The sequence below is a fragment of the Enterobacter sp. WPR_3_1 genome (assembly GCF_003635055.1).
Lineage (GTDB): Bacteria > Pseudomonadota > Gammaproteobacteria > Enterobacterales > Enterobacteriaceae > Enterobacter > Enterobacter ludwigii.
The window spans coordinates 287509-402851 of record NZ_RBXU01000011.1 but is presented as its reverse complement, the minus strand read 5'-3'; the positions used below and the strand labels follow the sequence as shown (position 1 = coordinate 402851).

The 115343-nt window shown below is 54.1% G+C and carries 106 protein-coding genes and 12 tRNA genes (2 of these 118 only partly in view); 54 read left to right on the top strand and 64 right to left on the bottom strand.

Annotation, left to right across the window (positions count from 1 at the left end; all coding sequences use genetic code 11):
- On the bottom strand, nucleotides 1-1098 hold the 5' portion of the coding sequence (gene dcuC / locus BJ887_RS16015; RefSeq protein ID WP_020885003.1) for an anaerobic C4-dicarboxylate transporter DcuC. 270 nt of this gene lie to the left of the window's left edge; 1098 of the gene's 1368 nt are visible here — the first part of the coding sequence; its start codon is at nucleotides 1096-1098; the stop codon falls past the left edge of the window.
- Between the two features lie 495 nt (nucleotides 1099-1593).
- Here dcuC and pagP point away from each other — a divergent pair, with 495 nt between their 5' ends.
- Both pagP and cspE read left to right on the top strand, forming a co-directional pair.
- Complete coding sequence (gene pagP / locus BJ887_RS16010; protein ID WP_014169108.1) at nucleotides 1594-2211, top strand: lipid IV(A) palmitoyltransferase PagP; 618 nt, start codon at nucleotides 1594-1596, stop codon at nucleotides 2209-2211.
- Nucleotides 2212-2401: 190 nt separating this feature from the next.
- Complete coding sequence (cspE, locus tag BJ887_RS16005; RefSeq protein WP_002439184.1) at nucleotides 2402-2611, top strand: transcription antiterminator/RNA stability regulator CspE; 210 nt, start codon at nucleotides 2402-2404, stop codon at nucleotides 2609-2611.
- Between the two features lie 220 nt (nucleotides 2612-2831).
- Here the strand turns inward: cspE and crcB are convergent, their stop codons facing one another.
- Nucleotides 2832-3215, bottom strand: coding sequence for a fluoride efflux transporter CrcB (gene crcB / locus BJ887_RS16000; protein ID WP_014169110.1), 384 nt, complete (start codon nucleotides 3213-3215; stop codon nucleotides 2832-2834).
- 67 nt (nucleotides 3216-3282) lie between these two features.
- On the opposite strand from crcB, the gene BJ887_RS15995 reads away from it, so the two are divergent.
- Together BJ887_RS15995 and tatE are read left to right on the top strand one after the other, a co-directional pair.
- Complete coding sequence (locus tag BJ887_RS15995) at nucleotides 3283-4071, top strand: deaminated glutathione amidase (RefSeq protein ID WP_121340099.1); 789 nt, start codon at nucleotides 3283-3285, stop codon at nucleotides 4069-4071.
- 126 nt (nucleotides 4072-4197) lie between these two features.
- Nucleotides 4198-4401: a twin-arginine translocase subunit TatE gene (gene tatE, locus BJ887_RS15990; RefSeq protein WP_014169112.1), complete on the top strand. Its 204-nt coding sequence runs from the start codon at nucleotides 4198-4200 to the stop codon at nucleotides 4399-4401.
- Nucleotides 4402-4482: 81 nt separating this feature from the next.
- Here tatE and lipA read toward each other — a convergent pair whose 3' ends face one another.
- From lipA to leuS, 14 genes are all read right to left on the bottom strand, one after another.
- The gene (lipA, locus tag BJ887_RS15985; RefSeq protein ID WP_025204675.1) at nucleotides 4483-5448 is read right to left on the bottom strand and encodes a lipoyl synthase; all 966 of its coding nucleotides are present in this window, start codon (nucleotides 5446-5448) and stop codon (nucleotides 4483-4485) included.
- A gap of 207 nt (nucleotides 5449-5655) precedes the next feature.
- On the bottom strand, nucleotides 5656-6609 hold the full coding sequence (locus tag BJ887_RS15975) for a YbeF family transcriptional regulator (protein WP_049023520.1): 954 nt from the start codon (nucleotides 6607-6609) through the stop codon (nucleotides 5656-5658).
- Nucleotides 6610-6900: 291 nt separating this feature from the next.
- A complete protein-coding gene (gene lipB, locus BJ887_RS15970; protein ID WP_121340098.1) occupies nucleotides 6901-7542 on the bottom strand; it encodes a lipoyl(octanoyl) transferase LipB in 642 nt (213 codons plus the stop codon).
- Between the two features lie 95 nt (nucleotides 7543-7637).
- Nucleotides 7638-7901, bottom strand: coding sequence for a DUF493 family protein YbeD (gene ybeD / locus BJ887_RS15965; RefSeq protein ID WP_003858718.1), 264 nt, complete (start codon nucleotides 7899-7901; stop codon nucleotides 7638-7640).
- A 105-nt stretch (nucleotides 7902-8006) separates the two neighbouring features.
- Entirely contained in the window at nucleotides 8007-9218 is a 1212-nt protein-coding gene (dacA, locus tag BJ887_RS15960) for a D-alanyl-D-alanine carboxypeptidase DacA (RefSeq protein ID WP_014169116.1), read from the bottom strand.
- A 139-nt stretch (nucleotides 9219-9357) separates the two neighbouring features.
- Complete coding sequence (gene rlpA, locus BJ887_RS15955) at nucleotides 9358-10470, bottom strand: endolytic peptidoglycan transglycosylase RlpA (protein ID WP_121340097.1); 1113 nt, start codon at nucleotides 10468-10470, stop codon at nucleotides 9358-9360.
- A gap of 16 nt (nucleotides 10471-10486) precedes the next feature.
- A complete protein-coding gene (gene mrdB, locus BJ887_RS15950; RefSeq protein ID WP_014169118.1) occupies nucleotides 10487-11599 on the bottom strand; it encodes a peptidoglycan glycosyltransferase MrdB in 1113 nt (370 codons plus the stop codon).
- Nucleotides 11600-11601: 2 nt separating this feature from the next.
- Nucleotides 11602-13503, bottom strand: coding sequence for a peptidoglycan DD-transpeptidase MrdA (gene mrdA, locus BJ887_RS15945; RefSeq protein ID WP_014169119.1), 1902 nt, complete (start codon nucleotides 13501-13503; stop codon nucleotides 11602-11604).
- Nucleotides 13504-13531: 28 nt separating this feature from the next.
- Nucleotides 13532-13999: a 23S rRNA (pseudouridine(1915)-N(3))-methyltransferase RlmH gene (gene rlmH, locus BJ887_RS15940; RefSeq protein WP_003858701.1), complete on the bottom strand. Its 468-nt coding sequence runs from the start codon at nucleotides 13997-13999 to the stop codon at nucleotides 13532-13534.
- Nucleotides 14000-14002: 3 nt separating this feature from the next.
- Nucleotides 14003-14320 (bottom strand): ribosome silencing factor, encoded by a 318-nt coding sequence (gene rsfS, locus BJ887_RS15935; RefSeq protein ID WP_003858696.1) that lies wholly within the window; start codon nucleotides 14318-14320, stop codon nucleotides 14003-14005.
- Between the two features lie 270 nt (nucleotides 14321-14590).
- Nucleotides 14591-15256 carry a nicotinate-nucleotide adenylyltransferase gene (gene nadD / locus BJ887_RS15930; protein WP_059306341.1) on the bottom strand — a complete coding sequence of 222 codons (666 nt, stop codon included), beginning with the start codon at nucleotides 15254-15256 and terminating at the stop codon, nucleotides 14591-14593.
- Complete coding sequence (holA, locus tag BJ887_RS15925; RefSeq protein ID WP_040016926.1) at nucleotides 15249-16280, bottom strand: DNA polymerase III subunit delta; 1032 nt, start codon at nucleotides 16278-16280, stop codon at nucleotides 15249-15251. Before holA ends, nadD begins: the two co-directional genes overlap by 8 nt.
- The gene (gene lptE, locus BJ887_RS15920; RefSeq protein ID WP_121340095.1) at nucleotides 16280-16849 is read right to left on the bottom strand and encodes an LPS assembly lipoprotein LptE; all 570 of its coding nucleotides are present in this window, start codon (nucleotides 16847-16849) and stop codon (nucleotides 16280-16282) included. The genes holA and lptE overlap by 1 nt, the downstream gene beginning before the upstream one ends.
- Nucleotides 16850-16863: 14 nt before the next feature.
- Nucleotides 16864-19446, bottom strand: a complete 2583-nt coding sequence (gene leuS, locus BJ887_RS15915) for a leucine--tRNA ligase (RefSeq protein WP_020884994.1) — start codon at nucleotides 19444-19446, stop codon at nucleotides 16864-16866.
- 214 nt (nucleotides 19447-19660) lie between these two features.
- On the opposite strand from leuS, the gene BJ887_RS15910 reads away from it, so the two are divergent.
- Nucleotides 19661-20143: a zinc ribbon-containing protein gene (locus BJ887_RS15910; RefSeq protein WP_025204671.1), complete on the top strand. Its 483-nt coding sequence runs from the start codon at nucleotides 19661-19663 to the stop codon at nucleotides 20141-20143.
- 79 nt (nucleotides 20144-20222) lie between these two features.
- Here BJ887_RS15910 and rihA read toward each other — a convergent pair whose 3' ends face one another.
- The 10 genes from rihA to miaB form a co-directional block, all read right to left on the bottom strand.
- Nucleotides 20223-21167: a pyrimidine-specific ribonucleoside hydrolase RihA gene (rihA, locus tag BJ887_RS15905; protein WP_121340094.1), complete on the bottom strand. Its 945-nt coding sequence runs from the start codon at nucleotides 21165-21167 to the stop codon at nucleotides 20223-20225.
- Nucleotides 21168-21287: 120 nt separating this feature from the next.
- The gene (locus BJ887_RS15900) at nucleotides 21288-22013 is read right to left on the bottom strand and encodes an amino acid ABC transporter ATP-binding protein (protein WP_014169127.1); all 726 of its coding nucleotides are present in this window, start codon (nucleotides 22011-22013) and stop codon (nucleotides 21288-21290) included.
- A complete protein-coding gene (gltK, locus tag BJ887_RS15895; protein ID WP_014169128.1) occupies nucleotides 22013-22687 on the bottom strand; it encodes a glutamate/aspartate ABC transporter permease GltK in 675 nt (224 codons plus the stop codon). The genes BJ887_RS15900 and gltK overlap by 1 nt, the downstream gene beginning before the upstream one ends.
- The gene (locus BJ887_RS15890; protein ID WP_020884992.1) at nucleotides 22687-23427 is read right to left on the bottom strand and encodes an amino acid ABC transporter permease; all 741 of its coding nucleotides are present in this window, start codon (nucleotides 23425-23427) and stop codon (nucleotides 22687-22689) included. Before BJ887_RS15890 ends, gltK begins: the two co-directional genes overlap by 1 nt.
- Nucleotides 23428-23582: 155 nt before the next feature.
- Nucleotides 23583-24488 (bottom strand): amino acid ABC transporter substrate-binding protein, encoded by a 906-nt coding sequence (locus BJ887_RS15885; RefSeq protein ID WP_020884991.1) that lies wholly within the window; start codon nucleotides 24486-24488, stop codon nucleotides 23583-23585.
- A gap of 331 nt (nucleotides 24489-24819) precedes the next feature.
- Nucleotides 24820-26358 carry an apolipoprotein N-acyltransferase gene (gene lnt / locus BJ887_RS15880; RefSeq protein ID WP_032677686.1) on the bottom strand — a complete coding sequence of 513 codons (1539 nt, stop codon included), beginning with the start codon at nucleotides 26356-26358 and terminating at the stop codon, nucleotides 24820-24822.
- Nucleotides 26359-26363: 5 nt separating this feature from the next.
- Complete coding sequence (gene corC, locus BJ887_RS15875; RefSeq protein ID WP_014169132.1) at nucleotides 26364-27242, bottom strand: CNNM family magnesium/cobalt transport protein CorC; 879 nt, start codon at nucleotides 27240-27242, stop codon at nucleotides 26364-26366.
- 89 nt (nucleotides 27243-27331) lie between these two features.
- Complete coding sequence (ybeY, locus tag BJ887_RS15870) at nucleotides 27332-27799, bottom strand: rRNA maturation RNase YbeY (protein ID WP_040016936.1); 468 nt, start codon at nucleotides 27797-27799, stop codon at nucleotides 27332-27334.
- Nucleotides 27796-28842 (bottom strand): PhoH family protein, encoded by a 1047-nt coding sequence (locus BJ887_RS15865; protein WP_020884987.1) that lies wholly within the window; start codon nucleotides 28840-28842, stop codon nucleotides 27796-27798. The genes ybeY and BJ887_RS15865 overlap by 4 nt, the downstream gene beginning before the upstream one ends.
- Before the next feature lie 164 nt (nucleotides 28843-29006).
- Nucleotides 29007-30431 (bottom strand): tRNA (N6-isopentenyl adenosine(37)-C2)-methylthiotransferase MiaB, encoded by a 1425-nt coding sequence (miaB, locus tag BJ887_RS15860; RefSeq protein WP_020884986.1) that lies wholly within the window; start codon nucleotides 30429-30431, stop codon nucleotides 29007-29009.
- Between the two features lie 136 nt (nucleotides 30432-30567).
- On the opposite strand from miaB, the gene ubiF reads away from it, so the two are divergent.
- Complete coding sequence (ubiF, locus tag BJ887_RS15855) at nucleotides 30568-31743, top strand: 3-demethoxyubiquinol 3-hydroxylase (protein ID WP_121340093.1); 1176 nt, start codon at nucleotides 30568-30570, stop codon at nucleotides 31741-31743.
- A gap of 95 nt (nucleotides 31744-31838) precedes the next feature.
- Here the strand turns inward: ubiF and BJ887_RS15850 are convergent.
- The 12 genes from BJ887_RS15850 to nagB all read right to left on the bottom strand — a co-directional run bounded on the left by BJ887_RS15850 (nucleotide 31839) and on the right by nagB (nucleotide 38710).
- Nucleotides 31839-31913: transfer RNA gene (locus tag BJ887_RS15850), tRNA-Gln, on the bottom strand.
- A 36-nt stretch (nucleotides 31914-31949) separates the two neighbouring features.
- A tRNA-Gln gene (locus BJ887_RS15845) sits at nucleotides 31950-32024 on the bottom strand.
- A gap of 44 nt (nucleotides 32025-32068) precedes the next feature.
- Nucleotides 32069-32145 (bottom strand) — tRNA-Met (locus BJ887_RS15840).
- Nucleotides 32146-32162: 17 nt separating this feature from the next.
- Nucleotides 32163-32237: transfer RNA gene (locus BJ887_RS15835), tRNA-Gln, on the bottom strand.
- A 32-nt stretch (nucleotides 32238-32269) separates the two neighbouring features.
- Nucleotides 32270-32344 (bottom strand) — tRNA-Gln (locus tag BJ887_RS15830).
- Nucleotides 32345-32367: 23 nt separating this feature from the next.
- Nucleotides 32368-32452, bottom strand: a tRNA-Leu gene (locus tag BJ887_RS15825).
- An 8-nt stretch (nucleotides 32453-32460) separates the two neighbouring features.
- A tRNA-Met gene (locus tag BJ887_RS15820) sits at nucleotides 32461-32537 on the bottom strand.
- Nucleotides 32538-32764: 227 nt separating this feature from the next.
- On the bottom strand, nucleotides 32765-34429 hold the full coding sequence (gene asnB / locus BJ887_RS15810) for an asparagine synthase B (RefSeq protein WP_010428626.1): 1665 nt from the start codon (nucleotides 34427-34429) through the stop codon (nucleotides 32765-32767).
- A 249-nt stretch (nucleotides 34430-34678) separates the two neighbouring features.
- Nucleotides 34679-35431, bottom strand: coding sequence for a ribonucleotide monophosphatase NagD (gene nagD / locus BJ887_RS15805; protein ID WP_020884984.1), 753 nt, complete (start codon nucleotides 35429-35431; stop codon nucleotides 34679-34681).
- 45 nt (nucleotides 35432-35476) lie between these two features.
- Entirely contained in the window at nucleotides 35477-36697 is a 1221-nt protein-coding gene (locus tag BJ887_RS15800) for an N-acetylglucosamine repressor (RefSeq protein WP_014169139.1), read from the bottom strand.
- Between the two features lie 8 nt (nucleotides 36698-36705).
- Nucleotides 36706-37854, bottom strand: a complete 1149-nt coding sequence (nagA, locus tag BJ887_RS15795) for an N-acetylglucosamine-6-phosphate deacetylase (protein WP_073395755.1) — start codon at nucleotides 37852-37854, stop codon at nucleotides 36706-36708.
- Between the two features lie 55 nt (nucleotides 37855-37909).
- A complete protein-coding gene (gene nagB / locus BJ887_RS15790) occupies nucleotides 37910-38710 on the bottom strand; it encodes a glucosamine-6-phosphate deaminase (protein ID WP_008501061.1) in 801 nt (266 codons plus the stop codon).
- Nucleotides 38711-39036: 326 nt separating this feature from the next.
- On the opposite strand from nagB, the gene nagE reads away from it, so the two are divergent.
- The 4 genes from nagE (at nucleotide 39037) to chiQ (ending at nucleotide 45044) form a co-directional block, all read left to right on the top strand.
- Complete coding sequence (nagE, locus tag BJ887_RS15785; RefSeq protein WP_040016938.1) at nucleotides 39037-40986, top strand: PTS N-acetyl glucosamine transporter subunit IIABC; 1950 nt, start codon at nucleotides 39037-39039, stop codon at nucleotides 40984-40986.
- A 169-nt stretch (nucleotides 40987-41155) separates the two neighbouring features.
- Nucleotides 41156-42823 (top strand): glutamine--tRNA ligase, encoded by a 1668-nt coding sequence (gene glnS / locus BJ887_RS15780; protein WP_025204665.1) that lies wholly within the window; start codon nucleotides 41156-41158, stop codon nucleotides 42821-42823.
- 446 nt (nucleotides 42824-43269) lie between these two features.
- Complete coding sequence (chiP, locus tag BJ887_RS15775; RefSeq protein ID WP_020884980.1) at nucleotides 43270-44667, top strand: chitoporin; 1398 nt, start codon at nucleotides 43270-43272, stop codon at nucleotides 44665-44667.
- 47 nt (nucleotides 44668-44714) lie between these two features.
- Nucleotides 44715-45044: a ChiQ/YbfN family lipoprotein gene (gene chiQ, locus BJ887_RS15770; RefSeq protein ID WP_025204664.1), complete on the top strand. Its 330-nt coding sequence runs from the start codon at nucleotides 44715-44717 to the stop codon at nucleotides 45042-45044.
- Between the two features lie 108 nt (nucleotides 45045-45152).
- Here the strand turns inward: chiQ and fur are convergent, their stop codons facing one another.
- The 4 genes from fur to ybfF form a co-directional block, all read right to left on the bottom strand.
- On the bottom strand, nucleotides 45153-45599 hold the full coding sequence (gene fur / locus BJ887_RS15765; protein ID WP_014169146.1) for a ferric iron uptake transcriptional regulator: 447 nt from the start codon (nucleotides 45597-45599) through the stop codon (nucleotides 45153-45155).
- 288 nt (nucleotides 45600-45887) lie between these two features.
- Nucleotides 45888-46418, bottom strand: a complete 531-nt coding sequence (gene fldA / locus BJ887_RS15760; RefSeq protein WP_008501067.1) for a flavodoxin FldA — start codon at nucleotides 46416-46418, stop codon at nucleotides 45888-45890.
- Between the two features lie 155 nt (nucleotides 46419-46573).
- Nucleotides 46574-46861 (bottom strand): LexA regulated protein, encoded by a 288-nt coding sequence (gene ybfE / locus BJ887_RS15755; RefSeq protein ID WP_014169148.1) that lies wholly within the window; start codon nucleotides 46859-46861, stop codon nucleotides 46574-46576.
- Between the two features lie 128 nt (nucleotides 46862-46989).
- Nucleotides 46990-47763, bottom strand: a complete 774-nt coding sequence (ybfF, locus tag BJ887_RS15750) for an esterase (RefSeq protein ID WP_014169149.1) — start codon at nucleotides 47761-47763, stop codon at nucleotides 46990-46992.
- A gap of 183 nt (nucleotides 47764-47946) precedes the next feature.
- On the opposite strand from ybfF, the gene seqA reads away from it, so the two are divergent.
- Nucleotides 47947-48495 (top strand): replication initiation negative regulator SeqA, encoded by a 549-nt coding sequence (gene seqA, locus BJ887_RS15745; protein ID WP_020884977.1) that lies wholly within the window; start codon nucleotides 47947-47949, stop codon nucleotides 48493-48495.
- Between the two features lie 24 nt (nucleotides 48496-48519).
- Nucleotides 48520-50160: a phosphoglucomutase (alpha-D-glucose-1,6-bisphosphate-dependent) gene (gene pgm, locus BJ887_RS15740; RefSeq protein ID WP_020884976.1), complete on the top strand. Its 1641-nt coding sequence runs from the start codon at nucleotides 48520-48522 to the stop codon at nucleotides 50158-50160.
- Between the two features lie 70 nt (nucleotides 50161-50230).
- On the opposite strand, the gene potE is transcribed toward pgm, so the two are convergent.
- From potE to kdpF, 9 genes are all read right to left on the bottom strand, one after another.
- The gene (gene potE, locus BJ887_RS15735) at nucleotides 50231-51544 is read right to left on the bottom strand and encodes a putrescine-ornithine antiporter (RefSeq protein WP_014169152.1); all 1314 of its coding nucleotides are present in this window, start codon (nucleotides 51542-51544) and stop codon (nucleotides 50231-50233) included.
- Nucleotides 51541-53739 carry an ornithine decarboxylase SpeF gene (gene speF, locus BJ887_RS15730; RefSeq protein ID WP_044866355.1) on the bottom strand — a complete coding sequence of 733 codons (2199 nt, stop codon included), beginning with the start codon at nucleotides 53737-53739 and terminating at the stop codon, nucleotides 51541-51543. Before speF ends, potE begins: the two co-directional genes overlap by 4 nt.
- Before the next feature lie 256 nt (nucleotides 53740-53995).
- Nucleotides 53996-54100, bottom strand: coding sequence for a leader peptide SpeFL (speFL, locus tag BJ887_RS15725; RefSeq protein WP_106503839.1), 105 nt, complete (start codon nucleotides 54098-54100; stop codon nucleotides 53996-53998).
- A 278-nt stretch (nucleotides 54101-54378) separates the two neighbouring features.
- The gene (gene kdpE, locus BJ887_RS15720) at nucleotides 54379-55056 is read right to left on the bottom strand and encodes a two-component system response regulator KdpE (protein WP_014169154.1); all 678 of its coding nucleotides are present in this window, start codon (nucleotides 55054-55056) and stop codon (nucleotides 54379-54381) included.
- Nucleotides 55053-57740, bottom strand: a complete 2688-nt coding sequence (gene kdpD, locus BJ887_RS15715; RefSeq protein WP_121340092.1) for a two-component system sensor histidine kinase KdpD — start codon at nucleotides 57738-57740, stop codon at nucleotides 55053-55055. The genes kdpE and kdpD overlap by 4 nt, the downstream gene beginning before the upstream one ends.
- Nucleotides 57741-58316 (bottom strand): potassium-transporting ATPase subunit KdpC, encoded by a 576-nt coding sequence (gene kdpC / locus BJ887_RS15710; protein WP_047743909.1) that lies wholly within the window; start codon nucleotides 58314-58316, stop codon nucleotides 57741-57743.
- A gap of 12 nt (nucleotides 58317-58328) precedes the next feature.
- On the bottom strand, nucleotides 58329-60377 hold the full coding sequence (gene kdpB, locus BJ887_RS15705) for a potassium-transporting ATPase subunit KdpB (RefSeq protein ID WP_121340091.1): 2049 nt from the start codon (nucleotides 60375-60377) through the stop codon (nucleotides 58329-58331).
- A gap of 18 nt (nucleotides 60378-60395) precedes the next feature.
- Entirely contained in the window at nucleotides 60396-62075 is a 1680-nt protein-coding gene (gene kdpA / locus BJ887_RS15700; protein WP_020884973.1) for a potassium-transporting ATPase subunit KdpA, read from the bottom strand.
- Nucleotides 62075-62164, bottom strand: coding sequence for a K(+)-transporting ATPase subunit F (kdpF, locus tag BJ887_RS15695; RefSeq protein ID WP_015386886.1), 90 nt, complete (start codon nucleotides 62162-62164; stop codon nucleotides 62075-62077). The genes kdpA and kdpF overlap by 1 nt, the downstream gene beginning before the upstream one ends.
- 307 nt (nucleotides 62165-62471) lie before the next feature.
- On the opposite strand from kdpF, the gene BJ887_RS15690 reads away from it, so the two are divergent.
- The 7 genes from BJ887_RS15690 to nei all read left to right on the top strand — a co-directional run bounded on the left by BJ887_RS15690 (nucleotide 62472) and on the right by nei (nucleotide 68392).
- A complete protein-coding gene (locus BJ887_RS15690) occupies nucleotides 62472-62678 on the top strand; it encodes a YbfA family protein (RefSeq protein WP_014883027.1) in 207 nt (68 codons plus the stop codon).
- Nucleotides 62679-63091: 413 nt separating this feature from the next.
- Nucleotides 63092-64504, top strand: coding sequence for a deoxyribodipyrimidine photo-lyase (gene phrB / locus BJ887_RS15685; protein WP_121340090.1), 1413 nt, complete (start codon nucleotides 63092-63094; stop codon nucleotides 64502-64504).
- A gap of 10 nt (nucleotides 64505-64514) precedes the next feature.
- Entirely contained in the window at nucleotides 64515-65258 is a 744-nt protein-coding gene (locus BJ887_RS15680; RefSeq protein ID WP_073395765.1) for a type 2 GTP cyclohydrolase I, read from the top strand.
- Nucleotides 65259-65272: 14 nt separating this feature from the next.
- Entirely contained in the window at nucleotides 65273-65929 is a 657-nt protein-coding gene (pxpB, locus tag BJ887_RS15675; RefSeq protein WP_014169163.1) for a 5-oxoprolinase subunit PxpB, read from the top strand.
- Nucleotides 65923-66855 carry a 5-oxoprolinase subunit PxpC gene (gene pxpC / locus BJ887_RS15670; protein ID WP_032677695.1) on the top strand — a complete coding sequence of 311 codons (933 nt, stop codon included), beginning with the start codon at nucleotides 65923-65925 and terminating at the stop codon, nucleotides 66853-66855. Before pxpB ends, pxpC begins: the two co-directional genes overlap by 7 nt.
- Nucleotides 66842-67579 carry a 5-oxoprolinase subunit PxpA gene (pxpA, locus tag BJ887_RS15665; RefSeq protein ID WP_020884969.1) on the top strand — a complete coding sequence of 246 codons (738 nt, stop codon included), beginning with the start codon at nucleotides 66842-66844 and terminating at the stop codon, nucleotides 67577-67579. The genes pxpC and pxpA overlap by 14 nt, the downstream gene beginning before the upstream one ends.
- A 21-nt stretch (nucleotides 67580-67600) precedes the next feature.
- Nucleotides 67601-68392 carry an endonuclease VIII gene (nei, locus tag BJ887_RS15660; RefSeq protein ID WP_047357111.1) on the top strand — a complete coding sequence of 264 codons (792 nt, stop codon included), beginning with the start codon at nucleotides 67601-67603 and terminating at the stop codon, nucleotides 68390-68392.
- 100 nt (nucleotides 68393-68492) lie between these two features.
- On the opposite strand, the gene BJ887_RS15655 is transcribed toward nei, so the two are convergent.
- Nucleotides 68493-69776: a citrate synthase gene (locus tag BJ887_RS15655; protein WP_014169167.1), complete on the bottom strand. Its 1284-nt coding sequence runs from the start codon at nucleotides 69774-69776 to the stop codon at nucleotides 68493-68495.
- A gap of 641 nt (nucleotides 69777-70417) precedes the next feature.
- Here BJ887_RS15655 and sdhC point away from each other — a divergent pair.
- The 8 genes from sdhC (at nucleotide 70418) to sucD (ending at nucleotide 80057) form a co-directional block, all read left to right on the top strand.
- Nucleotides 70418-70822, top strand: a complete 405-nt coding sequence (gene sdhC / locus BJ887_RS15650) for a succinate dehydrogenase cytochrome b556 subunit (RefSeq protein ID WP_025204654.1) — start codon at nucleotides 70418-70420, stop codon at nucleotides 70820-70822.
- On the top strand, nucleotides 70816-71163 hold the full coding sequence (sdhD, locus tag BJ887_RS15645; protein ID WP_010428702.1) for a succinate dehydrogenase membrane anchor subunit: 348 nt from the start codon (nucleotides 70816-70818) through the stop codon (nucleotides 71161-71163). Before sdhC ends, sdhD begins: the two co-directional genes overlap by 7 nt.
- Nucleotides 71163-72929, top strand: coding sequence for a succinate dehydrogenase flavoprotein subunit (sdhA, locus tag BJ887_RS15640; protein ID WP_014883036.1), 1767 nt, complete (start codon nucleotides 71163-71165; stop codon nucleotides 72927-72929). Before sdhD ends, sdhA begins: the two co-directional genes overlap by 1 nt.
- A gap of 15 nt (nucleotides 72930-72944) precedes the next feature.
- Nucleotides 72945-73661: a succinate dehydrogenase iron-sulfur subunit SdhB gene (gene sdhB / locus BJ887_RS15635; RefSeq protein WP_014169170.1), complete on the top strand. Its 717-nt coding sequence runs from the start codon at nucleotides 72945-72947 to the stop codon at nucleotides 73659-73661.
- Between the two features lie 226 nt (nucleotides 73662-73887).
- On the top strand, nucleotides 73888-76695 hold the full coding sequence (gene sucA / locus BJ887_RS15630) for a 2-oxoglutarate dehydrogenase E1 component (protein ID WP_014169171.1): 2808 nt from the start codon (nucleotides 73888-73890) through the stop codon (nucleotides 76693-76695).
- A 14-nt stretch (nucleotides 76696-76709) separates the two neighbouring features.
- Nucleotides 76710-77936 carry a 2-oxoglutarate dehydrogenase complex dihydrolipoyllysine-residue succinyltransferase gene (odhB, locus tag BJ887_RS15625; protein WP_121340089.1) on the top strand — a complete coding sequence of 409 codons (1227 nt, stop codon included), beginning with the start codon at nucleotides 76710-76712 and terminating at the stop codon, nucleotides 77934-77936.
- Between the two features lie 85 nt (nucleotides 77937-78021).
- Nucleotides 78022-79188 carry an ADP-forming succinate--CoA ligase subunit beta gene (gene sucC / locus BJ887_RS15620; RefSeq protein ID WP_006809579.1) on the top strand — a complete coding sequence of 389 codons (1167 nt, stop codon included), beginning with the start codon at nucleotides 78022-78024 and terminating at the stop codon, nucleotides 79186-79188.
- Nucleotides 79188-80057, top strand: coding sequence for a succinate--CoA ligase subunit alpha (gene sucD, locus BJ887_RS15615; protein ID WP_014169173.1), 870 nt, complete (start codon nucleotides 79188-79190; stop codon nucleotides 80055-80057). The genes sucC and sucD overlap by 1 nt, the downstream gene beginning before the upstream one ends.
- An 83-nt stretch (nucleotides 80058-80140) precedes the next feature.
- Here sucD and BJ887_RS15610 read toward each other — a convergent pair whose 3' ends face one another.
- A complete protein-coding gene (locus BJ887_RS15610) occupies nucleotides 80141-80857 on the bottom strand; it encodes a GntR family transcriptional regulator (protein ID WP_121340088.1) in 717 nt (238 codons plus the stop codon).
- Between the two features lie 169 nt (nucleotides 80858-81026).
- On the opposite strand from BJ887_RS15610, the gene mngA reads away from it, so the two are divergent.
- The 20 genes from mngA (at nucleotide 81027) to pnuC (ending at nucleotide 97960) form a co-directional block, all read left to right on the top strand.
- Nucleotides 81027-82943 carry a PTS 2-O-a-mannosyl-D-glycerate transporter subunit IIABC gene (gene mngA / locus BJ887_RS15605; protein ID WP_121340087.1) on the top strand — a complete coding sequence of 639 codons (1917 nt, stop codon included), beginning with the start codon at nucleotides 81027-81029 and terminating at the stop codon, nucleotides 82941-82943.
- Nucleotides 82944-82964: 21 nt separating this feature from the next.
- A complete protein-coding gene (gene mngB, locus BJ887_RS15600) occupies nucleotides 82965-85601 on the top strand; it encodes a mannosylglycerate hydrolase (RefSeq protein WP_121340086.1) in 2637 nt (878 codons plus the stop codon).
- A gap of 678 nt (nucleotides 85602-86279) precedes the next feature.
- Nucleotides 86280-87848, top strand: a complete 1569-nt coding sequence (gene cydA, locus BJ887_RS15595) for a cytochrome ubiquinol oxidase subunit I (RefSeq protein WP_020884962.1) — start codon at nucleotides 86280-86282, stop codon at nucleotides 87846-87848.
- A gap of 15 nt (nucleotides 87849-87863) precedes the next feature.
- Nucleotides 87864-89003, top strand: coding sequence for a cytochrome d ubiquinol oxidase subunit II (cydB, locus tag BJ887_RS15590; RefSeq protein WP_014169180.1), 1140 nt, complete (start codon nucleotides 87864-87866; stop codon nucleotides 89001-89003).
- A gap of 14 nt (nucleotides 89004-89017) precedes the next feature.
- Nucleotides 89018-89131, top strand: coding sequence for a cytochrome bd-I oxidase subunit CydX (gene cydX, locus BJ887_RS15585; RefSeq protein WP_014169181.1), 114 nt, complete (start codon nucleotides 89018-89020; stop codon nucleotides 89129-89131).
- Nucleotides 89131-89421, top strand: a complete 291-nt coding sequence (ybgE, locus tag BJ887_RS15580; RefSeq protein WP_020884961.1) for a cyd operon protein YbgE — start codon at nucleotides 89131-89133, stop codon at nucleotides 89419-89421. Before cydX ends, ybgE begins: the two co-directional genes overlap by 1 nt.
- A 148-nt stretch (nucleotides 89422-89569) precedes the next feature.
- Nucleotides 89570-89974, top strand: coding sequence for a tol-pal system-associated acyl-CoA thioesterase (gene ybgC, locus BJ887_RS15575; RefSeq protein ID WP_014169183.1), 405 nt, complete (start codon nucleotides 89570-89572; stop codon nucleotides 89972-89974).
- Complete coding sequence (gene tolQ, locus BJ887_RS15570; protein ID WP_014169184.1) at nucleotides 89971-90663, top strand: Tol-Pal system protein TolQ; 693 nt, start codon at nucleotides 89971-89973, stop codon at nucleotides 90661-90663. The genes ybgC and tolQ overlap by 4 nt, the downstream gene beginning before the upstream one ends.
- Before the next feature lie 3 nt (nucleotides 90664-90666).
- Nucleotides 90667-91095 carry a colicin uptake protein TolR gene (tolR, locus tag BJ887_RS15565; protein ID WP_014169185.1) on the top strand — a complete coding sequence of 143 codons (429 nt, stop codon included), beginning with the start codon at nucleotides 90667-90669 and terminating at the stop codon, nucleotides 91093-91095.
- Nucleotides 91096-91123: 28 nt separating this feature from the next.
- Nucleotides 91124-92413 carry a cell envelope integrity protein TolA gene (tolA, locus tag BJ887_RS15560; protein ID WP_121340085.1) on the top strand — a complete coding sequence of 430 codons (1290 nt, stop codon included), beginning with the start codon at nucleotides 91124-91126 and terminating at the stop codon, nucleotides 92411-92413.
- A gap of 130 nt (nucleotides 92414-92543) precedes the next feature.
- Nucleotides 92544-93836, top strand: a complete 1293-nt coding sequence (gene tolB, locus BJ887_RS15555; protein WP_025204648.1) for a Tol-Pal system beta propeller repeat protein TolB — start codon at nucleotides 92544-92546, stop codon at nucleotides 93834-93836.
- Nucleotides 93837-93871: 35 nt separating this feature from the next.
- Nucleotides 93872-94393 carry a peptidoglycan-associated lipoprotein Pal gene (gene pal, locus BJ887_RS15550; RefSeq protein WP_003858578.1) on the top strand — a complete coding sequence of 174 codons (522 nt, stop codon included), beginning with the start codon at nucleotides 93872-93874 and terminating at the stop codon, nucleotides 94391-94393.
- Nucleotides 94394-94402: 9 nt separating this feature from the next.
- On the top strand, nucleotides 94403-95197 hold the full coding sequence (gene cpoB / locus BJ887_RS15545) for a cell division protein CpoB (RefSeq protein ID WP_014169189.1): 795 nt from the start codon (nucleotides 94403-94405) through the stop codon (nucleotides 95195-95197).
- 161 nt (nucleotides 95198-95358) lie between these two features.
- Nucleotides 95359-95434: transfer RNA gene (locus BJ887_RS15540), tRNA-Lys, on the top strand.
- 27 nt (nucleotides 95435-95461) lie between these two features.
- Nucleotides 95462-95537, top strand: a tRNA-Val gene (locus BJ887_RS15535).
- A gap of 4 nt (nucleotides 95538-95541) precedes the next feature.
- Nucleotides 95542-95617 (top strand) — tRNA-Lys (locus tag BJ887_RS15530).
- A gap of 139 nt (nucleotides 95618-95756) precedes the next feature.
- Nucleotides 95757-95832: transfer RNA gene (locus BJ887_RS15525), tRNA-Lys, on the top strand.
- A 31-nt stretch (nucleotides 95833-95863) separates the two neighbouring features.
- A tRNA-Lys gene (locus BJ887_RS15520) sits at nucleotides 95864-95939 on the top strand.
- A 235-nt stretch (nucleotides 95940-96174) separates the two neighbouring features.
- The gene (nadA, locus tag BJ887_RS15515; protein WP_020884958.1) at nucleotides 96175-97218 is read left to right on the top strand and encodes a quinolinate synthase NadA; all 1044 of its coding nucleotides are present in this window, start codon (nucleotides 96175-96177) and stop codon (nucleotides 97216-97218) included.
- Nucleotides 97219-97240: 22 nt separating this feature from the next.
- Entirely contained in the window at nucleotides 97241-97960 is a 720-nt protein-coding gene (pnuC, locus tag BJ887_RS15510; protein ID WP_020884957.1) for a nicotinamide riboside transporter PnuC, read from the top strand.
- Here pnuC and zitB read toward each other — a convergent pair.
- Nucleotides 97957-98895, bottom strand: coding sequence for a CDF family zinc transporter ZitB (zitB, locus tag BJ887_RS15505; RefSeq protein ID WP_020884956.1), 939 nt, complete (start codon nucleotides 98893-98895; stop codon nucleotides 97957-97959). The genes pnuC and zitB overlap by 4 nt on opposite strands.
- A 106-nt stretch (nucleotides 98896-99001) precedes the next feature.
- Complete coding sequence (locus BJ887_RS15500) at nucleotides 99002-99382, bottom strand: YbgS-like family protein (protein ID WP_121340127.1); 381 nt, start codon at nucleotides 99380-99382, stop codon at nucleotides 99002-99004.
- Between the two features lie 304 nt (nucleotides 99383-99686).
- Between BJ887_RS15500 and aroG the strand changes: the two genes are divergently transcribed.
- The gene (gene aroG / locus BJ887_RS15495; RefSeq protein WP_014169194.1) at nucleotides 99687-100739 is read left to right on the top strand and encodes a 3-deoxy-7-phosphoheptulonate synthase AroG; all 1053 of its coding nucleotides are present in this window, start codon (nucleotides 99687-99689) and stop codon (nucleotides 100737-100739) included.
- Between the two features lie 61 nt (nucleotides 100740-100800).
- Here aroG and gpmA read toward each other — a convergent pair whose 3' ends face one another.
- The 7 genes from gpmA to modE form a co-directional block, all read right to left on the bottom strand.
- A complete protein-coding gene (gene gpmA / locus BJ887_RS15490; RefSeq protein ID WP_020884954.1) occupies nucleotides 100801-101553 on the bottom strand; it encodes a 2,3-diphosphoglycerate-dependent phosphoglycerate mutase in 753 nt (250 codons plus the stop codon).
- A gap of 206 nt (nucleotides 101554-101759) precedes the next feature.
- Nucleotides 101760-102803: a galactose-1-epimerase gene (gene galM / locus BJ887_RS15480; protein ID WP_121340084.1), complete on the bottom strand. Its 1044-nt coding sequence runs from the start codon at nucleotides 102801-102803 to the stop codon at nucleotides 101760-101762.
- Nucleotides 102797-103945, bottom strand: coding sequence for a galactokinase (gene galK / locus BJ887_RS15475; RefSeq protein WP_121340083.1), 1149 nt, complete (start codon nucleotides 103943-103945; stop codon nucleotides 102797-102799). Before galK ends, galM begins: the two co-directional genes overlap by 7 nt.
- 3 nt (nucleotides 103946-103948) lie before the next feature.
- The gene (galT, locus tag BJ887_RS15470; protein ID WP_014169198.1) at nucleotides 103949-104995 is read right to left on the bottom strand and encodes a galactose-1-phosphate uridylyltransferase; all 1047 of its coding nucleotides are present in this window, start codon (nucleotides 104993-104995) and stop codon (nucleotides 103949-103951) included.
- A 9-nt stretch (nucleotides 104996-105004) separates the two neighbouring features.
- On the bottom strand, nucleotides 105005-106021 hold the full coding sequence (galE, locus tag BJ887_RS15465; protein ID WP_020884951.1) for a UDP-glucose 4-epimerase GalE: 1017 nt from the start codon (nucleotides 106019-106021) through the stop codon (nucleotides 105005-105007).
- A 201-nt stretch (nucleotides 106022-106222) separates the two neighbouring features.
- Nucleotides 106223-107695: a molybdate ABC transporter ATP-binding protein ModF gene (gene modF / locus BJ887_RS15460; RefSeq protein ID WP_032677710.1), complete on the bottom strand. Its 1473-nt coding sequence runs from the start codon at nucleotides 107693-107695 to the stop codon at nucleotides 106223-106225.
- A gap of 67 nt (nucleotides 107696-107762) precedes the next feature.
- The gene (modE, locus tag BJ887_RS15455; RefSeq protein WP_025204643.1) at nucleotides 107763-108551 is read right to left on the bottom strand and encodes a molybdenum-dependent transcriptional regulator; all 789 of its coding nucleotides are present in this window, start codon (nucleotides 108549-108551) and stop codon (nucleotides 107763-107765) included.
- Nucleotides 108552-108678: 127 nt separating this feature from the next.
- On the opposite strand from modE, the gene BJ887_RS15450 reads away from it, so the two are divergent.
- From BJ887_RS15450 to modC, 4 genes are all read left to right on the top strand, one after another.
- Nucleotides 108679-108828: an AcrZ family multidrug efflux pump-associated protein gene (locus BJ887_RS15450; RefSeq protein WP_020884948.1), complete on the top strand. Its 150-nt coding sequence runs from the start codon at nucleotides 108679-108681 to the stop codon at nucleotides 108826-108828.
- A gap of 179 nt (nucleotides 108829-109007) precedes the next feature.
- On the top strand, nucleotides 109008-109781 hold the full coding sequence (gene modA, locus BJ887_RS15445) for a molybdate ABC transporter substrate-binding protein (protein WP_047366363.1): 774 nt from the start codon (nucleotides 109008-109010) through the stop codon (nucleotides 109779-109781).
- Complete coding sequence (modB, locus tag BJ887_RS15440; protein ID WP_014169203.1) at nucleotides 109781-110470, top strand: molybdate ABC transporter permease subunit; 690 nt, start codon at nucleotides 109781-109783, stop codon at nucleotides 110468-110470. The genes modA and modB overlap by 1 nt, the downstream gene beginning before the upstream one ends.
- Nucleotides 110471-110472: 2 nt before the next feature.
- On the top strand, nucleotides 110473-111531 hold the full coding sequence (modC, locus tag BJ887_RS15435) for a molybdenum ABC transporter ATP-binding protein ModC (protein WP_020884945.1): 1059 nt from the start codon (nucleotides 110473-110475) through the stop codon (nucleotides 111529-111531).
- On the opposite strand, the gene BJ887_RS15430 is transcribed toward modC, so the two are convergent.
- Nucleotides 111532-112350, bottom strand: a complete 819-nt coding sequence (locus tag BJ887_RS15430) for a pyridoxal phosphatase (RefSeq protein WP_025204641.1) — start codon at nucleotides 112348-112350, stop codon at nucleotides 111532-111534. It abuts the gene before it with no gap.
- 140 nt (nucleotides 112351-112490) lie between these two features.
- Between BJ887_RS15430 and pgl the strand changes: the two genes are divergently transcribed.
- Nucleotides 112491-113486, top strand: coding sequence for a 6-phosphogluconolactonase (gene pgl / locus BJ887_RS15425; protein WP_032677711.1), 996 nt, complete (start codon nucleotides 112491-112493; stop codon nucleotides 113484-113486).
- Between the two features lie 91 nt (nucleotides 113487-113577).
- On the opposite strand, the gene BJ887_RS15420 is transcribed toward pgl, so the two are convergent.
- Nucleotides 113578-114861: a putative acyl-CoA thioester hydrolase gene (locus tag BJ887_RS15420; RefSeq protein WP_014169207.1), complete on the bottom strand. Its 1284-nt coding sequence runs from the start codon at nucleotides 114859-114861 to the stop codon at nucleotides 113578-113580.
- A gap of 224 nt (nucleotides 114862-115085) precedes the next feature.
- Here BJ887_RS15420 and hutI point away from each other — a divergent pair, with 224 nt between their 5' ends.
- On the top strand, nucleotides 115086-115343 hold the start of the coding sequence (gene hutI / locus BJ887_RS15415) for an imidazolonepropionase (protein WP_121340082.1). The gene runs 966 nt beyond the window's last position; the window shows 258 of its 1224 coding nt (coding positions 1-258); the start codon lies at nucleotides 115086-115088; its stop codon lies beyond the right edge, outside the window.

Genomic DNA, 115343 nt, shown 5'->3' with positions numbered 1-115343 from the left:
ACCGGTGGTCATGGCGGCCAGCATGGTCAGCACCACCAGAACCAGCATCAGGATAATACTGGCCGAGCCGAACGAGGTGGCGATGGAAATCAGGCTCTGAATAAAGCCGATGGTGCTCAGACCCTGGGCGAAGACGCCTGCTGCAACCAGCAGCATAACGACCCCTGCAAACGCATCCGCCATACCGCGATAGGCCACTTCCAGACCCGAGAAGACTTTCTGCGTGTTAAACCCACGCACAAACTCCAGCAGGGCGGCCAGCAGCATGCAGATCACCAGAATGGTGATGATGTGCAGCTGCGGGCCCCATTTACCGTCAAAAATAAGCACGCCAATAATAGGTGTGAACGGCAGAATGGCATAAAACGCCGGCGCGGTGGTGGTGATTTCACTCACGTCCAGCATCTCGTGGCTGATGTTCTCCTTCTTATCGAGATAACGCTGCCAGAAGAAGTGCGCGATGCCCATGCCGACAATGGCGACGATAGAAATGGGCAGCGTGGTTTTGAACGCAAAGTCGATAAGCGACATTTCAGCGGCTTTGGCTGCGAGCACGACATCACCGGAGGTGGGGGAAAGAATAATGGCGGCCGGCGAGGCGCAAATCGCGGCGGCCGCGCCGCGGCTGATACCGACGTTAACCATAATCGGGAACAGGGTGGCCATTAACAGTACGCCCAGACCGGTGGCGGACGACACGGCGAGGGACATCAGGCAGGCAAGGAAATAGGCCGCGACCATCAGCAGATACGGGGAGTTAATGTACTGCAGCGGTTTGGACGCCAGTTTAACCACCATATCATTCGCGCCGATATGGGTCATGTACGCCGCAAAACCGCACAGCATCATGATCATCATACCCAGGTCGCCACCGCGGCTCATGAGCAGGATTTTAATGTATTCAACAATGTCTGTGGCGGTGTAGCCCGTACTGTCTGCGCTGGCCGGTAACACCTGATGGCCCATGATGGCGCTGATAATGAGCAGGGTTAGCCCGCCGACAAATAACACCCCTGTGGCCGAGTAACCTTTAATGATGTAGCGCGCTACACCGACAATGACGACGACTCCGATAAGGAGCTCGATAAACGTAAGCATGGTTTCCCCTGTGTCCTTGCTGCCCGAGAGCACAAATAATCAATAAAAAAGAAGGATGAAATGTGCCGAATTAATGTTCTGTCCTTGCTGATTAAAATCAATAAACAGACTACTAAAGAAGATATTAACGGTATTTTTGCCATCGCCCCGGCATTTATCTCATGCGCATATTGACCGGTATAGATATCACTATATGTCAATTAAATGATAATGGGTTGTTAAATATTTTGTGGGTTTAAATTCGCCGCAGAAAGAAAAGGCAAAAACCCTTTGGGAATTGAGTTTTTAATGGCTGCCGGCAGCCCTCCGGAACGGGCCCTGGAGACCGTCATTGCTGGCGTTGGTGAGGTTGTCCAGCGTATTAAAGCCTAATAAAGGCTTACTTTTTATGTGATTATTATGGCGTGAAGGTATGTTCCTCTCAGAATATTCCCAGGAAGAAGCTGATTAATTAGGAATAACGCTGATGCTGTTAAGCTTTGATTAAACTATTTTATGGTAAACTTTGCCTCGAATACTAAGAATGGTAATTGCATTGTGATTGTACGTAATAAATTTTTCCTCATTTTGTTGTTTATTTTTGGGCAGTTAGCATTGTCGTCTGTTGCACACGCCGAGAGCAATGCAACCGATAAAGGCTGGTTCTCCACCTTCACTGATAATGTGTCGCAGACCTGGACTGCGCCAGAGCATTATGACCTGTATGTTCCGGCAATAACGTGGCATGCGCGTTTTGCCTATGACAAAGAAAAGACTGACAAATATAACGAGCGCCCGTGGGGGGCTGGTTTTGGTCAGTCGCGTTGGGACGAAAAAGGGAACTGGCATGGCATCTATCTGATGGCCTTTAAAGATTCCTTTAACAAGTGGGAACCAATCGGGGGTTATGGCTGGGAGAAAACCTGGCGTCCGTTAGCCGATGAAAACTTCCATGTGGGGCTGGGCTACACCGCCGGTGTGACCGCACGCGACAACTGGAACTACATTCCGATTCCGGTGCTGCTGCCTCTGGCCTCTATCGGCTATGGTCCGGCAACGTTCCAGATGACCTATATTCCGGGGACATACAACAACGGTAACGTTTACTTCGCCTGGATGCGTTTTCAGTTTTAACTGAAAAAACGTCACGTACTGGTGAAAAAGTGTGCAGCCGTTGATTCCGTTGAGATAAAAAACCGTCAGCAGAAATTAACGCGACTTTAGTCACTTTTTATCAAAGAACCGCTGGACAAAAGGTCCCACAATTGATGTACTGGTACCCGACACAGCATTTGTGTCGTTTTTTAATGTAAAGGTAATTTTGATGTCTAAGATTAAAGGTAACGTTAAGTGGTTTAATGAGTCCAAAGGATTCGGTTTCATTACTCCTGAAGATGGCAGCAAAGACGTGTTCGTACACTTCTCTGCAATCCAGTCTAATGGTTTCAAAACTCTGGCTGAAGGTCAGCGTGTAGAGTTCGAAATCACTAACGGTGCCAAAGGCCCTTCTGCTGCTAACGTAATCGCTCTGTAATTCAGACGCGTCAGCAAGAATTTCAAAACCCGCTCACTGAGCGGGTTTTTTTTCGCGTGGAATCAGCTAAGCAGATACATTTTGAGGAAGCTGGCAACGATCAGCACGCTCAACAACACCACACCTGCGCTCATCAGGTTCTGTTTCATTCTGTCACCCTCGTTCAGTATTGCGTTCAGAGTGACAGAGAAAAATTAAGCCAACATTAACGCAGCGTCTGTTAGTGCGTCGTGGCGGAAGAAAATAGCCAGAATGCGATCCCCGTCATCGCAAAGGAGCCGAGCATATTAATCGCAATGTTCATCAGCGCCCAGCCGACACGCCCTTCCTGAAACAGGAAAACCACTTCCGCCGAGAACGTTGAGAAGGTGGTTAAACCGCCGCAAAAGCCGGTGGTAATCAATAGCTTCCACACGGGATCGATATGCGTCATACGGTTAAACCAGGCCAGCCCCACGCCAATAATGAAAGCACCTATCAGGTTAGCCGCCAGCGTACCCATTGGAATAGCCTGATGCAGGGGATTAAAACGCATACTCAAAAACCACCGCGCAACGCTACCCGTACCCCCACCAATAAAAACGGCTAAAAGTAGTTGTAACACTGTAAATACCTGCTATTTGATGTGTAAGAGTGGCGAGTTTAACGCGGTTTTTGCTGAGGGGACAAATATGTATGTTGCGGTAGGACAGTTTGCGGTTACGCCTGACTGGCAAGAGAATGCAGATAAATGTGTCTCTCTGATGAGGCAGGCCCGCCTGAAAGAAGCTTCCTTGCTGGTGCTGCCGGAGGCGCTGCTGGCAAGAGATGACAACGACCCGGACCTGTCGGTGAAGTCTGCCCAGCCCCTGGACGGCGGATTTTTACAGCACCTGCTGGCGGTAAGTGCGGGCAATGGTTTGACCACCCTCTTTACGGTGCATGTCCCCTCGACGGCAGGACGAGCGGTAAATACGCTCGTGGCCATCCGTGACGGCGCGATCGTTGCGCGCTATGCCAAACTCCATCTTTATGATGCCTTCAGCATTCAGGAGTCACAGCGGGTGGATCCGGGAGACAGCATCCCACCGCTGCTTGATGTCGATGGCTTTAAGATTGGGTTGATGACCTGCTACGACCTGCGTTTTCCTGAGCTGGCACTTACGCTCGCGTTAAAGGGGGCTGACGTGCTGGTAGTGCCTGCCGCGTGGGTCAAGGGGCCGCTTAAAGAGCATCACTGGGCAACGCTCCTTGCAGCGCGTGCGCTGGATACAACCTGTTATGTTGTGGCCTCGGGGGAGTGCGGCAATAAGAACATTGGGCAGAGCAGGGTGGTGGATCCGCTGGGGGTTACGATAGCCGCTGCGGCGGAGGCCCCGGCTTTGCTGATGACAGAGTTACAGCGGGAGAGGATTACGCTTGCACGGCAGCAATTACCGGTTCTTCGCAACCGTCGGTTTGCGCCACCGCAATTATTGTGATGTTTTTTTCAACAATGCTTGATTCACCTTGTTACAGATTGCTATTGTGTGCACGCGTCAAATGACCGTTAATACAATCAGGTTTTTGGCGCTGAATGCAGCCTGGTTTATGTAAAGAAGGTATCTATGGGTGAGATTAGTATTACCAAACTGCTGGTGGTTGCCGCACTGGTCGTCCTGCTGTTTGGTACCAAGAAGTTACGCACGCTGGGTGGTGACCTGGGTGCCGCCATCAAAGGCTTTAAGAAAGCGATGAACGACGATGATGCGGCTGCGAAGAAAAGCGCCGAGGGTGACATCCCGGCAGAGAAGCTTTCTCACAAAGAGTAACGCCAATGCCTGAGGGCTTGCGAAAAAAAACCGGCTCAAGAGGCCGGTTTTTTTGCATTACTGTAAGTGAATATTACAGTCTTATTTCACTTCTTCGCCTTTTGCCTGCATATCGGCATGGTAAGAGGAGCGAACAAATGGGCCGCAGGCTGCGTGGGTAAAGCCCATCGCCAGCGCTTCGGCTTTCATCTCATCAAACTCATCCGGGCTCACGTAGCGCTGCACGGGCAGGTGGTGGCGGCTTGGCTGCAGATACTGTCCCAGCGTCAGCATGGTCACACCGTGGCGGCGCAGATCGCGCATCACTTCGATGATCTCAGCATTCGTTTCACCGAGACCAACCATCAGGCCTGACTTGGTGGGAATATGGGGATGCGCTTCTTTAAAACGCTCCAGCAGCTTCAGAGACCAGTTATAGTCCGCACCAGGACGTACCTGACGGTAGAGACGCGGCACGTTCTCCAGGTTGTGGTTAAACACGTCAGGTGGCGTCGCGGTCAGGATGTCCAGCGCGCGATCCATACGGCCGCGGAAGTCTGGAACCAGCGTCTCAATTTTGATGTTCGGGCTTTTCTCGCGAATAGCGGTAATGCAGTCAGCGAAGTGCTGAGCACCGCCATCACGCAGATCGTCACGGTCAACGGAGGTAATAACGACATAACGCAGCGCCATATCGGCGATGGTCTGTGCCAGTTTCTGAGGTTCGTTAGCGTCGGGCGCTACCGGGCGGCCATGAGCCACATCGCAGAACGGGCAGCGGCGGGTACAGATGGCACCCAGAATCATAAACGTCGCGGTACCGTGATTGAAACATTCAGCAAGGTTCGGGCAAGAGGCTTCTTCACAGACGGAGTGAAGGCCGTTCTTGCGCATCGCCGCTTTGATCCCCTGGATACGCGAAGAGTCAGCCGGAAGTTTGATTTTCATCCATTCCGGTTTTCTTAACAGCGCTTCGCGCTCTGTAGCCACGTTTTTAACCGGGATAAGGGCCATTTTATCGGCATCGCGGTATTTAACACCGCGTTCCATCACAATGGGTTTACTCATAGCGTGCGTGTTCCAGTTGCGAATATCGAAGGAAAGCGTTTCTATTCAAGGGAATGTTGTATTTATCAACTATTTTTGAACGAACGACAGGCAGTATATCATTGAAACGGTCGGTAAAGCAGCCTGCCAGGTCGCCAATTTGTAAAATAGTTGTTGTTTTGTGCGTTTTGCCCGGCAGGGGGCAGGGGCTTGTGCTGTATCAACCAGTCAGAAGGCCTGGCGGATGACGCGGATAACGTTTTCCAGTACCGGATCGCGCAAGCTGAGTTTGTTGTAATGCAGTGAAATCTCGATAGATTCCGCATTGAGCTGGGTGAGAGGAATGCTCTCCAGCGGCCAACATTTACGCAACAAGGTATACAGACGCGAAGGCATGATGCAGAGCATGTCGCTGCTGCCGATCAGGGAGGCAGTGGTGAACATATTGTAACTACTGAAGCTGATCTGGCGTTCCGGGAATATCTCATCGATTCGCTGACGCAGCGCATGGTTGGACTGTCCTTCGGTCATGAAAGACGAATGATCGTAGTTGCGCAGATTTTCAATGGTCAACGGCCCGCTCAGGGCGGGATGCTGCTGGCGGCACACCAGCACCAGGTTATCCGCATACAGGACATGTTGTCCGAGCGCTCGGGCGCTAAAGCTGCCGCTTTCTATAATCAGGTCGGTCTGAAACTGAGCAAGCTGAATATCAGGCTCGTTGAGCGGCACATTTCGCAGCAGGAGCTGGGGAACATGCTCTTTTATCGCCTGAAAAATAGCGGGCATCACCAGCACGCCGACAGACGGGGTGCAGCCGATAGTGATGGTTCTCTGTTTGTCATAGCTGCCGGTTAAATCCAGCGCACCCAGAATCGACTCCAGCCCCTGGCTGATGTACTCATGCAGATGGGTAGCGTAGGCCGTCGGCGTAACCCCCTGGCCCTTACGAATAAATAACGGGTCGGGAAATATAGCGCGCAGTTTTTGAATTGACTGGCTTATTGCTGAAGGCGTGAGATTAAGAATTTTCGCAGCATTAACGATACCCTTATGGACATATACTGCCTCAAAAATAGTCAACAAATTGAGATCAATATTACGTAAAGTCCGAAAAATTTGTGGCTTGTCCTCACCACCTGGGTCATTCAGTCGTTTGGCTGGTAAATTATTATACTCCACGCTTTCACTCCGTATACATTCACATTATGAATGATAGTTGAATTTATTTATTATGCTTGTAGAGATTCGTAAAGTGTTGGTTTTGTTTCACTTGTTTATCAAAAACAAACAGTTGTGTGATTATCACGCAAGTTACTTACGCCCTGTATGCAGTTCTGGTTGGAGGCTAAATAATATGTAGCGGTAATATTCGGGCGCTTCGAAAATATAGAATAAGCGGATTATTGTAAAGCGTAAAAGCGGTAAATAAACAGTGGCCCGTCAAATAATCGAGCCATGATGCATGATATATTAAGCAGTGATATATTCGTAAGATGGATTGTTAAGTAGGGCTAAAACGTTCTTCAAAAGCACGGGACGAATATTCTCTGGCGTTGCGCTTTCAACCCACTGGCGCATTTGCGTCATCTCCATTCCGGCGTAGCCGCAGGGGTTTATGCGCAGGAAGGGGGTAAGATCCATATTAATATTCAGTGCCAGCCCGTGGAAGGAGCAGCCCTTGCGGATACGCAGCCCCAGTGAGCAAATCTTACTTTCTCCTACATAGACGCCCGGCGCATCGGCACGCGGATGGGCTTCAATACCGTATTCCGCCAGCGTGTTAACCACGGTTTGTTCCAGCAGGGTAACCAGTTCGCGAACGCCGAGCTTTCTGCGCTTCAGGTTCAGCAGAACGTACATCACCTGCTGCCCGGGCCCATGGTACGTGACCTGCCCACCGCGATCGCTTTGGATTACCGGGATATCACCCGTCATCAATAAATGTTCCGCTTTTCCCGCCTGTCCCTGTGTAAATACCGGCAGGTGTTCGACCAGCCAGATCTCATCAGGGGTGGTGTCATCGCGTGAATCGGTGAAATCATGCATGGCCTGGGAGACAGGCTCGTAAGGTTGCAGCCCGAGATGACGGACAAGAATTTTATCCTGATACAAAAGGACGTCTCCGAAGACGAGGGACAAAAGGTGAGGGAGAGTATATCACAAGCGGGGAGGCGGGTTACCCGGCAAACCGGGTAACCGCAGAGGGACTACAGCACCATACGAACAATTTCGATATTGCCGAGCTCTTCGTACAGCGTCTCAACCTGCTCAATGTGGGTTGCGGTAATGGTAATGGATACCGAGTGGTAGTTGCCCTTGCTGCTTGGTTTTACTGACGGAGAGTAGTCACCCGGCGCATGGCGCTGTACCACTTCAACCACCTGATCAACCAGCTCAGGTTTCGCCAGACCCATTACTTTGTAGGTAAACGGGGTAGGGAATTCAAGCAGTTCGTTAAGTTTGGTTTTCATGTCAGCTCCGGCGTAACGTCAAAAAGAATAACTCCCACTACAGGTGGGAGTTATCAGGATATCTAGTATATGGGGATCAAAATCACACTTTCAAGTGTTCAATTTTTAGCCAAACCAGTGATGGAACATCAATTTAATGTAATCAATGATTTTGCCGAAGAAATTGCCTTCCGGGATTTCTTGCAGAACAACCAGCGGACGCTGATCGATGGTTTTACCATCCAGCTGGAAGTTGATGGTGCCCACCACCTGGTTTTTCTGCAGTGGCGCGTGCAGCTCAGTGGTATTCAGCACGTAGCTGGCTTTCAGATCTTTCATGCGACCACGAGGAATGGTCAGGTACAGATCTTTATCCACGCCAAGGGAAGCACGGTCGTTATCACCGAACCAGACTGGCTCAGAAGCAAACTCTTTACCGGCTTTCAACGGGTTCACGGTTTCGAAGAAACGGAAGCCCCAGGTCAGCAGTTTCTTGCTTTCCGTCTCACGACCTTTGAAGGTACGACCGCCCATCACGGCAGAGATCAGACGCATCTGGCCTTCGGTGGCAGAAGCAACCAGGTTGTAGCCAGCTTTATCGGTATGGCCAGTTTTGATACCGTCAACGTTCAGGCTGTTATCCCACAGCAGGCCGTTACGGTTGGTCTGACGGATACCGTTGAAGGTGAACTCTTTCTCTTTATAGATGGAGTATTCGTTCGGCACGTCACGGATCAGCGCCTGACCAATCAACGCCATATCACGTGCGGAGCTGTACTGACCATCTGCGTCCAGACCATGTACGGTCTGGAAATGGCTGTTCTTCAGACCCAGCGCGGTGACGTAGCTGTTCATCAGACCGACGAAGGCATCCTGGCTTCCCGCGGCGAAATCGGCCATTGCCACGCACGCATCGTTACCGGATTGCAGGTTAATACCACGGATCAGCTGAGAAACAGGAACCTGCATGCCCGGTTTCAGGAACATCAATGATGAACCTTTAAATACCGGGTTGCCGGTTGCCCACGCATCGTTACCGATGGTGACCAGATCCGTTTCTTTGAACTTCCCTGCTTTCATGGCCTGGCCGATAACGTAGCTGGTCATCATTTTGGTCAGGCTGGCCGGATCGCGGCGGGCGTCGGCATTCTGTTCAGCCAGCACTTTGCCAGAGTTGTAGTCGATCAGGATATACGATTCCGCGTCGATTTGCGGAACGCCAGGGATCATGGTCTTGATATTCAGGTCATCGGCGTGAGCTGCAGAGAGAGCAGTTGCGCAAAGGGCCGTGGTCAGCGCCATGCGCTGCACAAAACGAGCAGAAAAAGTGGTCTTCATGGTCAGAACAACGACATCCGTGATGGAATTAAAAAAAGTGCCTTACTATAGCAAATGCTATTCAGGCAGGCATCCGACTTTAAGCATGAGTTTGTGAATGTGTTTTACACAAATTGACACTTTGGATGCCGCCAGTTCATTATTTCGCAACAGCGATAAATGATTGTAGTTGGGCTTCATTTTGCAGGCGCTGCTGCAGAGACGCTGCCTGCGATTTGCTGGCAAACGGTCCCATCTGAATACGCCATACTGCGCCGTTTTGCGCAACGCGTCCCGGAACACCAAACTGCTGGCTCAGACGCTGTTGATACTGCTGCGCACGGGCCTGATCGCTTACCGCCCCAACCTGAACCACAAAGCCGCCACTGGCCGCCGCTGGAGCCGCAACCGGTGTGCTTTGCGCCGTCGCCGGAGCCGTTACGGGCGCAGGCTCTGTGGCAGGAGCGGCAACAGGAGCCGGTGCTGGCGTAGGTTCGCTGCCTTCCAGCACGCCGATGGCTAACGTTGTCGGCGCGCCCAGGAAGCCGCTACTCTTTACCGGCGCACCCGTCGTGTCTTCACTCTGCAGCGTATCATTGCTGATTGGGCGCACTTCTCCTGCTGGCTGAGAAGGCTCTGCCGGAGAAGAGACGCTTCCCATGCCGCCGTCCAGGTTCGGGCGGTCGGGAAGGGCATAAGTCTGTTTCGCCACCGTCGTACACGCGGTACCTGGCCCGGAGAGGGTGCCATCCTGCGCCACGATAATCGGGTCAATACGGACTTTGGTATTGTTCGAGGTGTTCAGGCGGTCTGCAGCCGCGCGTGACAGGGAGATCACCCGGTCGTTACCGTAGGGACCACGATCGTTAATGCGTACCACGATCATACGACCATTCGCCAGGTTGGTGATACGAGCGTAGCTCGGGACAGGCAGGGTCGGGTGAGCCGCCGTCAGTTGCATCGGATCGAACGCTTCGCCGGTCGCCGTCAGGTTGCTGCCTGGCTCGGCATCATAAATGGCGGCAAAGCCAGCCTGGCTAAAGCGGGAGGGATCCTGAACAATTTTGTAGCTTTTGCCATCGCGCTCGTAATCCTGATTCGCGCTGGCATTGAGCGGTTCATAAACGGGATCGGCACCGCTGATTTCAACGATCGGGCCATTACAAACCGCAGGCTGCGGCGGCGCGACGGTTGCCTGTTGCTGACCATCATCACTTGTGCAGGCCGCAAGTAAACTTGCCGCAATGCAGATCCCCAGCCACTGCTTACGCATTCCGATCCCCTTATTTTTATACGCTTTTTGACAACATTTTTCTGTGGGTATGGATCGACATCACGATACCAAACCCGGCCATCAACACGATCAGTGCCGAGCCTCCGTAGCTCACCAGCGGGAGCGGGACGCCAACAACCGGCAGAATACCACTCACCATACCAATATTTACGAAGACATAAACGAATAAAATCAGCATCAACCCGCCTGCCATCACGCGGCCAAAGGTGGTTTGCGCACGTGCGGCGATCCACAGCCCTCGCATGATCAACAGCACATACAGCGCCAGCAGAATCAGGATGCCAACCAGGCCCAGCTCTTCCGCCAGAACCGCAAAGATAAAGTCGGTGTGGCGTTCCGGTAAGAACTCCAGCTGGGACTGGGTGCCGTGCAGCCAGCCTTTACCGCGCAGGCCGCCGGAACCGATCGCAATCTTGGACTGAATAATATGATAGCCCGCACCCAGCGGATCGGTTTCCGGATCGAGCAGCATCATGACTCGTTGTCGCTGGTAATCATGCATCAGGAAGAACCAGAGAATCGGGATGAACGCTGCCACCAGCACGACTGCAATGCCAATCAGACGCCAGCTTAAACCCGACAGGAACAGGACAAACAGGCCGGAGAGGGCGATAAGAATCGAAGTGCCGAGGTCAGGCTGCGCCGCAACCAGTAGCGTCGGCAGGAAAATCAGCACCAGCGCAATGGCGGTATTTTTCAGTGAAGGCGGGCAGACGTCACGGTTAATAAAACGCGCCACCATCAAGGGAACCGCTATTTTGGCTATTTCAGAGGGCTGGAAGCGGACAACGCCCAGATCCAGCCAGCGCTGCGCGCCTTTAGAGATGGCCCCAAAGGCATCTACCGCAACCAGCAGCACAATACAGAATATGTACAGATACGGTGCCCAGCCTTCATAGACCCGCGGCGGGATCTGCGCCATGACCACCATAATGACCAGACCCATCGCGATCTGGCCGATTTTGCGCTCCATCATGCCGATGTCCTGGCCGCTGGCGCTCCAGATAACCAGGGCGCTGTAAACCAGCAGAGCCAGCAGGATCAGCAGCATGGCTGGGTCGATGTGGATTTTATCCCACAGCGATTTTTTATTTGGATTATCCGTCATGATTATTGGTCCTCCGCCGCAGCGGCGGCCGGGTTTTCAGCCGGCAGTTCGGTGTTGTTATCACCCAGCATAATGTGGTCGAGGATCTGGCGCATGATGGTCCCCACGGCCGGACCTGCGCCGCCGTTTTCCAGAATCATCGCCACCGCAACCTGCGGGTTATCATAAGGGGCAAAGGCCGTCATCAGCTTATGGTCACGCAGACGTTCAGCAATGCGGTGCGCGTTATAGGTTTCATTGGCTTTCAGACCGAAGACCTGCGCAGTACCGGATTTGGCGGCCACTTTATACGGTGTGCCGGCGAAATACTTATGTGCGGTCCCGTTCGGACGGTTCGCCACGCCGTACATACCGTCTTTGGCAATTTCCCAGTAACCGGAATGAATGTCACCCACCGGGGCTTCATGCGGCTGGATCCACGGCACTTTTTTGCCGTCTTCAACCGTACTTTGCAGCAGGTGCGGAACTTTCACTACGCCATCGTTGATGAGGATCATCATCGCTTTGTTCATCTGAATCGGGGTCGCCGTCCAGTAGCCCTGACCGATACCCACCGGAATGGTATCACCCTGATACCACGGCTTCTTAAAGCGCTTCAGCTTCCACTCACGGGTTGGCATGTTACCGGAACGTTCTTCTGAAAGGTCAACGCCGGTGTAATGTCCATAGCCGAATTTGCTCATCCACTCTGACAGGCGGTCAATGCCCATGTCATACGCAACCTGGTAGAAGAAGGTATCCGCAGACTCTTCCAGCGATTTGGTAACGTTGAGGTGACCATGGCCCCATTTTTTCCAGTCGCGATAGCGTTTTTCAGAGCCTGGTAATTGCCACCAGCCCGGGTCAAACAGACTGGTATTGCGGTTGATGACGCCCGCGCTCAGCGCAGAGACCGCTACGTACGGTTTTACCGTTGACGCTGGCGGGTAAACCCCTTGTGTGGCGCGGTTCACCAGCGGCGTATTCGGGTCATTGAGCAGACCGGAATAGTCTTTGCTGGAGATACCATCGACAAAGAGGTTCGGGTCGTAGCTTGGCATGGACACCATCGCCAGAATGCCGCCGGAACGCGGATCGGTGACGACAACGGCAGCACGGCTGCCCGCCAGTAAGGTTTCAATATACTGCTGCAGCTTGAGGTCGAGCGTCAGGTAGACGTCATGCCCCGCCTGCGGTGGCACTTCTTTGAGCTGGCGAATGACGCGGCCACGGTTGTTAACTTCAACCTCTTCATAGCCGGTCTGCCCGTGCAGGACATCTTCGTAGTAGCGTTCGATCCCCAGCTTACCGATATCGTGCGTAGCTGCGTAGTTCGCCAGTTTGCCGTCTTTATCGAGGCGTTCAACGTCTTTATCGTTGATCTTGGAAACGTAACCAATGACATGCGTCAGCGCGGAACCGTAAGGGTAGTAGCGACGCTTGTAACCTTTCACTTCCACGCCGGGAAAACGATACTGGTTCACGGCAAAGCGGGCCACCTGGACTTCCGTCAGGTTCGTTTTAACCGGGATTGAGGTGAAACGGTGGGAGCGGGCACGCTCTTTTTTGAACGCGGCGATATCATCGTCGGTCAGATCGACAACGCCTTTTAGCGCTTCAAGCGTATCCTGCACATTATCGACTTTTTCCGGCATCATTTCGATTTGATAAATGGTGCGGTTTAACGCCAGCGGAGTGCCGTTACGGTCGTAGATAATGCCGCGGCTGGGCGCGATGGGCACCAGCTTGATACGGTTTTCGTTTGAACGCGTCTGATAATCGGTAAAGCGGACAATTTGCAGATTATAGAGGTTGGCGATCAGCACGCCGGTAAGCAGCAAAATCCCCGTAAAGGCGACCAGCGCCCGGCGCACAAACAGCGCGGACTCAGCCGTATAGTCGCGAAAAGAATTCTGTAGTTTCATCCGCTGCTTAATCTACCCTGGTCAGTCACTACTCGCGGTGATATGGGTGGTTGGTAGTAATGCTCCACGCGCGATACAGGCTTTCTGCCACCAGTACCCGAACGAGCGGGTGGGGAAGCGTCAGCGCGGAGAGAGACCAACTTTGTTCTGCCGCCGCTTTGCAGGCAGGAGATAACCCTTCAGGCCCGCCAATCAACAGACTGACGTCACGACCATCCTGCTTCCAGCGCTCCAGTTCGTGCGCCAGCTGCGGCGTATCCCAGGGTTTACCTGGAATATCGAGGGTGACGATGCGGTTTTTGCCTGCGGCAGCCAGCATCAGCTCTCCCTCTTTATCGAGAATACGTTTGATATCGGCGTTCTTGCCGCGTTTCCCGGCGGGAATTTCCACCAGTTCGAACGGCATGTCTTTTGGAAAACGACGCAGATATTCAGTAAAACCGGTTTGTACCCAGTCCGGCATTTTGGTGCCGACGGCGACCAGTTGCAACTTCACGCATTAACCCCAGAGTTTTTCCAGCTCATACAGGCGACGGCTCTCTTCCTGCATGACATGGACAATCACATCGCCGAGATCGACAACCACCCAGTCAGCGGTCGCTTCACCTTCAACGCCAAGCGGTAACAGGCCTGCTGCACGCGATTCCTGAACAACGTGGTCGGCAATCGAAACAACATGACGCGTTGAAGTACCGGTGCAGATAATCATGCAGTCGGTGATGCTGGATTTACCCTTAACGTCGATAGCGATGATGTCCTGACCTTTCAGGTCATCAATTTTGTCGATAACAAAATCCTGGAGTGCTTTACCCTGCAAGTTTTCCCCCTAGGGTGAATGAGATTGTATAACTATGAATTCGTGGCCAGACAGTATACCTGAACTGACGCCAGTGTCGGGACAAATGTCTCCGGCCGGGCTTTTGAAGGCGGGTATCATCCCACCCTCCGCCTGAGATTGCATCGCCATTTTTGTAAAACAATTTCTGTAAAGCAATGATCGGCGGGAAAGTCTGGCAGCGGAGGATAACAGTATGGCTTACCCTGTCAAGGCAGGATAATCATTACGCCGCTTTTTCATGCGCCCCCGCTATGCGTCTGCGCTTTTCTGATACAACCCATGCGCGTGAATGTAGTCCAGCACAGCTGATGGCAGCAGATCGTCACAGGCTAATCCCTGCTGCAGACGCTCGCGAATGAGGGTCGCAGAAATATCGAACCACGGCGTCTCTGCCAGATAAATCTTCCCGGCAGGCTGGTTGTGCAACTCTTCAATATTGTCTGTGAGATGCGCCTCAAGCCACTGCTGATACTGTTCTTCTCGCATGGTCAGCGGATAGCCCGGACGGCGACAGACAAGCAGGTGGCTGTTTTCCAGAATCGTTTCATACTGGTGCCAGGTGGGAAAATTGAGCAGGGAGTCCTGACCAATAATAAAGGCCAGCGGCGTGTCCGGCCCTTGCTCGGCTCGCCACTCCTGCAGCGTTTGCGACGTCCAGGACGGTGTGTCGCGGCGCAGTTCTCGCTCATCAAGGCTAAAAAGCGGTTTATCCGCGATGGCCAGAGCGAGCATCTCTTTTCTCTGCTCGCTGCTCGCCTCAGGTTGCGGACGGTGTGGCGGCACATTATTGGGCATGATGATTACGCGCTGAAGGCCGATCAGATTCGCCAGAATTTCAACCGGCTTCAGATGTCCGTAATGGACCGGGTCGAAGGTGCCACCGTACAGGGCCTGTAAAGAATGCATACTATCCATCGATAAATACGTCTGCCAGCGCCTTATGGCAGAGCAGCAGAGAGAGACTTTCCAGCTCCGCCCAGACCGACTGACCATAATCTTGTTTCAACGTAAGCTCAGCGCGCATCAGAAGCTGCACGGCCTGACGCAGCTGCTCATGACTCAGGCGGTTGATGGCCTCGGTGGTCATCGCCCGACGGTTTTGCCACACCCGATGTTTATCAAACAGCGAACGTAATGGCGTATGTGCAGACTGACGCTTGAGCGTAATCAGCAGTAATAATTCACGCTGAAGAGTGCGCAGCAAAATAACCGGTTCGCTACCTTCCAGGCGCAGCTGTTGCAATATATGCAGGGCGCGTTTGCTTTTCGCTGCCAGCAGTGCATCCACCCAGTGGAAGGGCGTAAAGTGCGCGGCATCGTTAACGGCCTGTTCCACGCGTGGCAGTGTCAGCTTACCGTCTGGCCAGAGCAGGGAGAGCCTGTCCAGCGCCTGCGCCAGTGCCAGCAGGTTGCCTTCATAGCAGTAGCAGAGGAGCTGGTTTGCGGCGTCGTCCAGCTGAAGATTGTTTTGCTTCGCTCTTGTCGCGACCCATTTTGGCAGATGGGCTTGCTCAGGCGTCTGACAGGTCACCATAACCGCATTGGCCGCGAGCTGGGTAAACCAGGCCGCGTTTTCCTGCGCTTTGGTGAGCTTGTTGCCGCGCACAATAAACAGCAGATCGCTGTGCAGCAGACTGACCAGCGTTGCCAGCTGTTCATTGATGGCCGCGTTAGGGCCATTCTCCGGCAGCAGGATCTGTATGGTCTGGCGCGATGCAAAGAGGCTCATCGCCTGGCAAAGCGAGAAGAGGGCATTCCAGTCGGTGTTGTTATCCAGCTGGACGGTGTGGTGTTCATCAAAGCCCTGAGCGGCCGCCGCCTGTCGGACGGCATCCAGGCTTTCCTGAAGTAATAGCGGATCGTTTCCGAGAAGCAGATACGCCGCGCGCAGCCCTTCATTGAGCTGCGCGCGGAGTTGTTCAGGATACAGCCTGATCATCAGTTACCCATGGAGGCAGAAACAGGAGGCGTGTTGGCATCCGGTTTTTCGATGATGTCAGAACCCTGTTTCGTTGACGCGGCAACGCCCGGCAGCTTACGGATCAGCTGCTCTGCGGCCTTATCGTACATTTCGTTAATGATAATCTGCTGCTCGGCGTCTTTTGCCAGAGCCGTCTGCGGGTTATCGAAGAACGAACGGTACACTTTCGTGCTGATTGGGTAGATGTCTTTACCCGGGATCAGAACGGCGGCATTAACCGACAGGACCATCTGATACTCTGCGGTACGGCCGTCCTGGAAAATGGACGCCGTGTCTTTGGCTAAGGTTGAGCCCAGAACGCGCAGGGATGGAACATCCTGACGTAACGTCCCTTTCTCAATCAACTCAACATCGTTAAGACGCAGCTGGTTTCGAATTGCCCGGCTGAGTGGACCATTCGGATCCGATGAGTCGAAAATCATCGTTTTCATTTCAGCAGGCACTGCCGTGGTATTGCGCAGATGCCAGCCACAACCAGCGGTGACAAGCACCGCCAGAGATAAGAGTATTGTTGCCAGTTGTCGCACGTTTCCTCCCGCGCTTAGCCAACGACCAGATTCAGCAATTTACCCGGTACGTAGATCACTTTACGTACGGTAACGCCCTCAAGATATTTCGCAACCAGATGTTCCTGGCCTGCGCGTTCGCGAACCTGTTCTTCGGTAGCATCGACCGCCACGGTAATTTTACCGCGAACTTTGCCGTTAACCTGGACCACAACCAGCGTGGTGTTTTCCACCATCGCGGATTCGTCAGCCACTGGCCACGGTGCGTTGTCGATATCGCCTTCGCCTTTCAGCTCCTGCCAGAGGGTGAAGCTGACGTGCGGGGTGAACGGGTTCAACATGCGAACGACGGCCAGCAGCGCTTCACGCATTAAGGCACGATCCTGCTCGCCGTCCTGCGGGGCTTTTGCCAGCTTGTTCATCAGTTCCATAATAGCCGCAATTGCGGTATTGAAGGTCTGACGACGACCAATATCATCGGTCACTTTTGCAATCGTTTTATGAACATCACGACGCAGCGCCTGCTGATCTTCAGTCAGTGCCGCGACGTTCACTGCCGGAGCATCACCCTGAGAGGTGTGCTCGTAAACCAGTTTCCAGACACGCTTCAGGAAGCGGTTAGCCCCTTCAACGCCCGATTCCTGCCATTCCAGGGTCATGTCAGCCGGAGAGGCAAACATCATAAACAGACGCACGGTATCTGCGCCGTAACGCTCAACCATCACCTGAGGGTCGATGCCGTTGTTTTTAGACTTCGACATCTTGCTCATGCCGGTATAAACCAGTTCATGACCTTCGGCGTCTTTCGCCTTCACGATACGGCCTTTCTCGTCGCGCTCAACGATCGCGTCAACCGGAGACACCCAGTTACGCTCGCCGTTCGCCCCGACGTAGTAGAAGGCATCGGCCAGCACCATGCCCTGACACAGCAGCTGTTTTGCTGGTTCGTCAGAGTTGACCATGCCTGCGTCGCGCATCAGCTTGTGGAAGAAGCGGAAGTAGAGCAGGTGCATGATGGCGTGTTCAATACCACCGATGTAGATGTCCACAGGCAGCCAGTAGTTTGCTGCATCGGAATCCAGCATGCCTTCCTGATACTGCGGGCAGGTGTAACGCGCGTAGTACCATGACGATTCCATAAAGGTATCAAAGGTGTCAGTTTCACGCAGCGCTGGCTGGCCGTTAACGGTCGTTTTTGCCCACTCAGGATCGGCTTTGATTGGGCTGGTGATACCGTCCATGATCACATCTTCCGGCAGGATCACCGGGAGTTGATCTTCTGGCGTTGGCATCACGGTACCATCTTCCAGCGTCACCATTGGGATAGGTGCTCCCCAGTAGCGCTGGCGAGATACACCCCAGTCGCGCAGGCGGTAGTTGACTTTACGCTCACCGACGCCCAGCGACGCTAACTTGTCGGCAATCGCGTTGAAGCCATCTTCAAAGCTCAGACCGCTGAATTCACCCGAGTTGAACAGGGTGCCTTTTTCGGTCAGGGCTTGTGCAGAGAGGTCTGGCTCAGAACCGTCAGCCGCGAGGATGACAGGTTTAATGGTCAGGCCATATTTGGTGGCAAATTCGTAGTCACGCTGATCGTGGCCTGGAACGGCCATGACGGCACCCGTACCGTACTCCATCAGCACGAAGTTGGCTGCCCAGACAGGGATTGCTTCGCCCGTCAGTGGATGGATAGCCTTAAAGCCGGTATCAACGCCTTTCTTCTCCATCGTCGCCATGTCGGCTTCGGCCACTTTGGTGTTGCGGCACTCGTCGATGAAGGCCGCCAGTTCCGGGTTGTTTTCCGCGGCTTTCTGTGCCAGCGGGTGACCAGCGGCCACGGCCAGATAGGTCGCACCCATGAAGGTGTCCGGACGGGTAGTGTAGACGGTCAAGGTCCGATCGTCGTTCTCAACGTTGAAGGTGATCTCCACGCCTTCTGAACGGCCGATCCAGTTACGCTGCATAGTCTTGACGGTATCAGGCCAGTGATCCAGATTATCCAGATCGTTCAGCAGCTCGTCAGCGTAGGCGGTGATTTTGATAAACCACTGTGGGATCTCTTTACGCTCAACTTTGGTATCACAACGCCAGCAGCAGCCGTCGATAACCTGCTCGTTCGCCAGTACGGTCTGGTCGTTCGGGCACCAGTTAACGGCAGAGGTCTTCTTGTACACCAGGCCTTTTTTGTACAGCTCGGTGAAGAATTTCTGCTCCCAGCGGTAGTATTCCGGGGTGCAGGTCGCCAGCTCGCGGCTCCAGTCATAGCCAAAGCCCAGCATTTTGAGCTGGTTTTTCATGTACGCGATGTTGTCGTACGTCCACGGGGCAGGTGCCGTGTTGTTTTTGACCGCCGCGCCTTCTGCAGGCAGACCAAACGCATCCCAGCCGATTGGCTGCAGGACGTTTTTGCCGAGCATACGCTGATAGCGGGCAATCACATCACCAATGGTGTAGTTACGCACGTGGCCCATGTGTAGTCGACCAGAAGGATAGGGAAGCATCGACAGGCAGTAATACTTCTCTTTGCTCTCGTCTTCGGTTACTTCAAAGGTGCGCTTCTCGTCCCAGTGTTGCTGGACTTTTGATTCTATCTCTTCCGGGCGGTATTGCTCTTGCATGGCAGCCAGTGGTCCTGTTTTCAATACAGCTACAAATGTAGCCAATGGATGTGGTAATTCAGATCCGCATAGCATAGCCCAAACGCCCGCGCCAAAACAGCCTTTCGCACAAATGCGCGCGTGAGGAATTTGTCGGGTCTGTGGTTCACCTGGCAAAGCGGTGGCGAAATAAGGTCTATTATTAGAGTCAGTTACTTACCCGGGAGGCAAAATGATGAACAAGGTTGCTCAATTTTACCGAGAACTGGTGACAACACTGACGGAACGGCTGCGTAACGGCGAGCGTGATATCGATGCGCTGGTGGAACAGGCGCGGGCCCGCGTGACGCAAACGGGTGAGTTAACGCGAACCGAAGTGGAAGAGGTGACGCGCGCCGTACGCCGCGACCTGGAAGAGTTTGCGCGAAGCTACGAAGAGAGTCAGAACGAGGTTACCGACAGTGTCTTTATGCGGGTAATTAAAGAAAGCCTGTGGCAGGAGCTGGCGGATATCACCGATAAAACGCAGCTGGAGTGGCGTGAAGTCTTTCAGGATCTCAACCACCACGGGGTCTATCACAGCGGAGAAGTGGTCGGACTGGGGAATCTGGTGTGCGAGAAATGCCATCACCACATTGCAGTCTATACGCCGGATGTGTTGCCGCTGTGTCCAAAGTGTGGACACGATCAGTTCCAGCGTCGGCCGTTTGAGCCCTAATTAAAAGCCGCCCTCTGCCAGCAGGTCAGAGGGAGGGCATCAGGCCACAGAGCTGTCTACCATGCCCGGTGGCCATCGCTTACCGGGCCTGGCTGTAATAGTTGAGTCTTTCCGCCAGTAAATCCACGAACGCTTCCCGGTCGATATCCACCATTAGCGTGGTGTTGGGGTGATTGCCCGTCAGCGAATAGTAGTCCACCACCGTCATACCCTGAGTGTATTTCCCCTGGGTTTCCACGCCCACCCACCGTTCTACCGTGGTAAACATCTCCGGTTTGAGCAGCCAGGCAATGGTGCACGGATCGTGCAGCGGCGCGCCGTGAAAACCCCATTTCTCGGCTTTGTGATACGCCATAAAGAAGTCCAGCAACTCTGCGACGGTTGTCGCCACCGGGTTGCCAATGGCACGAAAGCGCGCAATGTCGTGCGCCATTATTTGTGCGCGATGGGTGACGTCCAGGCCGGCCATGACAATAGGCAGGCCAGACTGGAAGACAATCTCTGCGGCTTCCGGATCGACAAAAATGTTGAACTCCGCCGCTGGCGTCCAGTTCCCGAGTCGCATTGCGCCGCCCATGATCACGATTCGGGCGATTTTACTGTGCAATTCTGGATGGCTGTTCAGCAGCAGCGCAACGTTGGTTTGCGGGCCGGTGGCCACCAGCGTGACCGGTTCCGCGCTTTCACGCAGCACTTTCGCCATCAACTCTACGGCGGTGCAGGGTTGCGCTTCAAACCCCGGTTCGGGCAGTGCCGGGCCATCCAGCCCACTTTCACCGTGCACGTTGTCGGCAATGATCAGATCGCGCATGAGCGGTTTGACGGCACCACCGGCGACCGGTATATCGATGCGTTTGAGCAACGTCAGCATACGCAGGACGTTACGCAGCGTTTTCTCGGGTGTCTGGTTTCCGGCAGAGGACGTAACGGCTTTGACGTCCAGTTCAGGGGAGGCAAGTGCAAGGACGAGGGCGATCGCGTCATCATGACCCGGGTCGCAATCGAGAAGGATAGGTTGTGCCATAGCGTGCTCCATACGTAGCATTATTTTGTGACAAGGTTAACGCTGCAATGTGACGCCGACGAGAAGAAGAGAGTTAAAGCGTGAAGCGGTGCGCAATCCGCAGATTGCGCACCGGGGAGATTAGTGCAGGATTTTGGCGAGGAAGTCTTTTGCTCGCTCGGATTTAGGATTGGCGAAGAACTCTTCTTTCGGCGAGTCTTCAACAATCTTCCCTTCGTCCATGAAGATCACGCGGTTCGCCACTTTGCGGGCAAAGCCCATTTCGTGGGTCACCACCATCATCGTCATCCCTTCGTGCGCCAGCTCAACCATTACGTCCAGCACTTCGTTGATCATCTCGGGATCGAGAGCGGAAGTCGGTTCATCAAACAGCATGGCGACCGGATCCATACACAGGGCCCGGGCAATAGCCACACGCTGCTGCTGACCGCCAGAGAGCTGCGCCGGGAATTTATCAGCATGCGCAGAGAGCCCCACGCGTTCCAGCAGCTTCAGACCTTTATCGCGCGCGAGCTTTTTATCGCGTTTCAGCACTTTTACCTGCGCCAGCGTCAGGTTCTCAATAATGGAGAGGTGCGGAAACAGCTCAAAGTGCTGGAACACCATGCCGACGTGGGAACGCAGCTGAGCAAGGTTGGTTTTCCTGTCATTGACTTTGGTGCCGTTGACGAGGATCTCTCCTTGCTGCACCGGCTCCAGGCCGTTAACGGTTTTGATCAGCGTGGATTTACCAGAGCCGGATGGCCCACATACCACCACCACGTCACCTTTTTTCACTTCGGTTGAGCAGTCGGTCAGCACCTGAAAGTGCCCATACCATTTAGAAACATTTTTCAGGGAAATCATTATACAGTCCTTTTCTTCAGCCAGCTGACCAACAGCGACGCGCTTAAACTAATCACAAAATAGACGCCACCCGCGAAGAGCACCATTTCGACCTGCGTACCGTCACGTTCACCGATGGTAGACGCGGTACGGAAGAAGTCTGCCAGGCTCAGTACGTAGACCAGAGAGGTATCCTGGAACAGTACGATGCCCTGGGTCAGCAGGAGGGGAACCATGGCGCGAAACGCCTGCGGCAGAATAATGAGCTGCATGGATTGCCAGTGCGTCATCCCCAACGCCAGCGCGGCGCTGGACTGCCCACGTGAAATACTCTGAATACCCGCTCGGATAATCTCTGAATAGTAAGCAGCCTCAAACATTGAGAACGCGACCATCGCGGAGATCAGGCGGATATCGGTTTTCGGCGACAGCCCCAGCACGTTTTGCAGAAAGCCGGGAACAATCAGGTAAAACCACAGCAGTACCATCACCAGGGGGATGGAGCGGAAAACGTTAACGTAGGCCGTGGCAAACCAGGCGAACGGTTTAAAAGCCGACAGGCGCATGACCGCCAGCAGGGTGCCCCAGACGATACCCACCACAATAGCAATCACGGTGATTTTTAAGGTGATCAGCAGGCCATCCAGCAGGTAAGGCATGGATGGAACGATAGAACTCCAGTCAAATTCGTACATTATTTGCCCCCCAGATTGCCCGGCAGGCGGATTTTGCGTTCAACCAGGTTCATCACCAGCATGATGAAAGTGTTAATCAGAACATAGGCGAGTGTGATCGCTGTGAAGGATTCCCACGCGTGGGCGGAATAATCCAGCAGCTTGCCCGCCTGTGCGGCCATATCCACCAGACCGATGGTCGAGGCGATGGCCGAGTTTTTCACCAGGTTCATCATCTCAGACGTCATCGGTGGAACAATGACGCGGTAAGCGTTAGGCAGCAGTACATAGCGGTAAGTTTGTGGCAGCGTCAGGCCCATCGCCAGGCCAGCATTTTTTTGTCCGCGCGGCAGTGACTGAATGGCGGCACGCACCTGCTCGCAAACGCGCGCGGCGGTGAAGAGCCCCAGGCAGAGCATGGAGGAGACAAAGAACTGCACGTTCGGATCCAGTTCCGACTTAAACCACATGCCAATATTTTCCGGCAGCAGTTCCGGGACGACCAGATACCAAGTGAAAAATTGCACAATCAGCGGAACGTTACGGAACAGTTCCACATACAGGGTGCCGAGAGATGAGAGAAAACGGTTAGGCACGGTGCGCAAAATACCAAACAGTGAACCGACAAGAAACGCGATAATCCACGCCGTGATCGATAAGGCGACGGTAACCTGAAAACCGCTCCACAGCCAGCCAAGATAGGTGGTGTTGCCGAACGGGGCTTGTTGCAGGAATATGCCCCAGTTCCAGTCTATTGACATAATAAACTCCAGAAAAAAAAGGGTAGCAGCGCTACCCTCGAAGATTGGTGAGAAGCTCATTTTTCGCGCTGAGTGGGGAACGACCACTCAACGTATAGTCTGTCCATGCTTCCCGACAATCGAGAGGGCAGGAGATCCCGCCCCTGTTGTTCTAATTAGTTAAGAGCCTTGTCGTTTGGTGATTTGAACAGCGCTTTCATGTCGTCAGACAGTTCGAAGTTCATGTTAAGATTTTTGGGTGGAATCGGGTTCTTGAACCATTTATCGAACCATTTTTCCGCTTCACCGGAGGTCTGAACCTGAGCGATGGTGTCATCGATCAGCTTCTTGAACTGCGGATCGTCTTTACGCAGCATACAGCCGTACGCTTCTTTAGATTGCGCCGTGCCGACGATATCCCAGTTGTCTGGTTTCTTCGCTTTTGCACGTTCGCCTGCCAGCAGGGCATCATCCATCATAAACGCCACAGCACGGCCACTTTCCAGGGTACGGAAAGAGTCGCCATGATCTTTCGCGCTGATGATGCGCATATCCATTTTCTTCTCGTCGTTCAGCTTGTGCAGCAGCACTTCGGAAGTGGTACCGGAGGTAACAACGACGGCTTTGCCTTTCAGGTCCGCAAAGTCTTTGATCTCGCCGCCTTTCTTGGTCAGCAGGCGGGTGCCCACGACGAAGATGGTGTCAGAGAAGGCAGCCTGTTTCTGACGCTCAAGGTTGTTGGTGGTGGAACCGCACTCAAAATCGAACGTGCCGTTTTGCAGCAGTGGAATACGGTTTTGTGAAGTGATTGGAATCAGCTTCACCTGCAGGTCAGGTTTGTTCAGCTTTTTCTTCACAGCTTCAACGATAGCGTTGGAGTAATCCTGCGAATAGCCCACGACTTTTTGCGTGTTGTCGTAGTAAGAGAACGGGACAGAAGATTCACGGTGGCCGACCACGATCACGCCGTTTTTGGCAATCTTGTCGAGAGTGCTTCCGGCAGCCGGAGCATCTTCAGCGTGAACAACGCTTGCCGACATCCCCATAACCAGCATTGCTGTGGCCAGTTTACGTAATTGCATACCCAACTCCTTTCTTATCAGCGCCAGTGACGCATTGATACCCATTGTGATGTTGTTATATCTCGCGCTATGCGAGTGCAGTGTTATGCAAGCTTGTTAACATTTAGTCTGGCTTAATGTAAAGATTTTGCTGCGTTATTGTTTATTTTTGCGAAGCGCGCCGCACCAATCAGAGGCAAATATCTCTCGTTGCACCGTTTCGGTGCTACCGGTGATCTACGCTGGTGCGACGAAGTTGCACGTTAAGCCAAACTGCGTTTACGTGGGGAAATAAAGCAAGAGACGTGCCAGAAATGCCCTCTCCCAACGGGAGAGGGGAAGGGAGGGGAAATTATCGACGACGCTGACGCAAGCTCATCAGCACCGCGCCAAATCCGAACAGCGCGGTCAGGATCCACAGCGGCCAGTTGCCGGTGCGGGCATAAGGCGTCAGGCCCGTCGCAGGCGTGACGTTGGTCGTCAGCACTTCACGGGTGAACTGCGGGATCATGGCCTGGATTTCGCCCTGCGGGCCAATCACGGCGGTAATGCCATTGTTGGTGCTACGCAGCAGCGGGCGCGCCAGCTCCAGGGAGCGCATCCGCGCCATCTGGAAATGCTGCCACGGGCCAATCGACTTACCAAACCAGGCATCGTTGGAGATAGTCAGCAGGAAGTCAGTGTCCGGACGGAAGTTATCGCGCACCTGCTCGCCGAGGATAATTTCGTAGCAGATGGCCGCCGTCAGGGCAAAACCGTGTGCATGCAGCTGGGGCTGAACGTACGGGCCACGGCTGAATGAGGACATCGGCAGGTCAAAGAACGGTGCTAACGGGCGCAGAATGGACTCCAGCGGTACAAATTCGCCAAACGGTACCAGGTGATTCTTGTTATACCGGTCAGTGGAGTTGTAGCTGTATTCGCTGTCTTTACCCAGCGTAATGATGGTGTTGTAGGTGTCATAGCGGTTCTGCTGATTCAGACGCGCATCGACAATCCCGGTAACCAGCGTACTGCCGCGAGCCAGCAGTAGATCGTTCATCATGTTCAGGAACGGCTGCTGGTTAATTTCCAGATCCGGAATCGCCGACTCTGGCCAGATGATCAGCTGCGATTTACCCATGACCGCCTCGGTGGCGTTAGCGTAGATCTTCAGCGTGTTCAGCAGCTCTTTCTCGTCCCATTTCATTGACTGAGGGATATTCCCCTGCACCATTGAAACCTGCGTGGTGCGCTCTGGCACCAGGCTGTACCACTGGATATAACGCAGTGGGAAAGGCAGGGCAAACAACACCAGCGCCACGACCAGCGTCTTCCAGCTATGTGTGACCAGCGCCAGGACCAGCAGTCCGCTCACCACCATCAACAGGAAGTTAATCGCTTCAACGCCCATTACCGGAGCAAGCCCCTTTAGCGGGCCATCAATCTGACTGTAACCGAACTGCAGCCACGGGAAGCCAGTCAGTACCCAGCCGCGAAGGAACTCGGTAATTTGCCAGACAACCGGCGCAGCAATGGCAACGCGCAGCCAGGTGGTTTTTGGCCACAGGCGAGAAAGGATACCCGCGAACAGACCGGTATAGAGCGAGAGATAAGCGGCCAGCAGCACCACGAGGAAGACGTTAACGGGTCCTGGCATACCGCCAAACTGGGCGATGCTGACATAGACCCAGTTGATGCCGGAGCCAAACAGCCCCAGTCCCCAGAAGTAGCCAATCGCTGCCGCCTGGACGGGACGACGATTCAGGGTTAAACCCTGAAGTCCCATCAGGGAGAGAATGGCTGCAGGCCAGATATCGTAAGGAGAAAAAGCCAGCGTTCCGCTGGCTCCGAGTAACAGCGCCAGCAGCAGACGTACACGCTGGCGTTCAAGTAATGGGGCAAATGCCATTTACATTAATCTTCCAGTTTTGGCACCGGTGAGTCGTCCGGCGTTCTGACATGAACCTGTATAATACGTCGGCTGTCGGCCATTGCCACTTTGAACTGGTAACCGTCGATGTCAACGGTCTCGCCGCGTGCCGGAAGGTGGCCAAAGGCCTGCATCACCAGCCCGCCAATAGTATCGACCTCTTCATCGCTGAAATGGGTACTAAAGGCGTCGTTAAAGTCCTCAATCGAGGCCAGCGCACGAACGGTCCAGGTGTGACGGCTAAGCTGACGGAAGTCGATATCCTCTTCTTCGTCATACTCATCTTCGATTTCGCCCACGATCAGCTCAAGGATATCTTCGATCGTGACGAGACCGGAAACGCCACCAAATTCATCAATAACAATCGCCATGTGGTAGCGCTGAGAGCGAAACTCTTTCAGCATCCGATCCACACGTTTACTTTCCGGCACAACCACGGCCTGGCGTAACACTTTTTCCATGCTGAAGGCTTCGGCATCGCTGCGCATAAACGGCAGCAGATCTTTCGCCATCAAAATCCCTTCAATGTGATCTTTGTCTTCGCTGATGACCGGGAAACGCGAGTGTGCGGATTCGATGATCACATCGAGGCACTCGTCCAGAGTCTGGTTACGTTTCAGGGTGATCATCTGCGAGCGGGGGATCATGATGTCGCGAACGCGCTGGTCGGCGATGTCCATTACCCCTTCGAGCATTTCGCGCGTATCTTCATCGATAAGGTCGTTTTGCCCGGAATCACGAATCAGCTCCAGCAGTTCGTCACGGTTTTTAGGTTCGCCGTGGAAAAGCTGGTTCAGAATGAGGGAGAAAAATCCCTTTTTGGTGTTTGTCGTGTCGCTACTGTGTGAATTGTCGTCGCTCATGGCGTTTGTTAAGGGTTCTCTTGTTAGTTCAACGTTTACCGCCGCGCTATTTCCCTACGCGGCGGCATGTTAGTCAGTCGGTCGACTGACTATTCTTTCTCGGCAATGTACGGATCCTCATAGCCCAGAGCAAGCATTATCTCTGTCTCGAGGGACTCCATCTCTTCCGCTTCGTCATCTTCAATATGGTCGTAGCCGAGCAGATGCAGGCTACCGTGTACCACCATATGCGCCCAGTGGGCTTCCAGCGGTTTTTGCTGCTCTTTAGCTTCCTGTTCCACGACCTGGCGGCAGATGATCAGATCGCCCAGCAGCGGCATCTCAATTCCCGGTGGGGCTTCGAAGGGGAAAGAGAGCACGTTGGTCGGCTTATCTTTCCCGCGGTAGGTCAGGTTAAGCTCATGGCTTTCGGCTTCATCCACCAGACGAATCGTGACTTCTGATTCTTCCTGAAACGGGGGGATAACCGCATCCAGCCATGTCTGAAACTGCGCCTCTTCTGGCAAACCGGAATTATCGTCACATGCCAGTTGTAAATCGAGGATCACCTGACTCATTTTTGTTCTTGCTCCTGCGCTTCGCGCTTACGTTCTGCGGCCAGTTCGGCCTTACGCTTCTGATCTGCTTCTTCCCATGCTTCATAAGCGTTAACGATGCGCGCCACAACCGGGTGACGGACCACGTCTTCGCTGTGGAAGAAGTTAAAGCTGATTTCGTCGACGTCGGCCAGCACTTCAATGGCATGGCGCAGACCCGACTTGGTGCTGCGCGGCAGGTCAATCTGCGTGACGTCACCGGTAATGACCGCTTTTGAGTTAAAGCCGATACGTGTCAGGAACATTTTCATCTGTTCGATGGTGGTGTTCTGGCTTTCATCGAGAATAATGAATGCATCATTCAGCGTACGGCCGCGCATATAGGCGAGCGGGGCAACTTCAATCACGTTACGCTCAATCAGCTTCTCCACTTTCTCAAAGCCGAGCATCTCGAACAGTGCGTCGTATAACGGACGAAGGTAAGGGTCAACCTTCTGGCTCAGATCGCCTGGCAGGAAGCCCAGTTTTTCACCCGCTTCCACCGCCGGACGGGTCAGCAGGATGCGACGAATCTCCTGGCGTTCGAGCGCATCAACCGCCGCGGCAACGGCCAGATAGGTTTTACCCGTACCCGCCGGACCCACGCCGAAGGTGATGTCATGGTCGAGAATGTTGGCGATGTACTGCGCCTGGTTTGGCGTACGCGGCTTAATGACGCCACGTTTGGTCTTAATATTGATGGCCTTGCCATAGTCCGGCACACTTTCTGCGCTTTGCTCAAGCACGCGCGCCTCTTTGATCGCGAGGTGGATCTGTTCTGGCTCGATATCCTGTATTTCACCGCGCATTGGGGCGGTATCCACATACAGGCTACGCAGAATATCCGCAGCGGCGTTGACGCAGAGAGGGCGTCCGGTGAGTTTGAAATGATTATCGCGACGATTGATTTCGATACCCAGACGTCGCTCCAGTTGTTTGATGTTGTCATCAAACGGCCCGCACAGGCTCAGCAGGCGAGCGTTGTCTGCTGGCTCAAGGCTAATTTCACGCGTATCTATGTTCAAACTGTTCCTCTTTGATTGTTTAACTGACCCGGTGCCACCTGGCGTAATAAAACGGTCATTACCGAAATTATTCACGCCATAGAATAAAGGCGCAAGCGTTGCGGAAGATATTGGGGGCGATGAGAGGAAATACAAGGCCTGCCGAAACGGCAGGCCGGATGGCGTTATGGCTGGTAAATACCGACGCCAGCGTCGCTTTCTTTGCGGGTGCGGGACATGACGGATTCCGGCGACTGTGCGATGCGCAGACCCATTTCGTCTTCGGTACGGACCACTTTCGCGCGCAGGGAGTTGGTCAGCACGTCGACAATCTCCACGTCCACAAATTTACCGACCATGTCTGGCGTGCCTTCAAAGTTCACGACGCGGTTATTTTCGGTGCGTCCTGACAGCTCCATAATGCTCTTACGGGAAGTGCCTTCCACCAGAATACGCTGGACGGTGCCGACCATACGACGGCTCCAGGCGTTGGCCTGCTGGTTGATACGCTCCTGCAGAATATACAGACGCTGCTTTTTCTCTTCTTCCGGCACATCGTCGACCATATCGGCCGCAGGAGTACCTGGACGCGCTGAGAAGATAAAGCTGTAGCTGACGTCAAAATTCACTTCGCCAATAAGCTTCATCGTGCGCTCAAAGTCATCCGTGGTTTCGCCCGGGAAGCCAACGATAAAGTCGGAGCTAATCTGGATGTCAGGACGGGCTTCACGCAGCTTGCGGATGATGGATTTGTACTCCAGTACCGTATGTGGACGTCCCATCAGGTTCAGCACGCGGTCGGAACCGCACTGAATCGGCAGATGCAGGAAGCTCACCAGCTCTGGCGTATCGCGATACACATCAATGATGTCATCGGTAAATTCCATCGGGTGGCTGGTGGTGAAGCGAAGGCGGTCGATGCCGTCGATCGCGGCCACCAGGCGCAGCAGTTCTGCAAAGCTGCCGGTGGTACCGTCGTAGTTCTCGCCGCGCCAGGCGTTGACGTTCTGGCCCAGCAGGTGAATTTCACGCACACCCTGTGCCGCCAGTTGCGCCACTTCAAACAGAATGTCGTCGGTCGGACGGCTCACTTCTTCGCCGCGGGTATACGGTACGACACAATAGGTGCAGTACTTGTTACAGCCTTCCATAATGGAGACGTAGGCTGTTGGACCATCCGCGCGTGGTTCTGGCAGACGGTCAAATTTTTCGATTTCTGGGAAGCTTACGTCAACCACCGGGCGGCGATTCTCGCGAACGGCGTTGATCATCTCCGGCAGACGGTGCAGCGTCTGCGGGCCAAAAATAATATCAACATAGTGAGCACGCTGGCGGATCAGTTTGCCTTCCTGCGAGGCCACACAGCCACCCACGCCAATGATCACATCGGGTCTTTTGCGTTTGATAAGCTTCCAGCGGCCCAGTTGATGGAACACCTTCTCCTGCGCCTTCTCACGGATCGAACAGGTATTGAGCAGCAACACGTCCGCTTCGTTCGCGTTGTCAGTCAGTTGATACCCGTGCGTGGCATCCAGCAGATCGGCCATCTTGGATGAATCGTATTCGTTCATCTGACAGCCCCAGGTTTTTATATGGAGTTTTTTTGTCATCGACTTGCTCATGCTCAGGAATGCAGGGCGCGTATTGTAATGCTTTGCTGCGGTTGTGACCAGTATGAAGGTTGTCAACCTCAAGACCGAAAAAATCCGGTAAACTTAAGGTATATACCATTAAGGATAATTGACCATGACTCTCCAACAAACCGAAATTGCCGTTGTCGGCGGCGGTATGGTCGGCGGCGCACTCGCGCTGGGGCTGGCGCAGCAGGGATTTGAGGTGACGGTTATCGAGCAGGCTGCCCCTGTTGCGTTTGACCCGACGGCAAAGCCGGATGTGCGAATTTCAGCTATCAGCGCCGCCTCTGTCGATCTGCTGCGCGGGCTGGGCGTCTGGGATGCCGTGCTCGGGATGCGCGCGCACCCTTACAGCCGTCTCGAAACCTGGGAGTGGGAGAATGCGCATGTCGCGTTTGATGCCGCTGAACTGAAGCTGCCCCGCCTGGGTTATATGGTGGAAAATACGGTCCTCCAGCTGGCGCTCTGGCAGGCCCTGGAGGCGCATCCGAAAGTGGCGCTGCGCGTCCCGGCGTCACTTAAAGCACTGCATCCCCACGAAGGCGGGTATTTGCTTGAGCTGGATAAGGGTGATGAGCTGGCTACGAGGCTGGTTGTCGGAGCGGATGGTGCCAACTCACAGGTCAGGCAAATGGCGGGAATTGGCATTCATGCCTGGCAGTACCAGCAGGCGTGCATGCTGATCACCGTGCAGTGTGAGAATGACGCGGGTGAGAGCACCTGGCAGCACTTTACCCCGAATGGCCCGCATGCCTTTTTACCGTTGTTTGATCGCTGGGCGTCGCTGGTGTGGTATGACAAACCGGCGCGCATTCGTCAGTTGCAGGGGCTGTCAATGGAGCAGCTGCAGCGAGAGATCCATCAGCACTTCCCACGCCGTCTGGGCAACGTCATGCCGGTTGCCGCCGGGGCGTTTCCGCTTACGCGTCGCCATGCATTGCAGTATGCCCGTGCAGGGCTGGCGCTGGTGGGGGATGCGGCACACACCATTCACCCGCTGGCGGGGCAGGGCGTGAACCTGGGATACCGTGACGTTGAGGCTTTACTGGATGTGCTGGGCAATGCGCGCGCTCACGCGGAGGCCTGGGCCAGCCATCCGGTACTGAAACGTTACCAGACGCGACGTATGGCGGATAACTTCATCATGCAGTCGGGGATGGATCTGTTTTACGCCGGGTTCAGTAACGATCTTGGTCCGGTGCGCATTCTGCGTAACATTGGTTTGATGGCGGCGGAGCGTGCCGGTGGGCTGAAGCGTCAGGCGCTGAAGTACGCATTAGGCCTTTAATCTGGGGCCTTTTCCTGCGGGAGAGGGCTTTCGGATGCGGTACATAATCCAACAAAAACAAAAAAGCCCGCAGAGCGGGCTTTTTTGTTACTAAGTGGCTGGGGTGCAGGGATTCGAACCCCGGAATGCTGGTATCAGAAACCAGAGCCTTACCGCTTGGCGACACCCCAATTGCGTTAAACAATGTGCTTAACGACTTTTTAAATTGGCTGGGGTACGAGGATTCGAACCTCGGAATGCCGGAATCAGAATCCGGTGCCTTACCGCTTGGCGATACCCCAACAATTTTTTCTCGTCTACCGAATCATTCGACAGATGATTAATTTGGTGGCTACGACGGGATTCGAACCTGTGACCCCATCATTATGAGTGATGTGCTCTAACCAACTGAGCTACGTAGCCAGTACTGCAATCTTCGATGGCTGGGGTACCTGGATTCGAACCAGGGAATGCCGGTATCAAAAACCGGTGCCTTACCGCTTGGCGATACCCCAATACCGCGGAGAACCGCAAAATCGAAGAAATATGGCTGGGGTACCTGGATTCGAACCAGGGAATGCCGGTATCAAAAACCGGTGCCTTACCGCTTGGCGATACCCCATCCGTGCAACGCTTACCTGGGAATGGTGCGGGAGGCGAGACTTGAACTCGCACACCTTGCGGCGCCAGAACCTAAATCTGGTGCGTCTACCAATTTCGCCACTCCCGCAAAAAAGATGGTGGCTACGACGGGATTCGAACCTGTGACCCCATCATTATGAGTGATGTGCTCTAACCAACTGAGCTACGTAGCCATCTTTTTTTCGCGTTACCTTATCGGCGTTGCGGGGCGCATTATGCGTATAGACCCTTGCAGCGTCAACACCTTTTTCAACGAAAATAGCCGGAATGTGACTGTTTGGTTAGGTTGCGAACAGCGTGACCGAATATTCGGCAATTATTGGTTATTTATCGTTTTTGGGGAGTGAAATAGGGGGCAAAAAAAATCAGGCCCCGCAGGGCCTGATTGGATGCTTTTCGATTACTTATAGGCAGACTGGTGTACGCCTACCGCACGTCCTGATGGATCGTTCATTGACTTAAAAGATTCATCCCATTCAATGGCTTTAGCCGAAGAACAGGCAACGGACGGGCCGCCCGGAACACACTCCGCCGCACTCGGCACCGGGAACAACTCTTCAAAGATTTCACGGTACAGATACGCTTCTTTGGAGCCTGGCGTGTTGTACGGGAAGCGGAAGCTCGCGGTTTCCAGTTGCTGATCGGAAACCTGTTTTGCCGCCACCTCTTTCAGGGTATCGATCCAGCTATATCCGACACCGTCAGAGAACTGCTCTTTCTGACGCCATGCCACGCTCGCCGGCAGGTAGGATTCGAAACATTCACGCAGGATATGTTTCTCCATTTTGCCGTTGCCGCACATTTTGTCCTGCGGGTTGATGCGCATTGCCACGTCGAGGAATTTCTTATCCAGGAAGGGAACACGGGCTTCCACACCCCAGGCAGACATCGCTTTGTTGGCGCGTGCGCAGTCAAACATATGCAGCGCCTGCAGTTTACGTACTGTCTCTTCGTGCAGCTCTTTTGCATTCGGCGCTTTGTGGAAATAGAGGTAGCCGCCAAACACTTCGTCAGATCCTTCACCGGAGAGCACCATCTTAATGCCCATCGCTTTGATCTTACGCGACATCAGGTACATCGGTGTGGAAGCGCGAATGGTGGTCACATCGTAGGTTTCGATGTGATAGATAACATCGCGGATCGCATCCAGGCCTTCCTGCACGGTGAAGTGGATCTCATGGTGCACGGTACCGAGATGGTTTGCCACTTCCTGCGCGGCTTTCAGATCCGGTGCGCCTTCCAGGCCCACAGCAAAGGAGTGCAGTTGCGGCCACCAGGCTTCTGAACGTTCCTGATCTTCAACACGACGCGCGGCGAATTTCTTGGTGATCGCGGAGATCACGGACGAGTCCAGCCCGCCGGAGAGCAGTACGCCGTAAGGCACATCTGACATCAGGTGGCTTTTAACAGAATCTTCCAGCGCCTGACGCAGTTCGGCTTTATCAGTCACGTTGTCTTTAACCGCATCATAGTCGAACCAGTCGCGCTGATAGTACTGACGGATCTCGCCGTCTTTACTCCACAGGTAACTTCCTGCCGGGAACTCTTTAATGGTGCGGCAAACCGGCACCAGGGCTTTCATTTCTGAGGCGACATAAAAGTTGCCGTGTTCATCGTGACCCATATACAGCGGGATAATACCAATATGGTCGCGGCCAATCAGATAGGCATCTTTTTCGCTGTCGTACAGGGCGAAGGCAAACATACCCTGCAGATCATCGAGGAATTCCGGGCCTTTCTCCTGATACAGCGCCAGGATCACTTCACAGTCAGAACCGGTCTGGAAGGCGTAACGGTCGCCGTACTCGGCGCGCAGCGCCTGATGGTTATAGATTTCACCGTTGACAGCCAGCGCGTGTGTTTTTTTCTCGTTATACAGCGGCTGCGCGCCGGCGTTGACGTCAACAATGGACAGACGTTCGTGTGCCAGGATGGCTTTATCGCTGGCGTAAACGCCGGACCAGTCCGGGCCGCGATGGCGCATCAGGCGGGACAATTCGAGTGCCTTTTTACGCAGTTCGCCTGCGTCAGTTTTAATATCCAGTACGCCAAAAATTGAACACATAACCTTCTCCGTTAACCCTGTTGCTTTGTAATGTTGCTTGCTTATGAAAATGCCGCAAAGGGGGAGGGCGCGCAAGGGTTTTACGGGATAAAACGGAAATAGTGCAATGCTGATTGCCGAATAGTGAAAAACGAGTACGTCATGAACGCTTTTATTGATGATTATGCAATAAATAGGCTGTTTTGTTAGATGTGAGGTTGTTTATCGGGCGTGAAAATAAAAAACCACGCGCTGAGGCGTGGTTTGGGATCAGATAATATCAATTTCTTCGACGGAGGGATAAATCCAGCTCGGCCGGAAGGGCATGGCGTCAATATCGTCGAGCGTGGAGACACCGGAAAGCACCAGAATGGTTTCCAGGCCCGCCTGGAATCCGGCCAGGATATCGGTGCGCAGGTTGTCGCCGACAATCACCGTTTCTTCAGAGTGGGCCTGCATCTTGTTCAGCGCGGCACGGATGATCCACGGGCTGGGCTTGCCCACGTAGAACGGTTTCCGGCCAGAGATCTTTTCGATACCGGCACACAGCGCGCCGCAGGCAGGGTAAAAACCACGGCCGTGGGTATCCGGGTTGGTGGCAATAAAACGCGCACCGTTGGCAACAAAGTAGGAGGCTTTGTGCATCATCTCCCAGTTATAGGAGCGCGTTTCGCCAACGATCACAAAGTCCGGGTTCACATCTGTGATGGTAAACCCTGCCTTATATAACTCGTGGATCAGCGCCCCTTCACCCACCACGTAGGCCTTTTTTCCTTCCTGGCGCTTGAGGAAATCAGCGGTGGCCATGGCAGAGGTATAAAACACGCTGTCCGGCACGTTGACGCCTGCTGTGGCAAAGCGGTTTGCCAGGTCCTGACCGGTCTGAGAAGGGTAGTTCGTGAGAAGAACCAGAGGCATTCCTTTGTCGATGATGCGGTGAAGAAATTCCGCAGCACCTGGTACAGCAACGTTGTCGTGCATCAGCACGCCGTCGATATCACAAATTACATTCTTAATGGTCATGGACATTCCGACATCAAAAAAAGAAGGCGTTACTATAAGACCCGATCAACTTTCCAGCAAATGTTGCAACAGAATACCGTTGAGCATGGCGCGTTTAACCAGCGCAAATGCGCCTATCGCTGAGCGATGGTCAAGCTTAGAACGAACGACGGGAAGGTTCTGGCGGAAGGCTTTCAGCGCCTGAGTGTTAATGCAGCCTTCAATGGCGGGCAGCAGGACCTTCTCGGCCTCCACAATCTCACCGGCGATCACCACTTTTTGCGGGTTAAACAGGTTGATGGCGATGGCGATGGTTTTACCCAGATGGCGTCCCACCTGCTCAATAACTTCACAGGCCAGCGCGTCGCCTTTGTTGGCGGCTTTGCAAATAGTCCCTATCTTGCAATCGTCCAGCGTGACGCGGCTCTGGTAACCCTGTTCAAGCAGATGGCGCACCCGCTGTTCAATCGCCGTGTTGGCGGCAATCGTCTCCAGACAGCCAAAGTTTCCGCAGTGGCAGCGTTCGCCAAGCGGCTCTACCTGAATATGACCAATCTCACCGACGTTACCGTTGCGGCCAATAAAAATGCGCCCGTTAGAGATGATGCCTGCCCCTGTCCCGCGGTGTACGCGCACCAGAATCGAATCTTCACAATCCTGGCTCGCACCAAAGTAGTGCTCTGCCAGGGCCAGAGAGCGGATGTCGTGCCCCACGAAACAGGTCACTTTAAAGCGTTTTTCCAGCGCATCTACCAGCCCCCAGTTCTCAACCTTTATATGGGGCATATAACGGATCACGCCGCTTTCGGGGTCTACCAGGCCTGGCAGGATCACCGAGATCGCAATCAGTTCACGGATTTTGCGCTGACAGCTCTCGATAAAGTGTTCAATGGTATTCAGCAGCGCGTGTTCCAGCGTCTCCTGAGTGCGCTCCGGAAGCGGGTAGTGTTCTTCCGCGATGGCTTTGCTGCTCAGATCATAGAGCGTAAGGGTGGTGTCATGACGACCAAGACGGACGCCGATCGCCTGAAAATTGCGGGTTTCGGTAATAATGGAGATGGCGCGGCGGCCTCCGGTGGAGGCCTGCTGATCGACTTCTTTGATCAGTCCGCGCTCAATGAGCTGACGGGTAATTTTTGTCACGCTGGCGGGAGCAAGCTGGCTTTGTTCGGCTATCTGAATGCGCGAGATTGGCCCGTGTTGGTCAATCAGACGATAAACCGCCGCGCTGTTAAGTTGTTTAACGAGATCGACATTACCGATTTGAGCTTGTCCGCCTGGTGTCATACTTTTACTTACTCAGTGACGACCTCGTTACCATTAACGATGGTCTTGATAATTTTATAATCGTGTGTGAATGCCGTCAGGTTTGCAACCATACCTGGTGCAATTCCGCCAAGCTGTTTATTTACGCCCATCGCGCGCGCAGGATAAAGGGTCGCCATACGCAGGACTTCATCAAGCGCAATCCCGCAATGTTCAACCAGGTTACGCACCCCTTCAATCATCGTCAGGGAGGAACCACTCAGCGTACCGTTTTCATCAACACACAGTCCATTGCGGTAGTATATTGTTTTACCGGCAAAAATGAACTGCTCAATATTTGCCCCTGCCGGTGCGGTGGCATCGGTTACCAGACAGAGTTTGTCACCTTTCAGGCGCTTGGCGTTGCGAATGTTGGTGTAATCAACGTGCAAGCCGTCAGCAATAATGCCGCAGTAAACGTCCTGCTCATCGAGAATCGCCCCGACCAGCCCAGGTTCACGACCGGTGATATACGGCATCGCGTTGTACAGGTGCGTCGCAAAGGTAATGCCGGCGCGGAATCCTGCTTTCGCTTCTTTTTGCGTTGCGTTTGAATGGCCCGCTGAAACGACAATCCCGGCGGCGGCCAGTTTGCTGATAACGTCAGGTCCCGCGATTTCAGGAGCCAGCGTCACTTTGGTGATCACATCGGCGTTGGCACACAGGTAGTCGACCAGCTCAGCGTCAGGTTTTCGCACGTAATCCGGGTTATGCGTCCCTTTTTTCACGATGTTCAGCCACGGTCCTTCAAGATGCAGACCCAGCGCCTGATTAGGGTGTTTTGCCAGGTAGTCGCGCATCACGCGGATACCCTGTTTCATGAGATCATCACTGCTGGTGATGAGGGTTGGCAGATAGCTGGTGCAGCCCGATTTCTCGTTGGCTTTCTGCATGATTTCCAGCGTGTCGACCGTCACCGCGTCCGCGGTATCATTAAATTGCACACCACCGCAGCCGTTCAGCTGTACGTCGATGAAACCGGGGGAGATTACTGCTCCATTGAGTGAGCGCTGTTCAATCCCCGGCGGCAGCTCTGCCAGTGGGCAAACACGTTCAATCAGGCCATTGGCGATAACAATCGCATGGTCATCCAGAATATCATGGCCGGTATAAATCCGACCGTGGGTTAAAGCGTACATAACGACCCCCGGTTAAAAAAAGCGGCCGCCTCTTGATGAAGAGGCGGTTATTCAATTACAGACCTTTGATGTTCTCAGCTTCTAACTCGTTGAAGTATTTAAGCGTTTTCACTTTCAGCTCCATCGTGGACGGTTCGTCGCACACGATGACTGATTTTGGATGCAGCTGCAGGCAGCTGATGGTCCACATGTGGTTAACGTTGCCTTCAACGGCAGCCTGGAGCGCCTGCGCTTTCACGCCGCCCAGAACCAGAATCATCACTTCTTCGGCATCCAGCAGGGTGCCTACGCCTACGGTCAGGGCGTATTTTGGAACCTGGTTAACATCACCGTCAAAGAAGCGGGAGTTTGCCACGCGCGTGTCATGGGTCAGGGTTTTAATACGCGTACGGGAAGCCAGAGAAGAGGCCGGTTCGTTGAACGCGATATGACCATCGTTGCCCACGCCACCCATGAACAGGTGGATTTTACCGTAGGAACGGATTTTTTCTTCATACTGACGGCATTCTGCGTCAATATCAGGCGCGTTTCCATTCAGCAGGTTAATGTTTTCAGCCGGAATATCAACGTGATCAAAGAAATTACGGTGCATAAAGCTATGGTAGCTTTCCGGATGATCCTTGGGTAAGCCGACATACTCATCCATGTTGAAGGTCACAACATGTTTGAAGCTAACCTGGCCTGCTTTATGCATCTCAACAAGGGCTTTATACGCGGTCAGCGGCGTGCCGCCGGTAGGAAGGCCGAGAACGAAAGGACGATCGGCGGTGGGTTTGAACGCGTTAATACGGTTAACGATATGACGGGCGGCCCATTTACCGACTTGTTCAGCAGTTGCCAGGGGAATCAGTCTCATTGTTCACCTCAAGAGTTAAAGTAGAAGAGTGGGCGGATGGCTATCGGAACCTGAACTAAGCGTAACCTGGAACCTTTCAGGCCGGATCAATCCGTCTTGATTTTTTGAATGATAAAATAAGTTTTCACTGTTAGCCAGAGAAAGGGAGGGTTATTAACGATATTTGGTGACAAAAATCACAAAAAATACGTGTTTAATTTGCGATACGAATTAATTTTTCACACACTCACAATGCCAGTGAATCATCAACTGTATTTATCGTTGTCGACACAATAAAAACATAGTTTATGCACGAGCCTTAATAAGGGTCTCGTAGGGGGAATAGGATGAATATTTTAGGTTTTTTCCAGCGCCTCGGTAGGGCTTTGCAGCTCCCTATCGCCGTGCTACCGGTTGCAGCACTGCTGCTGCGATTCGGGCAACCCGATCTGCTTAATGTGCCATTTATCGCGCAAGCGGGTGGCGCGATTTTTGACAATCTGGCGCTGATTTTCGCCATCGGTGTGGCATCCAGCTGGTCAAAAGACAGCGCGGGTGCAGCGGCGCTGGCCGGGGCTGTCGGTTACTTCATCCTGACGAAAGCGATGGTGACGATAAACCCAGAAATTAACATGGGCGTTCTGGCAGGTATCATTACCGGTCTGGTCGGCGGGGCTGTTTATAACCGTTGGGCGGGGATCAAACTGCCAGACTTCCTGAGCTTCTTCGGCGGAAAACGTTTTGTGCCGATTGCGACAGGCTTCTTCTGTCTGATTCTGGCCGCGATCTTTGGCTACATCTGGCCACCGGTGCAGCACGCTATCCATGCGGGCGGTGAGTGGATTGTTTCCGCTGGCGCAGTGGGTGCGGGTATCTTCGGTTTCATCAACCGTCTGTTGATCCCAACCGGCCTGCATCAGGTGCTGAACACCATTGCCTGGTTCCAGATTGGTGAGTTTACCAACGCCGCGGGCGCGGTATTCCACGGGGATATCAACCGCTTCTATGCAGGTGACGGCACCGCGGGCATGTTCATGTCGGGCTTCTTCCCTATCATGATGTTTGGTCTGCCGGGCGCGGCGTTGGCTATGTACCTGGCCGCACCGAAAGCGCGTCGTCCAATGGTTGGCGGGATGCTGCTGTCAGTTGCCATCACCGCGTTCCTGACCGGTGTTACTGAGCCGCTGGAATTCCTGTTCATGTTCCTGGCTCCGCTGCTGTACCTCATGCACGCTGTGCTGACGGGTATTAGCCTGTTTGTTGCAACGCTGCTGGGTATCCATGCGGGCTTCTCCTTCTCCGCCGGCGCGATCGACTACGTGTTGATGTACAACCTGCCAGCGGCGAGCAAGAACGTCTGGATGCTGGTCGCAATGGGTCTGGTGTTCTTCGTTATCTACTTCGTTCTGTTCACCGCAGTCATTCGTATGTTTAACCTGAAAACACCAGGCCGCGAAGATACGAAAGACGACATCGTTACTGGCGAAGCTAACAGCAATACCGAAGAAGGGCTGACCCAGCTGGCAACCAATTATATTGCCGCAGTAGGCGGTACGGATAACCTGAAAGCTATCGATGCATGTATTACCCGTCTGCGCCTGACGGTAGGGGATTCTGCGCGCGTTAACGATGCCATGTGTAAACGTCTTGGCGCATCCGGCGTGGTGAAACTGAACAAGCAGACCATCCAGGTTATCGTGGGTGCGAAAGCGGAATCGATTGGCGATGAAATGAAGAAAGTGGTTGCCCGTGGACCGATCGCGGCTTCTGCAGCGAACAGCGCGCCAGTGACGGAAGCCCCGGTGGCAAAACCGCAGGCCGTCCCTAACGCAACGACCATTGCCGCGCTGGTTTCACCGATTACCGGTGAAGTGGTTGCGATTGAGCAGGTGCCTGACGAAGCGTTTGCCAGCAAAGCTGTCGGTGACGGTGTGGCGGTGAAACCAACGGACAAAACCGTGGTGTCACCGGCTGCCGGGACCATCGTTAAAATCTTCAACACCAACCATGCGTTCTGCCTCGAAACTGAAAAGGGCGCGGAGATCGTTGTCCATATGGGTATCGATACCGTCGCGCTGAACGGTCAGGGCTTTACTCGCCTGGTGGAAGAGGGGGCCGACGTGGTGGCAGGTCAGCCGATTCTGGAAATGGATCTGGATTACCTGAACGCTAACGCGCGCTCCATGATTAGCCCGGTCGTTTGCAGCAATATCGACGACTTCAGCGGCCTGGTAATTCAGGCGAAAGGTCAGGTCGTTGCGGGCCAGACGCCACTGTATGAGATTAAAGGCAAGTAATCGCTCCTGAGTAGAGTCATGCCTTAAGCGGCGGGGGTTTTCCTCCGCCGCTTTTTTTTACAGCAATTGCCCCCATTATTTTCTTCAGAGACGTTTTAAGGGTTGTCACTACGTCCGGCTTATAAGATCATATGCCGTTATACGTTGTTTACGCTTTGAGGAATCCACGATGAGTGAGGCTGAAGCCCGCCCGAGTAACTTTATTCGTCAGATCATCGATGAAGATCTGGCCAGTGGTAAGCACACCACAGTTCATACCCGTTTCCCGCCGGAGCCAAACGGCTACCTGCATATTGGTCATGCAAAATCGATCTGCCTGAACTTTGGCATCGCGCAAGACTACCAGGGACAGTGCAACCTGCGTTTCGATGACACCAACCCAGTAAAAGAAGACATCGAATACGTTGAGTCTATTAAGAATGACGTGCAATGGCTGGGCTTCAACTGGTCTGGCGATATCTGCTACTCCTCTGACTATTTTGATCAGCTGTATGCCTATGCGGTCGAGCTTATCAATAAAGGTCTGGCGTATGTCGACGAGCTGTCTGCTGAAGAGATCCGCGAATACCGCGGCACGCTGACCGCGCCGGGTAAAAACAGCCCATTCCGCGATCGCAGCGTTGAAGAGAATCTGGCGCTGTTTGAAAAAATGCGTGCGGGTGGCTTCGAGGAAGGTAAAGCCTGCCTGCGTGCCAAAATCGACATGGCATCACCGTTCATCGTGATGCGCGATCCGGTTCTGTACCGTATCAAGTTCGCTGAACACCATCAGACCGGTAACAAGTGGTGCATCTACCCGATGTACGACTTCACCCACTGCATCAGCGATGCGCTGGAAGGCATTACGCACTCCCTGTGTACGCTGGAGTTCCAGGACAACCGCCGTCTGTACGACTGGGTTCTGGATAACATCACGATCCCGGTGCATCCGCGTCAGTACGAATTCTCTCGTCTGAATCTGGAATACACGGTGATGTCCAAGCGTAAGCTGAACCTGCTGGTGACCGACAAGCACGTTGAGGGCTGGGACGATCCGCGTATGCCAACCATCTCGGGTCTGCGTCGCCGTGGTTATACTGCCGCGTCTATTCGCGAGTTCTGTAAGCGCATCGGCGTGACCAAGCAGGATAACACCATTGAGATCGCCTCTCTGGAATCCTGCATCCGTGAAGATCTGAACGACAACGCGCCGCGCGCAATGGCCGTCATCGATCCGGTAAAACTGGTTATCGAAAACTACCCGCAGGGCGCGAGCGAAATGGTCTCCATGCCTAACCATCCGAACAAGCCGGAGATGGGCACCCGTGACGTGCCGTTCAGCGGTGAAATCTGGATCGATCGTGCTGACTTCCGCGAAGAAGCGAACAAGCAGTACAAGCGTCTGGTGCTGGGTAAAGAGGTGCGTCTGCGTAACGCATACGTGATCAAAGCTGAGCGTGTTGAGAAAGATGCGGAAGGGAATATCACCACCATCTTCTGCTCTTACGACGCTGAAACCCTGAGCAAAGATCCGGCAGATGGCCGCAAAGTGAAAGGCGTGATCCACTGGGTAAGTGCAACACATGCGCTGCCGGTTGAAATTCGGCTGTACGATCGTCTGTTCAGCGTGCCTAACCCAGGTGCAGCAGAAGACTTCCTGGCGACAATCAACCCGGAATCTCTGGTCATCAAGCAGGGGTATGCTGAGCCGTCTCTGAAAGCCGCTGAAGCGGGCAAAGCGTTCCAGTTCGAACGTGAAGGCTACTTCTGCCTCGACAGCCGTCACAGTACCTCGGAAAAACCGGTGTTTAACCGTACCGTTGGCCTGCGTGATACCTGGACTAAAGTCGGCGAATAATAACGCTGCTCTGGTCAATGAGAGACAAACGCCGCGTAATGCGGCGTTTTTTTATTGAATGATCATATCGTTAAGCGCGAGCAAAAATAATGTCTGCGCAATATTCAGGTCAATGTGGTGCTACTTATTTTTCTAAAAAAAGTTTGTATATTTCTGAAAATAGTGAAGGCCTGAAAATAACCAGTAATTTACACAATTACTGGCTTAAATTTAATGACTTGCCCCGCCAAATCTCGTCTCCCGCTAAATGTTACAAAGCACTACGAATTATGTGCACTTCGTCATAATCCTGACTTTTGCCCACGGAAAAGCATTGATAATTCGCGTCGCGAAAAATAACCTAAAGGCGGTAGTTAATTCGAGGGTATTTCTGACTACCCCTGACCTTTTGGTCTTTTATATTTTTCGCCGTTCAGGCGTTTTAATTCGTCAAAGAGGAATAATCTATGCGTACGTTCAGTGGCAAACGTAGTGCGCTGGCGCTGGCTATCGCCGGTGTGACAGCAATGTCAGGCCTGGTGATTGCGCCAGAGGCTAAGGCAGCAGGTTTCATCGAAGATTCTACCCTCACGGGCGGTATTTATTACTGGCAGCGTGAACGTGACCGTAAAGACGTTACCGAAGACAAATACAAAACCAACCTTTCTCACTCTACCTGGAACGCCAACCTCGACTTCCAGTCAGGCTATGCCGCCGATATGTTCGGCCTGGATATTGCCGCATTCACTGCAATCGAAATGGCGGAAAATGGCGACAGCGGACACCCGAACGAAATTGCCTTCTCGTCCAGCAATAAGGCCTATAAAGAAGACTGGTCCGGCGATAAAAGCGGTATCAGCCTGTATAAAGCCGCTGCAAAATTCAAATATGGTCCAGTCTGGGCGCGCGGCGGATATATTCAGCCAACTGGCCAAACCCTGTTAGCGCCACACTGGAGTTTTATGCCTGGTACTTACCAGGGCGCTGAAGCTGGCGCTAACTTTGACTACGGTGATGCGGGTGCGTTGAGTTTCTCCTATATGTGGACCAACGAATACAAAGCCCCGTGGCATATCGAAATGGATAAGTTTTACCAGAACGATAAAAAGACCAAAGTGGATTACCTCCACTCGCTGGGTGCGAAGTACGATTTTAAAAACGACCTCGTGTTAGAAGCCGCCTTTGGTCAGGCTGAAGGTTATATCGATCAGTATTTTGCCAAAGCCAGCTACAAGTTTGATATCGCAGGGAGTCCGTTGAGTACCAGTTACCAGTTCTATGGCACGCGAGACAAAGTCAGCGATGGTGGCGTCAACGATATTTATGACGGCACGGCCTGGCTGCAGGCGCTGACCTTTGGCTACAAAGTGGGGCAGGTGGATTTGCGTCTGGAAGGAACATGGGTGAAGGCGGAAGGGCAGCAGGGCTACTTCCTGCAGCGTATGACCCCGACTTACGCATCTTCCAACGGTCGTCTGGATATCTGGTGGGATAACCGCTCTGACTTCAACGCCGACGGCGAAAAAGCGGTCTTCTTCGGCGCAATGTATGACCTGAAAAACTGGAACCTGCCGGGCTGGGCGGTGGGCGCCTCCTATGCGTATGCCTGGGATGCCAAACCGGGCGACATGGCCACACCGGATGCATACTACGATCCGAACTACCGTCTGAAAGAGTCCTCTTACAGCCTGGATGCCATCTATACCGTGCAGGATGGACGTGCGAAAGGCACGATGTTCAAGCTGCACTTCACGCAGTATGACAACCACTCTGATATTCCAAGCTACGCGGGCGGTTACGGCAACATCTTCCAGGATGAACGTGACGTGAAATTCATGGTTATCGCACCATTCACTATCTTCTGATGAACGCTCCGGCGGGTTCCGTCCCGCCGGAATGGAGACTGCACATGATGAAAAAAATGGTAATCGTCGCGTTGCTGGCCTCGGGGCTGGTGGCTTGCGCCCAGGACCCGGCGCCGAAAGAAGATTCTCGCCTGAAGGAGGCTTACAGCGCCTGCATTAACACCGCTGAAGGCTCACCGGAGAAAATTGAAGCCTGCCAGAGCGTGCTGAATGTGCTGAAGAAAGAGAAGGCGCATGAGCAGTTTGCGACGCAGGAAAATGTTCGCGTGATGGACTATCAGGCCTGCATTCAGGCGCGTAAAACCGGTAACGATCAGGAAGTGGCGAAGCGTTGCGACCAGATCTGGAAGGAAATACGCAGTAACAACGGAAATTAATTAAGCGTGTTAAGGCCCGGTGGCGCTGTGCTTACCGGGCTTTTTTTCGCCGGGTGACAGGCAAAAAAAAGCCAACCTTGCGGCTGGCTCAGAGTATGAAAGTTCGACTTATTTGGCGTCGTGTGCGTGATCGTCTTCGCGGCAATCACCTTCAGCACAGTGACCATACAGATACAGGCTATGGTTGGTCAGGCGGATACCATGACGAGCAGCGATTTCACGCTGACGTGCTTCGATGGAATCATCGCTAAATTCAATGACCTTGCCACAATCCAGGCAGATCAGGTGATCGTGGTGCTGCTGCTGGGTCAGTTCGAATACAGATTTACCGCCTTCGAAATTATGACGGGTAACAATGCCCGCGTCATCAAACTGGTTCAGCACGCGATAGACGGTTGCCAGCCCAATCTCTTCACCCATGTCGATAAGACGCTTGTAAAGGTCTTCCGCACTGACATGGTGATTGTCTGGACCCTGAAGCACTTCAAGGATTTTTAACCGAGGAAGCGTAACTTTCAGGCCAGCCTTCTTTAATGCGGTATTGTTGTCAGTCATGCGGAATCTGTCCTGTTGCTAAACGATTCACTTCTGGAGGAAGTGACAGAAAATGCACCTGGAATAATGCGTCTCATTATAGAACTGCCATGGCTAAATGAAAACTGCAAGTCTCAGGCAAAGTATGCTTATAAAAACGTGGTATCACCGACAAACTTACTCAATGGCACCCCATTTTACCTGGGAGACATTGTACAGGTCTGGGCGAAAAAGTTAAAAGATTGTAGCGATTAATTTAATCGTTTGACCTGGTTCCTGGGCGCAACCGGGGTTGCGCCACAATAACAATCAGGCGTTAAGAATATCGTCCAGGTGCAGTTCTTCGCGGATCTGCTTCACCCACTTCTCAACGCGCTCTGCGGTCAGTTCTGGCTGACGGTCTTCGTCGATCGCCAGACCCACGAAGTGGTCGTCATCGGCCAGGCCTTTAGACGCTTCGAAGTGGTAACCTGCAGTCGGCCAGTGGCCTACGATAACTGCACCATTCGGTTCAATGATATCGCGGATAGTGCCCAGCGCGTCACAGAAGTACTCAGCGTAGTCTTCCTGATCGCCGCAGCCAAACAGGGCGACCAGCTTGCCGTTGAAGTCCACTTCTTCCAGCGTCGGGAAGAAATCATCCCAGTCACACTGGGCTTCACCGTAGTACCAGGTTGGGATACCCAGCAACAGGATGTCATAGCCTTCGAGATCTTCTTTGCTGCTCTTGGCGATGTCATGCACATCGGCAACGTCTTTACCGAGCTGTTTTTGAATGTTTTTTGCGATATTTTCGGTATTGCCGGTATCACTGCCGAAGAAAATGCCGATGATTGCCATGAGTAAAATAACCTCTTGAAACTTAATGGTATGGTGGCGCAATTTGTCCACGGATAAGGGCAATAATAGCAGAACTGGCAACCCCGCGGAAACAGCTATCGCGCAGGACTGCACTCTGTGCTACATGAAAAGGGTAAGAAAGGGGATTTTCAGACTTATGCCTGGCGGCGCAACGTCTCAAGCTGGGCGATCAACATCTCTTCAATGAGCTCGCTACGGCTGATATTACGCGCTTCAGCCAGTTCGTTAAGCGCATCGACGGCGTCGGCATTGAGCTTCAGTTCGACACGCTTAAGCCCACGATTTTTATCGCGTTTAAGCTGGTTGCGTTTATTAATACGCAGCTGTTCATCGCGCGAAAGCGGATTCGTTTTCGGTCGTCCCGGTCGACGCTCATTCGCGAACAGATCTAGTGTCGTACGGTCCGTTTGTTCTTTGGCCATGATTCTGAGACTTCGGGGGAAACAAGCCGCCCTGCTATTGCCCGGGCGATGAGCGCGCCATCATACATCACCAAAAACGGCACGCCAACGACTGGAAGCCCGCAACCTTCCAGTCGCTCTCTTTTTAATCAATTCGCAGTATCAGAGAGATAGCGTCGGATGGCGCGTAACACGGCGTCAGGTTTTTCCGCGTGAACCCAGTGTCCGGCACCGGCGATGACATGGGCACGGGCCTGCGGGAATTGCGCCAGCAACGTGTCGCGGTAGGCGTCGGTGACATAAGGGGAGTTACCGCCGCGAATAAAGAGGGTAGGGTGTTGCCAGGCGGGCACCGTATCCCAGCCGACGATGTTGTTGTACTGCGCCCAGAGTACCGGCACGTTGAAACGCCACTGGCCGTCGACAAACGACTTCAGAAGAAACTGAATAACGCCTTCTTCATTAAGATGTTCGCGCATGACGGCTGTGGCCTGTTGGCGGGTTGAAACCCCAGCCTCTGTCACCGCATTGATGGCAGCAAAAATGTCGTCATGACGGCGCACGTCGTAATCCACCGGGGCAACGTCGATCACGACCAGACCGTTGATTCTGTCCGGTGCCAGCGCCGTCAGGGCCATTACCGCCTTGCCGCCCATAGAATGCCCGATGAGCGTCACCTTCTGAAGATGGTTGGCATCAAGCGTATCGAGCAGATCCTGGGCCATTGCCGCGTAGGTCATCTCCTCTGAACGCCCGGAAAGACCGTGATTTCGCATATCGACCTGCAAAATATCGTGATCGGTAACCAGATCGCGCGCCAGCACCCCCAGGTTATCCAGGCTGCCAAAAAGCCCGTGAACCAGTACGATGGGAGAATTATTGTTCGGCGATTGTGCAGTTTGCGCTCGGGTATTCAATTTCATGGCAAAGTTCTTTTTTTACGTATGTCAGGTTAGGGTATCATGTTGACCATTCTGCCGCCCGGCTGCAAGGTTCCAGTTTAATCTGACTTTTGCCGCCAACCTGGTTTGACGCTATCCGCTGTTGGAATTTAACTTTATAATCCCAACGACTTGTATTCAGATAAGATATCGCACTGGATTAAGATGAAAACAATCGAAGTTGATGACGAACTCTATCAGTATATTGCCAGCCAGACGCGGCATATCGGGGAGAGTGCGTCCGACATTTTACGGCGCATGCTTAAAATTTCCGCCGCCTCACAGCCTGCTACCCCAGTCACTAAAGATGTCGTGTCTCAACAAAACGTTGTTGCACAAGCAAAACCTGCCGTCGCGCAAGTGAAAGACAAAGTACGTGCGATGCGCGAGTTGCTGCTCTCTGATGAGTACGCCGAGCAGAAAAAAGCGGTTAACCGCTTCATGCTGGTGCTGTCTACACTCTATTCACTGGATAACAAAGCGTTTGCTGAAGCGACCGAGTCGCTGCACGGTCGTACCCGCGTCTATTTCGCGGGCGACGAGCAAACGCTGCTGCAAAATGGCAACCAAACCAAACCTAAACATGTCCCGGGCACACCGTACTGGGTCATCACCAATACCAATACGGGCCGCAAGTGCAGCATGGTTGAACACATCATGCAGTCCATGCAGTTCCCGGCGGAATTGATTGAAAAGGTTTGCGGTACAATTTAACCCTTGCATCAGAAGGACCCGGTAATGGCAAATCACAGCCGTGCAGGCCAACCTGCACAACAAAGCGATTTGATTAACGTCGCTCAGCTGACCGCGCAGTATTACGTGCTGAAACCGGTCGTGGGCAACGCAGAACACGCAGTGAAGTTTGGTACATCTGGCCACCGCGGTAGCGCGGCGCGCCATAGCTTTAACGAACCGCACATTCTGGCTATTGCTCAGGCCATCGCGGAAGAGCGCGCTAAAAACGGCGTTACCGGTCCGTGCTATGTGGGAAAAGATACCCATGCTCTGTCTGAACCGGCGTTCATTTCCGTGCTGGAAGTGCTGACGGCGAATGGCGTTGACGTCATTGTTCAGGAAAATAACGGCTTCACGCCGACCCCTGCGGTCTCTAACGCGATCCTTGTCCACAACAAAAAAGGCGGCGCGCTGGCTGACGGGATTGTGATTACTCCATCACACAACCCGCCGGAAGACGGTGGGATCAAATACAACCCGCCTAACGGTGGACCGGCAGACACGAACGTCACGAAAGTGGTTGAAGATCGTGCCAATGCGCTGCTGGCGGATGGCCTGAAAGGGGTGAAACGCCTCTCTCTGGATGCGGCCATGGCATCCGGCCATGTGAAAGAGCAGGATCTGGTACAGCCATTTGTGGAAGGTCTGGCGGATATCGTCGATATGGCGGCCATCCAGAAAGCCGGTCTGAAGCTGGGCGTTGACCCTCTCGGCGGCTCCGGTATCGAATACTGGAAACGCATCGCAGAGCATTACAAGCTGAACCTGACCATCGTTAACGATCACGTTGATCAGACCTTCCGCTTTATGCACCTGGATAAAGACGGCGCAATCCGTATGGACTGCTCTTCCGAGTGCGCGATGGCGGGCCTGCTGGCGTTGCGTGATAAATTCGACCTGGCGTTTGCCAACGACCCGGATTATGACCGCCACGGTATTGTCACCCCGGCAGGGCTGATGAACCCGAACCATTATCTTGCGGTTGCCATCAACTACCTGTTCCAGCATCGTCCACAGTGGGGCAAAGAGGTGGCTGTAGGTAAAACGCTGGTCTCCTCGGCGATGATTGACCGCGTGGTTGAGGCGCTGGGCCGTAAGCTGGTGGAAGTACCGGTAGGCTTCAAATGGTTTGTTGACGGTCTGCACGACGGCAGCTTCGGTTTTGGCGGTGAAGAGAGCGCGGGCGCATCCTTCCTGCGTTTCGACGGCACGCCATGGTCTACCGATAAAGACGGGATCATCATGTGCCTGCTGGCAGCGGAAATCACCGCTGTCACCGGTAAAAATCCGCAGGAACACTATAACGAGCTGGCGGCACGCTTTGGCGCGCCAAGCTATAACCGTATTCAGGCTGGCGCGACCTCCGCGCAGAAAGCAGCGCTGTCTAAACTCTCTCCGGAGATGGTCAGTGCCAGCACGCTGGCCGGTGACCCTATCACGGCCCGTCTGACGGCGGCCCCGGGTAACGGTGCCTCTATCGGTGGTCTGAAAGTGATGACCGAAAACGGCTGGTTTGCCGCGCGTCCATCCGGTACGGAAGATGCATACAAAATCTATTGTGAGAGCTTCCTCGGCGACGAACACCGTAAGCTGATTGAGAAAGAAGCGGTAGAGATTGTCAGCGAAGTGCTGAAAAACGCGTAAATCGCGGTGGGCTGATGCCCTCACGATGCAGTCAAAACGGCAACCCTGGGGTTGCCGTTTTGCTTTTGCATTAACTGTGTTTATTTTTCAATTCAAACCGCGGTGATACCAGACCGTACAGCGTCCAGCCCATAAAGGTCACCATCGCACCATACAACATGGCTTCCTGGCCGGAAGAGTAGAGCGCATAGAAGCTGTAAATTGCCCCAATCAGCGCCACAATATTCGCCACCCTCGCTTTGCCTGCATCCACCTTCGCCACCTTCTGAATGATGACCAGCGCCGCCATCGACAGAATATACGGAATGATATTGGTCACTACCGCCAGGTTGACCAGCACGTTGAACTGGCTGTTCAGCGACGGGCTGATGGTCATCAAAGATAACCCACTCTGGAAGATGACAATCGCCAGCATGCCCTGAACCGGTGCCTCTGCTTTGCTGACCCGGGAGAAGATTTTCGGAAAATACCCTTCGTCAGCGGACGATTTAAAGACCTGAGCGATGGTGAACTGCCAGCCGAGGAGCGAGCCGCAGCAGGACATCACCATCAGCCCCATGATCACTTTCCCGACACCCGGCGTAAACATTTGCGCAAAGGCCAGACCGAACGGTGCCGTGGAACTGGCAAGATCCATGTTCGGTACAATCCCTGCAATCACGTTGGTTGAGACAATGTAAATGGCAGCAGCGCCCAGCGTACCGCCAAGCACGGCAATCGGTACGTTCTTCTCCGGGTTTTCCACCACTTCGGCGTTAGCACACGCAGATTCCAGCCCCAGGAAGGCCCACAGCGTCATGGCGATGGAAGAGCCCACTGCGGTGAAGAACGGAACATGGTGTGGGTTCCAGGAGTTGACGTACAGCGTGGGGCTAAACCAGAACCAGCCGATGATGCACAGCCCAACCACCGGGATAATGACCCCCCAGACGGTAATACTGCTGATCTGTCCGGTAATACGCGCGCCGCCAAAGTTAGCCACGGTGCAGATCCACAGCACGCCGATGGTCGCCAGCCCGATTTGCACCGGGGTCAGCGCCACACCGAACAGCTCCGTACCGTAACCCACGGCGGAAATGGCAATCGCCACGTTAGCGATCAGCAAAGAGACGCCGTAGGTGTAGTTGGCCATGAAGTTACCGGATTTGCCAAAGGCATATTCGGCGTAGCCGCCCATCCCGCCGGGCTTGCGGCTGAACATACCGCACTTGGCGAATGCCCAGGCCAGTGCCATTGACCCCACTGCGGTCACCATCCAGGAGATAATCGAAATGGTTCCTACTTCCGCAAGCTTGGTGGGCAGCATGATGATCCCGGACCCCATCATGTTTACCATGGTGAGAATGGTCAGCTGCACCACGCCCATTTTATTGGACTTGCTCATATTTTTTCTCCTTTCAGCAGCGATGGCTGAGCGGCAGCGTGTTTGATGACGTTACAACGAACCTGCTTACGACCGTCACACTCCTCAACGTAAACGCCCTGCAGTTCCGGCGCGAAGCCCGGTAAAAGGTTGATACCCTCTTCCAGCGCAGCAAAGTAGCGCAGCACGGAACCGCCCCAGACTTCACCCGGCACAACGCACAACACCCCCGGTGGATAAGGAAGGGCACCTTCGGCGGCAATGCGACCTTCCGCATCGCGCAGCGAGACCAGCTCGACCTCACCCCGCAGGTAGGCATAGTTCGCCTCTTGCGGGTTCATCATGACGCGCGGGAAGTGAGACTTGCGGAACATCTCTTTTTGCAGCTGCTTCACGTTGTGGCGGGCGTACAGCTCATGCATTTCCTGGCAAATCTGGCGCAGGGTGTAATCTGCATAGCGCTCCGGATACTGTTTACAGACAGAAGGCAGTACCTCTTTGAGGGGGGCATCCGTCTCGAGCAGTTTTTCGAAGCGCACCAGTTGCGCGACCAATTGCTGCAGTTTGCCCATATCCTCGGCAGGCGTGAGCAGGAACAGGATGGAGTTGAGATCGCATTTTTCCGGCACGATGCCGTTTTCACGCAGGAAGTTGGCGAGAATAGTGGCGGGGACGCCGAAATCCTCGTACTCACCGGTCCTGGCGTTAATACCCGGCGTGGTCAGCAGCAGTTTGCACGGGTCGATAAAATACTGATGTTCGGCATAGCCTTCGAAGGCGTGCCAGTGTTCACCTGGCACGAAGTGGAAGAAGCGCAGGTCCGTGGCAATCTCAGCGGTGTCCCAGCTTTCCCACGGACGGCCATCAACCAGTTCCGGCACGAATGGGCGAAGATACTGGCAGTTCTGCAGGATCAGCTTACGGGCTTCGATACCGGTCACCACGCAGTCCATCCACATGTTGCGGCCGCTCTGGCCCTCATGCATGCGGGCGTTGATATCCAGTGCAGCAAACAGCGGATAGAACGGGCTGGTGGACGCGTGCATCATGAAGGCGTTATTCAGCCGCTTATGCGGAACATAGCGCTGCTGGCCTTTGATGTGGCTGTCCTTCTTGTGGATTTGCGAGGTCTGCGAGAAACCGGCCTGCTGTTTATGGACTGACTGGGTGACCAGGATCCCCGGATCGTTTTCATTCAGCTCCAGCAGCAGCGGAGAGCAATCGGCCATCATCGGAATAAACTGCTCGTAACCCACCCAGGCAGAGTCAAACAGGATGTAGTCGCACAGATGGCCGATGTTATCCACGACCTGGCGAGCGTTATAGATGGTGCCATCGTAGGTACCCAGCTGGATCACCGCCAGGCGGAACGGACGCGCGTCGCGGGCACGGCCCGGCGCCACTTCGGATACCAGCTCACGCAGATAATTCTCCTCGAAGCAGTGGGCGTCGATGCCGCCAATAAAGCCGTACGGGTTACGTGCGGTTTCCAGATAGACCGGCGTTGCGCCCGCCTGAAGAAGTGCTCCGTGGTGGTTGGATTTATGGTTGTTGCGATCGAACAGGACCAGGTCGCCCGGAGTGAGAAGGGCGTTGAGCACCACTTTGTTGGACGATGAGGTTCCGTTCAGCACGAAGTAGGTTTTATCGGCATTAAAGACTTTCGCCGCATGCTGCTGCGCAATGCAGGGTGCCCCTTCGTGGATCAGCAGATCGCCCATCGCCACGTCGGCGTTGCACAGGTCTGAGCGGAAAAGGGTTTCGCCAAAGAAATCGACAAACTGATTGCCGGCAGGGTGACGGCGGAAGAATTGCCCGCCCTGGTGACCCGGACAGTCGAAGGCGCTGTTACCCTGTTTGACATAGTCGACCAGAGCCCGGAAAAACGGCGGACGCAGTTGGGTTTCATACTTCTGCGCGGCCGCTTCCAGTTGGCGTCCGTGAAAGTCGTTGCTGGTGTCTGATGCTTCGAATACGCCGTGGATCCGCGATAAATACTCTGCCGGGATAATTTCTTCTTTATGCGTCGCGACAAAAACAGGAATGCCAAATCCGGTTGCTTCTATTTCTTCTATACGACCAGTGAAAATATCGCTGACGGCCAGAACAATGGCGGCAACATCAATATAATCCGTGGCGTTGATATCCACCAGTTCACGGTGAGTGGTAAAGCAATCAGGGCAGGCGCGGCTGGCTGCAATTTTTAAACTTTTCATCTTTCTCTCTTTATTTTAGGTAATAACAGTCCCTCGATTTCTTGCAGAAAAGAAATCGATAATATGCCGGAAAACAGCAAAAGGAGGCCGCTGATTAAAAAAATCAGTAATGCGTTTTTTGCTGAATGGAATTCAGTCCGCCCGGTCGCGGATGAGCCTGAATTAAGATGAATGAGCGCACGGGTTCACAGGCAAGGGCCTGTAAAATAGGGTGTTTCAGGATAACCTGTAATCGGGTGCGCCAGAAGTCGAAGGACTACCGGGCATTAAAGATATGAAAGTCAAAACAGTTTCGGTGGGCAAACATCATGATATGAGTTGTCCGCCTTATATGGGGCATTAAACGATTATTGTTTTCCATGTTTCATTTCCTTTCAGTAATTGAAAGCATGGACATTTTATCCTGGAAAAAGCGATTAACTGTGAAACAGATCACCGTTAACCGATCAAATCAGAAATAAATATTCGCTTTTGATGAATATCGCAGATCAAAATGCTGATATGTTGATGTTGCGTTAACGGATTGTATTATGAATGTGCTGAATGGACATAAACATACCAAAAAATAACCCGGAGATTATTTTTTCGCGTATTTTATGGGAGGGCGGATTTTTATGTAAAAATAAACTGAATAGTTATTCAAAGCATGAACCGATAACCGATACCGGTTTCAGTTAATAAATGACGAGGACGCGCGGGGTCAACTTCCAGTTTTTGTCGAAGGTGTCCCATATATATGCGTAAATAGTGACTATGTTCCACGGCGTTTGGCCCCCACACCTGACTCAACAGCTGGCGCTGGGTGAGTACCTTACCGTGATTATTGAGCAAAACGGCGAGTAGCCGAAACTCGATGGGGGTGAGATGGATTTCCTCTTCACCGCGAACAATGCGCCGTGCTGCCAGATCAACCCGAATATCACCAAACGTGTATGTTGGGTCGGCAGGGGTGGTGGCGCTGTGACGACGCAGCGCGACACGAAGGCGAGCCTGCAGTTCGCCAATACCAAAAGGCTTAATCAGATAGTCATCCGCTCCGGCATCCAGCGCCGCGATTTTATCCGACTCTTCGGTACGGGCTGACAGCACCAGAATGGGCATCTGACTCCACTGTCGAACCTCACGAATAAAATCGATGCCGTCGCCATCCGGCAGGCCGAGATCGAGGATCACCAGATCAGGTTTGCGCGTGGCCGCTTCAATCAAACCCCGCTGGAGCGTGCCGGCGTCATGAACGCGCAGGCCATCGCCTTCCAGCGCAGCACGCAGAAACCGGCTAATGGCGATCTCATCTTCAACAATCAGAACGTTGATCACAAATCCTCTGGTAATTCATTAAGTTCTGGCGGGGCTTCCAGAGGAAGTTTAACACAAAAACGTGCGCCGCCTTCCGGGCGATTCTCCGCCGAAATGGTACCGCCATGAACGTCAATAATCGCCTGGCAAATCGCCAGACCCAGACCCACGCCGGGAATGGCCGACTCTTTATTACCGCGGGCAAATTTCTCGAAAATAGCGAACTCCTGTCCGGCAGGGATACCCGGCCCGGTATCCCAGACGTCAAGCCGTAGCGTGTGATCTTCCACCGTGGCATCCACCCCAATCCGGGCGTTTACTCCTGCGTATTTGCCGGCATTTTCCAGCAGATTGATCAGCACGCGTTCAAACAGCGGGCCATCAACGTGAATTAACGTCAGCGGTTCGGGCATGTTCAGCGCAATATGGCGCCCACCGAGGCCCGGCTCCAGCATTTTCAAAGCGCTACCCACCACCTCTTCGAGCGTGAGCCACTCTTTTTTGAGGTTAAATCCGCCCGACTGAATACGCGCCATATCAAGCAGATTATTTACCAGGCGTGTGGTGTTCAGCACATGCTGGCGGATCTCGCTGGCCTGCAACGCATGTTTCGAGCCTTCCGCTGCCAAATCCAGCGTCAAAATTTCTGACTGGCCAAACAGCACGGTGAGTGGGGTGCGAAGGTCGTGGGAGAGGGCGGCCAGCAATGAGTTACGAATGCTCTCGCGCTCGCTTGCCAGACGGGCCTGTTCTTCGCTGGCGGTAAGCGCCAGCCGTTCCAGCGCGCTTGCCACCAGCAGGGTAAATGTCTCCAGCAATCGCTGCTGTTCGGGGATCATCAGCTGGCGCAGATTCGACGGTTCAACGATCACCAGCCCCTGATTTTTATCGGCACTGCGCAGCGGCAGAATTTGATACGGTACGCCGGGCAGGGTGTCCGTCCCTGCACCCGCAGGGAGTCCTTTATCAAAGCTCCAGCGCGCAATGGCTTCATCCCAGGGCGTCATACCTGAGGCCGAGGTCAGCGGGCGCAGTTTCCCGTGTTCGTCCGGAAGTAAAATCAGGTTGCTGGCGTGAAAGGTCGAGCGGATAAACTGCTCGCTGGTCTGCACAATATCCAGCGGTGTACGGCCAACCGCCAGCGATTTAGACATCTCATAGAGATGCCGTGTGCGCTGTTCGCGGTAGCGGGCGATACGGGCCTGATAGCGTACGCCCGCCGTCAGATTACCGATCACCAGCCCAACGGTGAGCATCACGGCAAAGGTGAGAATGTACTGCACATCCGAAACGGCGAGCGTTCCGCGGGGCGCGATAAAGAACAGATCGAAGCTGATGACGTTGATGAACGTCGCCAGTACTGAGGGCCAGCGCCCGTAAAAGAGCGCCACCACGACCACGCCGAGCAGGTAGATCATCACCAGATTGGCCGCATCGAAGGCAATCAGCCAGTGGCTGGCAATCACGGTGATCAGCGCGCAGAGCACGACGGCGACAAGACAGCCGCGGATCTGAATTCGCCATTTATCATTAAAAGTGCGGCTGTCCGGTGCGCGGTTGGGCAAAGGGGTGGGTTTGTCATCCAGTGCGACAATCACCAGATCGAGGTCGGGGGCACGCCGGGCCAGTTTGTCAGCAAAGGATTCGCGGCTAAACCAGCGACGATGCTGACGACGGCCAATGACAATTTTCCCGAGGTTGTGCTCACGCGCGTAGCGCAGAATGGCTTTATCTTCCTGGGGATCGGAGAGGGTGGCGGTTTCTGCGCCCAGCTCCTGTGCCAGACGCAGCGAACTTAAGATCGCGCGGCGCTGGTTTTCAGGCAGCGCGTGAAGCTGCGGCGTCTCGACATAGACCGCATGCCAGACGCTGCCAAACTTGGCCGCCAGGCGCGCTGCGGTGCGGACGAGCTTTTCATTGCCGCTGCCGTGACCCACACACAGCAGAATGGCATCCCGCGTATGCCAGACGCGCTCCTGCCCTTGCAGGTCACGCCAGGCGCGCATCTGATCGTCCACGCGATCCGCCGTGCGACGCAGGGCCAGCTCGCGCAGGGCTATCAGGTTGCCTTTGCGAAAGAAATGTTCGATGGCGCGTTCGGCCTGACCTGCAATATAGACTTTTCCTTCATGCAGTCGCTGGCGCAGATCGTCTGGAGGCAGATCGACCAGCACCACTTCGTCCGCAGAGTCGAAAAAGGGATCGGGTACGGTTTCGCGAACCTGAATCCCGGTCACGCCGCTGACCACGTCGTTCAGGCTTTCGAGATGCTGAACATTTACCGTGGTGAAAACATCAATGCCTGCTTCAAGCAGCTCTTCAACGTCCTGCCAGCGTTTGGGGTGGCGCGAGCCTGAAGCATTACTGTGTGCCAGTTCGTCCATCAGGATAAGCGCGGGCCTGCGGGCGAGGGCGGCGTCGAGATCGAACTCCGTGACCAGACGCCCACGATGGCTGATACGGCGAGGCGGCTGTGTCGCCAGCCCCTTCAACAGTGCTGCCGTCTCTTTCCGGCCGTGGGTTTCCACCACGCCGATAAGAATATCGAGCCCCTGCGCCCGAAGCCGCTGGGCTTCTGTCAGCATGGCGAAGGTTTTCCCGACGCCAGCACAGGCGCCGAAGAAGATTTTCAGTTTGCCGCGATGGGCTTCAGCCGTCTGTTCAAGCAGCCTGTCCGGATCCGGGCGCATGGGCTCGTCGGTCATTTAGTTTTTCCTTAGCGCGTCCAGCGCCAGATTCAGCTCAACAATATTCACCACGGGCATGCCGATGAAGCTCACCAGCGGTTTTTGCGTATGCTCTGCGACCAGCTTGCTCACCTGTTCCACCGTCAGCTGACGGGCCGCCGCGACGCGGGGGATCTGCCATGCCACAGCCTTCGGCGTCAGGCTGTAGTCCAGCCCGCTCGCAGAGGTCGTCACCAGCTCCACAGGCACCTCCCGGCTGGCCTGTGGATTTGCGGCGCGCAGGGCGGCTACACGTTCGGCAATGGCTTTATCCAGCTCCGGGTTGCTGCCGGCCAGGTTACTGCCACCGGATGCCATCGGATTATACGGGCTTTCGGCAGTGGCGGAAGGGCGTCCCTGGAAGTAACGGGCGTCGGTAAAATTCTGTCCAATCAAACGCGAACCGCGGTTTTCACCGTTTTGCATGATCAGCGAGCCGTTGGCCTGATCCTTAAACCACCACTGGCCCAGCGCGGTGGTCACCAGCGGGTAAAGCCCGCCGGTAATAAGCGACAGCAGAATAAACAGAAGTATAGCGGGACGTAACATCGTCATTTGATTCACCTTTTAAACCAGCCCAAACAGCGTCAACAGCAGGTCGATAACCTTGATACCGATGAAGGGGACAATCAGCCCACCCAGCCCGTAAATCCACAGGTTGCGGCGCAGCATGGCGGCCGCGGTCAGCGGTTTATAGCTCACCCCTTTGAGCGCCAGCGGGATCAGGAAGACAATAATCAGGGCGTTAAAAATAACCGCACTGAGAATGGCTGATGCCGGCGAGTGCAGATGCATCACGTTCAGCGCATTAAGCTGCGGATAGGTGGCCGCAAACGCCGCGGGAATGATGGCAAAGTATTTTGCGACGTCGTTGGCGATACTGAACGTTGTCAGTGAACCGCGCGTCATCAGCATCTGCTTACCGATGTGCACAATTTCAATCAGCTTGGTCGGGTTCGAGTCGAGGTCGACCATGTTGCCCGCCTCTTTCGCCGCCTGGGTACCGGAGTTCATGGCCACCGCCACGTCGGCCTGCGCAAGGGCTGGGGCATCGTTGGTGCCATCACCCGTCATCGCCACCAGGCGGCCTTCCGCCTGATACTGACGAATTAACGCCAGCTTGGCTTCAGGCGTTGCCTCCGAGAGAAAATCATCCACGCCCGCTTCGGCAGCAATCGCGGCGGCGGTCAGACGGTTGTCCCCGGTGATCATCACCGTTTTGATCCCCATTTTCCGCAGCTGGGCAAAGCGCTCTTTGATCCCGCCTTTTACGATATCCTTTAGCGAAATCACCCCCAGCACATGTGCCCCTTCAGCCACCACCAGCGGCGTCGCGCCCTGACGTGCCACGCTCTCGACCAGGTTGTCCACTTCTGGTGGGAAATGACCATTGTTGGCTTCAATGTGGCGACGAATTGCGTCGACGGAGCCTTTACGGATCATGCGGTCCTGAATGTTGATGCCGCTCATTCGGGTTTGTGCCGTGAAGGGAACGAAAGTCGCATGGAGACTCTGAACGTCGCGCTGGCGCAGGTTAAAGCGCTGCTTGGCGAGGATCACGATACTGCGGCCTTCCGGCGTTTCATCGGCGAGGGAAGAGAGTTGCGCCGCATCCGCCAGCGTTTTTTCATCCACGCCGGGGGCAGGTAAGAACTCTGACGCCTGGCGGTTACCGAGGGTAATTGTCCCGGTTTTATCCAGCAGCAGAACGTCCACATCCCCTGCGGCTTCGACCGCACGTCCGCTGGTCGCGATGACGTTCGCGCCCAGCATACGGCTCATACCGGCCACGCCGATGGCCGACAGCAGCCCCCCGATGGTGGTCGGGATCAGGCAGACCAGCAGCGCCACCAGGACGGTGGTGGTGACCGCGGTACCGCCGTAAGCGGAGAATGGCCACAACGTGGCGGTTGCCAGCAGAAAGACAATTGTCAGCGCCACCAGCAGGATGGTCAGGGCAATTTCGTTTGGTGTTTTACGACGCTGCGCGCCTTCCACCATGGCAATCATACGGTCAAGGAAGGTTTCACCCGGGTTGACGCTACACTGGATCACCAGCCAGTCGGAGAGAATGCGTGTCCCGCCCGTTACGGAGGCGAAATCACCCCCGGATTCACGTATGACGGGAGCGGATTCCCCGGTGATGGCACTTTCATCTACCGACGCGCCGCCTTCGATGACTTCACCGTCGCAGGGGATAATGTCCCCGGCTTCGACCAGCACCACGTCACCTTTACGCAGTTCATCTGCCGGGACATGGTCCATCTGGGCACCGTATTTCGGTTCGCGTAATTTGCGCGCAAAAGCGGTCTTTTTCACCCCTTTGAGGCTATTGGCCTGCGCTTTGCTGCGGCCTTCCGCCAGCGCTTCCGCAAAGTTGGCAAACAGTACGGTGAACCACAGCCACAGGCTGATAGCGCCGGTGAACATCGCATTCCCCTGCAGATGACCCGTTCCCATGGCAATCGCCAGCGCGGTGGTGAGTAAACTCCCTATCCAGACGATAAACATCACCGGGTTGTGCCACTGCACGCGCGGGCTCAACTTTTTCACCGCATCCATGAGGGCCTGTCGAACTAACGACGGTTCGAACAGGGCCATTTGTTTACGACTCATGACAAATTCTCCGCAAAATCAGCGTAAAGAGAGGTATTCCGCGACCGGGCCTAACGCGAGGGCGGGGATAAAGGTCAGGGCGCCGACCAGCAGCACGGTACCGGCCAGCAGTCCGATAAACAGCGCGCCGTGGGTCGGCAACGTCCCGCTGGTGGTCGGTTGAATTTTTTTGCTCACCAGCGACCCGGCAATCGCCAGCACCGGCACAATGACCCCGAAACGGCCCACGAACATGCAGAACGCCAGCAGACAGTTCCAGAACGGTGAGTTAGCGCTTAAGCCTGCGAAGGCACTACCGTTATTGTTAGAAGCAGAAGAGACGGCATAAAGCACTTCGCTAAAGCCGTGGATGCCAGGGTTGAAGATGCCGCTGCGTCCGGCCTCCGTCATCAGTGCCAGTGCGGTACCAGCCAGCACGAGGGCGGGGGTGACCAGAATCGCCAGCGCGGTTAACTTCATCTCACGGACATCGATTTTTTTGCCCAGATATTCCGGGGTGCGACCAATCATCAGACCCGCAATGAACACCGCCAGCAGAACAAACAGCAGCATGCCGTAAAGACCCGAGCCTACGCCGCCGAACACCACTTCACCAATCTGCATCAGCCACATCGGGATCATGCCGCCCAGTGCCGTGAAGGAGTCGTGCATAGCATTGACCGCCCCGCAGGATGCCGCCGTCGTGACCACGGCATAAAGGCTGCTGGCGAGAATGCCAAAGCGGCTCTCTTTCCCTTCCATATTCATGGTGCCGTCAGCGCCCAGCGTCAGGAAATGCGGGTTACCTTGCCATTCGGCCCACATCACCAGCGCAACACAGACGACAAAGATGAGCGACATGGTCCAGAGCAGGGTGCGACCCTGACGACGATCGTTCACCACATCGCCAAAAGCAAAGCACAGCGCTGCGGGGATGAGGAAGATCGCCAGCATTTGCACAGCGTTGGTCAGTGCCGTTGGGTTTTCAAACGGATGCGATGAGTTGGCATTGAAGAAACCGCCACCATTCGTACCGAGCATCTTAATGGCTTCCTGTGAGGCCACAGGCCCCATCGGCAGAAGCTGTTTTGCCCCTTCAAGCGAGGTATAAGGGGCATAAGGCAGCAGGTTTTGCAGCGTACCTTGCTGAATAAAGAACAGCGCGATGAGCAGAGCAATCGGAAGTAAGACCCACAGAGTAATGCGCGTGAGATCAACCCAGGCATTGCCCAGCGTACCCATATTCTGACGTGCAAACGCACGCGTCAGCGCGAAGACAACCGCGATGCCGCTGGCTGCTGAGAGGAAATTTTGTACGGTTAATCCCACCATCTGGCTGAAGTAGCTCAGCGTGGTTTCGCCGGCGTAGGATTGCCAGTTGGTATTGGTGACAAAGCTGACGGCCGTATTCAGCGCAAGATGCCAGGACAGGCCCGGTAACTGTTGCGGGTTCAGCGGCAGGCTACCCTGCAACATCAGCATGACAAAGAGCGCGACCAGTCCAACGATATTCAGCAGCAGAATAGCGACCAGATACTGACGCCAGTTCATCTCCTGATCGCGTATTCCCAGTACGCGCCAGATCCCCTTTTCGATACTTCCCGTACCCGGTAAGGACACGTTGTTGATCAGCCGCGCGAGCCCCGTTCCCAGCGGTCTGGCAAGCACCAATAAGACCAGTAAAAAGCTGGCTATAAGTAAAAACGCCTGAGCAGCCATCAGAAGGCCTCCGCATTAATCAGGGCGTATACCAGATAACCCAATAACAGGAACACCAGCACGATGCCGGTAATCAGACCTGCACTCACAATCCACCTCCGAGTGACATTTGTATTTGTGTTAACGGTAGGATTTATGGCGCAAAGATTTCGCAAAAATCGGCAGGGTGGGTGTAAAAAAAGTATAAAAATGGAAAAGGCACAATTTAACTATTGGTAAGTAAATCGTTAACTTTTTTGTAACTTACTTACGGCGGAAATGTAAATATTCACTAAATGGATGAAAATAACTGGTCTGATGAGTAGTAAAATTACAAACAAAGCGGTATTATTTTAGCCAGATCACAGATTTCAAATTTTCCGGAGCATGTTTCCGGCCAACTATAGGGGAGAAAATATGGATCTTTATAAAGCGTATCCGGCTCATATCGTTTTCATGCGTCGCACTTTCGCCGTAGTGGCTGGCGTGCTGGCCCTGCCGGTGATGCTCTTCTGGAAAGACCGCGCACGTTTTTATAGCTATTTGCACCGCGTCTGGGCCAAAACCAGCGAGAAGCCGGTGTGGATGGATCAGGCCGAGAAAGCGACCTGCGATTTTTACTGATACGAAGACGACACACAGCAATAAAAAAAACCGCCTACAGCAATGTGGCGGTTTTTTTTATTCCTCAGGGTCCGCGGTCCGTTGGGCCGTTTTTGGGCTCTCGTCAGAGCGTGTGTCCACCGACTTATCACCGGTGGTGAACGGTGGAGCGGTTAGCAGCAGGGACCGCATGATGAAACGCTCTTTTTGCATTGCGTTCATTATCGCCAGCGTACTCGTGGTAAGACGTGATGAACCGACACTGTTTATTGCTTTTACCATGCTGGCGCAGGACACGTAGCGTTAAGGCCGCCCCGGGCGGCCTTTTTTATTTCATCGCGTCTACACTTCATGGCAAAGTAGATAAAAGCCAGCCGCATTTTCTCTTTAGTGGCATGGCCTTACGGACATAATGGATAATTGACAGGAGTTTTATGCCCACCCATCTGGTTTGGTTTCGCGCGGACCTGCGCGTACATGACAATCTCGCCCTTGCGGCTGCCTGCCGCTCCCCGGAAGCCCGCGTGCTGGCGGTGTTTATCGCCACCCCCGGGCAGTGGCAGCAGCATGCTATGGCACCACGCCAGGCGGCTTACCTCAGCTCACATCTGAATGGTTTGCAGTGTTCGCTTGCAGAAAAAGGGATCCCGCTCATTTATAAAGAGGTCAGTGACTTCTCCGCGCAATGCCAGGCTGTGAAGGCAATCTGTGAGCAGTACGATGTCACCCACCTCTTTTACAACTATCAGTACGAATTCAATGAACGTCAGCGGGATCGTCAGCTGGATAAAATCCTGCAGGGTGTAGAGTGTCAGGGTTTTGATGACAGCGTCATGCTGCCGCCGGGCAGTGTCATGACCGGCAACCACGAGATGTATAAAGTCTTTACGCCGTTTAAAAATGCCTTCATTAAAAGACTGAAGGAGGCACTGCCGGAATGCGTGGCTGCACCCACCGTGAGGGGAGAGGCCATAACGGAGATACCCCAGCGGGAGTTTGACTATCCGCAACAGGCGTTTGATGAGACTCTGTTCCCGGCTACCGAAAAAAACGCTATCGCGAAGCTGCGCCAGTTTTGTAAAGCGGGGGCTGGCGATTACGACGCGCGCAGAGATTTTCCCGCGACTGAGGGCACCAGCCGTTTATCGGCCTGTCTGGCGCTGGGCGTGCTCTCTCCGCGCCAGTGTCTGCATCGTCTTCTGGCGGAACAACCGCAGGCACTGGACGGGGGCCCCGGCTCCGTCTGGCTTAACGAACTTATCTGGCGCGAATTTTATCGCCATTTGATGACGTATCACCCTGATTTATGTAAGCATCGACCGTTTATACCCTGGACTGATAACGTAAAATGGCAACACAACGAGAGCCACTTACAGGCCTGGCAGAAAGGCGAAACGGGCTTCCCGATTGTTGATGCCGCGATGCGCCAGCTCAATGAAACCGGATGGATGCACAACCGGCTGCGAATGATTACCGCCAGCTTCCTGGTGAAGGATCTGCTTATCGACTGGCGTGTCGGGGAGCGGTATTTTATTTCTCAGCTGATCGATGGCGATCTGGCGGCGAATAACGGCGGCTGGCAGTGGGCGGCGTCCACCGGAACCGACGCCGCGCCCTATTTCCGTATTTTTAATCCTGCCACGCAGGGACAAAAATTTGATGCAGACGGCGAGTTTATCCGCCGCTGGTTGCCCGCGCTGAGCAGTGTCCCTGCAAAAGCGATCCACGACCCGTGGGCATGGGCGGATAAACAGGGTGTGAAGCTCGATTATCCCCGTCCGATTGTTGACCATAAACAGGCGCGTGTCGCCACGCTGGCGGCGTACGAGGCCGCCCGCAAAGCTTAAGAGAGTGATGATGAAAAACAGCGAACTGGAAAGCCTGATTAACGAAAAACTGAACAGCGCCTCCTTCAGCGATTACGGCCCGAACGGCCTCCAGGTTGAAGGACGCGAAACGGTGCAGAAAATTATCACTGGCGTGACGGCAAGCCAGGCGCTGCTGGACGAAGCCGTCCGTCAGGAAGCGGATGCCGTTATTGTCCATCACGGTTATTTCTGGAAAAACGAAGCACCGATCATTCGCGGTATGAAGCGAAACCGCCTGAAAACGCTGCTGGCAAATGATATCAACCTGTACGGTTACCATCTGCCGCTGGATGCGCACCCGGAGCTGGGCAATAACGTACAGCTCGCGCAGCTGTTGGGGATTACCGTCATGGGTGAAATTGAGCCGCTGGTGCCCTGGGGAGAGCTGGCCATGCCGGTGCCCGGCCTGGAGCTGGCTTCCTGGATTGAAGTGCGTCTGGGACGCCGTCCGCTCTGGTGCGGTGACACCGGTCCGGATACGGTGAAGCGGGTTGCCTGGTGTACTGGTGGTGGTCAGGGCTTTATTGATAGTGCGGCACGCTTTGGTGTCGACGCCTTCATCACTGGAGAAGTGTCCGAGCAGACCGTCCATTCGGCGCGTGAACAAGGTCTGCATTTTTACGCGGCAGGTCACCATGCCACCGAGCGTGGCGGAATTCGCGCCCTCAGTGAATGGCTGACCGAAAATACCGATCTGGATGTCACGTTTATTGATATCCCTAACCCGGCCTGATGAGAGGTATCTGAGTGCAGCGAGCGCGTTGTTATCTTCTGGGGGAAACGGCAGTGGTTCTGGAGCTGGAACCGCCAGTGACCCTTGCCACGCAAAAGCGTATCTGGCGGCTAACGCAGCGCCTGGCCGATGTGCCTGAAGTGGTTGAAGCGATTCCGGGTATGAATAACATCACCGTGGTGCTGCGTAATCCGCATACGCTGGCGCTGGATGCTATTGAACGTTTGCAGCGCTGGTGGGAAGAGAGCGAGGCGCTGGAGCCGGATTCCCGGACAATTGAGATCCCGGTGGTGTATGGCGGCGAGCATGGACCCGATCTTGGCGTGGTGGCGGAACACTGCGGATTAACGGAAAAGCAGGTGGTTGAATTGCACGCCTGCGTTGATTACGTGGTCTGGTTCTTAGGTTTCCAGCCGGGCTTCCCCTATCTGGGGGGGCTCTCACCGCAGTTGCATACGCCGCGTCGCGCCGAACCCCGCCTGAGCGTGCCGGCGGGCACGGTGGCTATCGGTGGTGAACAGACCGGCATTTATCCTCTGACGTCACCGGGGGGCTGGCAGCTTATCGGGCATACGTCCAGGCCGTTATTTGAACCAGGGCAGGAGGTTCCCATACTCCTTCGTCCCGGCGATACCCTGCGCTTTATCCCGCAGAAGGAGGGGGTATGTTAACGCTGATTCGCGCCGGGCTTTACACGTCCGTACAGGATGCCGGCCGCTTTGGCATGCGTCAGTCGGGCGTGAGCTACTGTGGGGCGCTGGACAGGCCTGCGCTGGAGATTGCTAACGTGCTGGTGGGCAACCCTGGCAGCACGGCGGCACTCGAAATTACGCTTGGCCAGTGTGTGATTGAATTCGGCGAGGAGACCTGGTTTGCCTTAACCGGGGCCGCTTGTGACGCCGAGCTGGATGGCAAAGCGGTCTGGACAGGCTGGCGGCTGCGGGCGAAAGCCGGGCAGCGTCTGACCCTCAAACGTCCTGTGCACGGCGTGCGAAGCTATCTTGCGGTTGCGGGAGGAATTGATGTGCCAGAGGTGCTGGGTTCATCCAGTACCGATCAGAAAGCCGGCATTGGCGGTCATGAAGGGCGCCTGCTGCGTGACGGCGATCGTCTGGCGGTTAAACCCTCAACGCGCCACTTCTCGACGGCCCAGGGGGTAAAACAGCTGTTATGGACCAACCAGATCCGTGCCTTACCGGGGCCGGAATATCAGGAGTTCGATGAAGTCGCTCAGGAGACGTTCTGGCGTTCGCCGTGGAAGATCAGCCCGCAAAGTAACCGTATGGGATACCGCCTGCAGGGGCAGCCATTGACCCGTACGACAGATCGGGAATTGCTCTCACACGGTTTATTGCCTGGCGTCATTCAGGTACCGGGTAACGGTCAGCCGATCGTGCTGATGAACGATGCGCAAACCACGGGGGGATACCCCCGTATTGCCTGCATCATTGAAGCGGATCGCTACCATCTGGCGCAAATTCCTCTCGGACAGCCGATTCATTTTGTGCAATGTTCGCTGGAGGAGGCGCTGAAGGCACGCCAGGATCAGCAGCGTTATCTGGAACAACTGGCATGGAGGCTCGATGGCAAAGATTGATTTAAACGCCGATCTGGGTGAGGGCGGAAGTGCTGATGCTGAACTGATGACGCTGGTCTCTTCGGTCAATATTGCCTGCGGGTTTCACGCGGGTGACGCGCAAACCATGCTGGTCAGCGTGCGTAATGCGATTAAGCACGGCGTGGCGATAGGGGCACATCCCAGTTTTCCTGACAGGGATAATTTTGGCCGCACGGCAATGGATCTCCCTCCTGAGACGGTGTATGCCCAGACGCTCTATCAAACGGGCGCGCTGGAGGCGATTGTGCGTTCCCAGCAGGGCGTGCTGCGCCATGTGAAACCCCACGGCATGCTCTACAATCAGGCGGCCAAAGATCCGGCCCTCGCGGATGCCATTGCCCGTGCGGTGCGGGACTGCAACCCGCAGCTCATCCTGGTGGGGCTGGCGGGGAGCGAGCTTATTCGTGCGGGACAGCGGCTGGGGTTAACCACCCGTCAGGAAGTTTTTGCTGACAGAGGGTACCAGCCGGACGGCAGCCTGGTTCCCCGTTCACTGCCCGGTGCGCTTATTACCGATGAATCACAGGCGCTGGCGCAAACGCTGGCGATGGTATGTGAGGGGTCGGTAAAGGCAATTGATGGTTCAACGGCCAGAGTCCAGGCGGATACGGTGTGTTTACACGGCGATGGTGAGCACGCGCTGCAGTTTGCACGCCGCTTACGGGCGGCCTTTGCGGAGCAGGGTATTCTCGTGAGTGCATGACATAACGATAAGGACAGAAAAATGCCTGAAGGCCCGGAGATCCGCCGTGCAGCGGATAGCCTCGAGGCGGCGATAAAAGGCAAACCGCTGACGGATGTCTGGTTTGCTTTTCCTCAACTGAAACCGTTTGAAGCCCAGCTGGTGGGGCAGACGGTGACGCACATTGAAACGCGCGGCAAAGCGCTGCTCACGCATTTCTCCCATAACCTGACGTTATATAGCCATAATCAGCTGTACGGCGTTTGGCGCGTGGTGAAGGCAAACGAGCAGCCGCAAACTACCCGCGTGCTGCGCGTCAGGCTACAGACGGCAGACAACGCGATTCTGCTCTACAGCGCATCTGATATCGAAATGTTAACGCCAGAGCAGCTGCTCACTCACCCGTTCCTGCAGCGCGTCGGGCCGGATGTGCTGGATATGAGCCTGACCCCGTGCGATGTGAAAGCCCGTCTGGTGTCACCTCGGTTTCGTAACCGACAGTTTTCCGGACTGTTGCTCGATCAGGCGTTTCTGGCTGGATTAGGAAATTACCTGCGGGTGGAGATCCTCTGGGAGGTGGGCCTGGCGGCGCAGCATAAGGCATCGCAACTCAGTGATGAACAGCTGGAGGCGTTATCCCACGCACTGCTGGATATCCCGCGCCTGTCGTACAACACGCGTGGCGTGGTGGATGACAACAAGCACCATGGGGCATTGTTCCGCTTTAAGGTGTTTCATCGTGAAGGGAAGGCGTGTGAACGATGCGGCGGGTTAATTGCGAAAACCACGCTGTCGTCGAGACCGTTTTACTGGTGTCCGCACTGCCAGAAGTAAAATGAAAACGGTAACCCAGGGGGTTACCGTTTTTAATGTCTTCACTCTCTCGGAGTAAGAGAGAGATGGGGTGAGGACATCAGGCCACACCCCGTTAACATCAGCGTTTGATGTCAGACTTAAAATCACGCTGCTCGTAGCCAGTATACAGCTGACGAGGACGGGCGATTTTCATGCCTTCGCTGTGCATTTCGTTCCAGTGCGCAATCCAGCCAACGGTACGTGCCATGGCGAAGATCACGGTGAACATGGAAGACGGAATGCCCATCGCTTTCAGAATAATGCCAGAGTAGAAATCGACGTTCGGGTAGAGTTTCTTCTCGATGAAGTACGGGTCGTTCAGCGCGATGTGCTCAAGCTCCATCGCCACTTCCAGCAGATCGTCTTTTGTACCCAGCTCTTTCAGCACTTCGTGGCATGTTTCACGCATAACGGTAGCGCGTGGGTCGTAGTTTTTGTACACACGGTGACCGAAGCCCATCAGACGGAAGGAGTCATTCTTGTCTTTCGCGCGACGCACGAATTCAGGAATGTGCTCAACGGAGCTGATCTCTTCCAGCATCTTCAGTGCCGCTTCGTTCGCGCCGCCGTGCGCCGGTCCCCACAGGGAGGCGATACCCGCAGCGATACAGGCGAACGGGTTCGCGCCTGAGGAGCCTGCGGTACGGACGGTGGAGGTGGAGGCGTTCTGTTCGTGGTCGGCGTGCAGGATCAGAATACGGTCCATCGCACGTTCCAGTACCGGGTTCACTTCGTACTCTTCACACGGCGTGGAGAACATCATGCGCAGGAAATTACCGGCGTAGGAGAGGTCGTTACGTGGATAAACAAACGGCTGGCCGATGGAGTATTTGTAACACATCGCTGCCATTGTCGGCATTTTGGACAGCAGGCGGAACGCCGCGATATCGCGGTGACGTGGATTATTCACGTCCAGCGAGTCGTGGTAGAACGCTGCCAGCGCACCGGTAATACCGCACATCACCGCCATTGGGTGAGAATCACGACGGAAAGCATGGAACAGACGGGTAATCTGCTCATGAATCATGGTGTGACGGGTCACGGTGGTTTTGAATTCATCGTATTGTGCCTGCGTCGGTTTTTCGCCGTTCAGCAGGATGTAGCACACTTCCAGATAGTTGGATTCGGTGGCTAACTGATCGATGGGGAAGCCGCGATGGAGCAGGATACCTTCGTCACCATCAATGAAGGTGATTTTGGATTCGCAAGATGCGGTAGAGGTAAATCCAGGGTCGAAGGTGAATACACCTTTAGAACCCAGCGTACGGATATCAATAACATCCTGACCGAGCGTGCCTTTTAGCACATCCAGTTCAACAGCAGTGTCACCATTTAGGGTGAGCGTTGCCTTTGTATCAGCCATTTACGGTCTCCTTAGCGCCTTATTGCTTAAGACTGCCAATTACCGGATTTGCATTCTGCTGATTTCTCACCGTTACCAGTTTGTTATTTGGCTTACCGCTCAGCTCACGAGGAGAAACCAGGGTACAGAGCTATGGCGCCTTGCAGGTAAAAACATGAAAAATCAGTGAAACAACAGCAAATCAGTGTCTTCGCAGTCCGAATTATTCAAACCTGTATATCACTAATAACTGTCCTGATAACTTCGGTCAATACCATCACACTGTTACATAACTATTTGTCAGGTGAAAGTGAGACCTCATAACTTTTGCGCATTATATGCCTTTTCTGATGACGTTTGTAACAATATTGTTTAACATTTGTCAAATCAGATGATTAAAAATTAAAAAGATGTTGTTATCGTGACCCTGATCACTGTTCCAGAGAAAACCCGACAAACTGTATGTAGGTTAATTGTAATGATTTTGTGAACGGCCTATACTGCCGCCAGGTCTCCGGAACACCCTGCAATCCCGAGCCACCCAGCGTTGTAACGTGTCGTTTTAGCATTTGGAAGCAATGTTTTGCATGACGCGCAGTTATAGAAAAGGAACGCTGTCTGACCCGCATCGCAGTCCGGAGGAAGGAAACAATAAGAACAGCATGTGGGCGTTATTCATGATAAGAAATGTGAAAAAACAAAGACCTGTCAATCTGGATCTCAAAACGATCCGGTTCCCTGTAACAGCAATAGCGTCCATTCTGCACCGCGTTTCTGGTGTGATTACGTTTGTGGCGGTCGGCATTCTGCTGTGGTTACTGGGTACCAGCCTCTCTTCTCCTGAAGGATTCCTCCAGGCCTCTGCCATCATGAACAGCTTCTTCGTGAAATTTATCATGTGGGGCATTCTGACTGCGCTGGCGTACCACGTTGTTGTGGGCATTCGTCATATGCTGATGGACTTTGGCTACCTGGAAGAGACTTTCGAAGCCGGTAAACGCTCCGCTAATATTTCATTTGTATTGACTGTCGTGCTTTCACTTCTCGCAGGAGTTCTCGTATGGTAAGCAACGCCTCCGCATTAGGACGCAACGGCGTACATGACTTCATTCTGGTCCGTGCTACCGCCATCGTTCTCACCCTTTATATCATCTATATGATTGGTTTCTTCGCGACCAGCGGCACGCTGACGTGGGAAATCTGGAGTGGGTTCTTCGGATCTGCCTTCACCAAAGTGTTCACCCTGCTGGCTCTGTTCTCCATCCTTATCCATGCCTGGATTGGTATGTGGCAGGTGTTGACCGATTACGTTAAACCACTGGCGATTCGCCTTCCTCTGCAGCTGGTCATTGTCGTTGCACTGGTGGTTTACGTTATTTATGGATTCGTTGTGGTGTGGGGTGTGTAATGAAACTGCCAGTCAGAGAATTTGATGCTGTTGTGATTGGTGCTGGTGGCGCAGGTATGCGTGCAGCACTGCAAATTTCCCAGAGCGGCCAGACCTGTGCGCTGCTCTCTAAAGTCTTCCCGACCCGTTCCCACACTGTCTCCGCGCAGGGCGGTATTACCGTTGCGCTGGGCAATTCCCATGAAGATAACTGGGAATGGCACATGTATGACACGGTCAAAGGTTCCGACTACATCGGCGACCAGGATGCTATCGAATATATGTGTAAGACTGGCCCGGAAGCGATTCTGGAGCTGGATCACATGGGGCTGCCGTTCTCCCGTCTGGAAAATGGCACCATTTATCAGCGTCCGTTTGGCGGCCAGTCGAAAAACTTCGGCGGCGAGCAGGCGGCACGTACTGCAGCTGCGGCTGACCGTACCGGTCACGCACTGCTGCACACGCTGTATCAACAGAACCTGAAAAACCACACGACTATTTTCTCCGAGTGGTATGCGCTGGATCTGGTGAAAAACGCCGATGGCGCCGTTGTAGGTTGTACCGCGCTGTGTATTGAAACCGGTGAAGTGGTCTACTTCAAAGCGCGTGCTACCGTGCTGGCGACCGGCGGTGCAGGCCGTATTTATCAATCTACCACCAACGCCCACATCAACACCGGTGACGGCGTAGGTATGGCTATCCGCGCCGGCGTACCGGTGCAGGATATGGAAATGTGGCAGTTCCACCCAACCGGCATCGCCGGTGCCGGCGTGCTGGTAACAGAAGGCTGCCGTGGTGAAGGGGGTTACCTGCTGAACAAACACGGCGAGCGCTTCATGGAGCGTTATGCCCCGAATGCGAAAGACCTGGCGGGTCGTGACGTGGTGGCGCGTTCCATCATGATCGAAATCCGTGAAGGCCGCGGCTGTGACGGCCCATGGGGTCCACACGCGAAGCTGAAACTCGACCATCTGGGTAAAGAGGTTCTGGAATCACGTCTGCCAGGCATTCTGGAGCTGTCTCGTACCTTCGCGCACGTCGATCCAGTGAAAGAGCCTATCCCGGTAATCCCAACCTGTCACTACATGATGGGCGGTATTCCGACCAAAGTGACCGGCCAGGCGCTGACCGTGAACGAGCAGGGTGAAGACGTTGTTATCCCGGGCCTGTTTGCCGTCGGTGAAATTGCCTGCGTATCCGTACACGGTGCAAACCGTCTGGGCGGGAACTCCCTGCTTGACCTGGTGGTATTTGGTCGTGCGGTAGGTCTGCATCTGCAAGAGTCTATTGCCGAGCAGGGTGCGCTGCGTGATGCCACCGACGATGAAATTGATGCCTCGCTTGAGCGTCTGAACCGCTGGAACGGCAACCGTAATGGTGAAGATCCGGTGGAAATCCGCAAAGCGCTGCAGGAATGTATGCAGCACAACTTCTCGGTATTCCGTGAAGGGGATGCGATGGCCAAAGGTCTTGAGCAGCTGAAAGCGATCCGCGAGCGTCTGAAAAATGCCCGTCTGGACGACACGTCCAGCGAGTTCAATACCCAGCGCGTTGAGTGTCTGGAGCTGGATAACCTGATGGAAACGGCGTTCGCTACCGCGATGTCGGCAAACTTCCGTACCGAGAGCCGTGGCGCGCATAGCCGCTTCGACTTCCCGGATCGTGACGATGAAAACTGGCTGTGCCATTCCCTGTATCTGCCAGAGTCGGAATCCATGACGCGTCGTAGCGTCAATATGGAACCGAAACTGCGTCCGGCGTTCCCGCCGAAGATTCGTACTTACTAATGCGGAGACAGGATAATGAAACTCGAATTCTCAGTTTATCGTTATAACCCGGATGTAGATGATGCTCCGCGTATGCAGGATTACACCCTGGAAGCGGAAGAAGGCCGTGACATGATGCTGCTGGATGCCTTAATCCAGCTGAAAGAAAAAGATCCGACACTGTCGTTCCGTCGCTCATGCCGTGAAGGCGTTTGTGGCTCTGACGGTGTGAACATGAACGGTAAAAATGGTCTGGCCTGCATCACGCCAATTTCAGCGTTGCAGCGCGCGGGTCAGAAAATTGTTATCCGTCCTTTGCCAGGTCTGCCAGTCGTTCGTGATTTGGTGGTAGACATGGGGCAATTCTATGCACAATATGAGAAGATTAAGCCTTACTTATTGAATAATGGGCAAAATCCACCGGCTCGTGAGCACTTACAGTCTCCTGAGCAGCGTGAAAAACTCGACGGTTTGTACGAGTGTATTCTCTGTGCATGTTGCTCGACCTCTTGCCCGTCGTTCTGGTGGAACCCGGACAAGTTTATCGGCCCGGCCGGTCTGCTGGCTGCCTATCGCTTCCTGATCGATAGCCGCGACACCGAAACCGACAGTCGTCTGGAAGGACTGAGTGATGCTTTCAGCGTATTCCGCTGCCATAGCATCATGAACTGCGTCAGTGTATGTCCTAAGGGACTGAACCCGACGCGCGCCATCGGCCATATTAAGTCGATGCTGCTGCAGCGCAGTGCATAAGTAACAGGAGGGGAGCGTTGTTCCCCTCACCCTGACCCTCTCCTGACAGGAGAGGGGATAAAATGTAGGAAACCTCTAAAAACTGCCCCGAGGTGCAGACAGTTTTTAAAGGTTCCTTCGCGAGCCCAAGACAACATAAGAGCTCGCAGGTGAACCCCGGCACGTACGTGTTGTACGTGGTAGTTTCTACGGCGAAAGTAAGCATAAAAATGCTTAAGGGATCACGATGCAGAACGGCGCAATGAAAGCCTGGCTGGACTCTTCTTACCTCTCTGGTTCAAACCAGAGCTGGATAGAACAGCTCTATGAAGACTTCTTAACCGATCCTGACTCAGTGGACGCAAACTGGCGTTCCATGTTCCAGCAGTTACCTGGCACTGGAGTCAAACCGGATCAATTCCATTCCAAAACACGTGATTATTTCCGTCGTCTGGCGAAGGATGCCTCACGTTACTCTTCTGCGATTTCCGACCCTGACACCAATGCGAAGCAGGTTAAAGTCCTGCAGCTTATCAACGCTTATCGCTTCCGTGGTCACCAGCATGCGAATCTCGATCCGCTGGGACTGTGGAAACAAGATCGTGTGGCGGATCTCGATCCGGCGTATCACGATCTGACCGAGGCCGATTTCCAGGAAAGCTTTAACGTAGGTTCCTTTGCCATCGGCAAAGACACGATGAAGTTGGGCGAGCTGATTGACGCGCTCAAGCAAACCTACTGCGGCTCCATCGGCGCGGAATATATGCACATCACCTCTACAGAAGAGAAACGCTGGATCCAGCAGCGCATCGAATCTGTGGCGGGCCACGCGAATTTCTCTGCTGAAGAGAAAAAACGCTTCCTCAGCGAACTGACCGCAGCAGAAGGCCTTGAGCGCTATCTGGGCGCGAAATTCCCGGGTGCGAAACGCTTCTCGCTGGAAGGCGGCGACGCGCTGGTACCTATGCTGAAAGAGCTGATTCGTCACGCGGGCAAAAGCGGTACCCGTGAAGTGGTGCTGGGTATGGCGCACCGCGGTCGTCTGAACGTACTGGTCAACGTGCTGGGTAAAAAACCGCAGGACCTGTTCGACGAATTCGCGGGCAAACATAAAGAACACCTCGGCACCGGTGACGTGAAGTACCACATGGGCTTCTCGTCTGATATCGAAACCGAAGGCGGTCTGGTTCACCTGGCGCTGGCGTTTAACCCGTCACACCTGGAAATCGTGAGCCCGGTGGTTATCGGTTCTGTGCGTGCGCGTCTGGATCGTCTGGACGAGCCGAGCAGCAACAAAGTCCTGCCAATCACCATTCACGGTGACGCGGCGGTCACAGGGCAGGGCGTGGTTCAGGAAACGCTGAACATGTCCAAGGCGCGTGGTTACGAAGTGGGCGGTACCGTTCGCATTGTTATCAACAACCAGGTGGGCTTCACGACCTCTAACCCACTGGATGCGCGTTCTACCCCGTACTGCACCGACATCGGTAAGATGGTTCAGGCGCCGATCTTCCACGTTAACGCGGATGACCCGGAAGCCGTGGCGTTCGTTACCCGTCTGGCGCTGGACTACCGTAACACCTTCAAACGCGATGTGTTCATCGACCTGTTCTGCTACCGCCGTCATGGCCACAACGAAGCTGACGAGCCAAGTGCAACGCAGCCGCTGATGTATCAGAAAATCAAAAAACACCCGACGCCACGCAAAATCTATGCTGACAAGCTGGAAGGCGACAACGTGACGACGCTGGAAGATGCGACCGAAATGGTCAACCTCTACCGCGACGCGCTGGATGCGGGTGAATGCGTAGTGAAAGAGCTGCGCCCGATGAACATGCACTCCTTTACCTGGTCGCCGTACCTCAACCACGAGTGGGATGAGAGCTACCCGAACAAGGTAGAGATGAAGCGCCTGCAGGAGCTGGCTAAACGTATCAGCACCGTACCAGACGCTATCGAGATGCAGTCTCGCGTAGCGAAAATTTATGCTGACCGTCAATCAATGGCAGCGGGCGAGAAGCTGTTCGACTGGGGCGGGGCGGAAACACTGGCTTACGCAACGCTGGTTGATGAAGGCATTCCTGTTCGTCTGTCCGGTGAAGATGCGGGCCGTGGCACCTTCTTCCACCGTCACGCGGTAGTTCACAACCAGACTAACGGTTCAACCTATACTCCGCTGCAGCATGTCCATAACGGTCAGGGTCAGTTCAAGGTATGGGACTCCGTCCTGTCTGAAGAAGCGGTACTGGCATTCGAATACGGCTACGCCACCGCGGAACCGCGCACCCTGACTATCTGGGAAGCGCAGTTCGGTGACTTCGCCAACGGCGCCCAGGTCGTTATCGACCAGTTCATCTCGTCCGGCGAGCAGAAATGGGGCCGTATGTGTGGCCTGGTGATGCTGCTGCCACACGGTTACGAAGGTCAGGGTCCGGAGCACTCCTCCGCCCGTCTGGAACGTTATCTGCAGCTCTGCGCTGAGCAGAACATGCAGGTGTGCGTGCCGTCCACTCCGGCTCAGGTCTACCACATGCTGCGTCGTCAGGCGCTGCGCGGTATGCGCCGTCCGCTGGTGGTCATGTCGCCAAAATCCCTGCTGCGCCACCCGCTGGCGGTGTCCAGCCTGGACGAACTGGCGAACGGCACCTTCCTGCCTGCCATCGGTGAGGTTGATGAACTGGATCCGCAGGCCGTTAAGCGTGTTGTGATGTGTTCTGGTAAGGTTTATTACGACCTGCTGGAACAGCGCCGTAAGAACGACCAGAAAGATGTCGCCATCGTACGTATCGAACAGCTTTATCCATTCCCGCACCAGGCGGTGCAGGAAGCGTTGAAACCGTATGCTCACGTGCATGATTTTGTCTGGTGCCAGGAAGAGCCGCTCAACCAGGGCGCCTGGTACTGCAGTCAGCATCATTTCCGTGAAGTCATTCCATTTGGGTCTGCCCTGCGTTATGCAGGTCGCCCGGCCTCCGCCTCTCCGGCGGTAGGGTATATGTCCGTTCACCAGAAGCAGCAACAAGATCTGGTCAATGACGCGCTGAACGTCGATTAATTAAAGGATACATAATGAGTAGCGTAGATATTCTTGTTCCCGACCTGCCTGAGTCCGTAGCAGATGCGACCGTCGCCACCTGGCACAAAAAACCGGGCGATAGCGTTAAGCGCGATGAAGTGCTGGTAGAAATCGAAACTGACAAAGTGGTACTGGAAGTACCGGCTTCAGCGGATGGCATTCTGGATGCAGTCCTGGAAGACGAAGGGACAACCGTAACCTCCCGTCAGATCCTGGGTCGCCTGCGTGAAGGCAACAGCGCGGGCAAAGAGTCCAGCGCGAAGTCTGACGAAAAAGCGTCTACCCCAGCCCAGCGTCAGCAGGCCTCTCTGGAAGAGCAGACTAACGACGCGCTCAGCCCGGCGATCCGTCGCCTGCTGGCCGAGCACAACCTGGATGCGGCTGCCATTAAAGGCACCGGTGTCGGTGGTCGTCTGACCCGTGAAGATATCGAGAAGCATCTGGCGAAAGCCCCTGCTCAGGCAGAAGCTAAAGCGCCAGCAGCGGCAGCGGCGCCGTCAGCACAGCCTGCGCTGGGTGCCCGTAGCGAAAAACGCGTGCCGATGACTCGCCTGCGTAAGCGTGTGGCTGAGCGTCTGCTGGAAGCGAAAAACTCCACCGCGATGCTGACCACCTTCAACGAAGTGAATATGAAGCCAATCATGGACCTGCGTAAGCAGTACGGTGACGCGTTTGAAAAACGTCACGGTATCCGTCTGGGCTTTATGTCCTTCTACGTGAAAGCGGTTGTTGAAGCGCTGAAACGCTACCCGGAAGTTAACGCCTCTATCGATGGCGATGACGTGGTTTACCACAACTACTTCGACGTCAGCATGGCAGTCTCTACGCCACGTGGTCTGGTTACCCCTGTTCTGCGTGATGTCGATACTCTGGGTATGGCTGACATCGAGAAAAAGATTAAAGAGCTGGCTGTAAAAGGTCGCGACGGCAAGCTGACCGTAGACGATCTGACCGGCGGTAACTTCACCATTACCAACGGCGGCGTTTTCGGTTCACTGATGTCTACCCCGATCATCAACCCGCCGCAGAGCGCGATCCTGGGTATGCATGCCATTAAAGATCGTCCAATGGCGGTAGACGGCAAAGTGGAGATCCTGCCAATGATGTATCTGGCTCTCTCTTACGATCACCGTCTGATCGACGGCCGCGAGTCCGTGGGCTTCCTGGTTGCCATTAAAGAGCTGCTGGAAGATCCAACGCGTCTGCTGCTGGACGTCTAGTTTTAGCAGTCTTGCCCGGCGGCGCGTTGTCTGCCGGGCCTACAAAAGCACTACCTAACGATTACCTGAAGGATGGATAGAACACATGAACTTACATGAATATCAGGCCAAACAGCTGTTTGCCCGGTATGGCTTACCGGCTCCGGTGGGTTATGCCTGTACTACCCCGCGTGAAGCAGAAGAAGCCGCATCTAAAATCGGTTCCGGCCCTTGGGTAGTTAAGTGTCAGGTTCACGCTGGTGGCCGTGGTAAAGCGGGCGGTGTGAAGGTTGTTAAGAGTAAAGAAGAGATTCGTGCGTTTGCTGAACATTGGCTCGGCAAGCGTCTGGTAACGTACCAGACAGATGCGAACGGTCAGCCTGTCAACCAGATCCTGGTTGAAGCTGCAACTGACATCGCGAAAGAACTGTACCTGGGTGCGGTTGTTGACCGTAGCTCCCGTCGTGTGGTGTTCATGGCGTCTACCGAAGGCGGCGTGGAAATCGAGAAAGTGGCAGAAGAGACGCCACACCTGATCCACAAAGTGGCGATCGATCCGCTGGCAGGCCCTATGCCTTACCAGGGTCGTGAGCTGGCGTTCAAACTGGGTCTGGAAGGCAAGCTGGTTCAGCAGTTCACCAAGATCTTCATGGGTCTGGCAACCATCTTCCTGGAGCGCGACCTGGCGCTGATCGAGATCAACCCGCTGGTCATCACCACTCAGGGCGACCTGATCTGCCTCGACGGCAAACTGGGCGCTGACGGCAACGCACTGTTCCGCCAGCCGGATCTGCGTGAAATGCGCGACCAGTCTCAGGAAGACCCGCGTGAAGCGCAGGCTGCACAGTGGGAACTGAACTACGTGGCGCTGGATGGCAACATCGGCTGCATGGTTAACGGCGCAGGTCTGGCGATGGGCACCATGGACATCGTTAAGCTGCACGGCGGTGAGCCTGCAAACTTCCTCGACGTGGGTGGTGGCGCAACCAAAGAGCGTGTAACCGAAGCGTTCAAAATCATCCTCTCTGACGACAACGTCAAAGCCGTGCTGGTTAACATCTTCGGCGGTATCGTGCGTTGCGACCTGATCGCAGACGGTATCATCGGTGCGGTAGAAGAAGTGGGTGTTAACGTCCCGGTTGTGGTGCGTCTGGAAGGTAACAACGCTGAACTCGGCGCGAAAAAACTGGCTGACAGCGGCCTGAATATTATTGCAGCGAAAAGTCTGACGGATGCAGCTCAGCAGGTTGTTGCCGCAGTGGAGGGGAAATAATGTCAGTTTTAATTAATAAAGATACCAAGGTTATCTGCCAGGGCTTCACCGGTAGCCAGGGGACTTTCCACTCCGAACAGGCGATTGCCTACGGCACGCAGATGGTTGGCGGCGTAACGCCAGGTAAAGGCGGCACCACGCACCTGGGCCTGCCGGTATTCAACACCGTGCGCGAAGCAGTTGAAGCGACGGGCGCGACCGCGACCGTTATCTACGTTCCGGCTCCGTTCTGCAAAGACTCGATTCTGGAAGCGATTGACGCGGGCATCAAGCTCATCATCACCATCACCGAAGGTATCCCGACGCTGGATATGCTGACCGTGAAAGTGAAGCTGGATGAAGCTGGCGTGCGCATGATCGGCCCGAACTGCCCGGGCGTTATCACCCCAGGCGAATGCAAAATCGGCATCATGCCGGGTCACATTCACAAACCGGGTAAAGTGGGTATCGTCTCCCGTTCCGGTACGCTGACCTATGAAGCGGTTAAGCAGACTACCGACTACGGTTTCGGCCAGTCCACCTGTGTGGGCATCGGTGGTGACCCCATCCCAGGTTCTAACTTCATTGATATCCTGAAAATGTTCCAGGAAGATCCGCAGACCGAAGCGATCGTGATGATCGGTGAAATCGGCGGTAGCGCAGAAGAAGAAGCGGCTGCGTATATCAAAGAACATGTGACCAAGCCGGTTGTCGGTTATATCGCAGGTGTGACAGCGCCGAAAGGTAAGCGTATGGGTCACGCAGGCGCGATTATCGCAGGCGGTAAAGGTACGGCTGATGAGAAATTCGCCGCGCTGGAAGCCGCAGGCGTGAAAACCGTTCGCAGCCTGGCGGATATCGGCGAAGCACTGAAATCCATCATTAAGTAAATCCTCTCTGCTCCCTGTAAAAGGGAGCGTTGAAGTAATAAGTGTCCGTTTCGACATGGTTGGCCGCTGTAAAGCGGCCTTTTTTAATGCCTGCGTTTTGCGACCAGCGTGAATTTGTAATCGTCGCTGTTAAACACGTTACGGCTGTATTCAAACACCCGCCCATCCTTCAGAAAGCCGCGTGACACCTTTTCCAGTATCGGTTTTGCCGGATCCAGCGCCAGCGCGTCGATCGCCTCCTGTGAGGGCACGATCGGAACCAGTTCCTGTTCACTGCGATCGATAACCATCTTCTTGATCTGTTCGATGTAGTGATATTTGGAATTTTCCATCACCTCCCAGGTGAGGTCGGCGAACATCGCCAGCGGCATCCACGTCTCTTCCAGATTCACCGGTTTTTGCTTAATAAAGCGCACCCGTTTGACATGCCACACTTTGTCATCCGGGCGAATGTTAAGCGTCTCAGCCAGTTTCACATCCGCTTTGATCACTTCGAATGTTTTTACGTCGCTGTGGGTATCGACGTTTCGGTCCGCCAGTTTTTCATAAAAGCCGGTAAGCTGATAAATGTCGTAATTGACGCGCTCCTCTTTCACATAGGAGCCGCTGCCCTGAATGCTCTCGATAATCTGCTCTTCAGTGAGGAGCTTCAGTGCCTGCCTCACCGTGACGCGACTGACGCTAAATGTCTCCTGCAGGCTGGATTCCGTCGGTAACGCATCACCGGGTTTTAACTCACTGGCGGTAATTTTCTCGCGAAGCGCATCCGCTATCTGCCGGTACATCGGTTTATTGCCCATGTCGTCTGCCTTCTAATACCTTTTCACGGAATTATGCCTCCAGCACAGAATTTGTAAATAATACAAATTAAATACAAATTGTCGGTGTTAGTGAAAATGATCACATAAAGGTATCAGTCCGTCTGTCACAATCGATTCTGAACAATTACCCTTGAGTGTGAGGATCCTGATGAACCTGACGACCCTGACCCATCCCGACGCTGTCTGCGTGCAGGCGCAGTACACCAGTCGTGATGAAGCAATACGCCAGCTCACGATGCGGCTGGTGACGCTCGGCAAAATTACCGACGGCAATGCGTTTTTAACCGAAGTCTTTCATCGGGAATCGCTAGGCCCTACCGCGCTTGGCGAAGGGCTGGCAGTCCCGCATGGTAAATCAGCGGTGGTGAAAGAGGCGGCTTTTGCCGTAGCCACCCTGTGTGAACCGCTGAGCTGGGAAGGCGTGGATGGCCCGGAAAATGTCGAGCTGATTTTCCTGCTTGCCATTCCACCGGCTGAAGCTGGCTCAACCCATATCCAGGTGCTGACTGAACTTACTTCTCGTCTGGCGGATGAAACTCTTCGGGCGCGCGTCATGGCGGCTACCACGGCAGCAGCGCTACTCGCCGCGCTGGACGATGTGCCACAGGAAGATAACGCTGTCGCGTTCGTGGATGCGCCAACCATCGTTTGTGTAACTGCATGCCCCGCCGGCATTGCGCATACCTATATGGCAGCTGAGTATCTGGAAAAAGCGGGGCGTAAGCTTGGCGTAAACGTGGTGGTGGAAAAGCAGGGGGCGAACGGTATCGAAGGGCGGTTGACCGCGCAGCAGTTACGCACTGCGCAGGCCTGTATCATTGCCGCAGAAGTGGCTCTCAAAGAGAGCGAGCGTTTTCAGGGCATCCCGACGCTGTCCGTGCCGGTCGCGGAACCGCTTCGCCATGCCGAAGCGCTTATTAAGCGTGCGTTGGCCTTACCCCCCGCGGACACGGATCGCCAGGTGCACACCGGCAATGATGTGAGCAAGAGCCTTAAAACGGAGCTTAAGCAGGCCCTGCTCAGCGGTATTTCCTTTGCCGTGCCGCTGATTGTGGCGGGAGGCACGGTGCTGGCCGTCGCGGTATTGCTGGCACAGATGTTGGGATTACAGCATCTGTTTGAGCAAGAGAACTCATGGCTGTGGATGTATCGCAAACTCGGCGGGGGGATGTTAGGCACGTTAATGGTGCCGGTACTGGCCGCGTATACCGCCTACTCGCTGGCAGATAAACCTGCTCTGGCGCCGGGTTTTGCGGCCGGTCTTGCCGCCAATATGATCGGTTCAGGTTTTTTAGGGGCGATTGCAGGTGGCCTGATTGCCGGCTATCTGATGCGCTGGGTGAAAAACCATATCCGTCTGAGTCAGCATTATAACGGCTTTTTAACCTATTACCTCTACCCGGTGATTGGCGTGCTGGGCGCGGGCAGCCTGATGCTGTTCGTGATCGGCGAGCCGGTCGCGTGGATCAACTCCTCCCTCACGGCATGGCTTAACGGGCTCTCCGGTGCCAATGCGCTGCTACTGGGCACTCTGCTCGGTTTTATGTGCTCGTTCGATTTAGGGGGACCGGTCAACAAAGCGGCCTATGCGTTCTGTCTGGGGGCGATGGCCAACGGCGTTTACGGGCCGTATGCCATTTTTGCTTCCGTCAAAATGGTCTCGGCTTTTACCGTCACGGCTTCAACCATGCTGGCACCGCATCTCTTTAAACCGTTTGAAATCGAAACCGGCAAGTCGACGTGGCTGCTGGGCCTTGCGGGCATCACCGAAGGGGCAATTCCGATGGCCATTGAAGATCCGCTGCGGGTGATTGGCTCGTTTGTTGTTGGCTCGATGGCAACAGGGGCGATTATCGGTGCAATGGGTATCGGGTTGTCTACGCCGGGGGCGGGCATCTTCTCTCTCTTTTTACTGCATGACGCGGGGATGGGTGGCGCGATCGCGGCGGCAGGCTGGTTTGGTGCTGCGCTGGCGGGAACGATGCTCTCTACGCTCATCTTACTGTTCTGGCGACGTCAGGGCGTAAAAAAAGGCAAATACCTGACGGAAGACGTCACGCCATAAATTCATTTACAGGAAACGAAGATGAAAGCTGTATCTCGCGTTCATATCACGCCACATATGCACTGGGACCGTGAGTGGTATTTCACCACCGAAGCGTCGCGGATCCTTTTGGTCAATAACATGGAGGAGATCCTGACCCGTCTGGAGCAGGACGAAGAGTATAAATACTACGTTCTTGATGGACAGACCGCGGTACTGGAGGATTACTTCGCCGTCGTGCCGGACAACCGGCCCCGGGTAAAAGCGCTGGTTGAGCGCGGAAAGCTGATTATCGGGCCGTGGTATACCCAGACCGACACCACGATAGTCAGCGGCGAATCGATCGTTCGCAACCTGATGTACGGGATACGCGACTGCATGGAATTCGGTGAGCCGATGAAAATAGGGTATCTGCCGGATTCGTTTGGCATGTCCGGGCAACTTCCGCATATCTATAACGGCTTTGGCATCACCCGCACGCTGTTCTGGCGCGGATGTTCTGAGCGTCACGGCACCGATAAAACAGAATTTTTATGGCAGAGCGCAGACGGCAGCGAAGTTACGGCGCAGGTACTACCGCTGGGCTACGCGATTGGTAAGTACTTACCGGAGGATGAAGCGGGGCTGCGTAAACGGCTCGATACCTGGCTTACATTGCTGGAGAACGCTTCCGTGACGAAAGAGATTCTGCTGCCTAACGGTCACGACCAGATGCCCCTCCAGCAGAACATTTTCGCGGTGATGGATACCCTTCGAAAGATGTACCCGCAGCGGAAATTTGTGATGAGCCGGTTCGAGGAGGTCTTTGAACATACTGAAGCGCACCGTGACGAACTGGCGACGCTGAAAGGGGAGTTTATCGACGGCAAATACATGCGTGTACACCGGACAATCGGCTCCACACGGATGGACATCAAAATTGCCCACGCCCGCATTGAAAACAAAATCGTGAATATCCTCGAACCGCTGGCGGCGCTCGCCTGGATGCTGGGCTTCGAGTATCACCACGGTTTGCTGGAGAAAATGTGGAAAGAGATCCTCAAGAATCATGCTCACGACAGTATTGGCTGCTGCTGCAGCGACAAAGTGCATCGTGAGATTATGGCCCGGTTTGCGCTCGCTGAAGACATGGCCGATAACCTCACGCGTTTCTCGATGCGCAAGATTGTCGACAATATGCCGCAAAGCGAGGCCGACAAGCTGGTGATGTTCAATCTGATGCCCTGGCCCCGTGAAGAGGTGATTAACACCACCCTTCGTCTGCGCGCGAGCCAGTTCCGGTTGCGGGATGATAAAGGCAATGAGATCCCCTGTTTTATTCGCCGCGCCCGGGAAATAGACCCGGGGCTGATTGACCGGCAAATCGTGCACTATGGTAATTACGATCCGTTTATGGAGTTTGATATCCAAATCTGTCAGATCCTGCCCGCGATGGGATACCGCACGCTTTACATCGAGCCCCAGGTTCCTGAAAAGAGGCTTCCCGCGAGGGCAAAAACGGATGCTCTGCTGGAAAACGCCTTCTGGCAAATTGATATAAATGACGATGGCACGCTGCGCCTGCGTGATAAAGAATCCGGACTTATTTATGACCGCGTACTGGAAATTGAAGAGGGGTCGGATGATGGCGATGAGTACGACTACTCGCCTTCCCGGGAAGAGTGGCGGCTCACTTCAGCGCACGGGCAGCATCATGTTGAGGTGATACAGGAAGCCTGGCAGAGCAGGGCAGTGATCCAGCATCGCATCGCCGTTCCGGCAAACCTGGCCGAGCGGTCGGCCCGCCTGCGCAATGGCGCTCTTGCGGTGGAATTTGAGGTTACTCTCATCCATAACAGCAGGCGTGTAGATGTTGTGGCGCGTCTGGATAATCAGGCTGACGATCACCGGGTCCGCGTGCTTATCCCGACGCCGTTTATGACGGAGCAGGTACTGTCAGATACGCAGTTTGGCTCAATAACGCGCCCGGTTCGCGATGACGCGATGGCTAACTGGCAAGAAGAGGGCTGGAAAGAGGCACCGGTTCCCGTCTGGAATTTACTTAACTACGCCGTGCTGCAGCAGGAACGAAACGGGCTTGCCCTGTTCACAGAAGGGTTACGCGAATTTGAAGTGGTGGGGGAGGCGGAAAAAGCGTTTGCTCTGACCCTTTTACGCGGTGTGGGCGTGCTGGGAAAGGAAGATTTGCTGTTGCGCCCGGGCCGACCGTCCGGCATAAAAATGGCCGTTCCGGACTCGCAGCTTCGGGGCAGTCTCGATTGCCGTTTTAGCCTTCTAAGTTTTAGCGGCTCTCCCGAGAACGCCGGCGTTGCTCAGCAGGCGAAAGCGTGGCTTACCCCCGTCCAGTGTTATAACAAAATCCCCTGGGATGCCATGAAACTTAACCGTGCGCCGTTCAGCACGCCGGACAGATACAGCCTGCTGACCCTTTCGCCGACAGGCTGTGTTATGAGCGCGATAAAAAAGGCGGAGGATCGGGACGCGCTTATCCTTCGTCTGTTCAATCCGTCGGAATCTGTGTCCTGTGATGCCTCTTTATCGTGGAATCAGGCCCTTAAAGGCTGTTGCGAGACGGATTTAAAAGAACAGGTGCTGGCAGGCAGGGGAGAAGAAAAGGGCATTACGGGCCTGTTCAGGCCTGGGCAATCGCGGACTTTTAGCCTGAAAACGGAAAGGTAGCGTCTGAAGTGAACAAAAGGCTGCGCGCAGGGCAGCCTTTTTTATTGAATAGTCACATTGAGGTGTTAATTTTAAGCGTGTTGCAGGTAAAATAAATGTAATTATCTGCGGCTGTCGTCGCACAATGGAAAAAAAACGCGCTGACGACTACCTTTATACGTTAACGCGAATGTAAAGATGCGTTGTTCTTCAGCGTTAAAATAAATCACGTCTGTTTATATTCTTTCTTGCTTTTGATAACTCCAAATATCTCGTCGTACACATAGCATTAACAAGGTTTTTACCATTCTCACCACATTTAAACATGGTTAACAGAAATGGTGCTTTTTGATTTAAATCAAAGTTTAATCCTTGGAAAAAGGTGTCGAAAGGCGGTAAATTGTCCCCGATCAAAATGGCTGAAAAGTGGTAATTTTGCTATAAATTGATCGCCGTCGAAAAACGTAAATGTGATTCAATAAAAACCTGTTTATTGTAAGGGTTTTGCAGCGTATTATATTTGCGGGATCAATTTGAGTTTTTTATTAACGTATTTGTAACCTATCGTCATTGCTTTTATCCTTTCTCAGGCTAAGCGCGACGACATGGATGCGAATAATTTGTATTGGGGCATGTGTGTGAATCCTTTTCTAACGGGGTTCACTCTCGGAGTCTTCATGCGATGAGCAAGGAGTCATGATGTTAGATATAGTCGAACTGTCGCGCTTACAGTTTGCCTTGACCGCGATGTACCACTTCCTGTTTGTGCCACTAACGCTCGGTATGGCGTTCCTGCTGGCCATCATGGAAACGGTCTACGTCCTCTCCGGCAAACAGATTTATAAAGATATGACCAAGTTCTGGGGCAAGTTGTTTGGTATCAACTTTGCACTGGGCGTGGCTACCGGTTTGACCATGGAGTTCCAGTTCGGGACTAACTGGTCTTACTATTCTCACTACGTTGGGGATATCTTCGGTGCGCCGCTGGCCATTGAAGGTCTGATGGCCTTCTTCCTCGAATCCACCTTTGTAGGTCTGTTCTTCTTCGGTTGGGACCGTCTGGGCAAAGTCCAGCATATGGCGGTGACCTGGCTGGTGGCACTCGGTTCGAACCTGTCCGCACTGTGGATCCTGGTCGCGAACGGCTGGATGCAGAACCCTATCGCGTCTGATTTCAACTTCGAAACCATGCGTATGGAGATGGTCAGCTTTGCCGAGCTGGTGCTGAACCCGGTCGCACAGGTTAAATTCGTTCACACCGTGGCGTCTGGCTATGTGTGCGGCGCGATGTTTGTACTGGGCATCAGCTCTTACTACATGCTGCGTGGTCGTGACTTCGCGTTTGCTAAGCGCTCCTTTGCTATCGCTGCAAGCTTCGGTATGGCTGCAATCCTCTCTGTTATCGTGCTGGGTGATGAATCCGGTTACGAAATGGGTGACGTGCAGAAAACCAAACTGGCCGCTATCGAAGCCGAATGGGAAACCCAACCCGCGCCTGCTGCCTTTACTCTGTTCGGTGTTCCCGACCAGGATGCACAGGAAAACCGCTTCGCCATTCAAATTCCTTACGCGCTCGGCATCATTGCCACCCGCTCCGTCGACAAGCAGGTGACGGGTCTGAAAGAGCTGATGGTGCAGCATGAAGGCCGTATCCGTAACGGTATGAAAGCTTACGCGCTGCTGGAGCAGCTGCGTGCGGGTTCTACCGACCAGGCCGTGCGTGACCAGTTCAACGATGTGAAGAAAGATCTGGGTTACGGTCTGCTGCTGAAACGCTATACCCCGAACGTCTCCGACGCGACGGAAGCGCAAATCCAGATGGCGACCAAAGACTCCATTCCACGCGTGGCGCCACTGTACTTCGCATTCCGTATCATGGTGGGCTGCGGCATCATCATGCTGCTGATCATTGCGGCGTCCTTCTGGTCCGTGATTCGTAACCGCATCGGTGAGAAAAAATGGCTGCTGCGTACCGCGCTGTATGGTATTCCACTGCCGTGGATTGCTATCGAATCCGGCTGGTTTGTTGCGGAATATGGCCGTCAGCCATGGGCGATCGGTGAGGTGCTGCCAACGGCGGTAGCGAACTCCTCTCTGACTGCAGGCGATCTGATCTTCTCCATGCTGCTGATTTGTGGTCTGTACACCCTGTTCCTGGTGGCTGAACTGTTCCTGATGTTCAAGTTCGCGCGCCTTGGCCCAAGCAGCCTGAAAACCGGTCGCTATCACTACGAGCAGTCCGGTGCGACTACTCAGCCGGCACGCTAAGACAGGAGTCATCAAATGATCGATTATGAAGTATTGCGTTTTATCTGGTGGCTGCTGGTCGGTATTCTGCTGATCGGTTTCGCAGTCACTGACGGTTTCGACATGGGGGTGGGGATGCTCACCCGTTTCCTCGGTCGTAATGACACCGAGCGTCGAATCATGATTAACTCCATCGCCCCGCACTGGGACGGTAACCAGGTGTGGCTGATCACCGCAGGCGGCGCGCTGTTCGCTGCCTGGCCGATGGTCTACGCGGCTGCGTTCTCCGGTTTCTATGTGGCGATGATTCTGGTGCTGGCTTCTTTATTCTTCCGTCCGGTTGGTTTCGACTACCGTTCCAAGATTGAAGACACCCGCTGGCGCAACATGTGGGACTGGGGCATCTTCATTGGTAGCTTCGTTCCACCGCTGGTGATTGGCGTGGCGTTCGGTAACCTGCTGCAGGGTGTACCGTTCCACATCGATGAATACATGCGTCTTTACTACACCGGTAACTTCTTCCAGCTGCTGAATCCGTTTGGTCTCCTGGCAGGCGTGGTGAGTGTGGCAATGATCATTACTCAGGGTGCGACCTATCTGCAGATGCGTACCGTAGGTGAACTGCATCTTCGCTCTCGTGCAACGGCGCAGGTTGCTGCGCTTATTACCCTGGTGTGCTTCGCACTGGCCGGCGTATGGGTGATGTACGGTATCGACGGTTATGTCATTACGTCTGCAATTAACCACACGGCACCGTCTAACCCGCTGACGAAAGAAGTGGCGCGTCAGGCTGGCGCTTGGCTGGTGAACTTCAACAATATGCCTGTTCTGTGGGCTATTCCGGCACTGGGTGTGTTGCTGCCGCTGCTGACGATACTGACGTCACGTCTGGAAAAAGGTGCCCTGGCATTTGTATTTTCCTCACTGACGCTGGCGTGCATTATTCTGACTGCAGGTATCGCGATGTTCCCATTTGTCATGCCGTCCAGCACGATGATGAATGCAAGCCTGACCATGTGGGATGCAACGTCCAGCCAGCTGACGCTTAACCTGATGACGTATGTTGCTTGCGTGTTCGTACCGATTATCCTGCTGTACACCGCCTGGTGTTACTGGAAAATGTTCGGTCGTATCACGAAAGAAGATATTGAAAGCAACACTCATTCTCTGTACTAAGTAAGGAGCTGAATATGTGGTATTTCGCATGGATTTTAGGGACGCTTCTTGCCTGTGCATTTGGTGTCATTACTGCCCTGGCGCTTGAGCACGTCGAAGCGTCTAAAGCAGGTGAAGACAAACACTAATGAACATTATCGCGACGCTTTACGCGGTAATGGATAAGCGCCCGTTAAGGGCGCTTTCTTTAGTGATGGCATTACTGCTGGCAGGTTGTATCTTCTGGGACCCTTCGCGCTTTGCAGCGAAGACCAGCGAGCTTGAGATCTGGCACGGCTTCCTCATTATGTGGGCGGTGTGCGCAGGTGTGATCCACGGCGTAGGCTTTCGTCCGAAAGCGCTGCACTGGCAGGGGATTTTCTGCCCACTTATCGCCGATCTGGTGCTTCTCGCTGGCTTGATTTTCTTCTTCTTCTGAATAAGAAATGTCCGTTAATGATATGGGCTTACCCTGGCCCATAAAAATTTACTCTCCGTTTACTTTCTCCCATTCCAAACCATCTTTCCCGCGCGTATAGTAGCGAAGTTTAAAAGCTCTAACTTTTGTTGCATTACTGGGATGTAAAGTGAATACAACGCTGTTTCGATGGCCGGTTCGTGTCTATTACGAAGATACCGATGCCGGGGGTGTGGTTTACCACGCCAGCTACGTTGCTTTTTATGAACGGGCACGCACAGAGATGCTGCGCCATCATCACTTTAGTCAACAGGAGCTGTTGGCTGAGCGAGTTGCCTTCGTGGTTCGCAAGATGACGCTTGAGTATTTTGCGCCTGCCAGACTCGACGATATGCTCGAAGTCCAAACTGAAATTACATCAATGCGCGGAACCTCAATGGTTTTCACGCAGCGGATAGTCAATGCAGAAAATACGGTACTGAACTCAGCTGAAGTCCTGATCGTCTGTGTTGATCCAACCATAATGAAGCCTCGTGCGCTTCCTAAGTCTATTGTCGCGGAGTTTAAGCAGTGACTGACATGAATATCCTTGATTTGTTCCTGAAGGCAAGCCTTCTGGTTAAACTTATCATGTTGATTTTGATTGGTTTTTCAATCGCATCCTGGGCCATCATCATCCAGAGAACGCGTATCCTCAATGCGGCTGGCCGTGAAGCAGAAGCGTTTGAAGATAAGTTCTGGTCGGGTATTGAGCTTTCTCGTCTGTATCAGGAAAGCCAGGGACGCCGTGATAACCTCGTAGGCTCCGAACAGATTTTCTATAGCGGATTCAAAGAGTTTGCTCGTTTGCATCGCGCAAACAGCCACGCGCCCGAAGCGGTCGTGGAAGGTGCCTCGCGTGCGATGCGTATCTCCATGAATCGCGAGCTGGAAAACCTTGAAACGCATATTCCTTTCCTGGGAACCGTTGGTTCCATCAGCCCGTATATCGGTCTGTTTGGTACGGTCTGGGGGATTATGCACGCCTTTATCGCCCTGGGGGCGGTGAAGCAGGCGACGTTGCAGATGGTTGCCCCGGGTATTGCAGAAGCACTGATTGCGACCGCTATCGGTCTGTTTGCGGCGATCCCGGCGGTTATGGCTTACAACCGTCTGAACCAGCGCGTGAATAAACTGGAACTGAACTACGACAACTTTATGGAAGAGTTCACCGCGATTCTGCACCGTCAGGCGTTTACCAGTACCGAGAGTAACAAGGGGTAAACCATGGCCAGATCGCGTGGACGAAATCGTCGCGAGCTCAAGTCCGAAATCAATATCGTTCCACTGCTGGACGTTCTGTTGGTACTGCTGCTGATCTTCATGGCGACAGCACCCATCATTACCCAGAGCGTGGAGGTTGATCTGCCGGATGCGACAGAATCACAGGCGGTAAGCACCAATGACGATCCTCCGGTCATCATTGAGGTTTCCGGTGTAGGGCAATACAGCGTAGTGGTAGAAAAAGATCGTATGGATCAACTGCCACCTGAGCAGGTTATTGCTGAAGCGCAGCGACGCCTGGAGTCAAATCCGAAAACGGTCTTCTTAATCGGTGGCGCGAAAGACGTACCATACGATGAAATTATTAAAGCGCTGAACTTGCTACATAGCGCGGGCGTTAAGTCAGTTGGCTTAATGACTCAGCCTATTTGATCATCTGCGTAGTTTTTGGGAACCGATAGTGTCAAAGGCAACCGAACAGAACGACAAGCTTAAGCGAGCGATAATCGTCTCCGCAGTGCTGCACGTTATTCTTTTTGCAGTGCTGATCTGGAGTTCGTTCGACGAGCACATTGATGCATCATCGGGCGGCGGTGGAGGCTCTTCCATTGACGCCGTCATGGTGGATCCCGGTGCGGTAGTGCAGAACTATAACCGCGAGCAACAGCAGAAGGCGAGTGCAAAACGGGCTGAAGAGCAGCGTGAAAAACAGGCGCAACAGCAAGCGGAAGAACTGCGTGAAAAGCAGGCCGCTGAGCAGGAGCGACTGAAGCAGCTTGAGAAAGAACGTTTGCAGGCGCAGGAAGCGGCGAAAGAGCAGGCGGAACAGCAGAAGCAAGCTGAAGAGGCCGCGAAGAAAGCTCAGGAACAGCAGAAGCAGGCGGAAGAGGCGGCAGCCAAAGCCGCGGCGGACGCGAAAGCACAAGCTGATGCTCAGGCAAAATTAGCGGCGGAAGCGGCGAAGAAAGCTGCAGCCGATGCTCAGAAGAAAGCTGAAGCCGAAGCGGCGAAGAAAGCCGCTGCTGATGCTCAGAAGAAAGCTGAAGCGGAAGCGGCAAAAAAAGCTGCTGCTGATGCTCAGAAAAAAGCTGAAGCGGAAGCCGCGAAGAAAGCCGCTCAGGAAGCAGAGAAGAAAGCTGCTGCCGATGCTGCGAAGAAAGCGGCTGCTGCTGAGAAGGCTGCAGCCGAAAAAGCGGCCGCTGCTGAAAAAGCCGCAGCAGAGAAGAAAGCCGCCGCCGATAAAGCGGCAGCTGACAAAAAAGCTGCAGCAGAAAAAGCCGCTGCCGATAAGAAAGCTGCTGCAGAGAAAGCCGCCGCCAAAAAAGCGGCCGCCGCTGAGAAAGCCGCGGATGCCGCTGGCGTTGACGATCTCCTGGGCGACCTGAGTTCTGGTAAGAATGCGCCGAAAGCGGGCGGTGGTGCGAAAGGCAGTGGTCAGCCCTCTAAAGACAGTGGTACTTCTGGTGCCAATGGTGGGGCGACGGGTGCTGATATCAGCGCTTATGCTAAGCAAATTCAGGTTGCGATTCAGAACCGCCTGTTTGATGCAAGCATCTATCAGGGCAAACAATGTGTACTGCATATCAACCTTGCGCCAGATGGTAGGTTGAAAAGCGTGACCTCTGAAGGGGGCGATCCTGCGCTTTGTCAGGCAGCATTGGCCGCTGCAAGGTCGGCGAACATTCCTAAACCGCCTAGTGAGGCTGTTTATGAACGGATAAAAGATGCCAAACTGGACTTTAAACTGTAATCGACTGTCCTTACGGAAGTATGAAAAACAGTCTATTGTCCTAACGAGTGTTTAGTAGTTTTGTCTATTTGGGTTTGTTAACATTCTGCTAAATTATCGTGGGTAAGGTTACCCGGATAAGGGAGATATGATGAAGCAGGCATTACGTGTAGCATTTGGTTTTTTAATGCTGTGGGCAGCAGTACTGCACGCAGAAGTACGTATCGAGATCACCCAGGGGGTGGATTCGGCACGCCCAATCGGTGTTGTTCCGTTCCAGTGGGCCGGTCCTGGCGCTGCGCCTGAAGATGCCGGTGGCATCGTTGCGGCTGACCTGCGTAACAGCGGTAAATTCAACCCATTAGATCGTTCTCGTCTGCCTCAGCAGCCGGGCAGCGCGCAGGAAGTACAGCCTGCCGCATGGTCTGCACTCGGTATCGATGCTGTCGTTGTTGGTCAGGTTACACCTAACCCGGACGGCTCTTACAACGTTGCATGGCAACTGGTTGATACCGGCGGTGCACCGGGTACCGTTCTGGCACAGAACTCTTACAAGGTCACTAAACAGTACCTGCGCTACGCGGCACACGCTGCCAGCGATGCGGTATTTGAAAAACTGACCGGCATTAAAGGTGCGTTCCGTACCCGTATTGCTTATGTGGTACAGACCAATGGCGGTCAGTTCCCGTATGAGCTGCGCGTATCTGACTACGATGGTTACAATCAGTTCCTGGTGAAACGTTCTTCTCAGCCGCTGATGTCTCCAGCCTGGTCTCCAGACGGTTCTAAACTGGCTTATGTTACCTTCGAAAGCGGTCGTTCAGCGCTGGTTATCCAGACGCTGGCTAACGGTGCTGTTCGTCAGGTTGCGTCGTTCCCTCGTCACAACGGTGCGCCTTCGTTCTCTCCGGACGGTACCAAACTGGCGTTTGCGCTCTCTAAAACCGGTAGCCTGAACCTGTACGTGATGGACATTGGCTCTGGTCAAATTCGCCAGGTGACCGATGGTCGTAGCAACAACACCGAACCGTCCTGGTTCCCGGACAGCCAGAACCTGGCATTTACGTCTGACCAGGCAGGTCGTCCACAAATCTATAAAGTGAACGTCAACGGCGGTGCTCCACAGCGTATTACCTGGGAAGGTTCGCAGAACCAAAACGCGGACGTGAGCAGCGACGGTAAATTTATGGTAATGGTCAGCTCCAACGGTGGGCAGCAGCACATTGCCAAACAAGATCTGGTAGCGGGTGGCGTTCAAGTTCTGTCGTCAACGTTCCTGGATGAAACGCCAAGTCTGGCACCTAACGGCACTATGGTAATCTACAGCTCTTCTCAGGGGATGGGATCTGTGCTGAATCTGGTTTCTACAGATGGGCGTTTCAAAGCGCGTATTCCGGCAACTGATGGACAGGTAAAATCACCTGCCTGGTCGCCGTATCTGTAAATAATAATTAATTGATTACTAAAGGAATCATAGAAATGCAACTGAACAAAGTGCTGAAGGGGCTGATGATCGCTCTGCCTGTAATGGCAATCGCAGCGTGTTCTTCTAACAAGAATGCAAGCAATGACCAGAGCGGCGAAGGCATGATGGGTGCCGGTACCGGTATGGACGCGAATGGCAATGGCAACATGTCTTCTGAAGAGCAAGCGCGTCTTCAGATGCAGCAGCTGCAGCAGAACAACATCGTTTACTTCGATCTGGATAAATACGACATCCGTTCTGACTTCGCTGCGATGCTGGATGCTCACGCTAACTTCCTGCGTAGCAACCCGTCTTACAAAGTCACCGTAGAAGGTCACGCGGACGAACGTGGTACTCCAGAGTACAACATCTCCCTGGGTGAACGTCGTGCTAACGCCGTTAAAATGTACCTGCAGGGTAAAGGCGTTTCTGCTGACCAGATCTCCATCGTTTCTTACGGTAAAGAAAAACCTGCAGTACTGGGTCACGACGAAGCGGCTTACTCCAAAAACCGTCGTGCCGTACTGGTTTACTAAGAGAATTGCATGAGCAGTAACTTCAGACATCATCTGTTGAGTCTGTCGTTACTGGTTGGAATAGCGGCCCCCTGGGCCGCTTTTGCTCAGGCACCAATCAGTAGTGTCGGCTCAGGCTCGGTAGAAGACCGGGTCACTCAACTCGAGCGTATTTCTAACGCTCACAGTCAGCTTTTAACCCAACTCCAGCAACAACTTTCCGACAACCAAAACGATATTGATTCTCTCCGTGGTCAGATTCAGGAAAGCCAGTATCAGCTTAACCAGGTTGTGGAACGTCAGAAGCAAATCTTGCTGCAGATGGATAGTCTCAGCAGCGGTGGCGCAGCTGCGCAGCCAGCAGCAGGCGATCAGAGCGGTGCGGCGACGTCGACCCCTGCTCCTGCGGCAGATGCTTCGGCCTCGACGGGAGCGCCTGTTCAGAGCGGTGACGCGAATACGGACTACAACGCGGCCATTGCCCTGGTACAGGATCAATCTCGTCAGGATGACGCTATCGTTGCGTTTCAGAACTTTGTGAAGAAATACCCTGATTCTACTTATCTGCCAAATGCAAATTATTGGCTGGGTCAGCTGAATTACAACAAGGGTAAAAAGGACGATGCGGCGTTTTATTTTGCCTCAGTGGTGAAAAATTACCCGAAATCGCCAAAAGCGCCTGATGCGATGTTTAAAGTCGGCGTCATCATGCAGGACAAAGGTGACACTGCGAAAGCGAAAGCGGTTTATCAGCAGGTGGTTGCTAAATTCCCTGGCACCGAAGGTGCGAAGCAGGCGCAAAAACGTCTGAATTCGATGGGATGATTATCGCATGACCAGAAATCGCGTTATTTCTGGTCGTGCAGCATGATTCGTAAGCAGTTAAGTGATCTTCATCGAAATTTTTGTTGCGCTGAATTCTTAAATCAGTAATATATGCCGCCGTTGCCACGGGATATCAAACAACGTGAAAACAGCGTAAAAGTGGGTCGTTAGCTCAGTTGGTAGAGCAGTTGACTTTTAATCAATTGGTCGCAGGTTCGAATCCTGCACGACCCACCACTTAAAGCAGTTCCGGTAGTACAGAGTGGGTGATTAGCTCAGTTGGTAGAGCATCTCCTTTACACGGAGGGGGTCGGCGGTTCGAGCCCGTCATCACCCACCACTCCGGGTCGTTAGCTCAGTTGGTAGAGCAGTTGACTTTTAATCAATTGGTCGCAGGTTCGAATCCTGCACGACCCACCAATTTTAATGTCTTACTCAGATGTTAAACGTGAAGGATAACGTTGCAACAGCAACGGCCCGTAGGGCGAGGCGAAGCCGAGTCATCCTGCACGACCCACCAGGTTATTGGTATGAGTAAAAATTCAGGCAACACCCAAGCGGGTCGTTAGCTCAGTTGGTAGAGCAGTTGACTTTTAATCAATTGGTCGCAGGTTCGAATCCTGCACGACCCACCAGCCTGAATAGATTTGCAGTACATCCCGCAAGGGGTCGTTAGCTCAGTTGGTAGAGCAGTTGACTTTTAATCAATTGGTCGCAGGTTCGAATCCTGCACGACCCACCAATGTAAAAAAGCGCCCTAAAGGCGCTTTTTTGCTATCTGTATTCCGCATATTTTGACCTTGCAGGTCGGCTCCGGCGAAGTCGCCATCCGATGCGTGCTACGCGCACCTATTTCCGGTGACTTTTTTTCGCAAATTCGCTATCTTGTTTAGTATACAAAACACATTTGCCGTCCGTTTTGCTATGTTATGCAAAAGAAAGGCAATAATGTTAAGCCAGTAAAACGAGAAGCCATAATGAGCGTGATGTTTGATCCAGAAGCCGCAATCTATCCCTTCCCGCCAAAGCCTGTCCCGCTGAGTCAGGATGAGAAGCAGTTTTACCGTGAGAAGATCAAACGACTTCTCAAAGAGCGAGATGCAGTGATGGTTGCACATTACTACACCGACCCGGAAATCCAGCAACTGGCGGAAGAGACCGGGGGCTGCATCTCTGACTCTCTGGAGATGGCACGCTTTGGTGCCAGACATCCTGCTTCCACGTTACTGGTCGCAGGCGTTCGCTTTATGGGTGAAACCGCAAAGATTCTCAGCCCTGAAAAAACCATTCTGATGCCAACGCTACATGCGGAGTGTTCACTCGACCTCGGCTGTCCGATTGATGCGTTCTCGGCCTTCTGCGATGCCCATCCGGACCGTACCGTGGTGGTCTATGCCAATACCTCTGCCGCAGTGAAAGCGCGGGCAGACTGGGTCGTGACATCAAGCATCGCCGTTGAACTGATTGAGCATCTGGACAGTCTGGGCGAGAAAATCATCTGGGCGCCTGACCGCCATCTCGGCAATTACGTGCAGAAGCAGACCGGCGCTGACGTGCTTTGCTGGCAGGGTGCCTGTATTGTTCATGACGAATTTAAGACGCAGGCGCTCTCGCGCATGAAGGCGCTTTACCCGCACGCAGCGATCCTTGTTCACCCGGAATCACCGCAGTCCATTGTCGACATGGCGGATGCCGTGGGATCCACAAGCCAGCTTATCAATGCCGCCAGGACGCTGCCGCACAAGCAGCTCATCGTGGCAACCGACCGCGGTATCTTCTATAAGATGCAGCAGGCCGTGCCTGAGAAAGAGCTGCTTGAAGCACCAACGGCGGGCGAGGGGGCGACGTGTCGTAGCTGCGCGCACTGCCCGTGGATGGCGATGAACGGCCTGAAAGCTATTGCTGAGGGGCTGGAGAAAGGCGGAGCAACGCATGAAATCCATGTGGATGCTGCTCTGCGTGAAGGTGCGTTAATTCCGCTTAACCGCATGCTGGATTTTGCGGCTACACTACGTACTTAATTCAATACGCCCTGGGGAAAAGATGGATTTTTTTAGCACACAGAACATTCTGGTTCATATACCGATTGGTGCAGGTGGCTATGACCTGTCATGGATTGAGGCCGTGGGTACGCTGGCTGGGTTATTGTGTATCTGGCTGGCAAGCCTGGAGAAGATCAGCAACTACGCGTTCGGGTTAATTAACGTTACGCTCTTTGCGATTATCTTCTTCCAGATCCAGCTGTACGCCAGTCTGCTTTTGCAGTTGTTCTTCTTTGCGGCGAACATTTACGGTTGGTACGCGTGGTCGCGGCAGAACAGCCAGCAGGAGGCAGAGCTGCAAATCCGCTGGCTGCCCTTACCGAAAGCCATCGCCTGGTTTGTCGCCTGCGTTGTCGCCATTGGTTTAATGACCGTCTATATCAACCCGGTGTTTGCATTCCTGACCCGTGTCGCGGTGTCGGTCATGTCTGGCCTCGGGCTGAATGTCGCTATGCCATCACTCCAGCCGGATGCTTTCCCGTTCTGGGACTCCTGCATGATGGTGCTGTCGATTGCTGCGATGATCCTGATGACCCGTAAATACGTTGAGAACTGGCTGCTCTGGGTCGTCATTAACGTCATTAGCGTGGTTATTTTTGCACTTCAGGGCGTCTACGCGATGTCGCTGGAGTATCTGCTGCTGACCTTCATTGCCCTGAATGGGAGCCGGATGTGGATTAACAGCGCGCGTGAGCGAGGCTCTCGCGCGCTTTCGAACTAATGATGGTGATGATGTGAATGGCCGGACTGCGCCTCGTTCAGGTGGCAGTCCGGGCCGTTACAGGGCTGGTACTCCATCTGGATGGTGGCGTGACCAATCTCATAGTGATGTTCGAGAAAGTGCTGGATGCGCTCAAGCAGGCCATCATGGTCATGGGTAGGGATCACCTGGACGTGCAATGTCATGACGGGTTTCTCACCCACCAGCCAGACGTGAACATGATGCACATTGCGCACTTCGGGCACGGAACGACGCAGGTTGCGTTTAAGCTCGGCAATGTCCACGGATGCCGGCGCCCCTTCAAGCAGTTCATTCACGCTCTCCTTCAGCAGCCGCCAGGCACTGCGCAATACCAGACACGATACCAGCACGGAAAGAATCGGGTCGACGGGCGTCCAGCCGGTATAAAGGATCACCAGCGCGGCCACAATAGCACCGACGGAACCCAGTAAATCGCCCATAACATGCAGAGCCGCAGCGCGCACGTTGAGGTTCTTTTCCCCGCTGCCGCGATGCAAAATCCAGAACGCCAGAAGATTCGCCAGCAGACCTGCTACGGCGATAACCATCATTGTCGCTCCGGCGACCGGCTGTGGGTGACGAAAGCGCTGTATGGCTTCCCAGACGATAAGAAGGGTGATAACCACCAGAGCAATAGCGTTAACAAACGCCGCCAGAGTGGTCAGTCGCAGCCAGCCAAAGGTATGACGCGCGTTAGGCGGACGACGGGCAAACTGCACGGCCAACAGGGCAAAGAGCAGGGCGGCGGCATCGGTAAGCATATGTCCGGCATCCGCCAGAAGCGCCAGGGAGCCGGATACCAGGCCACCAATGACCTCGATAACCATAAACGTTGCCGTGACGCCGAAGGCCAGCATAAGGCGTTTAGCGTTGTCATCGCCAGGAGACGGGGTGTGTGAATGCGTGTGCGCCATATCAGCTTTCCTTTTTGTTATTGTTTTTAGTGTAGCGTTTTTAATGGCTTACTCCAAAAAGAAAGGAGAGCCAGAGCTCTCCTTTTACGTTTACATCCGTCAGGGACTATTGGGTTGTGCCATCCGTTTTGGTATTGGCATCGTCGCCCACTTTGTCATTCGAATTCGGACACTTACCGTCTTTGCACATGGTGTTCTTATGCATCTCATCGGTACTCATCGTGTCATGATTCATGGTGCCAGAGTCGCTACTGTCCGGATGCAACATCGTGCCTCCGGTATTGGTGTTCCCGGTATTGATCTGGCTGTTATCGACATTATTCGGGGCGATATTCTGTTTTGCATCAGGGGCGACCTGACCCGCCGCCGCCGCGGCATTCGCGTCACCGTTGTTATCTGTTGAGCCCGTCTCAGCGGCAAGGACGCTGCCGCTTGCCAGGGTGAGGGAGGCTGTGAGGAAGAGGGTTGCCAGTTTCGTCATTTTCATCTTGGTGCTCCTGTTCTTGTCGTTACGCTGGATAACATTTTCCAACAGTGCATCTTTTTCAGAGGCGAAAGATTCCGTCATACGGACTTACGTCAGTATGGAATCGCGTTTAATCAAACAAAAGTGGTTGTTACAGTTAAAAAGCTTAGGTTAGATCTCGTTTTTCGCTATTTTGTGGCGATTTTTAGGTGAATTCCAGGAATTATCTGCGTGAAGTGTAAAACCGTGTTTACACTTTCTGGTCGGCAAGTTAGATTGAAAGGATTGCTTTCATTACTAAAGATATGGCAGAGCTGGAAAGAAAATGAATTATCAGAACGACGATTTACGTATTAAAGAGATCAATGAGTTATTACCTCCTGTAGCACTCCTTGAGAAATTCCCCGCCACTGAAAATGCCGCAAACACGGTGTCTCATGCTCGTAAAGCGATCCATAAGATCCTGAAAGGTAATGACGATCGTCTTCTGGTGGTGATTGGCCCTTGCTCAATTCACGATCCTGCTGCGGCCAAAGAGTACGCAGCAAGGTTGCTTCAGCTTCGCGAAGAACTGCAAGGCGAGCTGGAAATTGTCATGCGTGTTTACTTCGAAAAGCCGCGTACGACCGTTGGCTGGAAAGGGCTGATTAACGACCCGCATATGGATAACAGTTTCCAGATCAACGACGGTCTGCGTATTGCGCGCAAACTGCTGCTGGAGATCAACGACAGCGGTTTGCCGGCTGCCGGTGAGTTCCTCGACATGATTACGCCGCAATATCTGGCGGACCTGATGAGCTGGGGCGCAATCGGTGCGCGTACTACAGAATCTCAGGTTCACCGCGAACTGGCGTCAGGTCTCTCGTGTCCGGTTGGTTTTAAAAACGGTACCGATGGCACCATTAAGGTGGCAATTGACGCCATCAATGCCGCCGGGGCACCGCACTGCTTCCTGTCCGTCACCAAATGGGGTCACTCCGCCATTGTGAATACCAGCGGTAACGGTGACTGTCATATTATTCTGCGTGGCGGTAAAGAGCCGAACTACAGCGCAAAACATGTCGCAGACGTGAAGGTCGGGCTGGAAAAAGCGGGTCTGCCACAACAGGTGATGATCGACTTCAGCCATGCCAACTCCAGCAAGCAGTTTAAAAAGCAGATGGAAGTCGGCGCCGATGTTTGTCAGCAGATTGCCGGCGGTGAGAACGCGATTATTGGCGTGATGATCGAAAGCCATCTGGTGGAAGGTAACCAGAATCTGGAAGGCAGCGAGCCGCTGGTTTACGGTAAGAGCGTCACGGACGCCTGCATCGGCTGGGACGATACGGATGCCCTTCTGCGTCAGCTGGCGAATGCGGTAAAAGCGCGTCGCGGCTGAGTTTCAGGAGCCAAATAAAAAAGCGTGGATTGCTCCACGCTTTTTTTATGTCCAGCGAAAATTATTTCGCTTTACCCTGGTTCGCTACAGCCGCGGCTTTTGCAGCGATCTCATCAGCGTTGCCCAGATAGTAATGTTTGATTGGTTTGAAGTTTTCGTCGAACTCATACACCAGTGGAACGCCAGTTGGGATGTTCAGTTCGAGGATCTCGTCTTCACCCATGTTGTCCAGGTATTTCACCAGCGCACGCAGGGAGTTACCGTGAGCTGCGATGATCACGCGCTCGCCGCTTTTCAGGCGTGGCAGAATGGTTTCGTTCCAGTAAGGCACAACGCGGTCGATGGTCAGCGCCAGGCTCTCGGTCGTTGGCAGCTCAGCATCCGTCAGTTTCGCGTAACGCGGGTCGTGGCCCGGGTAGCGTTCGTCATCTTTGGTCAGCTCTGGTGGGGTTACCGCGAAGCCGCGACGCCACTGTTTAACCTGCTCGTCACCGTATTTTTCAGCGGTTTCCGCTTTGTTCAGACCCTGCAGCGCACCGTAGTGACGCTCGTTCAGTTTCCAGGATTTCTCAACCGGCAGCCAGGCCTGATCCAGTTCGTCCAGAACGTTCCACAGAGTATGGATGGCACGTTTCAGCACAGAGGTGTAAGCAAAATCAAAGCTGAAGCCTTCAGCCTTCAGCAGTTTACCTGCTGCTTTTGCTTCGCTTACGCCTTTTTCTGACAGATCAACGTCGTACCAACCGGTAAAGCGGTTTTCGTTGTTCCACTGGCTTTCGCCATGACGCACCAGGACCAGCTTAGTTACAGCCATATCGTACTCCTCATAAGCTTTATTGAATGATAACAATTCTCATTATATTGCCGTGACAGTGCCAGCAGCAACGCTTAACCCTAACCATAGCGAAAATAGTCTCTGAGTGTAAGATGCTTGTGAATCCAGGGTTATGATTTTGTCTGCGATCGGCGCTATTTTCAGCAAGACGGAGAGAAAAAGCCCTCCGCAAGGAGGGCTGGGAATTATGAATGCGGGATGAAATGATATTCTGTCACGCTAACGTACTCTTCACCCGGGCGCAGCACACAGTCCGGCTGTGGCCATTCTGGATGGTTCGGACTGTCCGGCAGGAACTCGCTTTCCAGCGCCAGACCTTGCCAGTCGCTGTACTCTTCATGTTCGCGTGCCGTGGTACCGCCAAGGTAGTTGCCTGAATAGAATTGCAGGGCAGGGGCCGTGGTGTAGACCGTCATCTGCAGTTTCTCATCTGCAGACCAGACCTGCGCGGCAGGCTGAGTCACATCACCTTTCGCCTGCAGCAGGAACGCGTGGTCATAGCCTTTCACCTTGCGCTGATCGTCATCGCTCAGGAAATCCTGTGCGATGGTTTTTCCGCTGCGGAAATCAAAGCTGGTACCGCTGACGGCCTTGAGCCCCTGATACGGGATCCCCATTTCATCCACCGGCAGATAGGTATCGGCCAGGATCTGGAGCGTGTGATTACGCACGTCGCACTGGTTGCCGTCCAGGTTGAAATAAGCGTGGTTGGTCAGATTGACCGGGCACGGCTTATCAACTTTCGCGCGATATTCAATGGCGATACGGTTATCGTCAGCCAGCGTGAAATGCGCGAACGCGGTGAGGTTACCGGGGAATCCCTGGTCACCGTCACGCGAGTCTAGTGAGAACAGCACTTCGCGGTCGTTTTGCTGAACGATTTTCCAGCGGCGCTTATCGAACCCTTCAGGTCCACCGTGCAACTGGTTTTCGCCCTGACTGGAAAGCAACGAGTAACGCTCGCCATCAAGTTCGAAAGCGCTTTTCGCGATGCGGTTAGCATAACGGCCGACAGACGCGCCAAGATAGGCGGACTGATTGACATACTGCTCAGGCGACGCGCAGCCAAGCAGGGTTTCACGTACGCTGCCATCAGGCATTGGTACACGAGCGGATAGCAAAGTGGCACCCCAGTCCATTAACGTAACCACCATTCCTGCGCTGTTGCGCAGGGTTAACAGGCGATACGGCAGGCCATCCGGGGCAAGGGTTGGCGTTTCGTTTAGCACTGTCCTGCTCCTTGTGATGCTTTACACACGTAGAAAGTTTCTTTAATACCTGTTTTCGCTTCGTACTGTTTTTCCACCGCCTGCTGGACGGCAGGGACGAGCTCTTCCGGCATCAGGGCAACAATGCAGCCACCGAAGCCGCCGCCGGTCATGCGCACACCGCCTTTATCGCCAATCGTGGCTTTGACGATTTCCACCAGGGTATCGATTTGCGGAACGGTGATTTCAAAATCATCGCGCATGGAGGCGTGAGATTCTGCCATCAGTTCACCCATACGTTTCAGGTCGCCTTTCGCCAGCGCGGACGCCGCTTCAACGGTACGGGCATTTTCCGTCAGCACATGGCGAACGCGTTTCGCCACTACCGGATCCAGTTCGTGCGCCACTTTATTGAACTCGTTGAGCGAAACGTCACGCAGCGCAGGTTGCTGGAAGAAACGTGCGCCGGTTTCACACTGCTCGCGGCGGGTGTTGTACTCGCTGCCCACCAGCGTGCGTTTAAAGTTGCTGTTAATAATTACCACAGCTGCGCCTTTTGGCAAGGGAACGGCTTTGGTGCCCAGAGAGCGGCAGTCGATAAGCAAGGCATGCTCTTTTTTACCCAGCGCAGAGATCAGCTGGTCCATGATGCCGCAGTTACAGCCCACAAACTGGTTTTCCGCTTCCTGACCATTCAGGGCAATTTGTGCCCCGTCCAGCGGCAGATGATAAAGCTGCTGGAAGACGGTACCCACGGCGACTTCCAGCGACGCGGACGAGCTTAACCCGGCGCCCTGAGGCACGTTTCCGCTGATGACCAGATCAGCACCGCCCACGTTTTTATTACGTTTCTGAAGGTGTTTTACCACGCCGCGCACGTAGTTAGACCATTGCTGGCTGTCGTGGGTAACGATGGGTGCATCGAGGGAAAACTCATCCGTCTCATTGTTGTAATCCGCTGCAATAACGCGGACTTTGCGATCATCGCGCTTAGCGCAGCTAATGACCGTCTGGTAATCAATGGCGCACGGCAGAACGAAACCATCGTTATAGTCGGTATGTTCACCAATCAGGTTCACGCGGCCAGGCGCCTGAATGACATGGGTGGCAGGGTAGCCAAATTTCTCAGCAAACAGGGATTGTGTTTTATCTTTCAGACTCATTTTTTAGACTCCTGATTCGCGATAATGGACGTCACTCACAGCACGCAGGCGTTCTGCAGCCTGTTCTGCCGTCAGGTCACGCTGGGTTTCTGCCAGCATTTCATAGCCCACCATGAATTTACGTACCGTCGCAGAGCGCAGCAGCGGCGGATAGAAATGGGCATGCAACTGCCAGTGTTGATTCTCTTCACCGTTAAACGGAGCGCCATGCCAGCCCATTGAGTACGGGAAGGAGCACTGGAACAGGTTGTCATAACGGCTGGTCAGTTTCTTCAGTGCCAGGGCGAGGTCATCGCGCTGTGCGTCGCTCAGATCGGTGATGCGCAGAACCTGTGCTTTTGGCAGAAGCAGCGTCTCAAATGGCCATGCTGCCCAGTAAGGTACGACGGCCAGCCAATGCTCGGTTTCCACCACCGTTCGGCTGCCATCGGCCAGTTCACGACGGGTGTAATCCACCAGCATCGGCGATCCGTTTTCCGCGAAATAGGCTTTTTGCAGACGGTCTTCACGCTCGGCTTCGTTTGGCAGGAAACTGTTGGCCCAGATCTGACCGTGCGGGTGCGGGTTAGAGCAGCCCATTGCCGCGCCTTTGTTTTCGAACACTTGTACCCACGGGTAGGTCTGGCCCAGTTCAGCAGTTTGCGTCTGCCAGGTGCTGACGACCTCTTTCAGCGCGTCAACACTCAGCTCCGGCAGCGTTTTGCTGTGGTCGGGCGAGAAACAGATAACACGGCTGGTGCCGCGTGCACTTTCACAGCGCATCAGCGGGTCCTGGCTATCCGGCGCGTCGGGCGTGTCGGTCATCAGGGCGGCAAAATCGTTGGTGAAAACGAAGGTGCCTTTGTAGTCCGGGTTTTTATCGCCCGTCACACGCGTGTTGCCCGGACACAGGAAGCAGTCCGGGTCGTGCTGCGGAAGCGTCTGTTTTGCAGGCGTCTCTTGCGCCCCCTGCCAGGGGCGCTTGGCGCGATGCGGAGAAACCAAAATCCATTGCCCGCTTAGCGGGTTAAAACGACGATGCGGATGATCGACGGGATTGAACGAAGTCATGACGGATCCTTAGTCCGGATAACCTTGTGGATGGCGAGACTGCCAGTGCCAGGTATCCTGTGCCATTTCATCAAGCGTGCGGGTGACACGCCAGTTAAGCTCTTTATCGGCTTTGGAGGCATCGGCCCAGTAAGCCGGGAGGTCGCCTTCACGGCGCGGTGCGAAGTGATAATTCACAGGCTTACCGCAGGCCTTACTGAAGGCATTCACGACGTCCAGCACGCTGCTGCCGATCCCGGCGCCGAGGTTGTAAATATGCACGCCTGGCTTATCGGCCAGCTGCTGCATTGCCGCCACGTGGCCGTCGGCCAGATCCATGACGTGGATATAATCACGCACACCGGTACCGTCTTCGGTTGGATAATCATTACCGAAAATAGCCAGAGACTCACGGCGGCCAACGGCCACCTGGGCGATGTACGGCATCAGGTTATTCGGGATGCCCTGTGGATCTTCACCCATATCGCCTGACGGATGGGCGCCAACCGGGTTGAAGTAGCGCAACAAGGCGATGCTCCATTCAGGCTGTGCTTTTTGCAGATCGGTGAGGATCTGCTCCACCATCAGTTTGCTTTTGCCATACGGGCTTTGCGGCGTACCGGTCGGGAAGCTTTCAACGTAAGGGATTTTTGGCTGATCGCCGTAGACGGTTGCGGAAGAGCTGAAGATAAAGTTTTTGACGTTCGCTGCGCGCATGGCGGAGATCAAACGCAGGGTACCGTTGACGTTGTTGTCGTAATACTCCAGCGGTTTCGCGACGGATTCACCCACCGCTTTCAGACCGGCGAAATGGATCACCGTCTCAATGGCATGGTCGTGAAGGATCTCGGTCATCAACGCTTCATTGCGGATGTCGCCTTCCACGAAGGTCGGTTGTTTACCGCCAAGACGTTCAATCACAGGCAGCACGCTGCGCTTACTATTGCACAGGTTGTCGAGGATGATGACATCATGACCGTTTTGCAGCAGCTGCACGCAGGTATGACTACCAATGTAACCGCTACCACCTGTTACCAGAACTCGCATATTTCGCTCCATTGGGCTTATGGTATGTAATAACCATAGCATAACAGAGACGCGAAAAGTGTGACATGGGATAAAATAGTGGAATCGTTTACACTGCTTTTAAAATCCGTTTTTGGGCGGCAATGCGACATTGTAGATCAAAGGGATAGGGAAGTCTTTGTGCAGGTTATCCGAAAAAACGGAGGGCAGAGCCCTCCGGGGTTAATCGATTTTACTCAGCAGGTACTGATAGCGTTCACCGTCGGGCACAAACTCGAGGCGGTGCGTAATGCAGGACGGGGCATCTTCGGCATGATGGGAAACGAACAGCAGCTGCGTTTCGCCTTCGCTAATCAGGACATCCACAAAACGGCGGATCAGCTGGCGGTTTAATGGGTCCAGCCCCTGTAGCGGTTCGTCGAGGATCAGAAGGGTCGGATGTTTTACCAGCGCGCGAACGATCAGTGCCAGACGCTGCTGTCCCCACGAAAGGCTATGAAACGGCGCGTCAGCGACCCGGTTATCCATCCCCAGAATATCCAGCCACTGCTGGGCCAGCTTATGCTGTTTGTCCGAGACCGCCTGATAAATGCCGATGGAATCAAAATACCCGGACAGGATCACATTGCGCACCGTGGTGCTGACCCGGTAATCCAGATGCAGGCTGCTGCTGACATAGCCGATATGCTTTTTGATATCCCAGATCGTTTCACCGCTTCCGCGGCGGCGGCCAAACAGGGTGAGATCGTTACTGTAGCCCTGAGGGTGATCGCCGGTGATCAGGCTCAGCAGCGTTGATTTTCCCGCGCCGTTGGGGCCGACAATTTGCCAGTGTTCACCCGGGTTGACCGTCCAGCTGAGATGATTAAGGATCGGCCGATCGTCATACGCTACCACGCCATCACGCAGCACGATGCGCGGCTGGTGGGGATCTAACGCGTGGCGGGCAGAAGGTGCGTCCGGTTCCGGCAGCGTGATGCCGTCCAGGTTTTCACTGTGCGCCAGTTGGGCAATTAACGCCTGCTTAAGTAACGCCGATTTTTCGCCGGTTTCAGTCAGGTTGCAGTCAGCGAGCACGCCGGCGTTCTGAATAAACTCAGGAATTTCATCAAAACGGTTAAGCACCAGTACCAGCGTATAGCCCTGCTGGTTAAGCGAGCCGAGCAGGGTGGCCAGCTGTGCGCGGGACTGCACGTCGAGACCGTCGAACGGTTCATCCAGAATCAACAGTTCCGGCTCGCTCATCAGCGCCTGACACAGCAGCGTTTTCCGGGTCTCACCGGTCGAGAGGTATTTAAAGCGCCGGTTCAGCAGGGAGGTGATGCCAAACTGTTCTGCCAGATACGCACAACGGGCAGGATTGTTGACCTCATCCTGAATAATGTCTGCCGTCGTGCGGCCCGTATCTTCTTCGCCCGGGCTGAGTAAATCGGTGTTATTGCGCTGCCATTCATCGCTCACCAGCTTTTGTAGTTGCTCGAATGACAGGCGCGTCAGGCGCGTAAAGTTACACTGGTATTCCCCTTTAAGGTGCGCGAGCTCTCCGCTCAGCGCACGGGCCAGCGCTGATTTCCCGCTTCCGTTTGTACCGACAAACGCCCAGCTTTCACCGGCGCGTATTGTTAAATCAGAAATCGTCAGCGTTCGGGTGTCGCTAAGACGAAACGTGCCTTGCGAAATATGCAATGATGACATGACTTATCCCATTTTTTGCAGCAACAGATGTCAGGGATACTCACTGTCGACACGCTTGTCAATGTGCTCAGCACAATGTGGCGATAATCACCCGGTCGGCGTTGAAATATGCGGTCACCACAGCACCTTCTTCTAATTCTGCGGCGTCGCTGAGGGGAAGGGTTGCGCAGAGTTCTTGCCCGTCCGGCAGGGTCATCAGTACTTCACACTGCTCTTCACCGCGTTCAACGTGGCGGATGGCACCGCGTAGCTGGTTATCAGCGGCTTTTGCTTTTTCGGCATCGGCAGTGATATTCACCCACGGCGCTTTCAGTAACACCAGCACCTCTTTACCTTCATTCAGCGCCAGTCGGTCTGCGCTTTGTGCGGTAATCGCGGCTTTCAGACGGGTTGTTCCATCGGCAAGCAGGATCTCAATATGACGCTGCACCTGGGCGTTATCGCCCGCCATCACCGTGCCAAACCACTGGTTACGGGCGCTGGTTTGCAGCGAAAAACGGGAAATGGCAGCCAGCAGGCTGTCCAGCGGGAGATTATCGTCGTCACTTAACACATCAAATGCTTTTTGCTGGATCTGCGCCAGCAGATCATACAGCTGAACCAGGCGCTGGCCGTAACGTGTCAGGATCGCACCCCCACCGCCTTTGCCGCCTGTGGCCCGGTCAACCAGCGTTTGCTCGCTCAGGGTGTTCATGTCGTTGATGGCATCCCAGGCGCTTTTATAGCTAATGCCAGCGTTCTTAGCCCCCTGGCTTATTGAACCGGTTTGTTCTATTTGTTTAAGCAGGGCGATACGTCGCGGATCGGCGAAAAGCTTCTGCTGTAGTCGTAGAGTGAGGAGAATTTCGGCCTGCATAACACTGTCCTGGCAAAAAGTGCATTGTGACCCAAATGGCGAAGGTCGCAAAGGGCACCGCACAAAAGGGGATGTTTTTCTCACTTTTCAGGGTAGAATAAGCCATTCACAATATCTGGAGAAAACCATGTTGGAATTGTTGAAAAGTCTGGTATTCGCCGTGATCATGGTACCAGTAGTGATGGCCGTTATCCTCGGTGCCATCTACGGCCTGGGTGAAGTGTTCAACGTATTTTCGAACATTGGTCACAGAGACCAGGCTAAAAAGCAGCATTAATTTCCCCCCGAAACGCCCGGCTTGCCCGGGCGTTTTGCTCTCAAGTATTTCCCTTTCTCGCCGATATTATTTAAAGCATCAGCTTGCTGTACCCCTTGAGCGGTACGATTTAACGCTGGGATCTCTCCGGAGTTACCGTTATATTAGTGTGTATATAACGATACTCACAGGAGCTACAAATGGCACGTACATGGGTACGCCTTTTCGCAGGGGCAACGCTGACACTTTCGCTGAGCGGACACGCGCTGGCTAACGAGGGTAAAATTACCGTCTTTGCGGCGGCGTCGTTGACCAACGCGATGCAGGATATTGCGACAGCGTATAAAAAAGAGAAGAACGTCGAGGTGGTCTCCTCTTTTGCTTCTTCATCGACGCTGGCACGTCAGATTGAAGCGGGAGCGCCGGCCGATCTGTTCATCTCTGCAGACCAGAAGTGGATGGATTACGCGGCTGAAAAGAAATCGATTGATGCGACAACCCGCGAAACATTGCTGGGGAATAGCCTTGTCGTGGTGGCGCCGAAAGCCAGTCAGCAAGGCGAAATCAGTATCAACAAAGAGACCCCCTGGACCCGGCTGCTGAACGGAGGACGCCTGGCCGTTGGCGATCCGGAGCATGTACCAGCGGGGATCTACGCCAAAGAAGCATTGCAAAAACTGGGTGCCTGGGAGACGTTATCGCCCACACTGGCTCCGGCTGAAGATGTGCGCGGTGCTCTGGCGCTGGTTGAACGTAATGAAGCGCCGCTGGGGATAGTCTACGGGTCGGACGCCGTCGCCAGTAAAGGGGTGAAAGTGGTTGGTACGTTCCCGGAAGACTCCCACAAGAAAGTGGAATATCCTGTTGCGATTGTTGATGGACATAAAAATGCGACCGTGACGGCCTTCAGCGAATACCTGAAAGGACCCGAAGCGTCCGCAATCTTTAAACGTTACGGATTTACGACTCACTAATGATATTGACCGATCCTGAATGGCAGGCTGTCCTGCTGAGCCTGAAAGTCTCTTCCCTGGCGGTTGCGCTGAGTTTGCCCTTTGGGATCTTCTTTGCCTGGTTACTGGTTCGCTGTAAGTTTCCCGGCAAAGCCCTGCTGGATAGCGTTCTTCATCTTCCCCTCGTGTTGCCACCGGTGGTGGTTGGTTACCTGCTGCTGGTGTCGATGGGGCGGCGCGGTTTTATTGGCGAATGGTTATATGACTGGTTTGGGCTGACGTTTGCGTTTAGCTGGCGAGGGGCGGTACTGGCGGCGGCGGTGATGTCATTCCCGCTGATGGTCAGGGCCATTCGCCTGGCGCTGGAAGGGGTTGATATCAAACTGGAACAGGCTGCCCGCACGCTGGGAGCCGGGCGCTGGCGCGTATTTTTCACCATCACGCTCCCGCTTACGCTGCCGGGCATTATTGTCGGCACGGTACTGGCGTTCGCCCGCTCGCTGGGTGAGTTTGGTGCCACGATTACCTTTGTGTCGAATATCCCCGGTGAGACGCGGACGATCCCGTCAGCAATGTACACCCTGATCCAGACGCCGGGTGGAGAAGGTGCCGCGGCGCGGCTGTGCATTATCTCAATTGTGCTGGCGCTGGTCTCGCTGCTGGTTTCGGAATGGCTGGCGCGACTCAGTCGCGAGCGGATGGGGAAATAGTCATGCTCGAACTTCAGTTCACCCAGACGCTGGGAAACCATACCCTGACCCTTAACGAGACGCTGCCTGCGAGTGGCATTACCGCCATCTTTGGCGTATCAGGTGCAGGGAAAACCTCATTGATTAATGCCATCAGCGGACTGACGCGGCCGCAGTCCGGACGGATTGTGCTCAACGATCGTGTCTTAAACGACGTTGAGAACAAAATTTACCTGGCACCGGATAAGCGGCGAATTGGTTATGTTTTTCAGGATGCGCGATTATTTCCGCATTACAGCGTGCGCGGTAATCTTCGCTACGGCATGGCCAAAAGCATGGCCGCGCAATTTGATAAGCTGGTGGCGCTGCTGGGCATTGAGTCACTGCTGGACCGGCTCCCTTCATCGCTTTCTGGTGGTGAAAAACAGCGCGTGGCGATAGGCCGCGCGTTGCTCACCGCGCCAGAACTGCTGTTGCTCGACGAACCGCTGGCCTCGCTGGATATTCCGCGAAAACGTGAACTGCTGCCCTATCTTCAGCGACTGGCGCGTGAAATCAATATCCCGATGCTCTACGTCAGCCACTCGCTGGATGAGATCCTGCATCTGGCCGATAAAGTGCTGGTGCTGGAAGAGGGCAGTGTTAAGGCATTCGGTAATCTGGAAGAGGTGTGGGGCAGCAGCGTGATGCACCCGTGGTTACCGAAGGAGCAGCAGAGCAGCATCCTTAAGGTGAGCGTGCTGGAACACCATCCGCACTATGCGATGACCGCACTGGCGCTGGGCGACCAGCATCTGTGGGTCAACAAAATCGACAAACCGCTGCAGTCTGCGTTGCGTATACGCATTCAGGCTTCAGATGTCTCTCTGGTGCTGCAAGCGCCGCTGCAGACCAGTATTCGCAATATCCTGCGCGCGAAAGTGGCGGAGTGTTTTGATGATAACGGACAGGTTGAGGTAAAGCTCGAAGTGGGCAGCAAGACGCTCTGGGCGCGCATCAGTCCGTGGGCCAGAGATGAGTTAGGGATCAAGCCTGGCCTGTGGCTTTACGCGCAAATCAAGAGCGTCTCCATCACCACCTGATTACAGCAGGTGGGTATAAATATACTGCGCGATGCTGTCGGTGGTGTTATCACCAATCACGACGTTAGCACGCGCTTTTACCGCATCGTCGGCGTTGCCCATTGCCACGCCTGTACCGGCGGCCTCCAGCATGCTGATGTCGTTGTAGTTATCGCCAAAGGCAATCACATCCTGCATTGATCCGCCCTGAGACTCCACGAACTGCGTCAGACGCTTGCCTTTGCTGTTGCCTTTGCGGGCGATATCGACCTGGTCGTGCCAGGACCACTCGCACTCCAGACCCAGCGTTTGTTCAACGTGCGTCGCGAAGGCATTCAGTTTGGTGGTATCTTCATCCGTCAGCGCAAATTTCCAGATAGCATCGACATCCTGAGCCGCCTGGCGCAGGGAGGAAACCTGGGTAAAGACCGGACGCTGCGCTTCAGGCAGAGACAATGCCCAGTTGCTGGTGCGGATCACGTGGCCTGTCGGACGTTCATACACCATTGCGTTATCCACGTACATCAGGCCGTGAATGGCATGCTCATCAAGCAGATCAATCAATTGCAGCGCCTGAGGCACGGGCAGCGGATCGGATTCTAAAACCTTTTTTGCCTGATAATCATACAAATAAGTGCCATTACAACAAATTGCAGGTGTATCTAACGCCAGTGCCTGATAAAAAGGATGAATGGCAACGTGATGTCGACCCGTTACGATAAGGAGTTGATATCCCACTTCCTGCGCGCGTTTGAGTGCTTCAAGGGAAGAGGGGAGAAGGGTTTTCTGCGGAGTAAGTAAGGTACCGTCTAAATCCAGAGCAATTACACGCGAGGTCATTTGTTTTTCCGGGTTAATATTGAATTTACGTTCTGAAGGGATGGTACACCGAGAGGCAAAGGCTTCAAAATTCCCGATGACAATTCAGCATTCACCGTCAAAAGTTAACTACTTTCATGCGCAGTGAGGAGTGAATATTCATGAAACAAACCGTTTATACCGCCAGTCCTGAAAGCCAGCAGATCCACGTCTGGCGTTTAAATACCGAGGGTACCCTCACGCTGGTTCAGGTTGTTGATGTGCCAGGTCAGGTGCAGCCGATGGTTATCAGCCCGGATAAACGTTTCTTGTACGTGGGTGTGCGCCCGGAGTTTCGCGTGCTGGCCTACCGCATCTCGCCGGACGACGGCGCGCTAACTTACACTGCGGAAGCACCTTTACCGGGCAGCCCAACGCATATCTCCACCGATCGCAAAGGCAACTTCATCTTCAGCGGCTCTTACAATGCGGGCTGTGTCAGCGTAACGCGCCTGGAAGCGGGCCTACCGGTTGAAACCGTGGATGTGGTTGACGGGCTGGAAGGTTGCCACTCGGCGAATATTTCTCCGGATAACCGTACGCTGTGGGTCCCTGCGCTGAAACAGGATCGTATCTGCCTGTTTACCCTGAGCGATGACGGTCACCTGGTGGCGCAGAATCCTGCAGAAGTGACCACCGTTGAGGGCGCGGGCCCGCGCCATCTGGTGTTCCACCCGAACCAGCAGTACGCCTATGTGGTGAACGAGCTGAACAGTTCTGTGGACGTATGGGAATTGAAAGATCCTAACGGCAAGATTGAGTGCGTGCAGACGCTGGATATGATGCCGTCTGACTTCTCTGACACCCGCTGGGCGGCTGATATTCACATCACACCGGATGGGCGTCATCTGTATGCCTGCGACCGTACCTCCAGCCTGATTACGGTATTCAGCGTTTCTGAAGACGGTAGCGTGCTGGCGATTGAAGGTTTCCAGCCTACCGAAACCCAGCCACGCGGGTTTAATATCGATCACAGCGGTAAATACCTGATTGCGGCGGGGCAAAAATCCCACCACATCGCGCTGTACGAAATCAAAGGTGCGCAGGGGCTGCTGGAAGAGAAAGGGCGTTACGCCGTCGGCCAGGGGCCAATGTGGGTGGTGGTAAACGCACACTAAAAGGCTTAAAACAAAAAACCTCGCAAATGCGAGGTTTTTTTATGCCCGGTGGGCGCCGGGCGAGTACAGCAAAAGACATCAACGCATTCTTTTATTGCTTAGGCTCAGCAACCACTTTGCTACCCAGACCGCGGTTGTTGTATTCCCACATGCGGTTGAAGTTAGCGTCATTCAGGTTGCGCTGCACGTTACCTTTATCATCCACGCTACCGGTATTGCCGGAGAAAGGACGTTTGGAGATAGCGGCATCGGCCCATGGCTTAGCCATGTTGAAACCTTCGTTGATCACGCTGTCACGAATAACAACCTGACCGTTGGTGGCAGAGTCCACATCCAGCGAGCGGCCCAGCTGCGCGACGCCGTCACCGGACGCGTTAAAGCGGCTGTTAACCGCCAGGAAGCCGTAGAACAGGTTAGATTGCGTGGCAGGGGCAAACACATAACCTTCCTGCTGAGTGCGTGAATTCACCACGCGGAAATCGGTGTTCTCAAACACCACCGCGCCGCGACCGGAGACCAGATCCACGTCACCTTCAACGTAGCTGTTAGTGACCAGCGTACGGGTCAGACGGTTATTCTGCAGCGTGTTCTGAACACCGCTGTTCGTCACGAAGAAGGTGTTCTGACGGCCGAGAATATTCACGTTGTTGATCTGCACTTTATCGCCATCGCTACGCAGTGCAACGGCCTGGTGGTTACCGGCATCCACGCTATCGCCCAGGGTATTCTGAATGGTCAGGTTCTGCAGCTGCAGGCCATTATTCTGAGACCAGACGACCGCAGAACACATCACGCCGATGGTAGCTGCACGCTTGCTCTGGCAGTTGTCAAACATGTACCACGCCGGTTTGCCTGGCATGTATTTACCCGCCGGGTTGACCAGGCGACGCCAGGTGTTGCTGTCGATTTCAGAATCAATCGCCAGACCAATTTTCACGTCGACCGCTTTCTCGCCTGTCCCGTAGAGGGTGATGCTGCCCGGTGCTGCCGGAACGTAAACGGTGCCTTCATATTCCCCAGGCAGGATCGCGATGTACTGGCGAGAGGCGCTGTGTTTGGTGATAGCCGCGTCAACCGCAGCCTGAATCGTCGTGTGCGTCACGCCCTGCGTGCCTGCCGGACCGACAACGAAGTCAGGTTGTTTCGGCAGGTTAATAGAAGACGGTGTCCACGGCGCAGCGTTAGGGTCCATCGCCGAGAAGTAGTGTGCACGGTCAAAGTTCTTCGCTTCATCAGCGGACAAAATCGGGCGAGAGGCGGTACCCGGTGCAACCTGCTCAGAAGGCTGCTGGTCCGGTGGGGTAGAACTGCATGCGGATAATGTCACGCCAAAGGCGAGCGCTAACGCCAGACGGGAAATCCTGGAAATGTTCAAGGTAAAGCTCCTGGGTATGCAAGTCTTAACGGGATAGACGAAATAGCCTGCTTTTTTATACTAAGTTGAGCGAAACGGGAAGATAAAAAGGGTAAAAGATGCATTTTTTACCCGCGGGAGGCGGGAAAGTCATCACAAATAAATAACATTTTCCGCCAGAGCGGTTGACAGCAGGGGGCAGATGAAAATAAATGTCTATACAACCCATGACAAGTGGAATGCCCATGCAGCAGCTTCATCCCGACGATGTAATATGGCGCAATGCGCGACTGGCGACAATGATCCCGGACGACAGCACGCCTTATGGCCTGAAAGCGCAGCACGCCCTGGTGGTGCGCGGCCAGACGATTCTGGCCGTTATTCCCGAATCCGACATCCCTTCCGGCCACCGTCACTGTGTCGATCTGCACGGTCGTCTGGTCACCCCCGGGCTGATTGACTGCCATACCCACCTGGTGTTCGGTGGCGATCGTGCGGCAGAG

Coding starts and splice junctions, on each gene's coding strand:
- pagP (WP_014169108.1), top strand. CDS start 1,594: ATGGTAAACTTTGCCTCGAATACTAAGAATGGTAATTGCATTGTGATT.
- cspE (WP_002439184.1), top strand. CDS start 2,402: ATGTCTAAGATTAAAGGTAACGTTAAGTGGTTTAATGAGTCCAAAGGA.
- BJ887_RS15995 (WP_121340099.1), top strand. CDS start 3,283: ATGTATGTTGCGGTAGGACAGTTTGCGGTTACGCCTGACTGGCAAGAG.
- tatE (WP_014169112.1), top strand. CDS start 4,198: ATGGGTGAGATTAGTATTACCAAACTGCTGGTGGTTGCCGCACTGGTC.
- lipA (WP_025204675.1), bottom strand. CDS start 5,448: ATGAGTAAACCCATTGTGATGGAACGCGGTGTTAAATACCGCGATGCC.
- ybeD (WP_003858718.1), bottom strand. CDS start 7,901: ATGAAAACCAAACTTAACGAACTGCTTGAATTCCCTACCCCGTTTACC.
- dacA (WP_014169116.1), bottom strand. CDS start 9,218: ATGAAGACCACTTTTTCTGCTCGTTTTGTGCAGCGCATGGCGCTGACC.
- rlpA (WP_121340097.1), bottom strand. CDS start 10,470: ATGCGTAAGCAGTGGCTGGGGATCTGCATTGCGGCAAGTTTACTTGCG.
- mrdB (WP_014169118.1), bottom strand. CDS start 11,599: ATGACGGATAATCCAAATAAAAAATCGCTGTGGGATAAAATCCACATC.
- mrdA (WP_014169119.1), bottom strand. CDS start 13,503: ATGAAACTACAGAATTCTTTTCGCGACTATACGGCTGAGTCCGCGCTG.
- nadD (WP_059306341.1), bottom strand. CDS start 15,256: ATGGATAGTATGCATTCTTTACAGGCCCTGTACGGTGGCACCTTCGAC.
- holA (WP_040016926.1), bottom strand. CDS start 16,280: ATGATCAGGCTGTATCCTGAACAACTCCGCGCGCAGCTCAATGAAGGG.
- leuS (WP_020884994.1), bottom strand. CDS start 19,446: ATGCAAGAGCAATACCGCCCGGAAGAGATAGAATCAAAAGTCCAGCAA.
- BJ887_RS15910 (WP_025204671.1), top strand. CDS start 19,661: ATGAACAAGGTTGCTCAATTTTACCGAGAACTGGTGACAACACTGACG.
- rihA (WP_121340094.1), bottom strand. CDS start 21,167: ATGGCACAACCTATCCTTCTCGATTGCGACCCGGGTCATGATGACGCG.
- BJ887_RS15900 (WP_014169127.1), bottom strand. CDS start 22,013: ATGATTTCCCTGAAAAATGTTTCTAAATGGTATGGGCACTTTCAGGTG.
- gltK (WP_014169128.1), bottom strand. CDS start 22,687: ATGTACGAATTTGACTGGAGTTCTATCGTTCCATCCATGCCTTACCTG.
- BJ887_RS15890 (WP_020884992.1), bottom strand. CDS start 23,427: ATGTCAATAGACTGGAACTGGGGCATATTCCTGCAACAAGCCCCGTTC.
- BJ887_RS15885 (WP_020884991.1), bottom strand. CDS start 24,488: ATGCAATTACGTAAACTGGCCACAGCAATGCTGGTTATGGGGATGTCG.
- lnt (WP_032677686.1), bottom strand. CDS start 26,358: ATGGCATTTGCCCCATTACTTGAACGCCAGCGTGTACGTCTGCTGCTG.
- corC (WP_014169132.1), bottom strand. CDS start 27,242: ATGAGCGACGACAATTCACACAGTAGCGACACGACAAACACCAAAAAG.
- ybeY (WP_040016936.1), bottom strand. CDS start 27,799: ATGAGTCAGGTGATCCTCGATTTACAACTGGCATGTGACGATAATTCC.
- miaB (WP_020884986.1), bottom strand. CDS start 30,431: ATGACAAAAAAACTCCATATAAAAACCTGGGGCTGTCAGATGAACGAA.
- ubiF (WP_121340093.1), top strand. CDS start 30,568: ATGACTCTCCAACAAACCGAAATTGCCGTTGTCGGCGGCGGTATGGTC.
- asnB (WP_010428626.1), bottom strand. CDS start 34,429: ATGTGTTCAATTTTTGGCGTACTGGATATTAAAACTGACGCAGGCGAA.
- nagD (WP_020884984.1), bottom strand. CDS start 35,431: ATGACCATTAAGAATGTAATTTGTGATATCGACGGCGTGCTGATGCAC.
- BJ887_RS15800 (WP_014169139.1), bottom strand. CDS start 36,697: ATGACACCAGGCGGACAAGCTCAAATCGGTAATGTCGATCTCGTTAAA.
- nagA (WP_073395755.1), bottom strand. CDS start 37,854: ATGTACGCTTTAACCCACGGTCGGATTTATACCGGCCATGATATTCTG.
- nagB (WP_008501061.1), bottom strand. CDS start 38,710: ATGAGACTGATTCCCCTGGCAACTGCTGAACAAGTCGGTAAATGGGCC.
- nagE (WP_040016938.1), top strand. CDS start 39,037: ATGAATATTTTAGGTTTTTTCCAGCGCCTCGGTAGGGCTTTGCAGCTC.
- glnS (WP_025204665.1), top strand. CDS start 41,156: ATGAGTGAGGCTGAAGCCCGCCCGAGTAACTTTATTCGTCAGATCATC.
- chiP (WP_020884980.1), top strand. CDS start 43,270: ATGCGTACGTTCAGTGGCAAACGTAGTGCGCTGGCGCTGGCTATCGCC.
- chiQ (WP_025204664.1), top strand. CDS start 44,715: ATGAAAAAAATGGTAATCGTCGCGTTGCTGGCCTCGGGGCTGGTGGCT.
- fur (WP_014169146.1), bottom strand. CDS start 45,599: ATGACTGACAACAATACCGCATTAAAGAAGGCTGGCCTGAAAGTTACG.
- fldA (WP_008501067.1), bottom strand. CDS start 46,418: ATGGCAATCATCGGCATTTTCTTCGGCAGTGATACCGGCAATACCGAA.
- ybfE (WP_014169148.1), bottom strand. CDS start 46,861: ATGGCCAAAGAACAAACGGACCGTACGACACTAGATCTGTTCGCGAAT.
- ybfF (WP_014169149.1), bottom strand. CDS start 47,763: ATGAAATTGAATACCCGAGCGCAAACTGCACAATCGCCGAACAATAAT.
- seqA (WP_020884977.1), top strand. CDS start 47,947: ATGAAAACAATCGAAGTTGATGACGAACTCTATCAGTATATTGCCAGC.
- pgm (WP_020884976.1), top strand. CDS start 48,520: ATGGCAAATCACAGCCGTGCAGGCCAACCTGCACAACAAAGCGATTTG.
- potE (WP_014169152.1), bottom strand. CDS start 51,544: ATGAGCAAGTCCAATAAAATGGGCGTGGTGCAGCTGACCATTCTCACC.
- speF (WP_044866355.1), bottom strand. CDS start 53,739: ATGAAAAGTTTAAAAATTGCAGCCAGCCGCGCCTGCCCTGATTGCTTT.
- speFL (WP_106503839.1), bottom strand. CDS start 54,100: ATGGAAAACAATAATCGTTTAATGCCCCATATAAGGCGGACAACTCAT.
- kdpD (WP_121340092.1), bottom strand. CDS start 57,740: ATGACCGACGAGCCCATGCGCCCGGATCCGGACAGGCTGCTTGAACAG.
- kdpC (WP_047743909.1), bottom strand. CDS start 58,316: ATGACGATGTTACGTCCCGCTATACTTCTGTTTATTCTGCTGTCGCTT.
- kdpB (WP_121340091.1), bottom strand. CDS start 60,377: ATGAGTCGTAAACAAATGGCCCTGTTCGAACCGTCGTTAGTTCGACAG.
- kdpA (WP_020884973.1), bottom strand. CDS start 62,075: ATGGCTGCTCAGGCGTTTTTACTTATAGCCAGCTTTTTACTGGTCTTA.
- BJ887_RS15690 (WP_014883027.1), top strand. CDS start 62,472: ATGGATCTTTATAAAGCGTATCCGGCTCATATCGTTTTCATGCGTCGC.
- phrB (WP_121340090.1), top strand. CDS start 63,092: ATGCCCACCCATCTGGTTTGGTTTCGCGCGGACCTGCGCGTACATGAC.
- BJ887_RS15680 (WP_073395765.1), top strand. CDS start 64,515: ATGAAAAACAGCGAACTGGAAAGCCTGATTAACGAAAAACTGAACAGC.
- pxpC (WP_032677695.1), top strand. CDS start 65,923: ATGTTAACGCTGATTCGCGCCGGGCTTTACACGTCCGTACAGGATGCC.
- pxpA (WP_020884969.1), top strand. CDS start 66,842: ATGGCAAAGATTGATTTAAACGCCGATCTGGGTGAGGGCGGAAGTGCT.
- nei (WP_047357111.1), top strand. CDS start 67,601: ATGCCTGAAGGCCCGGAGATCCGCCGTGCAGCGGATAGCCTCGAGGCG.
- BJ887_RS15655 (WP_014169167.1), bottom strand. CDS start 69,776: ATGGCTGATACAAAGGCAACGCTCACCCTAAATGGTGACACTGCTGTT.
- sdhC (WP_025204654.1), top strand. CDS start 70,418: ATGTGGGCGTTATTCATGATAAGAAATGTGAAAAAACAAAGACCTGTC.
- sdhD (WP_010428702.1), top strand. CDS start 70,816: ATGGTAAGCAACGCCTCCGCATTAGGACGCAACGGCGTACATGACTTC.
- sdhA (WP_014883036.1), top strand. CDS start 71,163: ATGAAACTGCCAGTCAGAGAATTTGATGCTGTTGTGATTGGTGCTGGT.
- sdhB (WP_014169170.1), top strand. CDS start 72,945: ATGAAACTCGAATTCTCAGTTTATCGTTATAACCCGGATGTAGATGAT.
- sucA (WP_014169171.1), top strand. CDS start 73,888: ATGCAGAACGGCGCAATGAAAGCCTGGCTGGACTCTTCTTACCTCTCT.
- odhB (WP_121340089.1), top strand. CDS start 76,710: ATGAGTAGCGTAGATATTCTTGTTCCCGACCTGCCTGAGTCCGTAGCA.
- sucC (WP_006809579.1), top strand. CDS start 78,022: ATGAACTTACATGAATATCAGGCCAAACAGCTGTTTGCCCGGTATGGC.
- sucD (WP_014169173.1), top strand. CDS start 79,188: ATGTCAGTTTTAATTAATAAAGATACCAAGGTTATCTGCCAGGGCTTC.
- BJ887_RS15610 (WP_121340088.1), bottom strand. CDS start 80,857: ATGGGCAATAAACCGATGTACCGGCAGATAGCGGATGCGCTTCGCGAG.
- mngA (WP_121340087.1), top strand. CDS start 81,027: ATGAACCTGACGACCCTGACCCATCCCGACGCTGTCTGCGTGCAGGCG.
- mngB (WP_121340086.1), top strand. CDS start 82,965: ATGAAAGCTGTATCTCGCGTTCATATCACGCCACATATGCACTGGGAC.
- cydA (WP_020884962.1), top strand. CDS start 86,280: ATGTTAGATATAGTCGAACTGTCGCGCTTACAGTTTGCCTTGACCGCG.
- cydB (WP_014169180.1), top strand. CDS start 87,864: ATGATCGATTATGAAGTATTGCGTTTTATCTGGTGGCTGCTGGTCGGT.
- cydX (WP_014169181.1), top strand. CDS start 89,018: ATGTGGTATTTCGCATGGATTTTAGGGACGCTTCTTGCCTGTGCATTT.
- ybgE (WP_020884961.1), top strand. CDS start 89,131: ATGAACATTATCGCGACGCTTTACGCGGTAATGGATAAGCGCCCGTTA.
- tolR (WP_014169185.1), top strand. CDS start 90,667: ATGGCCAGATCGCGTGGACGAAATCGTCGCGAGCTCAAGTCCGAAATC.
- tolB (WP_025204648.1), top strand. CDS start 92,544: ATGAAGCAGGCATTACGTGTAGCATTTGGTTTTTTAATGCTGTGGGCA.
- pal (WP_003858578.1), top strand. CDS start 93,872: ATGCAACTGAACAAAGTGCTGAAGGGGCTGATGATCGCTCTGCCTGTA.
- cpoB (WP_014169189.1), top strand. CDS start 94,403: ATGAGCAGTAACTTCAGACATCATCTGTTGAGTCTGTCGTTACTGGTT.
- nadA (WP_020884958.1), top strand. CDS start 96,175: ATGAGCGTGATGTTTGATCCAGAAGCCGCAATCTATCCCTTCCCGCCA.
- pnuC (WP_020884957.1), top strand. CDS start 97,241: ATGGATTTTTTTAGCACACAGAACATTCTGGTTCATATACCGATTGGT.
- zitB (WP_020884956.1), bottom strand. CDS start 98,895: ATGGCGCACACGCATTCACACACCCCGTCTCCTGGCGATGACAACGCT.
- BJ887_RS15500 (WP_121340127.1), bottom strand. CDS start 99,382: ATGAAAATGACGAAACTGGCAACCCTCTTCCTCACAGCCTCCCTCACC.
- aroG (WP_014169194.1), top strand. CDS start 99,687: ATGAATTATCAGAACGACGATTTACGTATTAAAGAGATCAATGAGTTA.
- gpmA (WP_020884954.1), bottom strand. CDS start 101,553: ATGGCTGTAACTAAGCTGGTCCTGGTGCGTCATGGCGAAAGCCAGTGG.
- galK (WP_121340083.1), bottom strand. CDS start 103,945: ATGAGTCTGAAAGATAAAACACAATCCCTGTTTGCTGAGAAATTTGGC.
- galT (WP_014169198.1), bottom strand. CDS start 104,995: ATGACTTCGTTCAATCCCGTCGATCATCCGCATCGTCGTTTTAACCCG.
- galE (WP_020884951.1), bottom strand. CDS start 106,021: ATGCGAGTTCTGGTAACAGGTGGTAGCGGTTACATTGGTAGTCATACC.
- modF (WP_032677710.1), bottom strand. CDS start 107,695: ATGTCATCATTGCATATTTCGCAAGGCACGTTTCGTCTTAGCGACACC.
- modE (WP_025204643.1), bottom strand. CDS start 108,551: ATGCAGGCCGAAATTCTCCTCACTCTACGACTACAGCAGAAGCTTTTC.
- BJ887_RS15450 (WP_020884948.1), top strand. CDS start 108,679: ATGTTGGAATTGTTGAAAAGTCTGGTATTCGCCGTGATCATGGTACCA.
- modA (WP_047366363.1), top strand. CDS start 109,008: ATGGCACGTACATGGGTACGCCTTTTCGCAGGGGCAACGCTGACACTT.
- modB (WP_014169203.1), top strand. CDS start 109,781: ATGATATTGACCGATCCTGAATGGCAGGCTGTCCTGCTGAGCCTGAAA.
- modC (WP_020884945.1), top strand. CDS start 110,473: ATGCTCGAACTTCAGTTCACCCAGACGCTGGGAAACCATACCCTGACC.
- BJ887_RS15430 (WP_025204641.1), bottom strand. CDS start 112,350: ATGACCTCGCGTGTAATTGCTCTGGATTTAGACGGTACCTTACTTACT.
- pgl (WP_032677711.1), top strand. CDS start 112,491: ATGAAACAAACCGTTTATACCGCCAGTCCTGAAAGCCAGCAGATCCAC.